This window comes from Rhodovarius sp. (assembly GCF_040399605.1).
GTDB classification, from domain to species: Bacteria; Pseudomonadota; Alphaproteobacteria; order Acetobacterales; family Acetobacteraceae; genus Rhodovarius; species Rhodovarius crocodyli_A.
Genome location: NZ_JBBARU010000007.1, coordinates 1 through 87,926, shown reverse-complemented (window position 1 = coordinate 87,926; position 87,926 = coordinate 1). Strand labels below are relative to the sequence as shown.

At 65.5% G+C, this 87,926-nt stretch carries 79 protein-coding genes, 1 tRNA gene, 1 pseudogene and 2 riboswitches; of the genes and pseudogenes, 47 read left to right on the top strand and 34 right to left on the bottom strand.

The genetic code is table 11. The annotated features are described in order from the left end of the window. Both ABWP84_RS04150 and ABWP84_RS04145 read left to right on the top strand, forming a co-directional pair. Positions 1–189, top strand: a pseudogene (locus tag ABWP84_RS04150) (hypothetical protein); the annotation flags it as partial. Beyond that, on the top strand, positions 186–1,490 hold the full coding sequence (locus tag ABWP84_RS04145) for an MmgE/PrpD family protein (protein ID WP_353210733.1): 1,305 nt from the start codon (positions 186–188) through the stop codon (positions 1,488–1,490). The pseudogene ABWP84_RS04150 and the gene ABWP84_RS04145, both read left to right, overlap by 4 nt. 257 nt (positions 1,491–1,747) lie before the next feature. Here the strand turns inward: ABWP84_RS04145 and ABWP84_RS04140 are convergent, their stop codons facing one another. Then, positions 1,748–2,734 carry a hypothetical protein gene (locus tag ABWP84_RS04140; RefSeq protein WP_353210732.1) on the bottom strand — a complete coding sequence of 329 codons (987 nt, stop codon included), beginning with the start codon at positions 2,732–2,734 and terminating at the stop codon, positions 1,748–1,750. Between the two features lie 259 nt (positions 2,735–2,993). Continuing rightward, positions 2,994–3,073: riboswitch (SAM riboswitch) on the top strand. A gap of 60 nt (positions 3,074–3,133) precedes the next feature. On the opposite strand from ABWP84_RS04140, the gene metZ reads away from it, so the two are divergent. Further along, positions 3,134–4,336 carry an O-succinylhomoserine sulfhydrylase gene (metZ, locus tag ABWP84_RS04135; RefSeq protein ID WP_353210731.1) on the top strand — a complete coding sequence of 401 codons (1,203 nt, stop codon included), beginning with the start codon at positions 3,134–3,136 and terminating at the stop codon, positions 4,334–4,336. Positions 4,337–4,424: 88 nt separating this feature from the next. Then, positions 4,425–4,838, top strand: a complete 414-nt coding sequence (gene apaG, locus ABWP84_RS04130) for a Co2+/Mg2+ efflux protein ApaG (RefSeq protein ID WP_353210730.1) — start codon at positions 4,425–4,427, stop codon at positions 4,836–4,838. An 11-nt stretch (positions 4,839–4,849) separates the two neighbouring features. Here apaG and rnhA read toward each other — a convergent pair whose 3' ends face one another. The 3 genes from rnhA to ispH are packed head-to-tail and all read right to left on the bottom strand — an operon-like array spanning position 4,850 to position 7,240. After that, positions 4,850–5,287 carry a ribonuclease HI gene (gene rnhA / locus ABWP84_RS04125; RefSeq protein ID WP_353210729.1) on the bottom strand — a complete coding sequence of 146 codons (438 nt, stop codon included), beginning with the start codon at positions 5,285–5,287 and terminating at the stop codon, positions 4,850–4,852. Next, positions 5,280–6,254: a homoserine kinase gene (locus tag ABWP84_RS04120; RefSeq protein ID WP_353210728.1), complete on the bottom strand. Its 975-nt coding sequence runs from the start codon at positions 6,252–6,254 to the stop codon at positions 5,280–5,282. The genes rnhA and ABWP84_RS04120 overlap by 8 nt, the downstream gene beginning before the upstream one ends. 17 nt (positions 6,255–6,271) lie before the next feature. After that, positions 6,272–7,240, bottom strand: a complete 969-nt coding sequence (ispH, locus tag ABWP84_RS04115) for a 4-hydroxy-3-methylbut-2-enyl diphosphate reductase (RefSeq protein ID WP_353210727.1) — start codon at positions 7,238–7,240, stop codon at positions 6,272–6,274. A 96-nt stretch (positions 7,241–7,336) separates the two neighbouring features. On the opposite strand from ispH, the gene ABWP84_RS04110 reads away from it, so the two are divergent. From ABWP84_RS04110 to ABWP84_RS04085, 6 genes are all read left to right on the top strand, one after another. Beyond that, complete coding sequence (locus ABWP84_RS04110; protein ID WP_353210726.1) at positions 7,337–7,867, top strand: hypothetical protein; 531 nt, start codon at positions 7,337–7,339, stop codon at positions 7,865–7,867. Positions 7,868–8,252: 385 nt separating this feature from the next. Next, positions 8,253–8,346: riboswitch (glycine riboswitch) on the top strand. Between the two features lie 175 nt (positions 8,347–8,521). Beyond that, positions 8,522–9,613, top strand: a complete 1,092-nt coding sequence (gene gcvT / locus ABWP84_RS04105) for a glycine cleavage system aminomethyltransferase GcvT (RefSeq protein ID WP_353210725.1) — start codon at positions 8,522–8,524, stop codon at positions 9,611–9,613. Between the two features lie 12 nt (positions 9,614–9,625). Beyond that, positions 9,626–9,997, top strand: coding sequence for a glycine cleavage system protein GcvH (gcvH, locus tag ABWP84_RS04100; RefSeq protein WP_353210724.1), 372 nt, complete (start codon positions 9,626–9,628; stop codon positions 9,995–9,997). Next, positions 9,997–12,873, top strand: a complete 2,877-nt coding sequence (gene gcvP / locus ABWP84_RS04095; RefSeq protein WP_353210723.1) for an aminomethyl-transferring glycine dehydrogenase — start codon at positions 9,997–9,999, stop codon at positions 12,871–12,873. Before gcvH ends, gcvP begins: the two co-directional genes overlap by 1 nt. Positions 12,874–12,882: 9 nt before the next feature. After that, complete coding sequence (locus ABWP84_RS04090; RefSeq protein WP_353210722.1) at positions 12,883–13,473, top strand: NUDIX hydrolase; 591 nt, start codon at positions 12,883–12,885, stop codon at positions 13,471–13,473. A 2-nt stretch (positions 13,474–13,475) separates the two neighbouring features. Then, entirely contained in the window at positions 13,476–13,925 is a 450-nt protein-coding gene (locus ABWP84_RS04085; protein ID WP_353210721.1) for a GNAT family N-acetyltransferase, read from the top strand. 256 nt (positions 13,926–14,181) lie between these two features. On the opposite strand, the gene rsmD is transcribed toward ABWP84_RS04085, so the two are convergent. The 3 genes from rsmD to ABWP84_RS04070 are packed head-to-tail and all read right to left on the bottom strand — an operon-like array spanning position 14,182 to position 16,227. After that, positions 14,182–14,733, bottom strand: a complete 552-nt coding sequence (gene rsmD, locus ABWP84_RS04080; RefSeq protein WP_353210720.1) for a 16S rRNA (guanine(966)-N(2))-methyltransferase RsmD — start codon at positions 14,731–14,733, stop codon at positions 14,182–14,184. Next, complete coding sequence (locus ABWP84_RS04075) at positions 14,730–15,518, bottom strand: pseudouridine synthase (RefSeq protein WP_353210719.1); 789 nt, start codon at positions 15,516–15,518, stop codon at positions 14,730–14,732. Before ABWP84_RS04075 ends, rsmD begins: the two co-directional genes overlap by 4 nt. Continuing rightward, the gene (locus ABWP84_RS04070) at positions 15,511–16,227 is read right to left on the bottom strand and encodes a gamma-glutamyl-gamma-aminobutyrate hydrolase family protein (RefSeq protein WP_353210718.1); all 717 of its coding nucleotides are present in this window, start codon (positions 16,225–16,227) and stop codon (positions 15,511–15,513) included. The genes ABWP84_RS04075 and ABWP84_RS04070 overlap by 8 nt, the downstream gene beginning before the upstream one ends. A gap of 56 nt (positions 16,228–16,283) precedes the next feature. Between ABWP84_RS04070 and ABWP84_RS04065 the strand changes: the two genes are divergently transcribed. Beyond that, positions 16,284–16,715, top strand: a complete 432-nt coding sequence (locus ABWP84_RS04065; protein ID WP_353210717.1) for a nucleoside deaminase — start codon at positions 16,284–16,286, stop codon at positions 16,713–16,715. An 83-nt stretch (positions 16,716–16,798) separates the two neighbouring features. Next, entirely contained in the window at positions 16,799–17,536 is a 738-nt protein-coding gene (locus ABWP84_RS04060) for a serine protease (RefSeq protein ID WP_353210716.1), read from the top strand. 1 nt (position 17,537) lies between these two features. Here the strand turns inward: ABWP84_RS04060 and ABWP84_RS04055 are convergent, their stop codons facing one another. The 9 genes from ABWP84_RS04055 to ABWP84_RS04015 all read right to left on the bottom strand — a co-directional run bounded on the left by ABWP84_RS04055 (position 17,538) and on the right by ABWP84_RS04015 (position 27,531). Beyond that, the gene (locus ABWP84_RS04055; RefSeq protein ID WP_353210715.1) at positions 17,538–18,305 is read right to left on the bottom strand and encodes an SDR family oxidoreductase; all 768 of its coding nucleotides are present in this window, start codon (positions 18,303–18,305) and stop codon (positions 17,538–17,540) included. Positions 18,306–18,315: 10 nt separating this feature from the next. Beyond that, complete coding sequence (locus ABWP84_RS04050; RefSeq protein WP_353210714.1) at positions 18,316–18,774, bottom strand: MaoC family dehydratase; 459 nt, start codon at positions 18,772–18,774, stop codon at positions 18,316–18,318. Further along, a complete protein-coding gene (locus ABWP84_RS04045) occupies positions 18,767–20,407 on the bottom strand; it encodes a hydantoinase B/oxoprolinase family protein (protein ID WP_353210713.1) in 1,641 nt (546 codons plus the stop codon). Before ABWP84_RS04045 ends, ABWP84_RS04050 begins: the two co-directional genes overlap by 8 nt. Positions 20,408–20,411: 4 nt before the next feature. Further along, positions 20,412–22,454: a hydantoinase/oxoprolinase family protein gene (locus tag ABWP84_RS04040; protein WP_353210712.1), complete on the bottom strand. Its 2,043-nt coding sequence runs from the start codon at positions 22,452–22,454 to the stop codon at positions 20,412–20,414. A 1-nt stretch (position 22,455) separates the two neighbouring features. Further along, positions 22,456–23,415 carry a tripartite tricarboxylate transporter substrate binding protein gene (locus tag ABWP84_RS04035; RefSeq protein ID WP_353210711.1) on the bottom strand — a complete coding sequence of 320 codons (960 nt, stop codon included), beginning with the start codon at positions 23,413–23,415 and terminating at the stop codon, positions 22,456–22,458. A 19-nt stretch (positions 23,416–23,434) separates the two neighbouring features. Continuing rightward, entirely contained in the window at positions 23,435–24,802 is a 1,368-nt protein-coding gene (locus ABWP84_RS04030) for a TRAP transporter large permease (protein WP_353210710.1), read from the bottom strand. Continuing rightward, complete coding sequence (locus ABWP84_RS04025; RefSeq protein WP_353210709.1) at positions 24,799–25,395, bottom strand: TRAP transporter small permease; 597 nt, start codon at positions 25,393–25,395, stop codon at positions 24,799–24,801. Before ABWP84_RS04025 ends, ABWP84_RS04030 begins: the two co-directional genes overlap by 4 nt. A 2-nt stretch (positions 25,396–25,397) precedes the next feature. Then, entirely contained in the window at positions 25,398–26,465 is a 1,068-nt protein-coding gene (locus tag ABWP84_RS04020; protein WP_353210708.1) for a TRAP transporter substrate-binding protein, read from the bottom strand. Between the two features lie 109 nt (positions 26,466–26,574). Next, on the bottom strand, positions 26,575–27,531 hold the full coding sequence (locus tag ABWP84_RS04015; RefSeq protein WP_353210707.1) for a tripartite tricarboxylate transporter substrate binding protein: 957 nt from the start codon (positions 27,529–27,531) through the stop codon (positions 26,575–26,577). 51 nt (positions 27,532–27,582) lie between these two features. Between ABWP84_RS04015 and ABWP84_RS04010 the strand changes: the two genes are divergently transcribed. After that, the gene (locus tag ABWP84_RS04010; protein ID WP_353210706.1) at positions 27,583–28,332 is read left to right on the top strand and encodes an arylmalonate decarboxylase; all 750 of its coding nucleotides are present in this window, start codon (positions 27,583–27,585) and stop codon (positions 28,330–28,332) included. A gap of 12 nt (positions 28,333–28,344) precedes the next feature. Here the strand turns inward: ABWP84_RS04010 and ABWP84_RS04005 are convergent, their stop codons facing one another. From ABWP84_RS04005 to ABWP84_RS03980, 6 genes are all read right to left on the bottom strand, one after another. Then, a complete protein-coding gene (locus ABWP84_RS04005; RefSeq protein WP_353210705.1) occupies positions 28,345–29,547 on the bottom strand; it encodes a Zn-dependent hydrolase in 1,203 nt (400 codons plus the stop codon). A gap of 125 nt (positions 29,548–29,672) precedes the next feature. Continuing rightward, positions 29,673–29,921 (bottom strand): YMGG-like glycine zipper-containing protein, encoded by a 249-nt coding sequence (locus tag ABWP84_RS04000; protein ID WP_353210704.1) that lies wholly within the window; start codon positions 29,919–29,921, stop codon positions 29,673–29,675. Positions 29,922–29,938: 17 nt separating this feature from the next. Further along, entirely contained in the window at positions 29,939–30,385 is a 447-nt protein-coding gene (locus ABWP84_RS03995) for a Rap1a/Tai family immunity protein (protein ID WP_353210703.1), read from the bottom strand. Positions 30,386–30,448: 63 nt separating this feature from the next. Continuing rightward, positions 30,449–31,210 (bottom strand): transglutaminase family protein, encoded by a 762-nt coding sequence (locus ABWP84_RS03990; protein ID WP_353210702.1) that lies wholly within the window; start codon positions 31,208–31,210, stop codon positions 30,449–30,451. A 156-nt stretch (positions 31,211–31,366) separates the two neighbouring features. After that, a complete protein-coding gene (crtD, locus tag ABWP84_RS03985) occupies positions 31,367–32,836 on the bottom strand; it encodes a 1-hydroxycarotenoid 3,4-desaturase CrtD (protein WP_353210735.1) in 1,470 nt (489 codons plus the stop codon). Positions 32,837–32,847: 11 nt separating this feature from the next. Continuing rightward, entirely contained in the window at positions 32,848–33,564 is a 717-nt protein-coding gene (locus tag ABWP84_RS03980; RefSeq protein WP_353210701.1) for a hypothetical protein, read from the bottom strand. Between the two features lie 82 nt (positions 33,565–33,646). Between ABWP84_RS03980 and ABWP84_RS03975 the strand changes: the two genes are divergently transcribed. Further along, positions 33,647–35,011: a cytochrome P450 gene (locus ABWP84_RS03975; protein ID WP_353210700.1), complete on the top strand. Its 1,365-nt coding sequence runs from the start codon at positions 33,647–33,649 to the stop codon at positions 35,009–35,011. After that, positions 35,008–36,102, top strand: a complete 1,095-nt coding sequence (locus ABWP84_RS03970) for an ATP-grasp domain-containing protein (protein ID WP_353210699.1) — start codon at positions 35,008–35,010, stop codon at positions 36,100–36,102. The genes ABWP84_RS03975 and ABWP84_RS03970 overlap by 4 nt, the downstream gene beginning before the upstream one ends. A 14-nt stretch (positions 36,103–36,116) precedes the next feature. On the opposite strand, the gene ABWP84_RS03965 is transcribed toward ABWP84_RS03970, so the two are convergent. The 4 genes from ABWP84_RS03965 to ABWP84_RS03950 form a co-directional block, all read right to left on the bottom strand. After that, positions 36,117–37,628, bottom strand: a complete 1,512-nt coding sequence (locus ABWP84_RS03965; protein ID WP_353210698.1) for a phytoene desaturase — start codon at positions 37,626–37,628, stop codon at positions 36,117–36,119. A gap of 24 nt (positions 37,629–37,652) precedes the next feature. Then, entirely contained in the window at positions 37,653–38,024 is a 372-nt protein-coding gene (locus ABWP84_RS03960) for a YqaA family protein (RefSeq protein WP_353210697.1), read from the bottom strand. 62 nt (positions 38,025–38,086) lie between these two features. After that, positions 38,087–39,019 carry a carotenoid 1,2-hydratase gene (locus tag ABWP84_RS03955; RefSeq protein ID WP_353210696.1) on the bottom strand — a complete coding sequence of 311 codons (933 nt, stop codon included), beginning with the start codon at positions 39,017–39,019 and terminating at the stop codon, positions 38,087–38,089. Next, the gene (locus ABWP84_RS03950) at positions 39,016–40,401 is read right to left on the bottom strand and encodes an NAD(P)/FAD-dependent oxidoreductase (RefSeq protein WP_353210695.1); all 1,386 of its coding nucleotides are present in this window, start codon (positions 40,399–40,401) and stop codon (positions 39,016–39,018) included. The genes ABWP84_RS03955 and ABWP84_RS03950 overlap by 4 nt, the downstream gene beginning before the upstream one ends. Positions 40,402–40,537: 136 nt before the next feature. Here ABWP84_RS03950 and ABWP84_RS03945 point away from each other — a divergent pair, with 136 nt between their 5' ends. After that, positions 40,538–41,230, top strand: coding sequence for a DUF533 domain-containing protein (locus ABWP84_RS03945; protein WP_353210694.1), 693 nt, complete (start codon positions 40,538–40,540; stop codon positions 41,228–41,230). A 136-nt stretch (positions 41,231–41,366) separates the two neighbouring features. Beyond that, positions 41,367–42,383: a hypothetical protein gene (locus ABWP84_RS03940; protein ID WP_353210693.1), complete on the top strand. Its 1,017-nt coding sequence runs from the start codon at positions 41,367–41,369 to the stop codon at positions 42,381–42,383. 157 nt (positions 42,384–42,540) lie between these two features. On the opposite strand, the gene ABWP84_RS03935 is transcribed toward ABWP84_RS03940, so the two are convergent. Next, positions 42,541–43,536, bottom strand: a complete 996-nt coding sequence (locus ABWP84_RS03935) for a tripartite tricarboxylate transporter substrate binding protein (RefSeq protein ID WP_353210692.1) — start codon at positions 43,534–43,536, stop codon at positions 42,541–42,543. A gap of 10 nt (positions 43,537–43,546) precedes the next feature. Continuing rightward, on the bottom strand, positions 43,547–44,518 hold the full coding sequence (locus tag ABWP84_RS03930; protein ID WP_353210691.1) for a tripartite tricarboxylate transporter substrate binding protein: 972 nt from the start codon (positions 44,516–44,518) through the stop codon (positions 43,547–43,549). Between the two features lie 158 nt (positions 44,519–44,676). On the opposite strand from ABWP84_RS03930, the gene ABWP84_RS03925 reads away from it, so the two are divergent. The 5 genes from ABWP84_RS03925 (at position 44,677) to ABWP84_RS03905 (ending at position 50,065) form a co-directional block, all read left to right on the top strand. Next, positions 44,677–46,446, top strand: a complete 1,770-nt coding sequence (locus ABWP84_RS03925; RefSeq protein ID WP_353210690.1) for a glucan ABC transporter ATP-binding protein/ permease — start codon at positions 44,677–44,679, stop codon at positions 46,444–46,446. A gap of 122 nt (positions 46,447–46,568) precedes the next feature. Further along, entirely contained in the window at positions 46,569–47,006 is a 438-nt protein-coding gene (locus tag ABWP84_RS03920; RefSeq protein WP_353210689.1) for a CBS domain-containing protein, read from the top strand. Positions 47,007–47,220: 214 nt separating this feature from the next. After that, on the top strand, positions 47,221–48,210 hold the full coding sequence (locus ABWP84_RS03915; protein WP_353210688.1) for a TRAP transporter substrate-binding protein: 990 nt from the start codon (positions 47,221–47,223) through the stop codon (positions 48,208–48,210). Between the two features lie 7 nt (positions 48,211–48,217). Continuing rightward, positions 48,218–48,754, top strand: a complete 537-nt coding sequence (locus tag ABWP84_RS03910; protein WP_353210687.1) for a TRAP transporter small permease — start codon at positions 48,218–48,220, stop codon at positions 48,752–48,754. Positions 48,755–48,760: 6 nt separating this feature from the next. After that, positions 48,761–50,065: a TRAP transporter large permease subunit gene (locus ABWP84_RS03905; protein ID WP_353210686.1), complete on the top strand. Its 1,305-nt coding sequence runs from the start codon at positions 48,761–48,763 to the stop codon at positions 50,063–50,065. On the opposite strand, the gene ABWP84_RS03900 is transcribed toward ABWP84_RS03905, so the two are convergent. Both ABWP84_RS03900 and ABWP84_RS03895 read right to left on the bottom strand, forming a co-directional pair. Continuing rightward, positions 50,062–50,484 (bottom strand): VOC family protein, encoded by a 423-nt coding sequence (locus ABWP84_RS03900; protein ID WP_353210685.1) that lies wholly within the window; start codon positions 50,482–50,484, stop codon positions 50,062–50,064. The two genes, ABWP84_RS03905 and ABWP84_RS03900, sit on opposite strands and share 4 nt — an antisense overlap. Next, complete coding sequence (locus tag ABWP84_RS03895) at positions 50,481–54,842, bottom strand: DUF4011 domain-containing protein (RefSeq protein ID WP_353210684.1); 4,362 nt, start codon at positions 54,840–54,842, stop codon at positions 50,481–50,483. Before ABWP84_RS03895 ends, ABWP84_RS03900 begins: the two co-directional genes overlap by 4 nt. 140 nt (positions 54,843–54,982) lie before the next feature. Here ABWP84_RS03895 and ABWP84_RS03890 point away from each other — a divergent pair, with 140 nt between their 5' ends. The 10 genes from ABWP84_RS03890 to ABWP84_RS03845 are packed head-to-tail and all read left to right on the top strand — an operon-like array spanning position 54,983 to position 66,539. Beyond that, a complete protein-coding gene (locus tag ABWP84_RS03890) occupies positions 54,983–55,777 on the top strand; it encodes an ABC transporter ATP-binding protein (RefSeq protein WP_353210683.1) in 795 nt (264 codons plus the stop codon). Beyond that, on the top strand, positions 55,774–57,627 hold the full coding sequence (locus ABWP84_RS03885; protein ID WP_353210682.1) for an AMP-binding protein: 1,854 nt from the start codon (positions 55,774–55,776) through the stop codon (positions 57,625–57,627). The genes ABWP84_RS03890 and ABWP84_RS03885 overlap by 4 nt, the downstream gene beginning before the upstream one ends. Further along, positions 57,627–58,520, top strand: coding sequence for a branched-chain amino acid ABC transporter permease (locus ABWP84_RS03880; protein WP_353210681.1), 894 nt, complete (start codon positions 57,627–57,629; stop codon positions 58,518–58,520). The genes ABWP84_RS03885 and ABWP84_RS03880 overlap by 1 nt, the downstream gene beginning before the upstream one ends. Further along, entirely contained in the window at positions 58,520–59,584 is a 1,065-nt protein-coding gene (locus ABWP84_RS03875) for a branched-chain amino acid ABC transporter permease (protein WP_353210680.1), read from the top strand. Before ABWP84_RS03880 ends, ABWP84_RS03875 begins: the two co-directional genes overlap by 1 nt. A 13-nt stretch (positions 59,585–59,597) precedes the next feature. Continuing rightward, entirely contained in the window at positions 59,598–60,866 is a 1,269-nt protein-coding gene (locus ABWP84_RS03870; RefSeq protein ID WP_353210679.1) for an ABC transporter substrate-binding protein, read from the top strand. Continuing rightward, the gene (locus ABWP84_RS03865) at positions 60,866–61,654 is read left to right on the top strand and encodes an ABC transporter ATP-binding protein (RefSeq protein ID WP_353210678.1); all 789 of its coding nucleotides are present in this window, start codon (positions 60,866–60,868) and stop codon (positions 61,652–61,654) included. Before ABWP84_RS03870 ends, ABWP84_RS03865 begins: the two co-directional genes overlap by 1 nt. A 20-nt stretch (positions 61,655–61,674) precedes the next feature. Next, the gene (locus tag ABWP84_RS03860; protein WP_353210677.1) at positions 61,675–61,818 is read left to right on the top strand and encodes a hypothetical protein; all 144 of its coding nucleotides are present in this window, start codon (positions 61,675–61,677) and stop codon (positions 61,816–61,818) included. 1 nt (position 61,819) lies between these two features. After that, the gene (locus ABWP84_RS03855) at positions 61,820–62,995 is read left to right on the top strand and encodes an isovaleryl-CoA dehydrogenase (protein ID WP_353210676.1); all 1,176 of its coding nucleotides are present in this window, start codon (positions 61,820–61,822) and stop codon (positions 62,993–62,995) included. Next, positions 62,992–64,569, top strand: coding sequence for a carboxyl transferase domain-containing protein (locus ABWP84_RS03850; protein ID WP_353210675.1), 1,578 nt, complete (start codon positions 62,992–62,994; stop codon positions 64,567–64,569). The genes ABWP84_RS03855 and ABWP84_RS03850 overlap by 4 nt, the downstream gene beginning before the upstream one ends. Next, complete coding sequence (locus tag ABWP84_RS03845) at positions 64,569–66,539, top strand: biotin carboxylase N-terminal domain-containing protein (RefSeq protein ID WP_353210674.1); 1,971 nt, start codon at positions 64,569–64,571, stop codon at positions 66,537–66,539. Before ABWP84_RS03850 ends, ABWP84_RS03845 begins: the two co-directional genes overlap by 1 nt. Positions 66,540–66,545: 6 nt before the next feature. On the opposite strand, the gene ABWP84_RS03840 is transcribed toward ABWP84_RS03845, so the two are convergent. Then, positions 66,546–67,928 carry an aminotransferase class III-fold pyridoxal phosphate-dependent enzyme gene (locus tag ABWP84_RS03840; RefSeq protein ID WP_353210673.1) on the bottom strand — a complete coding sequence of 461 codons (1,383 nt, stop codon included), beginning with the start codon at positions 67,926–67,928 and terminating at the stop codon, positions 66,546–66,548. A gap of 78 nt (positions 67,929–68,006) precedes the next feature. Next, positions 68,007–69,731 carry a long-chain fatty acid--CoA ligase gene (locus ABWP84_RS03835; RefSeq protein WP_353210672.1) on the bottom strand — a complete coding sequence of 575 codons (1,725 nt, stop codon included), beginning with the start codon at positions 69,729–69,731 and terminating at the stop codon, positions 68,007–68,009. Positions 69,732–69,790: 59 nt separating this feature from the next. On the opposite strand from ABWP84_RS03835, the gene ABWP84_RS03830 reads away from it, so the two are divergent. Continuing rightward, positions 69,791–71,620, top strand: a complete 1,830-nt coding sequence (locus ABWP84_RS03830; protein WP_353210671.1) for a M3 family oligoendopeptidase — start codon at positions 69,791–69,793, stop codon at positions 71,618–71,620. Further along, complete coding sequence (locus ABWP84_RS03825; protein ID WP_353210670.1) at positions 71,607–73,007, top strand: AarF/ABC1/UbiB kinase family protein; 1,401 nt, start codon at positions 71,607–71,609, stop codon at positions 73,005–73,007. The genes ABWP84_RS03830 and ABWP84_RS03825 overlap by 14 nt, the downstream gene beginning before the upstream one ends. On the opposite strand, the gene ABWP84_RS03820 is transcribed toward ABWP84_RS03825, so the two are convergent. Beyond that, the gene (locus tag ABWP84_RS03820) at positions 72,955–74,136 is read right to left on the bottom strand and encodes an O-antigen ligase family protein (protein ID WP_353210669.1); all 1,182 of its coding nucleotides are present in this window, start codon (positions 74,134–74,136) and stop codon (positions 72,955–72,957) included. The two genes, ABWP84_RS03825 and ABWP84_RS03820, sit on opposite strands and share 53 nt — an antisense overlap. 145 nt (positions 74,137–74,281) lie before the next feature. Between ABWP84_RS03820 and ABWP84_RS03815 the strand changes: the two genes are divergently transcribed. Beyond that, complete coding sequence (locus ABWP84_RS03815; RefSeq protein ID WP_353210734.1) at positions 74,282–76,396, top strand: sodium-translocating pyrophosphatase; 2,115 nt, start codon at positions 74,282–74,284, stop codon at positions 76,394–76,396. 39 nt (positions 76,397–76,435) lie between these two features. Here the strand turns inward: ABWP84_RS03815 and ABWP84_RS03810 are convergent, their stop codons facing one another. Continuing rightward, on the bottom strand, positions 76,436–77,239 hold the full coding sequence (locus tag ABWP84_RS03810; protein ID WP_353210668.1) for an SDR family NAD(P)-dependent oxidoreductase: 804 nt from the start codon (positions 77,237–77,239) through the stop codon (positions 76,436–76,438). Between the two features lie 102 nt (positions 77,240–77,341). On the opposite strand from ABWP84_RS03810, the gene ABWP84_RS03805 reads away from it, so the two are divergent. The 12 genes from ABWP84_RS03805 (at position 77,342) to ABWP84_RS03750 (ending at position 87,841) form a co-directional block, all read left to right on the top strand. Beyond that, positions 77,342–78,700, top strand: a complete 1,359-nt coding sequence (locus ABWP84_RS03805; protein ID WP_353210667.1) for a bifunctional 3-(3-hydroxy-phenyl)propionate/3-hydroxycinnamic acid hydroxylase — start codon at positions 77,342–77,344, stop codon at positions 78,698–78,700. Between the two features lie 101 nt (positions 78,701–78,801). Continuing rightward, positions 78,802–79,755 carry a VOC family protein gene (locus tag ABWP84_RS03800; RefSeq protein WP_353210666.1) on the top strand — a complete coding sequence of 318 codons (954 nt, stop codon included), beginning with the start codon at positions 78,802–78,804 and terminating at the stop codon, positions 79,753–79,755. Positions 79,756–79,915: 160 nt separating this feature from the next. Continuing rightward, positions 79,916–80,959: a rod shape-determining protein gene (locus ABWP84_RS03795; protein WP_353210665.1), complete on the top strand. Its 1,044-nt coding sequence runs from the start codon at positions 79,916–79,918 to the stop codon at positions 80,957–80,959. Between the two features lie 30 nt (positions 80,960–80,989). Further along, on the top strand, positions 80,990–81,853 hold the full coding sequence (mreC, locus tag ABWP84_RS03790; protein WP_353210664.1) for a rod shape-determining protein MreC: 864 nt from the start codon (positions 80,990–80,992) through the stop codon (positions 81,851–81,853). After that, the gene (locus tag ABWP84_RS03785; protein ID WP_353210663.1) at positions 81,850–82,389 is read left to right on the top strand and encodes a rod shape-determining protein MreD; all 540 of its coding nucleotides are present in this window, start codon (positions 81,850–81,852) and stop codon (positions 82,387–82,389) included. Before mreC ends, ABWP84_RS03785 begins: the two co-directional genes overlap by 4 nt. Further along, entirely contained in the window at positions 82,386–84,299 is a 1,914-nt protein-coding gene (gene mrdA, locus ABWP84_RS03780; RefSeq protein WP_353210662.1) for a penicillin-binding protein 2, read from the top strand. Before ABWP84_RS03785 ends, mrdA begins: the two co-directional genes overlap by 4 nt. After that, positions 84,299–85,450: a rod shape-determining protein RodA gene (gene rodA / locus ABWP84_RS03775; protein ID WP_353210661.1), complete on the top strand. Its 1,152-nt coding sequence runs from the start codon at positions 84,299–84,301 to the stop codon at positions 85,448–85,450. The genes mrdA and rodA overlap by 1 nt, the downstream gene beginning before the upstream one ends. Beyond that, positions 85,447–85,833, top strand: coding sequence for a cupin domain-containing protein (locus tag ABWP84_RS03770; protein WP_353210660.1), 387 nt, complete (start codon positions 85,447–85,449; stop codon positions 85,831–85,833). Before rodA ends, ABWP84_RS03770 begins: the two co-directional genes overlap by 4 nt. Positions 85,834–85,942: 109 nt before the next feature. Then, a tRNA-Lys gene (locus ABWP84_RS03765) sits at positions 85,943–86,018 on the top strand. Positions 86,019–86,333: 315 nt separating this feature from the next. After that, the gene (locus tag ABWP84_RS03760) at positions 86,334–86,666 is read left to right on the top strand and encodes a hypothetical protein (protein ID WP_353210659.1); all 333 of its coding nucleotides are present in this window, start codon (positions 86,334–86,336) and stop codon (positions 86,664–86,666) included. A gap of 55 nt (positions 86,667–86,721) precedes the next feature. Continuing rightward, on the top strand, positions 86,722–86,910 hold the full coding sequence (locus ABWP84_RS03755) for a hypothetical protein (protein WP_353210658.1): 189 nt from the start codon (positions 86,722–86,724) through the stop codon (positions 86,908–86,910). A 427-nt stretch (positions 86,911–87,337) separates the two neighbouring features. Continuing rightward, a complete protein-coding gene (locus tag ABWP84_RS03750) occupies positions 87,338–87,841 on the top strand; it encodes an Hcp family type VI secretion system effector (RefSeq protein WP_353210657.1) in 504 nt (167 codons plus the stop codon). Positions 87,842–87,926: the final 85 nt, after the last annotated feature.

The window sequence follows — 87,926 nt, the reverse complement described above, 5'->3', positions numbered from 1 at the left end:
GTTGTGGCCTCTAACCCGCTGCTCGGCGCGCCCAATACCTTGGTCACGCCGCATAGTGCAGCCGGCACGGTGCAGGGCATGCAGCGCATGGGGCTCTCCTGCGTGGAGAGCATCATCGGCCATTTCAACGGCACGCTGGACCAGGAAATGGTCATCAACCGCGAGGTGCTGCGGCGCAATACGCAATGAACCCGCTGCTGATCCTGGCCGAGCATGCCGCGCGGGTGGAAGCACCCGCGCATCATGTGCGCCGCGCCATGGTGGATTGGTTCGCCTGCGTTTCGGCCGGCGCGGTGCATCCGCCGGCCACGCTGATGGCCCGTGCCTTGGCCGAGGAGCGCGGGGCGGGGCGGGCGATGTCCTATGTGGATGGCCAGCTCTCGGGCATTCGCCATGCTGCGCTGCTGAATGCGGTGGCGGCGCATATTGTCGAGTTCGATGATATCCATCGCGACAGTGGTCATCATCCTGGCAGCGTGACCATCGCCGCGGCATTGGCGGCGGCGCAGCATCACAATGCCTCGCTGGAAACGCTGCACCGCGCCATCACGGCGGGCTATGAGGTGGCGTGCCGCATCGGCATGGCGGTGACGCCGAGCCATTACCGCTTCTGGCACACCACCGGCACTGTCGGCACCATGGGCGCCGCTGCTGCGGTGGCGGTGGTGTTGGGCTGCGATGCCACGCGCATCGCCCATGCGGTGGCGCTGGCCACCACCATGACGGGTGGGTTGCAGCAGGCGTTTCGCGGTGATGGCATGAGCAAGCCCTTGCATCCCGGCCATGCGGCTGAGGCCGGCGCGCTGGCCGCAATGTCGGCCGCTGCGGGCATGACGGGTGCCTTGGATGTGCTGCATGGGCCGGTGGGTTTTGCGGCGGCGACGTCCAAGGATACCGGCAATTGGGAGCAGGCGCTGGCCGGGCTGGATGGGCCGGCGCTGATCTCGGCCATGACTTTTAAGAACCATGGCTGCTGCGGACATATTTTTCCGGCGCTGGATGCGATGATTGCGCTCAGGGCCGCGCATCGTTTCGCGGTGGAGGATATCGCCGCCATTCATATCGGCGGCTACACCGCGACCAAGGATGTCTGTGACCGGCCGGAGGCGCAGACTGAGCAGGAATGCCGCTTCTCGGCGCAATATTGCATGGGCGCGCTGCTGGAGATTGGTGCGGTGCGCCAGGCGGCCTTCTCGCCTGAGAATCTGGCCAGCCCGGCCATTCGCGCCATTATGCCGCGCGTTTCGGTCAGCCTGGACCCTGGGCTGGCGCAGGCCTATCCGCGGCAGCGAGCGGCCAATCTGACCGTGACGCTGCGCGATAACCGGACGCTGACGCAGTATCAGCCGACCCGGAAGGGTGACCCGGATATGCCGCTCTCCGATGGCGAATTGTCGGAGAAGTTCACCGAGCTGGCTGCCCCGGTTTTGGGCAATCTGCCTGCGGCGGCGCTGCTGGAGCGTCTGTGGCAGGGGCATAGCCTGCCATAAGGCGCAGGCGTGGTGTCAGGGTTTGACGACGACCCCGTTTGGCGTAACGCATTGATGTTGTTTTCGGACAAATTGCCTGGCGAGGGTGCGGGCGGGTGGTTTTGGTAAAGATGTTGTTTGCGGACAAATTCGCCCCGGGCGCGGTTGAGCGTGCCGGGGCGGCGTGGGGCGGGTGCGATTGTCAAACAACACCCTTGAAGAAATAAGACAAAATACCTAAAATGTCAAGCCGGGAGTGCCCTCCTGGCCCGCTGGCCTTATCGGGCGGCGTTCTGGGCGGCGGCGGCCTGGAGGGCCTGTTCGGCCTGGAGCAACTTCACCCTGGCTTCGAGCAATGCAGCCTGCTGCTGGACCAATTGGGCGTCGTTGGTCGTTTGCTGCACCCGCAGCGTCAGCGCCCCGGACAGCGCCGTGGTGAAGGCTTCGAGCGCTTTGGTGGGCATTCTGGCCAGGGCGAGTGCCGAACTCGGCTGATCGATCTGGTGGCGGGTCAGCACGCCATTGTTGAAGGTCAGGGTATTGCTGCGGGTGACCAGGGCTGCGCCGACCAATTGGACACCTTCGACCCTGCTGGTGTCCACGATGGATAGGGCGAAGCGGTTGGCCAGTGGGGTCGGTGAGTTGGGGCGGCTGATTTCGCCGAAGACAGTCGTCATGGGGCGATAGCAGAGGCTTAAATCGCAGCGCGGTGGGGTGCTGGCGGCAGTGGCCTCCCTGGGGGGCGGGATCAGGCGGATTGTCGCCATGTCCGGCAGCGCCTGGGCTGAGGCCAGTTGATCGGCGGTATAGGTGACCGAGAATGGGTAGGGGCTGGGTGGGGCTGGCGTGCCCGGAGGGGAGGGCGGCCGAAGCCCGAACCCTGTGAGGCCGCCCCCTTGACCTGCAAGGCGGGCTGCTTCGACGACGATTGCCCCACGCTGGTCCGTGATGGTGGCGGAGCCGGAGGTCAGTAGCCCCTCGGCGTTGACGGTGACATCGAGGCTATTGTCATCCCAGCCGGAGGGGTTGAAGCGGGCGCGGAAGCGAGCAGCAGGATCGGCCAGGATTATAGGGGTGATGGTGTAGGTGACGCGCGGCGGGGTAGCCTCAAGTTTTCCATCGATGCGCAGCACGGTGTAGGGCAGGCCATAGACGAGACCTCCCGCTTCGGCGCCGTTACGCGCTGCCGTCGGATCTTCCGTGAGAGGTGCGGAGATGGTGCGGAGTTCACCACAACCGGCGAGGAAGATGGCTGCGGCCATCATGCTTTTGAGTGACGCTTGGCGAAGCACGGGCTTTCCCTTCATTTATTTTAATGCAAATTAAAACAATTCTGTAGAAATAATTTTCTTAACGCGCAAAAAAGTCAACCCTGCTTACGCCCTCCCGTATCCCCGCCATCCCTCCCGCTGCCGCGAAACCCAAAACCGAAGGGGTGCAGGGGCCTTTCGGCCCTTGCTGGGGGTGCAGGGGGCAAAGCCCCTTGCGTTCCCTCGCACCGAGGAATATCCATGTGAACGGTCCCCCGGGGCTCCTCGCGATTTGTCCGGCCAGCTTGCGGCGAGGTGAAATAAGCGCGCTAAACAGGCCGATGCGGTGGGAGCACCATCGCCTCGCCCCCTCACCATCTGGGGGCCGGACGCCGTATTGATTGGGCTTGATCCATGGCACGCCAATTCCGACCCGCCACTCTGCTCGTGCGTGGCGGCCTTCGCCGCTCCGAGAATGCCGAGACGGCGGAGATACCTTATCTCACCTCAGGCTTCGTTTATGACGATGCCGCGCAGGCGGAGGCAACGTTTGAGAACAAGATCGAGCGTTACCAGTATAGCCGCTTTGCCAACCCGACGATTTCGATGTTGGAGGATAGGCTTTGCGCCCTAGAGGGCGCCGAGGCTTGCCGTTTGACTGCCACTGGTATGGCGGCGGTGCATTCGGCGATGCTCAGCCATTTGAAAATGGGTGATCATGTGGTGGCCAGCCGGGCGTTGTTCGGTTCGTGCCATTGGATCGTGGCGAATTTGCTGGGCCGTTATGGCATTACCCATGAATTCGTTGATGGTTCGGATTTGGAGGCCTGGGCCCGGGCGCTGTCTCGCCCCACGGCGATGGTGCTGTTGGAGACGCCTTCCAACCCGATGCTGGATTTGGTGGATTTGCCGGCGGTGGCGGCTTTGGCCCATGCGGCTGGCGCGCTGGTGGTGGTGGATAATGTGTTTGCCACGCCGCTGCTGCAAAAGCCGTTGACCCAGGGCGCTGATATTGTTGTTTATTCCTGCACCAAGCATATGGATGGGCAGGGACGGGTGCTGGGCGGCGCCATTTTGTCCAACAAGAAATGGGTGGATGAGGTGTTGCAGCCTTATGTGCGCAACACGGGCCCGGCCATGTCGCCCTTCAATGCCTGGGTGATTTTGAAGGGGTTGGAGACGCTGAAGCTGCGGGTGGATGCGATGATGCGTTCGGCGGTGGCGATTGCTGATTTCCTGGCCGAGCGGGCGGAAATCGCCCAGGTGCGCTACCCGTATCGGGCGGATCATCCGCAGCATGGCCTGGCGCTGAAGCTGATGTCGGGCGGTGGTACGCTGGTAACGCTGGAGCTGAAGGGCGGCAAGGAGGCGGCGTTCCGTTTTATGGATGCGCTGCAGGTTATTGATATTTCTAATAATCTGGGTGACAGCAAGTCGATGGTGACGCACCCCGCCACCACCACCCATTTGCGCATTGGCGCCGATGAGCGGGCGAAGCTGGGCATTTCCGATGGTGCGGTGCGGCTGAGCGTCGGCCTCGAGGATGTGGCCGACCTGATCGATGATCTGGCCGAGGCGCTGGATGCGGCCGCACCCCTCGCACTGGCGGCGGAATGAGGCTGGAGCGCGGCCTCGGTTTGGCGCTGGCCTCGGCGATTGCGGTGGCAATCCCGGGGCCGGTGGTGCGGGCCTGGTGCAGCGGGGCATGACCACGCGCCCGGTGGCCTATACTGCGACGACGCGCGGGGTGCGGGTTTCCGTGCGGTCGTTTTATCTGGAGGACCAGTCAGCGCCTGAGAGGCGGCAATATGTCTGGGCCTATCGGGTTGAAATTGCGAATGAAGGCTCGGTGACGGTGCAGTTGCGGGCGCGCAGTTGGTTCATCACCGATGGCCAGGGGCGCACCCAGCGGGTGCATGGCCAGGGGGTGGTGGGCGAGCAGCCTGTGCTCGAGCCGGGGGAGAATTTCGAATATACCTCCGGCACGCCGCTGCCCACGCCCTCGGGTTTTATGCGCGGGGTGTATCATATGGTCGAGGTTGTGAGTGGCGAGAGCTTTGATGCCGCCATTCCGGCCTTCAGCCTGGACAGCCCGCATCAATCGGGCGGGGTGCATTGAAGGCTTGGGGTTCAGCCCCCTGCCTCCTCGCGCGCCCGGGTGGCCAGCACATCGGCGCGTTCATTCATCACATCGCCATTATGGCCGCGCACCCAGCGCCACTCCACCTGATGGGGCTTGGCGGCGGCCAATAGGCGCTGCCAGAGTTCGAAGTTCTTCACCGGCTCCTTGGCCGCATTGCGCCAATTGTTGCGGACCCAGCCTTTAATCCAGCGCTCCATGCCGTTGCGGACATATTCACTGTCGGTGTGGACCACCACCTCGCAGGGGCGTTTGAGGGCTTCGAGCGCCATGATCGCCGCGGTCAGTTCCATGCGGTTGTTGGTGGTGGCAAGGTCGCCGCCGGTGAGTTCCTTCTCGGCGGCGCCAAAGCGCAGGATGGCCGCCCAGCCGCCGGGGCCGGGATTGGGCTTGCAGCCGCCATCGGTCCAGATTTCGATCTTATCCACCCACCGCCTCCGCATTTTCGGCGCTGAGGAAGAAGCGCAGTTTCCGGAAATATTCCAGCGGGTCCTTGCGGGTTACCATCGCGCCCGGCGGTGTATTCACCCAATCGAAGAGGCGGGTGAGCAGGAAGCGCAGTGCTGCACCCCGGCAGAGCACGGGCAGGGCTGCGCGCTCCTCGGGGGAGAGCGGGCGGATGGCGGAATAGGCCCGCAGCAAGGCCCGCGCCCGGGTGACGTTGAAGGAGAAATCCGGCTCGAAGCACCAGGCGTTGAGGCAGACCGCAATGTCATAGGCCAGGAGGTCGGTGCAGGCGAAATAGAAATCGATGATGCCGGACACCCGCAGCGCCTCGCCTGCCTCCTCCATGAAGAAGACATTGTCGGGGAAGAGGTCGGCATGGATGTGGCCCACCGGCAGCCCGGCCGGCCATTCGGCCAGGATGGAGGCCAGGGCTTGGTCGAGTGCGGCGATCAGCCCCGGCTGCACCGCATCGCCATCGGCACGGCAGCGCTCCAGCAGCGGAGCCCAGCCGGCGGGGCCGAGGGCATTGCGGCGGGTGGGGGCGAAATCGGCGCCGGCCAAATGCAGCCGGGCCAGCGCATCGCCCAAGGGGGCCAGATGCCCCGGCCGCACCCGGCGCGGCCAGACGCCGGGGAGGAAGGTGCAGATGGCTGCCGGGCGCTCGGCCAGGGCGCGCAGGGCCTGGCCGTCGCGCCCGGGCACTGGCGCGGGGCAGGCGAGGCCGCGATGCACCAGATGGTCCATCAGGCCGAGGAACCAGGGCAGTTCGGCCGGGTCCACCCGGCGCTCATAGAGCGTGAGGATATAGTCGCCAGTGGTGGTTTTCAGCGCGTAATTGCTGTTCTCCACCCCCTCGGCGATGCCACGGAAGGCGATGAGTTCGCCCAATGGGTAATCGGTGAGGAAGGCGCGGAGCGCCTCGTCCGAGACTTCGGTGTAAACGGCCAAGGGTTCAGGCGATCACATCAGGCGGCGGGCTGGGTGAGGGCGGCTGGCAATTTGAAGATGACCTTCTCCTCCGCCACCACCACCTCCTCGGTGCGCAGGTTATAGCCTTCGCGCAGGCGGTTCAGCACCTCTTCCACCAGCACCTCGGGCGCGCTGGCGCCGGCGGTCACGCCCACCGTTCGCACGCCTTCGAGCAACGCCAGATCGAGGTCACGGCCGCGTTGCACCATGATCGAGCGCGCGACGCCGGCGCGTTGCGCCACCTCCACCAGCCGCAGCGAATTGGAGGAATTGGGCGCGCCCACCACGATCATCAGATCGGCCCGGGGGGCAATTTCCTTCACCGCGGCCTGGCGATTGGTGGTGGCGTAGCAGATGTCTTCCTTCGCCGGGGCGGCGATGTCGGGGAAGCGCTGGGTGAGGATGCGCACCATTTCGGCCGTGTCATCGACCGAGAGCGTGGTCTGGGTAATGAAGGCGAGGGGCTGGCCTGCCGGGGGCTGCACGAGGCGTGCCTGCGCCTCATCCTCGACCAGGGTGACGCAGCCATCGGGCAATTGGCCCATGGTGCCGATGACCTCGGGGTGATGGTCATGGCCGATCATCAGGATATGGCGGCCGCGGGCATGGTGGTGCTCGGCCTCGCGGTGGACCTTGCTGACCAGGGGGCAGGTGGCATCGAGGTAGAACATTTTTCGCCGCTCCGCCTCGGAGGGGATCGATTTGGGCACGCCATGGGCGGAGAAGACCACCGGTTTGCCATTATCGGGGATTTCATCGAGTTCCTCGACGAAGACGGCGCCCTGGCGCTCCAGGCTTTCGACCACGAAGCGATTATGCACGATCTCATGGCGGACATAGACCGGCGCGCCATATTGCCGGATGGCCTCCTCGACGATCTTGATCGCGCGGTCCACGCCGGCGCAGAAGCCGCGCGGGCCGGCGAGCAGGACATGCAGTTGGGGCTTGGTCGTCGCATCTGGCATGGGTGGCGTCACTTCCGAAGAGGCTTGGTTCGGGGCATATGAGGTGTTCTACAGGCAGGGTCACGGGGTGGCCAGCCGTAACAGGGGGTATGGTTCATGCGCGCTTTGATGGTTTTGGCCCTGGCGCTGCTGGCGGCTTGCAGCGGGCCGCGCGGCGATGATCTGCTGGTGGCCTGCCCGATGCCCGGGCTGGTGCCCGATATGGTGGATTTGACGCGCTATCGTGACCCTGCGGCGCCGGACCTGACCAATATGGTCGTCGATGCAAGGCTGGTCGGCATTGCCAATGGCCGTTGCCGTGGCGCGCGGGATGACCGCAGCATCTCGGTGCAGTTTGGCGTGATTGTGCAGGCCGATCGCGGCCCCGCGGCGGGCGGCGCGCGGCAGATCAATATTCCCATGGTGGTGGGCATTACCGATTCGCGCGGCACATTGCTCAATCGGCAGGTCTTCACCCAGGCGCTGAGCTTCCCGGCCAATAGCACGAGCACGCGGCAAACCTCGGAGCCGATTGAACTGGTGCTGCCGGTTTCGGAGCAACGCCGGGGTTCGGATTACACGATTGTGCTGGGCTTTCTGCTCGATGAGTCCGAACTGGCGCTCAACCGCCGCCGTGGGCCGCGCTAAAGCATTTTAAAGCCTTGCTCCTTCGCAAGGCGACTCGGAAAATCCGTTAAAAAAAGAACTAGAGCCGTTTCACCGTCTTCGCTTTTGGTGAAATGGCTCTGTACCACCCTGCTGAAAAGCGACCGGCGAGGGGAAGCAAGATCGAGGGGCTTTACCCCTCGAGCACCCCAGCAGGGTCGACATGTATGTCGACGAGTTTCCTGCACCTTCATTAGATTATTGATTTTAATATTCATCAAAGGCCCAGGAAAATTGTTGACATATATGTCGACCCTGCGGGGTGAGCGCGAAAGGGCAAAGCTCTTTCGCTCTTCCCGCCGCCTGCTCTGCTGCCCCAACTGATCTTGCCGCGACGCGGGGCGGCCTGTATGACAGCTCCACCCGTGAAATCCACGCGGGAGAGAGGGGCTTCAAACACCCCCGCCGAAGGCGCAACCGGCCCCCGGAAACGCTCAGGCACCCAGGGCCGCGTGGAATAGGGAACTCTGGAAAGCCCGGCCAGCCGCAAGGCACCGGCACCGAAGGAGCAAAGGGCGCTGAGCGCCGCAGCCGCCGCCCAGGCGGGCATGCGGGGCGGGGCAGCCTTAATCTCTCAGGTCCATGGACAGAGGGGGGTCACGAAACTCAACCGCCACGGATGTGGCTGGGGGATTTGTGACCGAATTACCGGACCTGCTGGCAACACCGCTTTCTGCGCTGCACCGCGAATTGGGCGGCCGCATGGTGCCTTTCGCGGGCTATTCCATGCCGGTGCAATACCCGGCCGGGATCATGGCCGAGCACCTGCACACCCGCGCTGCGGCCGGGCTTTTCGATGTGTCGCATATGGGCCAGGCGGAGCTGGTGGGCGAGGGTGCCGCGGCGGCGCTGGAGCGGCTGACGCCGGCCGATGTGCAGGGCCTCAAGCCCGGCCGACAGCGCTATGGGGTGCTGCTGAACGAGCAGGGCGGCATCATCGATGATTTCATGTTCGCCAATATGGGAGAGCGGCTGTTTCTGGTGGTCAATGCCAGCCGCAAGCATGTGGATCTGCCGCTGATCGAATCGGTGCTGCCGCGCGGTGTGACGCTGCGCCCGCTTGCTGATCGGGCACTGCTGGCGCTGCAGGGGCCGGGGGCGGTGGCGGCGCTGGCGACCATTCTGCCGGATCTGGCGGCGTTGAAATTCATGGGCGTATGGGAGGGGCAGGGGATGGTCATCTCCCGTTCGGGCTATACCGGCGAGGATGGGGTGGAGATTTCTCTCCCGGCCGAACAGGCCGAAAGCTTTGCCAAGACGCTGTTGGGGCTGCCGGGCGTGATGCCGGCGGGGCTGGGGGCGCGGGATTCGCTGCGGCTTGAGGCCGGGCTCTGCCTGTATGGGAATGATATTGATGAGACGACCTCCCCTGTTGAGGCCAATCTGGTCTGGTCGATTGGCAAGCGCCGCCGGATGGAATGGAATTTTGCCGGTGCCGAGACCATTCGCGGCCAGCTTGACCATGGGGTGAGCCGGCTGCGGGTGGGCATTCAGCCGCAGGGCCGCCAGCCGGCGCGCGGCCATACCCCGATCCAGGCCGCTGGCCTTGATATTGGTGAGATCACCTCGGGTGGGTTTGGCCCCTCGGTCAATGCGCCTGTCGCCATGGGTTATGTCGCGCGTGAACACGCGGCCGATGGCACCCCGCTTGAACTTTTGGTGCGCGGCAAGGGGCTTTCGGCCCATGTCGCGCCGCTGCCCTTCCATCCTCACCGCTACGCCCGCTGAAAGGCCCCTGCCATGACTGACACGAAATTCTCCAAGGACCATGAATGGGTGCGCCTCGATGGCGGCGCCGCCATCGTGGGCATCACCGATCATGCGCAGAATGCGCTGGGCGATGTGGTGTTTGTCGATCTGCCCGAGATCGGCCGCGAGGTGGCCGTGGGTGAGGCGATTGCCGTGGTGGAGAGCGTGAAGGCGGCCTCCGATGTCTATGCGCCGCTGGCGGGCAGGGTGGTGGAGGTGAATTCCGCCCTGGTGGATAATCCTGGCTTGATCAATAGCGAGCCAACGGCTGAGGGCTGGTTCTTCAAGATCGAGCCGAACGGCCCCCTGCCGGATGATCTGATGGATGAGGGTAAGTATGCCGCCTTTGTGGAGACGCTGTGATGTCGCTCGAGGACCTGGCCGCGCTGGAAGACCATGGTGAATTCGCCCGCCGCCACATCGCCCCCACCGAGGCCGATATCGCCGCCATGCTCCGCCTGGTGGGGGCGGAGAGCCTGGAGGAGCTGACCGCGCGCACCGTGCCGGCGGCGATTCGCGAAAGCGACCTTTCCGCCCTGCCTGCGCCGGTGAATGAGGCCGCAGCCATTGCCGAGCTTCGGGTGCTGAGCGAGGCGAATTCTCAGGTCAAATCGCTGATCGGCCTGGGATATCATGGCACCCATACGCCGCCGGTGATTCTGCGCAATATTCTGGAACACCCGGGCTGGTACACCGCCTATACCCCCTATCAGGCGGAGATTGCCCAGGGGCGGCTGGAGGCGCTGGTCAATTTCCAGACCATGGTGACCAGCCTGACCGGGCTGCCGGTGGCCAATGCCAGCCTCTTGGATGAGGGCACCGCGGCGGCCGAGGCGATGGCCATGGCGCATGCGGCGCATAAGGGCAAATCGACCACGCTGGTGGTGGCGGCTGATTTGCATCCGCAGACGCTGGCGGTGGTGCGGGTGCGTGCCGAGCCGGTGGGGTTTCGGGTGGTGGTGGCCGAGGTGGCGGCGATGGCTCAGACCATTGCGGCGGAAAAGCCCTTTGCCATTCTGCTGCAATACCAAGGCTCGACGGGTGAACTGCGTGACCTGACGCCGGAGATTGCCGTGGCCGCCGAGCAGGGGGCCATTGCGATTGTGGCGGCGGACCCGCTCTCGCTGGTGTTGCTGACGCCGCCGGGGGAGATGGGGGCGGATATCGTCATCGGCTCCTCGCAGCGCTTTGGCGTGCCGCTGGGCTATGGCGGGCCGCATGCTGCCTTCATCGCGGTGAAGGATGGGTTGAAGCGGCTGCTGCCGGGGCGGCTGGTGGGGGTCTCGCTTGATGCCGCCGGCGCGCCGGCCATGCGCCTCGCGCTGCAAACCCGCGAGCAGCATATCCGGCGGGAGAAGGCGACATCGAATATCTGCACCGCGCAGGTGCTGCTGGCGGTGATGGCCAGCATGTATGCGGTGTGGCATGGGCCGGAAGGTTTGCGGCGCATTGCTGGCCGGGTCGCCTTGCAGGCGCGGCTGCTGGCCGGTGCGGCGGGGTTTCCGCATCGCCATGCGGCGTTTTTTGACACGGTTGTGTTCGAGACCGGCCCGCATACTGATGCGGTGATGGCGGCGGCACTTTCGGCCGGTTTCAACCTGCGCCGGCTTGAGGGCGCGGTGGCGGTGGCGCTGGATGAGACGGTGACGCGGGAGGAATTGGCGGAGCTGGCCGGCATTCTGGGCGGCATGACGCTGGGTGCCGTGGCCGGGGGGATCCCTGAGGCGCTGACTCGCCATTCCGCCATTCTGACCGCCGAGGTGTTCAACACCCATCACGCCGAACATTCCATGCTGCGCTACATCAAGCGGCTGGAAGACAAGGATGTGGCGCTGAACCGCAGCATGATTGCGCTGGGTTCCTGCACCATGAAGCTGAATGCCACGGCGGAGATGATCCCCATCACCTTCCCTGGTTTTGCCAATATCCACCCCTTTGCCCCGGTGGATCAGGCGCGGGGCTATCTGGCGATGATCCGCCGGCTGGAAGGATGGCTGGCGGATGTGACCGGGTTTGCCGCGGTGTCGCTGCAGCCCAATGCCGGCAGCCAGGGCGAATATGCCGGGCTTTTGGCCATTCGCGCCTATCACCGCGCCCGGGGCGATGCGCATCGGGATATTTGCCTCATCCCCAGCTCTGCCCATGGCACAAACCCGGCCTCGGCGGTGATGGCGGGGATGAAGGTGGTGGTGGTGGGCTGTGACAAGGACGGCAATATCGATGTGGCCGACCTCAAGGCCCGCGCCGCCCAGCACGCGGCCAATCTGGCGGCGCTGATGGTGACCTACCCCTCGACCCATGGCGTGTTTGAGGAAGCGATTCAGGAGATGTGCGCCACCATCCATGCCCATGGCGGGCAGGTCTATATGGATGGTGCGAATATGAACGCGCAGGTGGGGCTCACCAGCCCGGGCAAGATCGGTGCCGATGTGTGCCATCTCAACCTGCATAAGACGTTTTGCATCCCCCATGGCGGTGGCGGGCCGGGGGTGGGGCCGATTGGTGTGGCGGCGCATTTGGCGGCGCATTTGCCCAATCACCCGATGCTGGCGGAAGCGGGGCCGGCCACGGGGTTTGGCCCGGTGAGCGCGGCACCCTTTGGCTCGGCGGCGATTTTACCCATCAGCTATGCCTATATCCGGATGATGGGGGCGGCTGGGCTGATGCGGGCGACGCAGGTGGCGATTCTCAACGCCAATTACATCGCTGTCCGGCTGCGCGACCATTTCCCCATTCTCTATCGCGGCAGCGAGGGCATGGTGGCGCATGAATGCATTCTGGATTGCCGCGGCTTCCAGCAGGGCGGCGGCGTGCTGGTGGAGGATATCGCCAAGCGCCTGCAGGATTATGGTTTCCATGCCCCCACCATGTCCTGGCCGGTGAGCGGCACGCTGATGGTGGAGCCCACCGAGAGCGAGCCGAAAGCCGAGATTGACCGGTTTTGTGAGGCGATGATCTCGATCCGCGCTGAGATTCGCAGCGTGGAACAGGGCCGGGCCGACGCCCACGACAATGTGCTGAAAAACGCCCCGCACACTGCCAGCGAGGTGCTGAGCGATGATTGGACCCACCCCTATAGCCGCGAGCAGGCGGCCTTCCCGCTGCCCTTCGTGCGGGCGCAGAAATATTGGCCGCCGGTGAAGCGGGTGGATAATGTGCATGGCGACCGCAATTTGGTCTGCACCTGCGCGCCGCTCGAGGACTACGCCAACCAGCAATTGCAGCAGGCGGCGGAATAACGGGCCCAAATGCGCGGCGCCAACCGCAACCGCCTGACGCCGCCGGCACCGGGCGGGTGGGAGACGCTCTCCACCCCCAATGTGCTGCATGACCCATGGCTGAGGGTGGAGGCGGAGGCGGTGCGCACGCCCGCTGGCACCGTGCTCGACCCCTGGTGGGTGCTGAACCTGCCGGATTGGTTGGTGGTTGTGGCCATCACCCGGGATCAGGAGGTGGTGCTGGTGCGGCAATGGCGGCAGGGCGCGCGGGGGTTCATTCTGGAGATTCCGGGCGGCATCATGGATGTTGAGGATATTGACCCGATTGCCGCCGGCAGCCGTGAATTGCTGGAGGAGACGGGTTTTGCGGCCGAAGCCTGGCGGCTTGTCGGCGCATTGTGGCCCGACCCGGCGCGCAACAATAATCGCTGCCATGTGGTGCTGGGCATTGGCTGCCACGCTGTGGCAGCACCCCGGCTGGAGCCGGGCGAGACGCTGGAGACGGTGGTGCTGCCCATGGCCGATATCAGGCGCATATTGCGTGATGGCGACATGGAATCGACCCTGCACGCCACGGGCCTGCTGCGCGGCCTTTGCGCCGCTGGAATTTTGGAGTTCTGACCATGCCTGTGCTGCCCATCGAACCCCGTCACCGTGCGGCCTGGGACCGGCTTTATGCCGGCTATGCCGAATTCTACCGCGTGGAGCAGAGCGCGCAGATGCGCGACACGGTCTGGGCCTGGCTGCATGACCCGGGCCATGAGCTCGGCGGGCTGATTGCCGAGGATGCGGCGGGGCAGGCGGTGGGTCTCGCGCATTGGCGGCCCTATGCAAGGCCGCTGCGGGCGACCACGGCGATGTTTCTCGATGATCTGTTCGTGGACCCTGCGGCGCGGGGCTCAGGCGCGGCGCCGGGGCTGCTGGGCGCGCTGCGCGGCATAGCCAGGGGGCGGGGCTGGGAGACGATTCGCTGGATCACCGCCGATGATAATCACCGCGCCCGCACGCTGTATGACAAGCATGCCACGCGGACCTGGTGGGTGACTTATGACATGGCGGCTGGGGCGCCCTGAGTATTTACCAGCCTTGCGGCTTTGCAAGGGGGGTGGAAAATGCGGGGAAACAGAGAGTTGGAGGGGGAGGGGGAGGATAAGAGCGAAAGGGCTTTGCCCTCTCGCGATCTCCCACCAGGAAAATGATTTTCCTGGACCTTTGAATAATATTCAAATCAATAATTTAACGAAGGTGGAGGAAACTCAGTTTCCTCCTGGGGTGCTCGAGGGGCAAAGTCCCTCGATCTTGTCTTCCCTCGCTGTTCGTTGTGCCGCGTCAGGCAGCGCGCAGCACCAGCAGCCGCGCCGCGCCGTGTTTGCGGTCGGCCAGCACCTCATGCGGCAGGTCCAGCGTTTCATCCGCCTGCATTTCCAGGCAGAGAATGGCCCCGGGGGCGAACCAACCCTGGTCGGCCAGCGCCGCGAGGGCGCGTGGCAGCAGGCCGGCGCCATAGGGTGGGTCGAGAAACACCAGGCTGCAGGGGGCTGGTGCGCGGGGCGGGCGCGTGGCGTCGGTGGGTAGTAGGTTGGTGCGTGGGCCTTCGCGGCAGGTCTCGATATTGGCGCGGATGGCGCCCTGGGCCGGGCGGGAATTTTCCATGAAGGTGGCGTGGGCGGCGCCTCGGGACAGCGCCTCCAGCCCCAGTGCGCCCGAGCCGGCAAAGGCATCGAGCACCCGCGCGGCCTGCAAGGTATCGGGCTCTGCCCAGGGGGCGTGGGCCAGCATATCGAACAGCGCTTGGCGTGCGCGGTCCGAGGTGGGGCGGGTGGCATCGCCCGCGGGGGCCACCAGCTTGCGGCCGCGATGGGCGCCCGCGATCACCCTCACGGATGGCCGCGTTTCGGCGCTGCCACGCCCAATTGCTCGCGCAGCACCTTGGCATTCACCTCTTCAACCGCGCCCTTGGGCAGGGAGCCCAGCTGGAAGGGGCCATAGGCGAGGCGGATAAGGCGGGAGACCCTGAAGCCCAGATGGGCGAGAACGCGGCGGATCTCGCGGTTCTTGCCCTCCTGCAAGCCCATGGTCAGCCAGGCATTGTCGCCCTGCTTGGCGTCCATCTCGGCCGAGATGGAGGCGTAATGCACGCCATCGATGGTGATGCCCTGGGCCAGGGCGGCGAGGTCGTCCGGGTGGGGGTGGCCGAAGACGCGCACCCGGTAGCGCCGCAGCCAGCCATTGGCCGGCAATTCCAGCCGCCTTGCCAGCGCGCCATCATTGGTCAGCAGCAGGAGGCCCTCGGAGGTGAGGTCGAGCCGGCCGATGCTGACCACGCGCGGCAGGCCGGGGGGCAGCTTGTCGAAGACGGTGGGGCGGCCCTCCGGGTCGCGATGGGTGGTCACCAGCCCGTCGGGCTTGTGGTAGCGGAACAGCCGGGTGCGCTGCGGTTGCGCCACCGGCTTATTGTCCACCGTGATCGCATCATTCTCGGTCACGAAGGTGGCGGGGGTGGTGACGGGTTTGCCGGCGATTTTGACCCGGCCTTCGGCGATCAGCTTTTCAGCGTCTCGCCGACTGGCGATGCCGGCGCGGGCCAGCCATTTGGCGATGCGCTCGCCGCGTGCCTCGGGCAGGGCGTCGTCATCATGTTCGTCGGGGGGGGGGAGATCATCCACGGGCTGCATCCACGAAGGCGCGAAGAATGGCAATGTCCTGGGTATCGACCTTGAATTCGGGGTGCCATTGCACGCCGAGTGCGAAGCGATAGCCGGGATGTTCGATGCCCTCGATGACCCCATCGGGGGCGAGGGCATTGACCATGGCGCCGGGGCCGGGTGTGGCCACGGCCTGATGGTGCGCGGAGTTCACCGCCATGGCCGCGCTGCCCACGATGCGGGCGAGCAGCGTGTCGGCGGTGATGGCGATGGTGTGGCCGGGTTGGTCGCGCGGGTTGGGCTGCTCATGCGCCAGGGCATTGGCGATGCTGTCGGGGATGTGCTGGATCAGCGTGCCGCCGAGTGCCACAGCGAGCAGTTGCTCGCCACCGCAAATGCCCAGCACCGGCTTATTGGCGGCCAGGGCGGCGCGGGTAATGGCGAGTTCGAAATCGGTGCGGGCGGGCTTCAGGCTCACCGTTTCGTGCAGGCTGGTGTCGCCATACAGAGCCGGATCGACATCGAAGGCGCCGCCGGTGACGAGGATGCCATCGCAGAGTGCCAGGTACGCCGCCGCGGCCGCTGCGTCATGCGGCAGGGCAATGGGCAGGCCGCCGGCCTCGCGCACGGCGGTGAAATAATTCTGGCGCAGGGCATACCATGGGAATTTGGAATAGCCGCCGGGTTCTTCGGCATCCAAGGTCAGGCCGATGACGGGGAATTTGTGCATGGCCCTTGCTAGACGCTAGCAGCCCTACGCCGCAAGTTGCACGCATGCCATCACCCATGGATCATGCAATATCCGAGGCCGCCGCGGCCGCCGCACGCGGCGAAGTGCCGGTGGGTGCGGTGGTGACCGACCCGGCGGGGCGTGTGCTGGCCATGGCGGGCAATCAGGTGGAGGCGCTGGGCGATGCTTCGGCCCATGCTGAAATCCTGGCCCTGCGCGCGGCGGCGCGGCGATGGGGCGATAAGCGCCTAGTGGGCTGCACCCTGACGGTGACGCTCGAGCCCTGTGCGATGTGCGCGCAGGCGGCGGCGCTGTTTCGCGTCGGGAGGGTGGTGTTCGGTGCCTATGACCCCAAGGGGGGCGGGGTGGAGCATGGCGCTAGGGTGTTCAGCCACCCGCAATGCAACCATGTGCCCGAGGTTTTGGGGGGCGTGCGGGAGGGGGAGTGTGGCGACCTGCTGCGGGGGTTTTTCGCCCGGCTGCGATGATCGGCGGGCGTTTGCTCCGTAAAGGGTTTATTTGCCGGTGCTGTGGATAGTGCTGGCCTTCACCTGCTGAAGGCTGAGGTTCCGTGCTGTATCGTTTCGCCCTTGCCACGTTTGTGGGATTGCTGATGGGCTGTGCCGGCCTACCGGCGGAGCAGGCGGCCGGCACCCCCGCGCGGCGGATTGCGGCTGAAAGCCTGGTGAGCGTGCAGGCCAATGGGGTGAGCCTGGGGGCTGCGGTGGCGCTGGAGGGGCCGGGCTGTGATGGCGTGGCCCTGGTGACCAATGCGCATGTGTTGCGCCAGGCGGGTGAGGCTGTGGAACTCCGCCGGGGCGATGGCGGGGCGGCTGTGCCGGGGCGGGTGATGGCCATTTCGCCACGGATGGATTTGGCGGTGCTCTGCGCCCCGGCTGGGTTTGTGGCGCCGGCGGCGGTTGCGGGCAGCGTGCCGGCGCGCGGCGCGCCGGTTTGGGCGGTGGGGCCGCAGGGGCTGGGGCGGGCGGTGGCGCAGGGGCATGTCTTCCGCCCCGGCGCGCGCATGCAGGGCTTTGGCAGCGGCTTTACGGCGCATATGGGCGCGCTGATGGGGTTTTCCGGCGGGCCGGTGGTGGACCGGTCCGGCCGGCTGGTGGGGCTGACCACGGCGCTGGCGGCGCCGGGGACGGCCCCGGTAATGGCAGCGCTCACCGGGATGGATATGGAGGGTTTTTGGGATGGGGCGCGGCGGGAGGTTTTCATCCTCGCCGCGCCGGTGATTGAGGAGGAGCTGCGGCGGATTGCGCCTGGCGCGCGGCTGGCGATGGCAACCGCCGGGCCGCGCTGAATCAGAGCGTCAGGCCACCATCGACGGTGATGGTCTGGCCTGTCACCATCGCAGCGCCTGCCAGCAGAAACAGCATCACCTCGGCCAGATCCTCCGGCAGGCAGCGCCGCTTGAGCACCGCACCTTCGATCGACTCATGGCGGGCCTCATTGGTCCATTCCACCATCCAGGAACTATCCACCGCGCCGGGTGCTATGGCGTTTACCCGCACCTCAGGCCCCAGGCCGCGGGCGAGGTTTTTGGTGAGTGAGATCACCCCCGCCTTGCTGGCGCCATAGGCCATGGACGAGCCGGGCGAATTCTGCCCTGCGATGGAGGCGACGCTGACAATGGCACCGCCCGTGGCGCGCAAATGCGGTGCTGCGGCGCGGGCGCAGCGGAAGACGCCGAGTAGGTTCACCTCCAGCACCTGCTGCCACAATTCCTCGGTGATGAGGTCGAGCGCGGTGGGCGGGATGGCGTGGCGGGTGCCTGGGGTGCCGGCATTGTTCACGAGGTAGTCGAGGCGGCCCAGGGAGGCGACGGCGGCTTCGACCATGCGCGGCGCGTCCGCCGCGTCGGCCACATTGCCGGGGGCGCTGAGCACCGAAAAACCCTCGGCGGTGAGGGCTGCCACCTGTTCTGGGCCCCGCGGGTCATCGGCGAGGTGGTTGATGGCGACGCGGCAGCCGGCCTCGGCCAGCATGCGCACGGTGGCGAAGCCAATGCCCGAGGCGCCGCCGGTGACGAGGGCGGCCGTGCCTTTCAGGTCATATTTGATGCGGGCCATGGCGTGTTCCTCATTGGCGTTTGCGCAAAAGGTAGCGCTGTGTGCCGTCGAGCACCACCACGCCCTTCTGGTTGCGCACGGAACTGGCCATGGTGAGGATGCCGGTGGTGTTTTGCGCTTCGAGTTTGGCCACGGTGAGGCTGGGATAGAGCGTGTCGCCCACGAAGACCGGGGCGAGGAAGCGGCTTGATTGGTCGAGAAAGGCTTTGAGTGATTCCTCGACCATGAAGGGGAACATCCCCGCCCCGGCCACGGTCTGGATGGCGACCTGAAAACCATGGGCCAGCATATGCGGCATGCCATGGGCGCGGCAGAATTCCACATTATAGTGAATGGGGTGGTTATCGCCGCTGGCGGCCTGGAAGGCGAGGAAGATCGCCTCTGTCATGGTTCGGCTGGGCAGGTTGAAGATTTCGCCCTCGGTGAAATCCTCGAACCAGCGCTGGGGGGCTAGGCGATGTTCAAACATAGCGCATGCGGCGATCGGCCGCGCGCGCTGCCGCGGGCCGCGCCGTGGCTGGGCCGAAGCCGCCGCCGCCGGAGGTTTCCAGCCGGACGATATCGCCGGCGACGAGGGGAATATTGTCGGATTTTGGCGGGATGGGGGTGGTGGTGGTGCCGCGCAGCAGATCGAGTTTGCCGACCGAGGCGGCCTCGCCCCCCGCCAGGCCATAGGGCTGGCTGAAGAAGCGGTCCATATTGGCGGTGAAGAAGCAGCGCGGGCTGTCCACCCGCCATTCGCGCACCAGGCCCAGGCCGCCGCGATATTGGCCATCGCCGCCGGTGCCGGGCAGCAGGGCATAGCGGGTGATGGTCAGCGGCATTTGCGCCTCGATCATCTCGATGGGGATATTGCTGTTATTGTGCATGCCGGAGGAATAGGCGTTCACCCCATCCTTCGCGGGGGCGGCACCTGAGCCGCCGATCTCGATTTCCACCAGCACGTCGCGCTTTTCATCGGCGCGCACGGTCTGGAAGGTGGTGACATAGGAGCAGCCGTAATAGGCGGCGGGGATGCGCTCGGGCACCGCCTGATGCAGCGCGCCATACATGGCGTTGAGCAGGCGGTGGGTGATGGCCACGCGATGCGCCACGGGGGCGGGGGCGCGGGCATTCACCACCAGCCCCTCGGGCGCGATGACGGTGATGGGGCGGTAGCAGCCGGCATTCATGGCGAAGTTCTCGCCCCGCGCGCCGCCCAGTGCCGCACTCATCAGCGCGAACATCACGGCGGAATTGCTGCTGGCCAGGGTGGCGTTGGTGGGGCCCTGCACCTGGGGCGAACAGCCGGAGAGATCGACCGTCACCGTCTCGCCCGCGATGGTGAGGGCGATGTTGAGCATGATGGGTTTGCCCAGATCGATGCCGTCATCATCCAATTGGTCGGTGAAGGCATAGGTGCCATCGGGCATGGCGGCGATGGCGGCGCGCATGGCGGCCTCGCTCATGTCGAGGATTCGTTTTGATGCTTCCAGCATCGCCTCGGCGCCATAGCGGGCGGCGAGGCGGGCGAGGGCGGTGCGGCCGACTTCCAGGCTGGCGATCTGGCTTTGCAAATCGCCCAGCAGCAGGTCTGGCTTGCGGATATTCTGGCGGATGATGCTCCACACCGCCTCATTGCGCACGCCGCGCTCGATGAGTTTGACCGGCGGGATGCGCAGGCCTTCCTGGAAGATTTCCGTGGCTTTTGCCGCGTAGCTACCGGCGGCGAGGCCGCCGACATCGATGTGGTGGCAGAGCGTGCCGACATAGGCGATGCGCACGCCTTCATGAAACACTGGCCGGAAGGCCACGATGTCGGGCAGATGCTGGCCGCCGCAATAGGGGTCATTGGTGATGACGACGTCATCGGGGCCCCAATCCTCGGCCACGACGAATTTTTCCAGCAGGGTGCGGAGCGCCGCCGACATGGAATTGAGGTGCTGCGGGATGCGGGCGGATTGGGCGAGGTTCCAGCCATCGGCATCGAAGACGGCGGTGGAGTAGTCCAGCAATTCGCGCACGATGGTGCTGCGGCTGGTGCGCCAGACGGTGACATCCATCTCGGCCGCGGCGGCGGAGAGGGCGTTGCGGATGACCTCGATATCGATGGGGGAGAGCATGGTTTTAGAGGCTCCTCGTCGCGATGATGGCGCCGGCATCGGCGAGGCCGGCCTTCCAGCCCGCCGCGATGTAATGGGTGGCGAAGGCTTCCTCGATGATGGCCGGGCCTTCGATGACATCGCCCGGCTTGAGCGCCTCACGGTCCCAGATCACCGCCTGGTGCCAGATGCCGTTGGCAAATACTTTTCTTACCCCCTTCACCGAGGCGCGTTCGGCGGGTGCCGGTGCTGTGGTTTCGGGGCGGGGAAGCCGGCCGGTGGCGGTGACGCGAAGGGTGACGATTTCCACCACCTCGCCTTCGGAGGAGTAGGAAAAACGCTGGCGGTGCGCGTCGTGGAAGCGCGCTTCCAGGCTGGCCAGGGCGGCGGTGTCGGGGGTGGTTACGTCGCCCCAGGGCACCAGCAATTCGAAGGCCTGGCCGAGATAGCGCATATCGGCGGCGACACTCAGCACGCGGTCGGCGGGGGCCACGCCGTCGCGGGCGAGGCGGGCCTCGGCCTCTTCGCGCAATTCGCCGATCAGCGCGGTGAGGCCGGGCAGGGCGGGGGCGCCCAGGGTGAAGAGGCGCGAGCGGGAGATGTCCTGCACCAGGTCTGAGAACATAATGCCATAGGCTGAGAGGGTGCCGGGCTCACGGGGGAAGATGACCTCGGACATGCCCATTTCATCGGCCACTTCGGTGGCGTGCAGCCCGCCGGCCCCGCCGAAACTCAGCAGTGAGAAATCGCGGGGATGCAGGCCTTTCTCGAAGAGGGAAAGACGCACTGCCGCTGCGAGCGATGCGTTGGTGAGGGCGAGAATGCCCTCGGCCGCGGCTTCTGGCCCCAGGCCGAGTGCGGCGCCGAGGCGGTTCAGCGCCGCGTCGGTCGCGCCCATATCCAATTGCATGGCGCCGCCGAGGAAGAATTGCGCATCCAGCCGGCCCAGCGCCAGATTGGCGTCGGTGACGGTGGGTTCGGTGCCGCCGCGGCCATAGGCGACGGGGCCGGGGCGGGCGCCAGCGCTGCGCGGGCCCACTGTCAGCCGCCCGCCGGCCTGCACGGCGGCGATGGAGCCACCGCCAGCACCGATGGTGCGCATTTCCACCATGGGCAGGCGCACGGGCAGCCCGTCAATCTCGCCCTGGGTGACGATGGAAACCCCGCCATTCTGCACCACCGAGACGTCATAGCTGGTGCCGCCCATATCGACGGCGACGAGGTTGGGCCTGGCCAATTCGCCGGCGATGCGCGAGGCGGCGAGTGCGCCGCCCGAGGGGCCGCTCAGCAGCAGGCGCGCCGGTTGGGCGGCGGCGGTTTCCAGCGAGCAGACGCCGCCATTGGATTGCACCAGGAAGATGCGCGGCGAGAAGCCGCCCTGGCCCAGCCGGGCGGCCAGTTTTTCCATATAGGCCCGTACCACCGGCACCAGCACGGCGTTCAGCACGGTGGTGCTGGTGCGTTCGTATTCGCGGATTTCCGGCGAGATGTCCGACGAGATGGACACTGGCAGGGCGGGGTGGGCGGCCAGGATGGCATCGCGCAGGGCGCGTTCATGGCCCGGGTTGGCGTAGCTGTGCAGGAAGGAAATGGCGACCGCTTCGGGTTGCAGCGCGGCCAGGGCTTGCAGCGTGGTGCCGATATCGAGCGGGGTTTCGACGCTGCCATCGGCCTTGATGCGCTCGGTGACGCCCAGCCTGCGGTCACGCGCGATGAGGCAGGGGAAGGGGTCGGGGGCCAGGCCGTAGATGTCGCGCCGGACATGGCGGGTGATTTCGAGCACATCCTCGAAGCCTGCGGTGGTGAGCAGCACACCATTCGCCAGCTTGCGTTCCAGCACCGCATTGGTGGCGATGGTGGTGCCATGCAGCAGCAGGCCCACATCGCTGAGTGCGAAACCGAATTTCTCCGCCGCCTCCCGCACCCCGATCATCAGCCCTTCCGATGGGTCGGCAGGGGTGGTTGGGGTTTTCCACGCCACGATGTTGCTGCTGCGGGCATCGAGGATCTGCAGATCGGTGAAGGTGCCGCCGATATCGACGGCGATGCGGACGGGGCGGGTTTCCATCTCAGCGCTGCCGTTCGATGCCGATCTGCCGCACGACGCGCGCCAGCGCCTCGTTCTCCTCGGTGATCAGCGCCGCCGAGGCTGCCGAATTGCGGAAAACCTGCGTGACGCCGGAGCGGGCGAGCTGGGTCTGGAAACGCTCGGTGCGCCAGGCGGCCTCGAAGGCCGTCATCAGGGCGGCACGGCGGTCGGCCGGCATGCCGCGCGGCGCCAGCATGCCCCACCAGATCAGCGTCTCCTCATTCGGCACGCCCAGGGCATCGAGGCCGGCGGCGGTGGGCACCTCCGGGTGCTGGGCGCGCTGGGTCAGTACCAGGCAGCGGGCGCGGCCGTCACGGATGGCCGGCATGGCAACGGCGATGGAGCCGCCATAGAGGTCGATATGCCCGCCGCTGAAGGCGGTGAGCGTTTGCGCCGCGCCCTGGAAGGGCACCATCGTCGCCTCCAGCCCCAGCGCCCGGAACAGCCGCTCGGCCGCCAGATGCATATTGCCGCCCACGCCATCGGTGCCATAGGTCATGCGGCCGGGTGCGGCGCGCATGGCGGCGATGAGTTCCTGCGCCGTGGTGATCGGGCTGTCTTGCCGCACGCAGAGTGTGAAGCCGGTATGGCCGACGATGAACATGGGGTCCAATTGGTCCAGCGTGTAGCGCGTGGTCATCACATGCGGTGCCGCGGTGATCGGCGCATTGGCGGTGAAGAGCAGTGTTGTGCCATCCGCCCGCTGCTCGGCCACGAATTGCGTGCCGATGGTGGAGGAGGCGCCGGGGCGGTTCTCCACCACGATGGGTTGGCCAAGGGAGGTGCCGATGATCTCGGCCAGCAGCCGGGCGAAGACATCCGTGCCACCGCCAGGCGCGATGGGCACGATGATGCGGATTGGCCGCTCAAAGCCAGGGCTCTGGGCCATAGCGGGCGTGGCCAGCGCCATGGCGGCGAGGAGAAGCATGCGTTTGAACATAGGAAGAAGCTCCAAAGGGTTAGGTGAGGAGGCGTGGCAGCCAGAGTGCGATTTCGGGGAAAATCACCAGCAGCAGCACAGCGCCCAGATAGGCGAGGAGGAAGGGCATCACGCCCACAAAGACATCGGTGATGGGCCCGCCGGGTTTGGGCCGCATGCCTTGCAGCACATACATCACGGTGCCGTCTGGCGGGCTGATTTGGGCGATTTCCACCAGCATGGTCACCACCACGCCGAACCAGATCGGGTCATAGCCCAGCGCCACCACCACGGGGAAAATCACCGGCACGGTGGTGATGATCATGGAGAAGCCCTCCATGAAGGTGCCGAGCGCGAAGTAGAGCGCGATGATGCAGGCCATGATGGCCCAGGGCGGCAGCGGCAAATCTGCGATCAGCCCGGCGAGTGCCTGGGGCACGTTGATGATGGTGAGAATGTAGTTCAGCAGATAGGCGCCGAAGATGATAAGGCCGAGCAGGGCGGTGTTGCGCGCCGTGGCCTCGGCCGAGGCATTGAGCATGCGGAAATTCAGCCGGCCCTCGAGGGCGGCGAAGAAGATGGCGCCCACCACGCCCAGGGCCGCCGCCTCGGTTGGCGTGGCGAAGCCGCCATAGATCGAGCCGAGCACGAGGAAGATGAGGATGGCGGTGGGGGTGAGGTCCTTCAGCGCCGCCAGTTTTTCCCGCATGGGGAGTTTGGCGGGCTTTTCCATCGGGTGGCGCAGCCCATGCGCCAGGATCAGCAGGGTGAAGAGTGCGACGACCAGGGCTGCGGGCAGCAGGGCGGCGATGTAGAGCGCGCCCACCGATGTCTCGGTGATCAGCCCATAGATGATGAAGGTGATGCCAGGTGGGATGAGATTGCCCAGCGCGCCGCCGGCGGCGAGGGAGCCCAGCACCCAGCGCGGCGAATACTGGCTGCCCTTGAAATATGGCAGGGCGACGGAGCCCATTGTTGCCGCCGTGGCCACTGAGGAGCCGCTGATGGCCGAGAACACCGCGCAGGAGACGATATTGGTGTGCAGCAAGCCGCCGGGCATGCGGTTGAGCCAGACATTCAGCGCGCGGTAGAGCCTATCCGACAGGCCCGCGCGGAGCAGGATTTCGCCCATCAGCAGAAACAGCGGCACCGCCACCAGGACGAAATTCGAGGAGGGGCCCCAGAGGGTTTGGCCGGCGAAATTCCACCATGGCCTGTCGCTGAACAGAAAGCCGGTGAGGAAGGCCAGCACGCCCAGCACGGCGGCGATATAGACGCCCGAGCTGAAGAAGACGACGAAGATGCCGATCAGCATCAGGATTTCGGCGATCGGCACCGCGGCCGCGCCCGAGGCGGCGGCGAAGACCAGCACGCCTAGTAGGCCGAGCAGAAAAAATACCGCGATCATGGTTGGGCCATTTTCAGCGCGTCCAGCGCCTCGGCCGCCTCGTCATCGATGCTGCGGCTGGCGAGCAGGCCATCGAGGCGTTCCGGCTGGCCGGCGAGCAGGGCCAGCAGCGATTCCAGCAGCAAGACCGCCACCATGGTGACGAAGGCGAAAATGCCGACCATCCAGATCCCCTGCGGGATCACCATGGGAATGCGCAGGGCGGAATTGTCATGCGCATCGAAGAGCGCGCTTTCGTCATAGAGTGAATAGGCCGCCCAGGCGATGAATAGGGCAAAGCCGGCCAGCAGCAGCAGCGAAAAGAGATGGAGTGGTGCGCGAATACCCACCGGAAAGCGGTTCACCAGCACATCCACCCGGATATGCGCCCGCGCTGCCAGGGTATGGGCGAGGCCCCAGGCAATGCCGCAGGCCAGGGCATAGCCGGTGACCTCCACCGTGGCGCGGGAGGAGAAGCCGAAGAAATTCCGCGCCACGATGTCAAAGGTGATGAACAGAGCGCAGGCCAGATAATTCCAGCCTGCCAGATACGCCATCACCGCCGCCACCATGGCCACGCCCCGGCGCAAGCCGGAGGCGGCTTGCAGCAACATGCTCAACCGCCGAAGCGCATGCCAGCGATCGGCGCGATCACCTGATTATACACCTCGCCGCAGCGCGCGCCGCAGCGGCGCACCCAGCCGGGCAGCACGGTCTGCTCAAAGACCTGCCGCACCAGGGCGCGGTCCGCGTCGGTGGCCACCACCTCGGTCATTGGCCGGGCGGCGACGTTGTGGATGCGGCATTCGGCGGTGCGGCCGATATTGCAGTCAATGCCATCACGCGTGGCGGCGAGGCCCAGCGCCCATTGCTCATCGCTCACCTGTTTCATGGTGGCTTCGAGGAAGGCGCGGACTTCGGGCGCTAGGCGGTTCCACCATTGCAGGTTCACCATATAGCCGGCCACCGCCCAGGCGAGCGGCAGGTTGGAGATATGGGTTGAAACCTCCGGCCAACGCGCCGCCGCACCCGAGCCGCTGCCGGTGATGGCGCAATCCACCACGCCGCGTTCGAGGGCGGAATAGACTTCGGGGAAGCCGATGGAGGTGGGCTGGGCGCCGATGGCGGTGAAGAAATCCACCAGCGAATTGCCGAAGGTGCGGATGCGCCGGCCGCGCAGATCAGCGAGGCTGGTGAAGGGCTGGCGGCAGAACAGCACCTGCGCCGGGAAGGGGTAGGTGGCGACGAGGCGGGTGTTGAAGCGCTCCAGGTCACGATTGGCGACCGCCATCATGTCATCGGCGATGCGCCGCGCATTGGTGATGTCGGGGGCGAGGCCTGCGAGGTCGATGCCATCGAGGATGGGCACATCGCCCGAGAGGGTGGAGAGGGTGCCAGCGCCGATTTCCACCTGGCCAGAGCGCACCAGACGGACGATTTCATTGCCGGCGAGGTTGCGCTCGGCATGGGTGGAGAGGCTCACCTCGATGCGCCCGCCCGAACGCTGGCGAACCAGGTCGCGCAGAATGGGTTGGTCCACCCGGGTGTATTGCGGCTGGGTGGGCACCGGCTGGGTGACGGCGGCGATGGTCACCCGCGGGCCGGCGGGCAGGCTGGCTGGCACCTGGGCCAAGGCCGGCAGGCTGGCGCAGAGCGCCATCAGGGTCAGAGTTTTTTTCAGCATGGGGGGCTCCGCGCTTTCGTTGGAAGGCCAGCATGGCACAGCTTCGCCAGGAGACTAGAGGCCCCTTCGGGCGCTGGCGCCACTCAGGGGGCGGGGATGGGGGTTGCGTTCAATCCACCGTCAGCCCGGTGGCCAGCACCACCGGGCGCCAGCGCGCGCTTTCGGCGGCCATGAAGGCCGCCATTTCGGCCCTTGTGGTGATTTTGGGCACCGCGCCGCCGGCGATGATGCGGGCCTGAATCTCGGGGCTGCGGATGATGTCATTGACCGCCTCGTTCAGCCGCTGGGTGATGGCATCCGGCGTGCCGCCAGGGGCGCAGACGCCAAACCAGCCGGTGCTGATGATGTCGAGCCCCGCCTGCTGCAGGGTGGGCACATCGGGGAAGGCGGGGGCGCGGCTTTCGCCGGTGACGGCGAGGGGGCGGACGCGGCCGGCGCGGGCGAGTTCCGCCACCGCCGAGATCGACTGGAACACCACCTGCACCCGGTTTTCCATCAGGTCCGTCGCCATGGCGCCATTGGAGGTATAGGCCACATGGGTCATGTCCAGCCCGGTGGCCTGGGCGAATTGTGCGCCGGCGAGATGCTGCGAGGAGCCCGCGCCGACAGAGCCGAAGGCGACGGGGTTGCGGCGGGCATAGGCGATGAATTCGGCGACATTGCGGGCGGGGATGGCCGGGGCGATGACCATGAGGTTGGGCACCAGGGCTATCATCGCCACCGGGGCGAAATCCGTCTCCGGGTTGAAGGGCAGGTTGCGGTAGAGCCAGCGATTGACCGCATTGGCGGCGATGGAGGCGAGGCCGAGCACATAGCCATCAGGCGCGGCGCGGGCCACCACCGTCATGCCGATATTGGTGCCCGCCCCGGCGCGGTTCTCGATGAGGAAGGATTGCCCGAGTGTCTGGCCCAGCCGCTCCATCACCAACCGACCCAGCACATCCCCCGCGCCACCGGCCGGGCCGGGCACGATGAAACGGACAGGGCGGCTGGGATAATCGGCCTGGGCCCAGGCGGGTGTGGCAATGGCCAGCAGGCCCATGGCGCGGCGGGAGATGGCTTGCATCGTTGAAAAATTCCGTTTCTGGTGCGTGGCACACGATTATCAGGATTTTTCATGTCACGCGACGTTCTGGGGTTTCGGCAGAAATTCGGGGTGATCGGCCCCTCCACCAACACCATCGTCCAGCCGGATTTTGAGGCGATGCGGCCCTTTGGTGTGACCAATCACTACAGCCGGATTTTCACCCCCGACACCCAGGCGATGTCGAATGAGAGCTTCATCGCCGGGGCTAAGCTGATCGGCCAGAATACCCTTGATGCGGTGCGCAGCGTGCTGACCTGCGCGCCTGATCATCTGGTGATGGGGATGTCCGCGGTCACCTTCTTCGATGGCAAGAAGGGGGCGGATGCCTTCCAGAAAGAGGTGGAGGATTTGTCGGGGATCGGCATTTCGATCGGCAGCCATTCCTGCACCATGGCGTTGAACACCTATGGCGGGATTCGGCGGATTGCCATTCTCAGCCCCTATTGGCCGGCGATGAATGAGCAGGTGAAGCTGTATTTCAACGATATGGGCTTTGATGTGGTGCGCGACCACGCGATGCAGGCGCGAAGCTGGACCGGTATCGCCGCCTTCACCACCGCCCAATGCCGCGAGGCGCTGCGGCTGATCGATGGTGATGATGTGGATGCGATCATTCAGGTGGGCACCAACCTCTCCATGGTGCGGTTGGCGGCGGCGGCGGAGATGTGGCTGGGCAAGCCGGTGATCGCGATCAATACCGCGACCTATTGGCATGCGCTGCGCACGCGCGGCTTTACGGAGCGTTTTGAGGGGATGGGGCGGCTGCTGGAGGAGTTTTAGGCAGCCGCCGCCTCAATTGGCCTTGAGATAGGCCTCTGCCGCATCGCCCAGGATTTGCGCGCAAATGGCCAGGTCCTCGGGCTTGGTGTCTTCCTTCCAATGGTGGCTGATGCCGCCGATGCTGGGGGTGAAGAGCATGGCCGCAGGCATGATGCGCGCGAGGTATTGCGCGTCATGCCCGGCACCGGACGGCATGGTTTGCCACAGGCCCGGCGCATTGGCTTCGGCTGCGCGGGAGAGGGCGGTTTGCATCTTCTCGTCGCAGGCGACGGGCACTGAGAGGCTTTGCGCCTCCAGCGTGGCTGTGCAGCGCTCGCGCCGATTGCTCTCCTGCACCAGGCGCTCCAGCCCGTGGCGCAGGCGGTTCAGCACCTCCACCGAGATGTCGCGGAACTGGAAGAGGATTTCCGCCCGGCCTGGAATGATCGAGGGTGCGCCGGGGTCGAGCGCGATGCGCCCGCAGGTCCAGGTCGTGCGCTCGGCGCAGATGCGGGGGAATTCGGCATCGATGGCGGCGAGCAGCCGCACGGCGGCCAGGCCGGCATCGCGGCGCTCGGCCATGGTGGTGCCGCCGGCATGGTCCTGATTGCCCTCGATGATGATGCGGAATTGCCAGATGGCGACGATGCCGCTCACTACGCCGGCGCGCAGGCCGGCCTGTTCGAGTTGGGTGCCCTGCTCGATATGCATTTCGAAGAAACCCTTATAGCGGCTGGGGTCCAGCTTGGGCCGGGCGACACCCTCAAGCCCCGCTTCGCGCAGCGCGTCGCGCAGGGATTGGCCGGTGGTGCGGTTTACCGCGGCGTCGATCTGCGATTCTTCCAGAATGCCGAGCAGGCTTTTGCTGCCGAGGAAGCTGCCGAAATGGCCTTCCTCATCGGCGCAGGCCACCACATCCACCGGCAGGCCGGCGCGGGCCAGGGCGAGGCCCGCCATGACGCCGAGCGCACCATCGAGCCAACCCGCCTCATTTTGGCTTTCGAGATGGCTGCCGGCGAGGAGCTTGATGCCCGGCCCGGGATGTTTGCCGAGCACATTGCCGATGCCATCGATGGAGGCCTCAAGGCCGATCTCCTCCATCTGCTTCACCAGCCAATGCCGGCTTTGCATGTCCTGCGGCGAGAGGGTGGGGCGGTGGACGCCGGTCTTGAAGCGGCCGAACTCGCGCAGCGTGTTCAGGTCCTGGAGGAAGCGGGTGGTGTCGATCTGTGCCATGGGTGAGGAGTGTGCACATGGCGGGCGCGGCCGGGTAGGGGGGGGCGGTGGTGGGCGAAGCGTCTATCCACCGAGACTGCCGCTGCGGGCGGCAGAGAGCGCCCATGGCCGCCCAAACCATGGGCCTAGCGGCGATAGCCCTGGCCAGAATATCGCGGCTGCGACTGGTCATAGAGATAGCCACCAACACCGCCTACGCCGGCGCCGAGCAGGGCGCCCAGCCCGGCATTGCCGCTGAAGGAGCCCGCTATGCCGCCCAGTGCGGCACCGCCGAGCGCGCCGGTTGCAGTGCGTTGCTGGGTGGAATTGAGCCCGGCGCAACTGGCCAACCCCAGGCCGGCTGCGAGCATGATGGTGAGGCGAAGGGCGTGCATCTGGATTCTCCTGGTATTCAGCGGGGGTGACGTGGGGGCCGGGCATGGCCCTCTGCCGGGCAGGGGAAATTCGCCTGCTGCCAGCGCAGCAGGCCATCCAGCGCGGCCTCATGGGCGTATTGCGGGTTCTCCCGCGCCCAGCGGGCGAAGCCTATGCCGGTTTCGGCCACGGAGGGGCCGGGGCTGGGCATGCAGAAGGAGGACCTGCTGCGGCCGCCGCTGGGATGCAGCAGGGCATGGTATTGCCCCGCACCGGTCAGGAAGCCCTGGCAATAGGCGATGGATTCCAGCCGCGGCACGCCGGTGATCTGCGGGTCGCATATGGTGGCGAGATCGGCCACGCTCTGCGCGTGCGTCACATGTTCGGCATTGTTGCGGGCCGGGCCGGGATTGTGCTGGGGCTGGGCTATCGCCGGCGTGGTGGCCAGAACCGCCCCGGCCGCGATGATGATGGTTTTCAGCATGGCGCGCGCCTTCTCGATTTGCGAGATGGAAACCCAGCGCGGCGCCAGAAGTTGCGCCCCCCTTCAGGTGATGAGAGCGGCCTCATCACAAAACACCGCGAAGCCTGACAAGGTGCAGGGGCCGAAGGTGGTGGCAATGGCCACATCCGTCGCGTCGCGCCCACGCGCCATCAGGATGCGGCCAATCCTGGGTGTGTTGTTGCGCGCATCGAAGCAATGCCAGCGGTCATCGAGAAAGACCTCGAACCAGGCGGCGAAATCCATCGGCCCATGCGGCGGGGGCGTGCCCATATCGCCCAGATAGCCGGTGCAATAGCGGGCGGGGATATTCACGCAGCGGCAGAGGGTGACGGCGAGATGGGCATAATCCCGGCATACGCCCTGCCGCTCGACGAAGGCTTCGGATGCGGTGCGGGTGGCGCGGGCATGCTCATAACCGAAGCTGATGTGGTTATGCACAAAGTCGCAAATCGCCTGCACCCTGGCATGGCCGGTTGCGGTCTGGCCGAAGAGCTCCCAGGCGATATTCGCCAGGCGGTCGGTGTCGCAATAATGGCTGCCCAGCAGATAGACCAGGATGTCATTGGGCAATTCTTCGACCCGGCGCTGCCAGGCTTCGGGGTGGATGGTCTCGGGCGCGCCGGAATCGGCGATCATGAACTGGGTGGTGATGGTGATCCGGCCGGCCGGCGCCATGATTCTGGTGCAGGCATTGCCGAAGCCATCGATATAGCCGCGCGGCTCCACCGGGGGGGCGAAGGTGATGCTGTGCGGGCCTATCAGGTCGGGCATGCGTGAGGCATGCGGGCTGACCATGAGCAGCATGGGGGTGGGTTGTGGGCAGTCATAGGTGATTTGGCAGCCGGCACTGATCCGCAAGGGCGTGGTCCTGACATGTGGGGCAGGCACGCAACGCGGGGGAAGCTTGGCAGGTTTCGTCCGAGGATGGAGGCGTCGGGCGGTGACAATGCGGCCGATTGATCAGCGGCTGTGGCGTCCTGGGGCAAAACCCACCGATGTGCTCCGCCCGGCGGCATCTTCGAGCAGGCGGGCGGCGGCGAGGCGGCCTGACATGGCGGCCATGGGCACGCCCGGTCCCGGATGCACCGAGCCGCCGGCCAGATAGAGGCCAGGAATTTTCCCCCGCGCGCCGGAGCGGCGCAATGTTGCCGTCGCGCCATGGCTGGCCATGCCATAGAGCGCGCCGCCGGTTGTGGGAAACAGCGCATCGAAGCCGGAGGGGGTTGTCGCCACTGCGCTGCCTTCGCCGATATGCAGGCCGCAGGATGCCAGTAGGGAATGGGTGCGCTCGATGTAGTCGCTGGCGTTGAAGTCTCGGCTATCGCCATCGGCGGGGGCGTTGATGAGCAGCAGCAGGCGTTCGGGGGTGCCCGGTGGGGGCGGCTGCAGCCCACGATCCTGGGCGCAGATATAGATGGTGGGGGCGGCCGTCACCTCGCGCCGGTTGAAAATGGCGCGAAATTCCTCGGCATAATCCTCGGCGAAGAAGACGTTGTGATGCGCCAGATCAAAGCCGGATGTGGGCGCATTGACGCACCAGGTGATGGCGGAGAGGCTGCGCTGGGCTGGTTTTGGTCCTGGGGCGCCGAGGCTGGGCAGGGCTGCGGCATCGCCATTGAACAGCACCGCATCGGCCATGAGGCGCTCGCCATTGGCCAGTTCCACGCCTTTGGCGCGGCCACCCTCGATGATGATGCGGGTGACATCGGCACCGCAGCGCAAACTGGCGCCCTGCCGTTCGGCGAGGCCGCGCAGGGCATCGGCCACCGCCCGCATGCCGCCTCGCACCAGCCAGACCCCATCCTGCTCGACATGGGCCACCAGCATCAGCGTGGCCGGTGCGAACCAGGGGGAGGCGCCCACATAGGTGGCGTAGCGGCCGAATAATTGCCGCAGTCTCGGGTCGCTGAAATGGTCGCCCAGGGCCGACCACATGCTGCGAAAGGGGGCCGTGCGCCACAATTCGCCAAGGCGGGAGAGCCCCACCCGGCGCACGAGATCGAGCTGCGAGGGTTTTTCCGCGCCGATGAAGCTGCCCTCCAGCGTGCGGTAGATGGCGGCCGCGCGGGCACAGAACTCGCGATAGCCACGGGCATCGGCAGCACCGGCAAAATCGCCGATCGCCTGGACCGAGGCTTCGATATCGGCGAAGAGATCAAGCCTGCCGCCGGCGCGCCAGGCATGGCGGGCCAGCACATTGGTGGAATAGACGCCCAGATGATCGCTGAGGCTCTCGCCGGCATCGGCAAAGAGGCCTTCGAAAATCCAGCGCATGGTGAAGACGGTGGGTCCGCCATCAATGCCCCGGCCATCGACCATGACATGGCGCATCTTGCCGCCATGGCTGGCGGCGCGCTCGAGGATGGTGACGTCGGCACCGCGCCGCGCGAGGTCCGCCGCCGCGGTCAGGCCGGCCACGCCGGCGCCCACAACCAGAATTTTCAGGGCGTCACCACGCGCCGGCGCATCATGCCGATCTGCCGCCAGTGGTAGAGGATCATCAGCACGCCGGTGGTGAGCGGGATGGCCCACATCACCGGGTTGAGCGCCAGTTCTGGCAGGATGCGCACCGAGCCAAAGGCGAAGAAGGCGGTGTAGACGCTGATTCCGGCACCGACGAGCGCCTTGAGATGCTCCTTTTGCCATACCAGTGGGGCAGGCTTGGGGTTGAGCAGGAAGACCAGATTGGTCACGCCGGTGGCGATGCCCACCACGGCGAGGCCGATCATCAGATATTCTCCCGCCAGCCAGCCTTGCAGGGCGCAGTTCAGCGCGGCGATGAGCACCGCGGCTTGCAGGCCCATATTGAGCGGCGTGCGATTGGCCAGATGGTCGCGCCGATTCAGCACACAGAGCCAGCCATACCAGGCCAGATTGACCGTCAGAATGCCCATATGCAGCATCAACCAGCCGAAAATGGCCCGCACGAAGACCTCATCATAGCCTGCGGGCATATGCGGGTGGGTGCCCATGGGGTCGATCAGTGTCATGATGCTCATGCAAATCGCCAGGCTGCCGGTGATGAGCATGGCCAGGGTGAAGATTTTGCCCCATTTGCGATGGTCCACGCCGCCTTTGCGGCCCAGCACGGGCACCCAGAAGGTGATGGCGCCGGTCGTTCCCGCCACGATATGGATTGCCACCAGGGCATGAAACATCAGCAGCATGGGGCCTCTCTTGTCCTCCGGTGCCGACAATGCCACTTGACAGTTGTCACTGTAAAGTTTCGCAATCGCAATCATGAGCGCAGCCCTTTATGCCCCGCCCCGGCCCACCTCCTATGCGGCTGTCATCTCGCTGATCCGCCTCGCCCTGCAGGGTGATGGGGATTTGTTGAGCCTGCTGCCGGCTGCTGCCTTTCGGCAGAAGATCGGCTGGCTCGGCTGGTCCCGCCGGTCGATTTTGATCGTCAATGAACCGGCGCAGGTGCGGCGGGTGCTGGCTGATCCGGAGGGGATTTTCCCCAAATCGGACCTGATGGTCGAAGCGCTTGAGCCCTTGATCGGCGATAGTATTTTCGTCAGTTCCGGCGCGACCTGGGCGCGGCAGCGGGCGATGATCGACCCGTCATTGACCATGATGCGGGTGAGCCGCGCCTTCCCCGATATGGTGGCGGGCGTGGAGCAGGCCGAGGCCACGCTGGGCGCTGGTGCGGGCACGCCCTTCTCGCTTGATTTGGCGATGAGCCACCTCACCGCCGATATCATTTGCCGCACCGTCTTCTCCACCAGCCTCGAAACCCAGGCGGCGCATGATGTGTTCGATGCTTTTTCCGAATTCGAGCGCAGCGTGGCCCAGGTGGAAATCAGCCGGCTGATTTTTGATCCGGCCTGGAAAAGCGCGCCGCAAAAGCAAAGCGTGCTGGATGCCTGCGGGCTGATCCGCGGCCATCTTGGCGCGCTGCTGGACAGCCATTTGGAGGCCGGGGCCAAGTTTGACGATATCACCGCCGCCGTGGTCGCCGCCCGTGGCACCGATGGGGTGGCTTTTACGCGTGAGGAGTTGATTGACCAGTTGGGTGTGCTGTTCCTGGCCGGGCATGAGACCTCTGCCTCGGTGCTCACTTGGGTATTTTTCATTCTGGCGACGCAGCCAGCGATGGTGGCGCGGCTGCGTGCTGAGATCGATGCGGTGGTGGGCCCCGGCGAGATCGGCTTTGAGCATATCCGCAGCCTCGTCTTCATCCGCAACATTTTTCGCGAGACCTTGCGGCTCTACCCGCCCATCACCTTTCTGCCGCGGGTGGCGCTGGAGGCGACGACCATTGGCACCCATAAGGTCAAGCGCGGCGCCATGATCATGGTGGCGCCCTGGGTGCTGCATCGCCATCAGGCCTTCTGGACCAACCCGCATGTCTTCGACCCGGACCGTTTTACCCCCGAGCGGGAGGCGGAAATGACGCCGGGCACCTATATCCCCTTTGGCCTGGGGCCGCGGGTTTGTGCCGGTGCTGCCTTTGCCACCACCGAGGCGGTGCTGCTGATTGCCCGGCTGTTCCGCCGCTTTGATTTTCACGTGCTGGAGCCGGGCCGGGTGCGCCCTGCCGCCCGGCTCACCACCCGCCCCACCCAACAGGTGATGTGCCGCGTCACCCCCCGGGCATGACGCGCACGGTGCTGCTCACCCTGGGCCGGTTGCCTAAGGCGCTGGATATCGCGCGCAGCTTCGCCGCCCATGATTGGCGCGTGGTGGTGGCCGAACCCTTTGGCTGGACCCTGGCCGGGGCCTCCCGCGCGGTGGCCGCCAGCCACAAGGTGACGGCGCCGGCGGTGAGCAAGGCGGGTTATTTGCAAGATCTCGCGGGCGTTATCGCGGCGGAGGGGGTGGAGCTTGTCGTCCCCGTCTCCGAGGAGACGATGCATGTGGCGCATTTGCGCACTCCGGCACGGCTGATGACCATGCCGCCCGAGGCGGTGCTGCGCGCCTATCACAAGCGCGGCTTTATCACTTTGGCAGAGGGGCTGGGGCTGGATGTGCCGCCCAGCGCGGCCTTGGGCTCGGCTGAGGCGGTGGCGCTCGCGGCTTCGGGCGATTTTATCACCAAGCCGGTGCATTCATGCTCGGGTCGTGGCGTGCGCTTTTTCGCCGCCGGGCAGGCGCCGCCTGAGGCGGAGGTGGAAACCATTCTGCAGCGGCGCATTCATGGCCGCATCGTCAGCTCCTGCGCCATTGCGCGGCAGGGGCAGGTGGTGGGCAATGTGCTGTATCAGGGCGCGCAATTTTCGGGTTCGGTGGCCATCGCCTTTGAGCGCATCGCCCATGCCGCGACTGAGGCCTGGATTGCCCGCTTTGCTGCGGGTACGGGCTGGACAGGTTTTTTGTCATTCGATTTCATCCTCGATGCGGATGACCGGCCCTGGGGCATTGAGTGCAACCCGCGCACCACCTCAGGCCTGCATTTTTTCGAGACCGCCGATATCGCGCCCGCGCTGCTGGAAGGCCGCCCGCCGCGCTTTCGGCCGGAGCGGGTGCTGCAGCAATTCTATTCGGCGCTGACCGATCTGGCGCCGTTTCGCCCCGGCTTCTTCGGCCGGGCGCGGCGGCTGGCCACGACCCGCGATGTCAGTTGGGACCGGCGGGACCCTTGGCCGTTTCTGAGCATGACCGGCACGAGTTGGCCGATCATCCGCGAGGCTGGCCGGCGGGGGACGACCTTTGGCGAGGTCGCAACCTTGGATGTGGGCTGGTATGAGTAGGGCTCAGCTTTCGATCAGCGCCTGACGAATTCCGCCCCCGCCGGTACCAACTCATCAAGGATCTTGGCCGAGGAAATCACCCCGGGCACCCCGGCCCCCGGATGGGTGCCGGCGCCGACCAGGAACAGCCCCTCGACCTCCTCGCTCTTATTGTGTGGGCGGAACCAGGCGCTTTGGAACAATTGCGGCTGCATGGCGAAGGCCGCGCCCTGGTAGGAGAGCAGCCGGTCGCGGAAATCCTGCGGGGTGAGTACGCGTGAGGTGATGATTGTCTCGCCCAGCCCTGGCATGATGGTCTCTTCCAGGCGCTTCTGCACCCGGGCGCGATAGGCTTCCGCCTCGGCCGCCCAATCCGTGCCGCTGGTCAGGTTCGGCACCGGCGAGAGCACATAGAAGGCATCACAACCTGGGGGGGCGACTGAGGGATCGCTGGCCGAGGGGCGGTGCAGATACAGGCTCATATCATTGACCAGCGGCTTGCCGGAGAAGATGTCGCGCAGCAGCCCCTCATAACGCGGCCCCAGCACCATGGCGTGGTGATAGACATCCTCGAAGCGCCGATTGGTGCCGAAATACCAGACGAAGAGGCTCATCGAATATTTCGCGCGGGAGAGTTTGCCATCGGTCCAGCGCTTGCGCGGCTGGGTCTTCAGCAGGCGGGAATAGGTCCAGGCCGGATCGGCATTGCTAACGACAATATCGGCGGCGATGGTCTCGCCATTGGCCAGCCGCACGCCGCTCGCCCGGCCATTCTTGACCGTGATCTCGGCCACCTCGGCATTGTAGCGGAACTGGGCGCCATTGCCCTCGGCCAGGCGCACCAGGCCGGCGGCGATCGCGCCCGTGCCGCCCATTGCGTAATGCACCCCATGCAGCCGCTCCAGATGCTGGATCAGGCAGTAATAGGCGGTGGTGGTGAGCGGGTTGCCGCCGATCAGCAGGGGGTGGAAGCTGAAGGCCACCCGCAGTTTTTCATCGGTGAAATAGTCGCTCACCTTGCTGAAGACGCTTCGCATGCCGCCCAGGCGCAGCATATCGGGCGCTTCCTTCAGCATGGACCAAAAACTATGGAAGGGCTGATCGGCCAGCGTGGCGAAGGCGACCTCGTAGATTTTTTCGCTATCGGCGATGCAGCGCTCAAAACCCTCGACCTGGCTGGGATTGATTCGCGCCACCTCGGCCTTCATCCGCGCCACATCGTCGAAGGCGCGGAACACCGTGCCGTCATCGAAGCGGATTTCGTAGAAAGGGTCCATGCGCTTGAGCGTGATGTCATCGCTCAATTGCTTGCCGCACATCGCCCATAGCTCTTCGAGCAGATAGGGCGCGGTGATGATGGTGGGGCCGCCATCGAAGGTGAAACCATCCTGCCGATAGACATAGGCCCGCCCGCCCGCGGCATCGAGCTTCTCGACGACACTGACCCGCCAGCCCCGGGCGGAAAGCCGCACCGCGGCGGCCAGGCCACCAAAGCCGGAGCCGATGACAACGGCATGGGGCCGCGGGTCGTGGGTGCTATCGAGCATGGCGATGGTCTCTCCTGGGGCGCATCATGCCCAACACAAGGTGATATAGGCCAGTGTTGCGAAACGGCAGGTCTTGGCCAGGCTCACCAGCAGCAAAAATATCCAGAGCCGCTCGCGCATCACCCCGGCCATGATGGTCAGCGGGTCACCAATGATGGGCATCCAGCTCAGCAGCAGCGTCCAGCGGCCCCAGCGGTGATACCAGCGCTTCGCCCGTTCCAGCGCAGCCGGGGGGACGGGAAACCAGCGCCGGCCGGAAAACCGTTCCAACTCCATGCCCAGCCACCAATTCAGCACCGCACCCAGGATATTGCCTAGGCTGGCCACCACCACCAGTAGCCACGGTACGCCCACGCCACCCAGCAGCATGGCGATGAAGACCGGTTCCGAGCCCACGGGCAGCAGGGTTGCGGCGCCGAAGGCTGTGCCGAACAGCCCTCCATAGGCGGCCAGATCGCCTACCAGAAGGGCCTCGGCACCTTCACCGGCAGCAGGGCCTGCACGGCGAGATTGGCGAAGCGGTCCAGTTCCAGGCTTTCATGCACCGCCGTCACATCCCGCCCCAGCAAATGGGTGTTGATGACCGAGCGGGAGTAGAAGGGCGCGTCCTCCAGGGTTTTGACCACCAAGGCTTGGCCGTTTTCCGACCGTGTGGGCCGGGCTATGCGCCACAGGGTTTTCGGCAGTTGCACCGCAGGTGGCGAGGCAAAATCGGTCACCGCGCCATCATGGCCGACGCGCAATGCGAGGGCCTGTGAGGTGCCGTCCCGCCGCTGGGTGTTGTAGAGGATGGCCGTGGCATCGGGCATGGGCGCGCGGCACCAATCCCAGTCGCAGAAATCCTCTTCGAGCGGCGCAGCACCGGCATTGGTGTCGAAATAGGAGGGGCCGGACCAGCGCAGGCCGGGTTGTTGGAACTCCACCTCAACGCGCGAGCGGGGCGCGATGGGGTGCCATTTGTGCTTCCCCTTGGCATCGAGCTGAAAGGCACGGGTGGAGAGTGCCTGGGGGGTGAGCCGCACCGTGCCGCGCAGGCGGCTGGGGAAGGGTGCTGTCACCTCATTGATCGAAATGGTCAGGCTATTGCCGTCCCAGACCAGCCCGCTCGGGCCCACGGTGAAGCTGTTCTCATCGCGGCGCATGGTCCAGCTTTGCCGGTCGGTCATCGCCCAGCGGCTGGGGCTGCCATAGAGCGAGACATTGATGCAGCAATGGTTGGAAGGGTCCCCCCCGCCGCCGCGCCGAGCCCAGGCATACCAGGGCGAGAAGACGGTGCCGATGAAGGCGATGATGGTGATGCCGTGCTTGCCATCATCTGAGAGCGCATCGACATACCACCAGCAATAGCCGCGCTCGGGCACGGGCTGGTTGAACTCCCAACCGCGCATCATGGCCGGTTCTCCATCACCCGCTCGGCGGCCAGGCGGCCGGATATGGCTGCCATCGCCACCCCCGCGCCGGGATGTGTACCACCGCCGCAGAGGTAAAAGCCGGGCAGCGAGGTGCGCGCCACCGGGCGGGCAAAGCTGGCTGACCAGCCATGCGCCGCCTGGCCATATAGCGCGCCGCCAGTGCCGGGATACTGGCGGGTGAAATCATCGGGTGTTTGGGGCACGTCGTCCTCGAATTCGAAATTGTGACCAGCGGCGGCGGCCAGCGCGCGCGCGGCAGCCGCGCAGGCGGTGAGCGCTTCTGGCGGTAGCGGGCGGGTATCGGTGCGGGCGGGCGCCATCACCATGGCGGTGCTGCCGCCGGAGATTTGCAGGCTGGGCTGGGTGGCCAGCCTATTGCGGTAATGCAGTTCGGTGAATTCGGCGGTGGGTTCATCGGGCAGGAAAATGCTTTGCGCCGGCATATCGCGTGGCTTGAGCCGCCAGATGATGGCCGAGAAGGAGCGCTTATTGGCCGGCAGGGCCGGCACCGCCTTTGCTGCCTCACGCCCCAGCAGCCCAGCGCCAATGGCGGCGGCATCGGCATTGGCGATCACCGCATCGGCGGGCAGGATTTCGCCATTCGCCAAAGCGACGCCGGCCACGCGCCCGCCCCGCAGCCGGATATCCACCGCCTCGGTGCCCAGGCGAATGGTGGCGCCCTGTGCCATGGCATGCGCTGCCATGGCCTCCACCAATGCCATCACCCCGCCTTCCACCTGCCACACGCCCTGCTGTTCTATATGGGAGATCATCATCAGCGTGGCCGGGGCCTGCAGGGGCGAGGCGCCGACGCAGCAGGCCGCTCGGGCGAAGACCTGGCGCAGCCGGGGGGCGGCGAAATGCTCGGCCAAACCCTCCCAAAGGGGCGCCAGCGCGGCCAGCCCCAGGCGGCGCATCATGGTGGCATTGGTGGAAAGCGCCGTGGCAGCCGGCCGATGCGTCTCGATGAAGGGCTTTTGCAGCGCTTCGAAATAGCGCTGGCCGCGGGCGGCGAAATCACGATAACCCTGCGACGCGGCGGGGCCGGCGAAGCGGCCAATGGCATCGGCATTGGCCTGTATGCCATCGACGATGTCGAGCGTGGCGCCATCGGACCAGAGATGCCGCGCCAGCAGGCGCTGCCGGGTGAGTGGCGGCATGGCAGCGGCGCCGAAAAGTGCTTCGAACACCGGCAGCATGGTGATGCCATGGGCGGGGGGCATGGCGCGGGCCTTGCCGCCGAGCGTCTCGGCCCGCTCCAGGATCATGACCTCCCGCCCTGCGGCCGCCAGCAGCATGGCCGCGGCCAAGCCGCCAATACCCGCCCCCAGGATGCAGATGCGGTGCGGCGGTTGATTCATGGATGTAGTGAGGCGGTGGAGGGCAAAACTGTCAAGTTTGTTGGACAGATTTTTCGGGCTGATGATCCCGTTGCAGCTTTGCCAGCGCGCCATCCTGGCCATCGCCGGGGCGCTGGGTTTGATGTAGCCTGCGGCGATGAATGTCGCACGAATGCTCGGCGCGCTGCTCGATGGTGCCGCCACCCCGCCGCGGCGGGCCACTGCCCGGCGCGGCCATGGCCCCTTTGGCATGACAGCGGGCGAAACCCGGCAGATTGGCCGGCTGCTGGGCAGCCTGGCGGATATGGCGATCGAGGCGGTGCAGCCGCCGCCGCCCTCGCCAGCCCAACCGGGCCGGGCGGGCCCTCCGCCGCCCCCTCTGCCTGCCCCTCGGCCTGCCCCCCCGCCGCCCCCTCGGCCTGCCACTCGGGCGCGCATCCCCGATACTGGCGGCTCGCCCTGGACGCCCCAGCCAGCGCCGCCAGCCGCCGATGCGCCCCGCGCCGAGGCCACCGAGGCCCTGCTGCTGACCCAGGCCATGGTGGCCGCCGCCCGCGCCGATGGCGTGAGCGATGCGGCCGAGCGCGCCGCCATTGCCCGGCAATTGGATGCGGCCGGGCTTGACGAGGCCGAGCGCGAGCATGTTCTGGCCGGTTTTGACAACCCGCCAACACCCGAGGCGCTGGCGCAGCAGGCGGGTGACCCGATGCTGCGGGCGCAGCTCTACGCCGCCTGCGTGGCCGCGATGGGACAGATCAACCCAGCCGAGCGGCTTTGGCTGGACCGCCTGGGCGTGGCGCTGAAGCTGGATGGCGCCGCGCGCGGCGTGATCGAGAAGCGGCTGGCCTGATCGTCGCTCGGGTAATCTTTCGGCAAGCTCATGCGGCCTAGGGTGCCGCGACATGTCTTCTGGCCGCCCCCCGCCGATTGATCGATTCTGGCTGACGCAGCAGCAGTCCGCGACATTTCTTGAGCGCGGGATCAGCTTGCCCTTTACCACGCCGATGCTGGTTGGTGCTCGGCTGCGGCTGGGGGAGCGCAATGCGATGGAGCTGGTGGTCAAGAATCCCTCGGGCGGCGCGGGTTTCTACGTTCTGCCATGGGCGGGCCTGCCGGATATTTGTTCGCCCACGCCGCATGATCGGCGATTATGGGAGCTGGTGTCGGCTGAGCCGATGCCCAGCCCGGCCAGCATCGGCCGCGCGGCCGGCCAGGTCGTGCAGGAAGGCCTGGCGGATCTGGCAGCCCAAGCCAGTTGGTCCGCGGTGGAGACCGGGCGCTATGGCGACCGGGTGCGGGCCAATTTCATGCTGCTGATGCTCACGATCCGGCAAAATGAGACGCCGGCAGAGGCGGTGATGCCGCCGGAACAGGATCATCCCGAACAGCTTGAACGGCGCGCCAAACGTGCCCTGGCCAGGGTTGGGGGCGTGCTCGGCGTCCCTGCCGATGCCATGGCCGGCCATCTCGAAGAGCTGGTGGCTTTGCTGCAGGATATCGGCATATCCGGCCACCACGAACCCGCCCTCATCCGGCGCAAGATGATGGCGGTTGCAGCCCTCTCCCAGGGCCTGTCGGAATGGAGCCAGACAAGCCCAGAAGCGTGCGGCAGCCCGGCGAGCGGCATCATCACCGGTTCGGCCGAAAGGACCTTGGCGGGTTGCAGCCATATCATCACGGAACTCGATGAGTTGATGGCGGACCCCACGGCGCTGCTGCGCCGATGGCTGCATGAGCCCGCGGCACTGCGGCAATTGGCATCGCGCCCCGAATGGCTGCTTGATGGCTGGGAGCTGCCCTGCGCGATGTGGCGCGATGCGCCGGAGGCAGAGCGCCTGGCCACCTGCCTGCAGATTGCCGCACTCACGCCCGCCCTTCCCCGTGAGGCCGAGCGTTGGACCTCCCCTGCCGCCGACGCCGCCCGGCAGGCGCCCCTTCTGCTGCGTCGGCGGGTGCGGGCCCTGGAAGATTGGCGGACTGGAGAGATCATTCGCCGGGACTAAATATCGAGCAGGCTACCGAAAGATGCGGGTGGCGGGGGAAAAGAACGAGGGGCAAAGCCCCTCGATGTTGCTTTCCCGCGCTATTCGTCTTTCAACAACCGGCTCGAGATCATATCAAAACTGCACCAGCCCCGGCGTGGCAGGTGAGGTTTCGGTCTCAGCCCTCGACCGAAGCCCCGGAGCGCTGCACCACCTCGGTCCATTTGGCGATTTCCGCCCGGATGAAGGTTTCGAAAGCGTCTGGGTTGGTGCCGCCATCGGGCTGAAGATCGGGCTTCATGCCGCCCAGATCGGCCAGCTTCGCCCAGGTTGCCGGGTCGGCCACGGCGGCGTTCACTTCTGCACCCAGGCGCTGGATGATGGGTGCCGGGGTGCGGGCGGGGGCCTGCAGGCCGAACCAGGCGGTGGCCTCGATGGCGGGGAAGCCGGCCTCGGCGGTGGTGGGAACACCGGGCAGGGCGGGGCTGCGGCCGGCGGTGGTCACCGCCAGCGGCCGCAGCCTGCCTTCGCGCAGATGGCCAATCACGCTGGGCAGATTATCCACGCCCAGTTCGATGCGCCCGGCGATCATCTCCTGCAACATCGGCCCAGAGCCGCGGAAGGGCACATGGGTGACTTGCACGCCGGTGGCCAGCTTCAGCAACTCACCCGTCATGTGCAGCGAGGTGCCGATGCCGCTCGAGCCGATATTGAGCTGGCCGGGGCGCGCGCGCAGCAGTGCCACCAGCTCGGCCAGGCTATTGGCCGGCACCGCATTGGCGACGAAAATCGCATTGGGCACCCGCAGCAGCAGCCCCACCGCGGCCAGATCCTCGGGGCGGATCGGCATCCGGCGGCCATAGAGCGGGAAATTGATGGCGCCGGAGCTCACCGTCGTCATCAGCAGGGTATGGCCGTCGGGCTCGGCCTTGGACACCACTTCGGCGCCGAGATTGCCACCGGCACCGGGGCGGTTTTCCACCAACACCGATTGCCCCAGGCGCTGGGTCAGCCGCTCGGCCAGGATGCGGGCGGCGATGTCGGTGGTGCCGGCGGGGGTGAAGCCCACCACCAGACGGATGGAGCGCGATGGCGCCCATTGCGCCCGTGCTGGCCCATGGCCGAAGGCGAGAAGGGCGGGGCTTGCGAGCAGGGCGCGGCGGGGCGTGGTCATGGCGTTTTCCTTATTCTGCGGTGATGCCGGCGGTGCGGATCACCTCTCTCCATTGGGTGATCTCGGCGGCGATGAAGCGCGAGAAATCCTGGGCGCTGCCGCCCATGGGGGCGACGCCGATATGGGTCAGCCGGGCGAGCACCGCCGCATCAGCCAGCATCGCATTGGCTTCCTGGTTGAGGCGGGAGATCACCGCTTCTGGCGTGCCGCGCGGCACCTGCAGCCCGTACCAGACGGTGGCGACGAAGCCCGGCAGGGTTTCCGCAAAGCTCGGCACATTGGGCAAGGCCGGGTTGCGCTGCGCCCCGGTGGTGGCCAATGGCCGCAGCGCGCCATCGCGCACCAGGCCGATTGCGGTGGAAATATTGCCAAAGGCGATGGAGATGCGCCCGGCGACCAATTCATTGAGCATTTGCCCCGCGCCGCGATAGGGCACGTGCAGGATGTCGATGCCAGCCCGGGCCGCCACCAAGGCGCCGGTGAGATGGAGGCTGCTGCCCGCGCCGCTGCTGCCAAAGGTCAGGGCGCCGGGGCGCGCCCGGGCAGCGGCGATGAAATCGCCAAGGCTGCGCCAAGGCGCCGAGGGCGCCACGGTGGCCATATTGGGCAGCGAGAAGAGCCCCGCCACCTCGGCCAGGGCTTCGCCATTATGGGGGATGGAGGGGTAGAGAAACTGGTTGGTCGCCGCCGTGCCGATGCTGGCGAAGAAGATGGTCTGCCCATCGGGTTCGGTCTTGCCGGCGATATCGGCGGCGATACTGCCCGCAGCACCGGGGCGGTTATCGATCACCACCGGCTGGCCCAGCGCCGCGCCCAGCCTTTCGGCCGTCATCCGCGCCAGCGTGTCGGTGCTGCCGCCGGGGGGGAAGGGGACAATCATCCGCAAGGGGCGCGAGGGCGCCCAGGCCTGCGCCGCCGCAGCACCCGCCCAGGCCGTGCCAAAGGCCGCGCGCCGTCCAAGACTGGCCCGATTTGCGGCCATTGCGTTTCCCGCTCCCGTTACGGTGATTGAAGTGGCGCAGTGGCGGGCGGGTTTCAAGGCCATAGCTGGGTACGAAAACCGCCACAATCATGGCCCAAGAAACATCCCTTGCCCGGCGCCGCGCTTTGCGCGATGCGAGGCGGGCACGGAGATCGCCCATGAAGTTCATCAGGCTCTATGCCCGCGTTCTGGGCCTTCTCGCCGCCGATCGGCAGGTGGCGATTGGCCTTGCCCTCTCGGCCATGGCGCTGGCCGGGCTGCAATTTCTCGAACCTGTGCTGTTTGGCCGGGTGATCGACCTGCTTTCCCGCTCGGAGCGGATGACGGAGAGCAATGTCTGGGCCGAGGCGGCGGTGCTGCTCGGAATCTGGGCCGCGGTGGGGCTGACCGCGATCGGCGCCAATGTCGCCGTGGCGCTGCTGGCTGACCGCATGGCCCATCGCAACCGCCTGCAGATGATGAGCCGGTATTTCGAGCATGTGCTGGGCCTGCCGCTGGCCTTTCATGGCGATGTGCAGTCCGGCCGGCTGATGAAGGTGATGCTGGTGGGTGCCGATAACCTGTTTGGCATGTGGCTCTCCTTCTTCCGGGAGCATCTCATCACCTTCATTGGCGCCATATTGCTCCTGCCGCTCACGCTGTTCCTGAATTGGCGGCTGGCGCTGGTGCTGATCGTGCTGGTCATCATCACCACCACCGTCACCATTTTTGTCATCCGCCGCACCCAGTCGGCGCAAATGGCGGTGGAACGCTTCCACACCCAACTCGCCGGCAATGCGCAGGATGCGTTGAGTAATGTCATGGTGGTGCAATCCTTCACCCGCATGCGCTCGGAGACGAGAATGTTCTCCGACATCATGCGCCAGGTGCTGGCGCATCAATTTCCGGTGCTAAACTGGTGGGCGGTGGTCAATGTGCTCACCCGCGCTGCCGCCACGATCAGCACCATCGCCATTTTCGTCTTTGGCACCATCCTGCATTTGCGCGGCCAGGCGAGTGTGGGCGAGATCGTGAGCTTCATGGGTTTCGCCACCCTGCTGGTGGCGCGGCTGGAAGGGGCGGTGGCCTTTGTCTCCAACCTGTTGTTCCAGTCGCCCTCCCTGCTCGAATTCTTCCAGGTGCTTGATACCAAGAGCACCGTGCCCGAGCGGGCGGACGCCCTCGATCTCCCGCGCGCGCAAGGCCATGTGCGGTTTGAGAATGTGGGTTTTGCCTATCCCGGCGGCGGCAGAATTCTCAGCGGTATTGATTTTGAGGCCCTGCCCGGCCGCACCATCGCCCTGGTGGGCCAGACCGGTGCCGGCAAATCCACCGCCATGGCGCTGATGCAGCGGCTATGGGACCCGGTGGAGGGGCGGGTTACGCTTGATGGGCTGGATCTGCGTGACATCAGCCTGGAGGCGCTGCGCCGCAATGTTGGTGTCGTCTTTCAGGAGAGCATGCTGTTCAACCGCACCATTCGGGACAATTTGCTGGTCGGCCGCCCCGGTGCGACGCAGGAGGAGGTGGAGGCTGCCTGCCGGATGGCCGAGGCGCATGATTTCATCACCCGCCAGCCGCATGGCTATGACACGCTGGTGGGAGAGCGCGGCGCCTCGCTCTCCGGCGGGCAGAGGCAGCGCCTGGCCATCGCCCGCGCCTTGCTGAAGGACCCGCCGGTGCTGATCCTGGATGAGGCGACGAGTGCGCTTGATGCCGCGACCGAGGCGCGGGTGCAGAAGGCACTGAAGGCGCTGATGGAAGGGCGCACCACCTTCATCATCGCCCATCGGCTCTCCACCGTGCGCGACGCCGATGAAATCCTGGTCTTTGAGGCGGGTGGCATTGCCGAGCGCGGTGGCTTCCAGGAATTGGTGGCGCGCGATGGCCGCTTTGCTGCTTTGGTGAAGACCCAGCTGATGGGAAGCCTATCTGCCCCCGGGCATTGATAACGACAATGCAACGAAATGTTGCGCCGCACTGCTAGGTGGCGGCGCAAACCAAGGTTTTTCTTGCCCTGGGCACCGCCCAGCCGCCAACATGCCGCTGCCAAAAAACAACGGGAGCAGCGATGATGATCGGCTTAATCCTGAAACAAAAAGGCGGGCAGGTGATTTGTGTGGCGCCGCATGATTGTGTGGCCTCCATCGCCCGAACCCTGGCGCAACATCGCATCGGTGCGGTGCTGGTGGTGGAGGGCGATGGCACCGTCTCGGGCATTGTGAGCGAACGCGATATTGTTCGCGCCATGGCCGGCGGGGGTGAGGCCACCTTCCGCATGAGTGCGGGCCAATTGATGACCCGGGTGCTGCACACCGCCTCCCCCGAGAGCACGGTGCAGGAAGGCTTGCAGATGATGACCGACCGCCGGGTGCGCCACCTGCCGGTGCTGGAGAAGGCAGGCCGGCTGGTTGGCATGGTCTCCATTGGTGACCTGGTGAAGGCGCGCATCGCTGAGGCGGAGCATGAGGCCGAGGAACTGAAGCACTACGTCGCCACCGCGGGCTGACCTGCCGCAAGGGGTTCTTTGCGCGGAAGCGGTGCGGGATATCCGCGCGAAAACCATCAGCGCCGCAAGGCGCTGGGCGGCATCTTTGCGCACCACCTGCCGTGTCCGCAGGCAAAACCTGCCCGCCGCGCCACACCCGCCGGATTTGCGGGCTTGCCAGTCCCCCGCAATCCAACCGATGGTAGTTTCCAGATCAACCTCGGGAGCCACCTCCATGCCCTTTACCCGTCGTGCGGCCCTTGCTGGCGCTGCAGCCCTTCCCGCCACCTTGGCGCTGGACGCCGCGGCCCAGGCCCGCTGGCAATTTGCCCTGGCCTATCCGGATGGCAATTTCCACACCCGCAACGCCAAGACCTTTTCTGAGGCCATTGAGGCTGCGACGTCCGGCCGGGTCTCTATCCAGATGCACAGCAATGGCTCGCTGCTGCCGCTGCCCGCCATCAAGCGCGGCGTGCAGCAGGGGCAAGTGCAGCTCGGTGAAATCCTGCTCAGCGCCTATGGCAATGAAGACCCGTTCTTCGAGATTGATGGCATCCCGCAGCTTTGCCGCACCTATGCCGATGCCAAGCGCCTGTCGGACATGACCAAGCCTTTCATCGAGGCGCGCTTCGCCCGCCAGGGCCTGACGCTGCTGTATATGGTGGCCTGGCCCTCCTCGGGTTTTTACACCAATGCGCCGGTCGAGACGATTGAGAATCTGCGCGGCACCCGTTTCCGCACCTTCTCGGTCATGACCAACCGCTTCGCCACGCTGATCGGCGCCACGCCTACCCTGGTGCAGGCGGCCGAATTGCCGCAGGCCTTCGCCACCGGCGTGGTCAATGCCATGGTCACCTCGGCCACCACCGGCGTTGACAGCTCAGCCTGGGATTACGCCCGGGTTTATACGCCCGTGGGCTTCACCTACACCAAGAACGCCGTCTTCATGTCCCGCCGCGCCTTTGATGCGCTGAGCGCGGCCGATCAGGCCACCATCCGCCGCCTCGCCGCCGAGGCCGAGACCCGTGGTTGGGCGCTCTCCGAGGAGGCCAATACCGGCAATACCAATATCCTGGGCCAGCGCGGCATGAATGTGGCCACCCCCACCCCGGCGCTGATGGAAGCGCTGGACCGGGTGAGCGCCGAGATGGTGACCGAATGGCTTACCCGCTCGGGCGAGGATGGCGCCCGCGTCATCGCCCAGTACCGCGCCGCGCGGCGCTGAGTTGGCCATGCTCCGCCGCGCGCTGGACGGGCTTTACTGGCTCAGCGCCGCCGTCGCGGCGGCATGCCTCTTCGGCATTTTTGCCATCATGATGATCCAGGTGGCGCTGCGCAGCATGAACCGCCCCTTCCCCGGGGCGGATGATGTCACCGCCTATCTCTGCGTTGCCGCCACCTTCTTCGCCCTTGCCTATACTTTCCGGCGGGGGGAGTTGATCCGGGTGGGTTTGTTCATCGAAAGGCTGGGCCCCACGGTCCGGCGGATATTTGAAATCATTTCGCTGAGCCTGGCCGCTGCCCTGACCGGTTACATCGTGTTCTGGACCGCCAATGACGTGATGTTCAGCTACGAGATCGAGGATATGGCGCAGGGCAGTGTGCCCTTTCTGCTCTGGATTCCGAAAATGGCCATGCCCCTGGGTGCTGGCGTGCTGCTCGTGGCCATCCTTGATGAAATGGTCACCGTGCTTTCCGGCCAAAAACCCAATTATGTCCGCGCCGCGGAAGAGCGTGCCGCGCGTGGCGATTTCTCGGCGGAAGTGTAAGGCATCATGGATCACATCACGCTTTCGCTGCTGCTGCTGACCGTTCTCTGCCTGCTGCTTGGCAGTGGCTTGTGGATTGCCCTGGCCCTGGCCGGCACGGGTTACATTGCCATGCTGGTGGCCAATCCGAGCCCGGGGCTGTTTCTTGCCTCGGCCTATTGGGAGAGCACTGGCTCCTGGACCTTGGCGGCACTGCCGATGTTCGTGTGGATGGGTGAAATCCTGTTTCGCACCAAGCTATCTGAGGAATTGTTCAATGGCCTCGCGCCCTGGGTGCGGCGTGTGCCTGGCCGGTTGTTGCATGTGAATATTCTGGCCTGCGGTATTTTCGGCTCGGTCTCTGGTTCCTCCGCCGCCACATGCGCCACCGTGTCGCGCATTGCGCTGCCGGAATTGCGGCGCCGTGGCTATGATGAGAGCATTTCCATCGGCAGCCTGGCCACGGCTGGCACGCTGGGCATCATGATCCCGCCCTCAATCATCATGGTGATCTACGCCGTGGCGGCTGAGGTCTCGATTGTGCGGGTGTTTATTGCCGGCCTTCTGCCGGGGCTTTTGGTGATGCTGCTGTTCAGCGGCTACATTATTATCTGGGCGCTGCTGAACCCGGATAAGCAGCCGCCGCCAGAGCCGCGGCTGAGTTTCATGGAAAAGCTGCGCGCCTCAAGCCAGCTCATTCCCTGCGGGCTGCTGATCATCGGTGTGATCGGCACCATGTTCATCGGCTGGGCCACGGCGACCGAGGCTGCTGCCTTTGGCGTGCTGGGCAGCCTGATCCTGGCGGGTGTGACGGGGACGCTCAGCTTTCGCAGTTTTTTCGAAAGCCTGGCCGCCGCGACGCGGCTCTCCTGCATGATCCTGTTCATTCTGGCTGGCGCGGCCTTTCTGACCAAGGCGATGGCGCTGACTGGCATCCCCAATGCCCTGGCGCAGCAAGTGGCCTCGGCCGGGCTTGGGCCCTATGCGATCATTGCCATTTTGACCGGTGTTTATGTCATTCTCGGCATGGCGCTTGATGGTGTGTCGATGATCGTGCTGACCACCTCGGTGGTCATTCCCATCGTGCAGCTGGCTGGGTTTGACCTGGTGTGGTTTGGCATTTTCATCGTGCTGCTGGTGGAGATTGCCGAGATCACGCCACCGCTCGGCTTCAACCTCTTCGTCATGCAGACCATGACGGGCAAGGAGCAGACTGAGGTGGCCTGGGCCTCCATGCCATTCTTCCTGATGCTGGTGATCACGGTGGTGCTCATCACCCTCTTCCCCGTCACGCTGGTGACCGGGCTGCCGGAATGGCTGCTGGCGCGTTAGAACTCGCCGCTGTCGGGTGCTGGCCAGTCCGGCCGTTCAAAGCGCTGGAATTCCAGCAAATTGCCGGCCGGGTCGTGCAGGAAGAAGTGGTAGATGCGCCATTGCGCGGAATGCTCAGGCGGCTTGGGAATGGTGGCGCCGCGCGCCTGCAGATAGTCGTACCAGCCATCCACATCCTGGGTGACGAAGGTGAAGCACACCCCACCCTCCATGCGGGGATTGGCGCTGGCGCGGGGCGCGCCAGCCATGCAAAGCCCCAGAAAGGCCCGGCCCCCGGCCACGGCATAAATCCGCACCCGCTCCTGGTCCTGCACCAGGGGCAGGCCGAGCAGATTTTCGTAGAAAGCCCAGCAGGCTGGTGCGTCCTGCGCGTAGAGGAACGTGACCTGCTGATCGAGGGGCGGCATTGCTGTGTTCATGGTGCCATGCCTAGCAGTTTGAGCCGCCCGGAGCCCACCATGGCGGCTAGCCTGGCCTGCAATGCGATGGCGGCTGTGGCTTCCAGGCCCAGCATCCTGGTAAGGCCCATGGCGAGTTCGACCTCGCTCGCGGTGGGGGCGGCCGCTTGCAGGGCGAGTGCCGCGGCCTCCACTTCGGCTGGGGGCAGCATGGCCGGCCGCCGCAGCATGGCGATGCTGGCGCGGCGGTCACGCGGGATGGGCGCGGGGCTGGCGGCCTCGGTGGACCAGAAGCCTTCCACCGCCTGCACGCCGTGCAATTGGCCCGACAGGCGCAGCGCCTGTTGCAGCTTGCTGCGCTCCGCCGCACTCAGGCTCTCGGCGCCCCAGAGCAGGCGGGCGCGCTCCATCACCACATCGCCATGCACTGGGGCTTCGATGCCGATGATCCTGGCGAGGCACTCAGCCAGGCTGGCGAAGGGCATATCGGCGATGGCGGTCTCGCGCGGCACCTCGAATGCAGCCTCGATATAAGGCTGGACGAGGCCGGTTTCGGGGGCGGCGGCGAGGATGGCTTCTGGGGGCTCTGGCGCGCCCAGGGCCGCGCGCAGCCTTGCCTCGGCCTCGGCCGGGCGGTTCAGCCAGTCCAGGCTCCAACTGCGGGCGAGTTTCCAGCCCATGCCGGCCAGCGCGGCCTGCCGCCCACGGTCCCGGTCACGCGCGCAGCGCAGCGCGGCCCAATCGGCGCCATCGGTTTCCACCCCGAGTTCGAAGCCGGCCTCGCCGGCGGCGGCCACATCGAGGAAGAGGCCGGAGAGGCCGACGCGCTGCACCACCCGCTTGCCGGCCGCTTCCACCACCCGGGCAATGGCGGCGCCGAGGGGCGAATCACTGGCCTTGCCGGCGGCACGCAGCGCCGCGCCGCTTTGTGCGGCGAAGGCCAGGAAGGTTTTTAGCGCCGCCACCCCCCGGCCGGTGGCGCGCTCAAGGTCAATTTCCTCCGCGCCGATGCCACTGAAGACGATGCAGCGCTTTTTCGCCCGGGTGATCAGCACATTCAGCCGCCGCTCGCCGCCCTCTGCCGAGAGTGGGCCGAAGCGCATGGCCAGCCGGCCCCTGGCATCACGGCCATAGCCCACGGAGATGAGGATGCTGTCCCGCTCATCGCCCTGGACGTTTTCCAGGTTCTTGATGAAGAAGGGTTCGGCCGGATGGGCGGTGAAGAAGGCTTCGGTATCGGGCGATTGGCGGCGCAATTCTTCGAGCGCCTCGATAATGGCGTCGCGCTGTTTGATGCTGAAGGTGGCCACGCCCAGCGTATCGCCAGGCGTGGTGCGGGCATGGGCGATCACCGCTGCGGCCAGGGCGGCGGCTTCGATGGCATTGGTGCCGGTGCCGCCACTGTCGAAGCTGCCCTCCACCCGCACCAGCGAGAGCCCCAAGGCGGGGCTGCGCGGCCTGGGGCTGGGCAGGACCAAGAGCCGATTGCCGTAGAATTCCTGGTTGGAGGTGGCGATCAGGCTCTCATGGCGGCTACGGTAGTGCCAGCGCAGCATGGCATTGGGCACGCCGCGAGCATTGGCGAGGCCCAGAATGCTCTCCACCTCGCGCGCGGCCACCGTGTCGCTGGCGGTTTCGGGTGCTTCTTCCTCATCGCTCATCATGCGCTGGAAAAAGCGGGTTGGCGGCATTTGCCTGTCATCGCCCACCACCACCATTTGCCGGCAGCGGGCTATGGCGCCCAGCGCATCCACCGGCTCGATCTGGCTGGCCTCATCCATCACCAGCAGGTCAAAGCTCAGCCCGGGTTTGAGGCCATGCGGCGGTGCCAGGGATTTCGCGACCGAGAGCGGGCTCATCATGAAGATCGGTTTGGCGGCCTGAATCGCCGGGGCGGCCCGCAGCAGCAATTCGCGCACCGGCAAATGGCCGCGGCGCTTTTCCATTTCGCCGCGCAGCACCGTCAGCCCGGGCACTTCGCCCTCGCGCACCCGTTTGAGGCGCTGGGCATGGGCATGGGCTGCCTGCGCGCGGGCGAGGGTGACGCGGGCGGCGTCGGCGGTGCGGAAATCCTCCACCACGCGGTCCATGGCGGTGCCATCGAAGGCGGCGAGGGCTGGGTTGTCGCGCATTGCGAGCCGCAGCAGCGCCTCCAGCATGGCGTATTCGCAGCCGTCGCTGGCGGCTTCCGGCGGCAGGCTTCCCTCGGCCAGGGCCAGGGCCAGGGGCGCCAATTCCGGCGCCGCCTGGCGGGCGCGCTGCCAGGCCAGCCAGGGCTGCAGCGCCTCGGCCTCGCTGGCCCAGGCGGTGAGGCGCTGCGCCAGGGCCTGGAAGGTGGCCTCCTCGGCAAAGCCCGTGGCGGCGCGCAATTCGGCGCAGGCGGCGAGTGCTGCGCGCAGCGGGGCGATGGGGCTGGGCGGCGCTGGGGTGAAGCCATTCCGCCAGCCCTCACCCAGGGCGATGCGGGCCCAGGGCTCTGCCGCATCCAGCCTTTGGGCGGCGGCGCGAAGGGCGAGGGCAGCGTCGAGCACCGGCAGCGGGTCTGCCGTGGCTCCATCCTGCGCCACCTCGGCGAGGCAGGCCAGGGCGGCGCGGCGCGCGGCGGAGAGGAAGCCGAAGATGCCCCCGGGTTCAGCCAGGGTGGCGCGGGCTTCATCGAGGCCGGGGTGCCGCCAGGCTTCGGGTTTGATGCGTGGATCGGGTTTGGCGAGCAGGGCCAGATCGGCGCGCAGGGCCTCGAGCCTCGTCTGGCCGCCCTGGTAGCCTCCATCCTCGGGCGGTGGCTCGCCAAGGGCTGCGGCCACGGCTTCGGCCCGGGCGATGGCCATCTCGGCCTCGGTGGGGGTGCCGGGTGCTGCGGCGAGGCTGCGAATCCAGCCCGGCAGTCGGGATAAGAGGCGCCCGGTGGCGGTGGCGTCGAGGGGCGTGGTCACGCCCTGCCAGACGCTGGCGGCGCCACCCTCGGCCGCGCGGGCGGCCAATTCACGCGCGGCGTCCCGCCATGCCTGGATTTGCCCGGCATCGGGCGCGGGCAGGGAGAATGGCGGCGCCGCCACCCCGCGCTGGCGCAGCGCCACCAGCCCGCCCAGTACAAGATGCAGGGCCATGGCGGAATTGCCCACCGGCGCGCGCATGGCCGCCGCATGGCGGTTGAGCCGGCCGCGCATTTCGCCCAGGCGTTTGACCACTTGTGCCGCGTCGGGCGTGGGAGGCATTGGCAGGGCCAGGGTGGCGCGCAGCTCATCCAGCACGGCGCGTTTGGATTGCTTCTCGCTATGCAGTTCCAGGCAGGCGGCGCCGAGGCCCAGATTGGTCAGCCGGCGCTGCACCACCTCCAGCGCTGCCAGTTTTTCCGCCACGAAAAGCACGGAGCGGCCATCCAGCACCGCCTGGGCCAGGATATTGCAGATGGACTGGCTCTTGCCCGTGCCCGGTGGGCCCTGGATGACGACATGGCCGCCGCGCCTGGCCAATTCGGTGGCCAGGGCCTGGCTGCCATCCACCTCCACCACATGGTCGAGCCGCTCGACGCTGATGACCTCATCCACATCGGCATCATCGGCAAAGGCGGCGGGCTGGGGCGGCAGGGGCTCGCCGCCCACCAGGGTGCGGACCAGCGGGTGCTCGGCCAGCCCCGGATTGGCCTGGGGCGAAAGGTCGCGCCACATCAGGAATTTGCCGAAGGAGAATAGGCCGATGGCGATGGTATCGGCCTGCACCCGCCAGCCCTCGCGCGGGGCGATGATCGTGGCGATGGCGTCGGCCCAGCGGCTGGGGTCGTAATCCTCGGCCTCGAACTCCGGCAGTTCCAGGCCCATGCTGGCGAGTTTTTCGCGCAGGGAGAGGTTCTCCGCCGCCTCCTCGGCATTGGCGCGCAGGCGGAATTGGTTGGAGACGCCCTCGCGCTCGATCGTGGCGGGGATCAGGATGAGCGGGGCGAGGCGTTCGGTCTGTGGCGTGCCGGGGTCCCGCCAGGCGAGAGCGCCGAGGGCGAGGAACAGGCTGGGGACGCCGCTTTCCTCCCGCGCGGTGCGGGCATCGGCGATGATGTCGCGCAGTTTTCTGGCCAGTTCGGCCGGCGGCAGGCGGACGCGAAGCCTGTTATCCTGTTGCCATTCCTCGCGCGGGGTTGCGCCGGCCAGGGTGACGCCCTCGGCTTTGGTGCCGCGTTTGGGCGGCGGTGCCTCGCCCACCGCTTCGAAGCCGAAGGGCTTGGCCGCCTTGAGCTTGGCCAGGATGGCGGTGGCATTCTCCTCATCGAGCAGCAGCACCCCCCGCGCGCGGCCCGGTGCTGGCAGGGCCAGCAGGCGGTTGCGGGTCGAGAGGTCGAGCAGGCCGCGACGCGCCTCTTCCAGCGCGGCGATGAGGTCGGAAGCCATGGAGGTTCCTTTCGGCCCAATTCGGCCGTGAGTTTACCGGATTTGCGCTCATTGCACCCAGGCCCGGCGCTGCCACCACAACGCCCTTGCCCGGGCTTTGGGTTTTGCCTAGCGTTGCGGCCAAGAACAAGGGGCGGAAATTGGACGAGGCGAGGATCCTGGCGGCGGAAAACCTGTCTCTGCGCTTTGGCGGCGTTCGGGCGCTGAGCGATGTGAGCTTTTCTGTTCGCCCGGGCGAGATTTTCTCCATTATCGGCCCCAATGGGGCTGGCAAGACCTCGATGGTCAATTGCATCTCCGGCCGCTACCGGCCGAGCGAGGGGCGGGTGATATTCCAGGGCCAGGATATCACCCGGATGGGCGCAAACCGGCGCGCCGCGCTGGGGCTGGGGCGAACCTTTCAGAACCTGGCGCTGTTTGGCCATATGAGCGTGCTGGACAATATCATGGTGGGTCGGCACCACCTGATGAAAAGCGGCTTCGCCCGCGGCATGCTCTATTGGCTGGGCGGGGCCGAGCGCGAGGAGGTGCTCCACCGGCGCGCAGTAGAGGAGATTATTGATTTCCTTGAGATTGCCCATGTGCGCAAGGCGCCGGCCGGCACGCTCAGCTATGGGTTGCGCAAGCGGGTGGAGCTGGCGCGCGCGGTGGCGGTGAACCCCAAGCTGATCCTCCTCGATGAACCCATGGCGGGCATGAACCTCGAGGAGAAGGAGGATATGGCCCGCTTCATCATCGACCTGAACCAGGAATGGGGCATGACAGTGCTGATGATCGAGCATGATATGGGCGTGGTGATGGATATATCCCACCGGGTGATGGTGCTGGATTTCGGCCGCAAACTGGCCGAGGGCGCGCCGGCGGCGGTGCTGGCCGACCCGCAGGTGAGGCGCGCCTATCTGGGTGAGGCCGATGATGTGACGGCCGAAGGATGACGCCGACGCTGCCGCAAATCCTGGCGCGCAATGCCCGGGAGCATGGCCCGGAGGTGGCGCTGCGCGAGAAGGAATTGGGCATTTGGCGCAGCATCACCTGGGCGGATTATGACCGGCGGACCCGGCTCTTTGCGCTGGGCCTGCAGGCGCTGGGTGTGGCGCGCGGCGAGGTGGTGGGGCTGATTGGCGATAATCGGCCGGATTGGGTGATGGGCGAGATTGCCGCCCATGCGCTCGGCTGCAAGTCGCTGGGCCTTTACCGTGACGCGTTGGATGATGAGGTGGCGTATCTGCTGGCCTTCTCCGGCGCCGTGGCGGTTTTTGCCGAGGATGAGGAGCAGGTGGATAAGCTGCTCTCTTCCGAGTTGCCGGCGCTGCGGCACATCGTGTTCTCCGACCCGCGCGGCATGTGGAAGCTGCAGGACCCACGGCTGATTTCGGCGGCGGCGCTTGTGGCCTTGGGGGAGGCGGCGGCGCCTGGCACCTATGAGGCCTTGCTTGAGCAGCAGGACCCGGAGGCGGTGGCGGTGCTCTGCACCACCTCGGGCACCACGGCACGGCCGAAGCTTGCCATGTTGAGCGCGGGCGCGCTGGTGCGCCATTGCCAGGCCTATCTGGCGGCGGACCCCAAGGGGCCGGATGATGATTATGTGAGCGTGCTGCCGCTGCCCTGGATCATGGAGCAGATTTACGTCCTCGGCTGGGGGCTGATTGCGCGGATGCGGGTGAATTTCGTCGAAGAGCCCGAGACGATGATGGCGGATTTCCGCGAGATCGGGCCCAGCTTCGTGCTCTTCGCGCCGCGCATGTGGGAGGCGATTGCCGCCGATGTGCGCGCGCGCATGCTCGATGCCAGCCCGCTCAAGCGGCGGATGTATGAGTTTGGCATGGGGCGCGGGCTGGCGGCGCTGGAGCGGGGGGGGCATTCGCGCCTGGCTGATCTCTTCGCCTTCCGCGCCCTACGCGACCGGCTGGGGTTTTCGCGCCTGCGCTCGGCGGCGACGGGTGGCGCCGCGCTGGGGCCGGATACATTCCGGTTTTTCCAGGCGATGGGGGTGCCGATGCGCCAGCTTTATGGCCAGACCGAACTGCTCGGCGCCTATACCCTGCACCGCCCGGGCGAGGTGGATTTTGATACGGTGGGCGTGCCCTTCAATGCCGATATCGAGCTGCAGGTGAAGGAGCCGGATGTGAATGGGGTGGGCGAGATTGTGACGCGCCACCCCAATATGTTTCTGGGCTATCATGGCATGGCCGATACCGGCGATGTGCGCGATGGCTGGATGCATACCGGCGATGCCGGGTATTTCGACAAGCGCGGCCAATTGGTGGTGATCGACCGGATAAAGGATATTGCCACCACCCGGGGCGGCGAGCGTTTTTCGCCACAATTCATTGAAAACAAGTTGAAATTCAGCCCTTATGTGGCTGAGGCAGTGGTGCTGGGTGATGCCCGTCCGCATCTGTCGGCCATGCTGTGCATCCGGTTTTCGATTGTCAGCAAATGGGCCGAGCGCAACCGCATTGCCTTTACCACCTATACCGATCTCTCCTCGCGGCCCGAGGTGCTGGAATTGCTGGCGGGCGAGGTGGCGCGGGTGAATGCCACGCTGCCGGAGCATTCGCGGGTACGGGATTTTATCCTGCTCTACAAAGAGCTGGACGCGGATGATGACGAGTTGACGCGCACGCGAAAGGTGCGCCGCGGCGTGGTGAACCAGAAATATGCCGATATCATCGAGGCGATCTATTCCGGCGCCGTAGCCATTCCGGTGGATACCGAGATCAAGTTTCAGGACGGCACGAGGAGCCGCATTCGCACCACCCTGACCGTGAGGAAAGCCGCGTGATGGAAACCGGATTGCTGTTCCAACTGGTGCTCAATGGGCTGATCGTGGGGGCGCTGTATGGCGTTGTCGCGATGAGTTTCGTGCTGATCTACAAGGCGTCGCAGGTGGTGAATTTCGCCCAAGGGGAGTTCATGCTGATCGGCGCCTGGGCGTGCTGGTTGCTGCTGACCTATTGGCAATTGCCGTTCTGGATTGGTTTTCCGGTGGCACTCGCCTTCATGACGGTGTTTGGCGTGGTGCTGCAGGTGATGGTGTTGCGGCCATTGATTGGTGAACCGGTGATCTCGGTCATCATGGCCACCGTGGGGCTTTCCATCTTCTTCCAGGCGCTGATGAAGTGGATGTTTGGCGTCTTCGCCCAGCCCTTCCCGGCGATTTTTCCGGTCGAGCGCATCAGGATCATGGGGCTGGAGGTGCAGAGCGTTTATCTGCTCTCCATCGCGCTGTCGCTGATGATCATGCTGGGGTTTTGGTGGTTCTTCAATTTCTCCAAGCATGGGCTGGCCATGCGGGCGACGGCGTTTGACCAGCAGGTGGCGCAGTCGCTCGGCATTTCCGTGCCGCAGGTTTTTGCCATGAGTTGGGCGATTTCGGCGGTGGTCTCCGCCGTGGCCGGGGTGGTGGTAGGGGTGGTGTCCGGGGTGTCCTCCGGCCTGTCCTTCTACGGCATCAAGGTGTTTCCGGCGGTGATCCTGGGCGGGTTGGATTCGGTGGTGGGCGCCATGTTGGGCGGCATCATCGTGGGGGTGCTGGAGAACCTGGCGCAATACGTGGACAGCCAGTGGCTGAACTGGGGCAATATGACGAATATCGCGCCCTTCTACGCGCTGATCATCATCCTGCTGATCAAGCCCTATGGGCTGTTCGGCACGAAGAATATCGAGCGCGTCTGATGGCCCTCGCCCCCGCCGGAGAATTCCACGCCAGTTACCGCGCCGATATGACCATCATGCCCACGCGCAACTCGCGGCGGGCCTTGCTGCTGGGTATTGTGCTGCTGTGTTTCGCGCCGCTGGTTCTGGGCCGCTATGAGCTGGGCCTGCTGATCAATATTGGCTTCATGGGGATTGCTGCGCTGGGGCTGAATATCCTTGTGGGCTTTACCGGGCAGATCAGCATTGGCCATGCGGCGTTTTTTGGCGTGGGGGCTTTTCTCTCGGCCTATCTGCATGAGCGGTTTCATATCCCGGTCATCCTGTGCATTCCTCTGGCGGGGCTGGGTACTGCGCTTGTCGGGCTGGTCTTTGGCCTGCCGGCGGCGCGGTTGAAGGGGCTGTATCTGGCCATCGCTACACTCGCGGCGCAGTTCATCCTTGAGGATTTCTTTGCCCGTGCGCAGTGGTTCACCGGCGGCGTGTCCGGGCGGATGACCGAGGCGGTGGAACTTTTCGGCATCCGCTTCGACCGGGAGGAGAGTTACTTCTACATAGTGCTGGCCTTCACCATCATCATGTTCGTCATGGCGGCGAATTTGATGCGCACGCGCGACGGCCGCGGCCTGATCGCTGTGCGCGACCATTATCTCAGCGCTGAGGTGATGGGCATCAACCTCGCCTACTACCGGACGCTGTCCTTCGCGATTTCCAGCTTCTATGCCGGCATCGCGGGCGCGCTTTACGCGCATTACCTGTTCTTCGTCTCGGTGGAGGCGTTCAATATTCTCTTCTCCATCCAGTTTCTGGCGATGGTCATCATCGGTGGCCTGGGCAGCGTGATGGGCAGCCTGATGGGGGCTGCCTTCATGGTGCTGATGCCTGAAGGCGTGCAGGCGCTGGCCGATATGCTGGCCGGGGGCTGGATCGACCGGACGCTCAAACTCGGCGCCTCGATCTCCTTCCTGCGGGAGATGGCGATTGGTGCCGCCATCATCATCTTCCTCGTCTTCGAGCCCGACGGGCTCGCGCATCGCTGGAAGCAGATCAAAGCCTATTGGAAGCTCTATCCCTTTTCGCATTAACGGAGGAACGACAATGAAAAAGACCATCCTCGCCGCCGCCCTGGCACTATCGCTGCCGGCAATGGCGCAGACGCGCACGCCCATCGGTCATTTGATGGATAATTCCGGCCCCACCTCCGATGTGGGTGTGCCCTATGGCCAGGGTGTGACCGATACCCTGGCCTGGGCCAATGCCAATAATCGTGGCCGGCCGACCAATGTGCTGGGCTTTGATTATGGCTATCAGGCGCCGCGCGCTGTCAGCCAATATCAGGCCTGGAGCCGTGACCGTGTTGCCGCCATCCAGGGCTGGGGCACGGTGGATACCGAGGCGTTGGTCCGCTTCGTGACCCGTGACCGGATACCCTTTGTGTCGGGCTCCTATTCGGCGGCGCTGACCGATGCCGGTGGGCGCTCGGGCCGGCAGGGCGTGGAGGCGGCACCCTATAACTTCTTCTATGGCCCGTCCTATTCCGATGCGCTGCGGGCGATGCTGCTTTGGGCGCGCGATGACTGGCGGGCGCGCGGCCAGGCCGGGGCGCCGCGCTACGTGCATATGGGCGCCAATCACCCCTATCCGAACAGCCCGAAGGAGGCTGGTGAGACCCTGGCGCGGGAGTTGGGCTTCGAGGTTCTGCCGGCGATCCAGTTTGCCCTGACGCCGGGTGATTACACCGCGCAATGCCTGACCTTGCGCTCTGGCGGGGCGCATTACGCTTATCTGGGCAATACGGCGGGCTCCAATATCTCGGTGCTGCGCGCCTGCCAGACGGCGGGGGTGCAGGTGCAGTTCCTCGGCAATGTCTGGGGGATGGATGAGAATGCGATGAAGGCGGCGGGCATCGCCGCCAATGGTGTGGTCTTCCCGGTGCGCAGCCTTGCGGTCTGGGGCCAGCAGGCGCCGGGGATGGCGAATGTGCAGGCGATTTCGCGCATCTCCGATGCGGCCGGCACTGCCTATCGGCCGGTGCATTACATCGCCGGCGTCTGTGCCGCGATGCTGATGGTGGAAGCCATGGAGAGTGCGGGTGAGAATGGCGGGGCGATGACCGGCGAGCGCATTCGCAACGGTTTCTACGCCCGGCAGAATTGGGTGCCGCGGGGCTTTGATGGCGTTTGCGCTCCCTCCAATTTCACCGCGACCGACCATCGCGGCACCTTGGCCGTGCCGCTCTACCGCGCCCGGGTGACGGGCGATACGGCGACGGGCAGTGTGGCCGAACTGGTTGCGGCTGGTACCATTCGGCTGGAGCCGGTGACGACCATCACCCTCGACCGCCGCGCCGATTGGCTGGGCTGGTAATGAGCCTTCTGGCCGTCAACAACATCGAGGTCGTCTATAATGACGTCATCCTGGTGCTGCGCGGCATGTCGCTTGAGGTGCGCGAGGGCGCGATTGTCGCCCTTCTGGGTGCCAATGGGGCGGGGAAATCGACCACGCTGAAGGCGATTTCCGGCCTGCTGAAAACCGAGGAAGGCCGGGTGACCCGTGGGGAGGTGCGCTTCAATGGCGAGCGCATCGATGGGGTGGACCCCCATCTCATCGTACGCCGTGGCATCTTCCAGGTGATGGAGGGGCGGCGCATCGTGGCCGATATGACGGTGCTGGAGAATCTCCGCCTGGGCGCCTTCACCCGCAATGATGACGGGGTGCGGGCTGATATCGATATGGTCTATGGCTATTTCCCGCGGCTGAAGGAACGCACTGGCCTGGCCGGATACCTCTCGGGCGGCGAGCAGCAGATGCTGGCCATTGGCCGGGCGCTGATGGCGCGGCCGAAACTGATCCTGATGGATGAGCCCTCCATGGGCCTCTCGCCGCTGCTGGTGAAGGAGGTTTTTGGCATCATTCGGCGCATCAACCAGGAGTTGGGCGTGACCATTCTGCTGGTTGAGCAGAATGCCCGCATGGCGCTCTCGGTCGCTTCGCATGGTTATGTCATGGAGCAGGGCAAGATCGTGCTCGATGGCACCGCTGAGGAATTGGCGAACAACGAGGATGTGAAGGAATTCTACCTTGGCGGCCATGGCGCTGCGCGCAAGAGTTTCCGCGATATCAAGAGCTATAAGCGGCGGAAGCGCTGGCTGTGAGGCCCCGAAGGCTGCACTGCTTGGCTGCGGCATTGCCGGATCATCGCTGCTCGCGGGTTGCGGCCCATGCCTATCCGCCCGAGGTGCATTTCGTGCCGAGCACGGCCACGGGTAAAATCATGCGCGGCCTGTTGCGCCGCCAATTCAGCCAGGAGACAGCCTGAGATGCTCCCCAATTCCCTTCCTCCAGGGCTCGATTTCGGCCTGGGCGAGGAGCTGGACATGCTGCGCGACAGCGTGCGCGGCTTCAGCCAGGACCGCGTGGCGCCCATCGCTGCCGAGATCGACCGGAGCGATGAATTTCCGCGCTATCTTTGGCCTGAAATGGGTGCGCTCGGCCTGCATGGCATCACCGTCTCGGAAGAGTATGGCGGGGCGGGGCAGGGCTATCTTGCGCATTGCATCGCCATCGAGGAGGTGAGCCGCGCCAGCGCCTCGGTGGGGCTGAGTTATGGCGCGCATTCCAACCTTTGCATCAACCAGATTTTTCGCAATGGCAGCGAGGAGCAGCGGCGCAGATACCTGCCCAAGCTGATCTCGGGTGAGCATCTGGGCGCGCTGGCGATGAGTGAGCCGGGGGCGGGCAGCGATGTGGTGAGCATGAAGCTGCGTGCCGAAAAACGCGGCGACCGCTGGGTGCTGAATGGCACCAAGATGTGGATCACCAATGCGCATTATGCCGAGACGCTGGTGGTCTATGCCAAGACCGACCCGGCCGCCGGCGCGAAGGGCATCACCGCCTTCATTGTCGAGCGCGGATTTGCCGGTTTCACCCCGGCGCAAAAGCTGGACAAGCTGGGCATGCGCGGCAGCCCCACTTCGGAACTCGTCTTCCAGGATTGCGAGGTGCCGGAGGAGAATGTGCTGGGCGCGGTGAATGGCGGCGTGCGCGTATTGATGAGCGGCCTGGATTACGAGCGCGCTGTGCTGGCCGCCGGGCCCTTGGGCATTATGCAGGCGGCGATGGATGTGGTGCTGCCCTATATCCATGAGCGTCGGCAATTCGGCCAGGCGATTGGCGAGTTTCAGCTGATCCAGGGCAAGGTGGCCGATATGTACACCCAGATGAATGCAGCGCGGGCCTATGTTTATGCCGTGGCGCGGGCCTGTGATGCCGGGCGCGCCTCACGCAAGGATGCGGCCGGGGCGATTTTGTTCGCCGCCGAAACCGCGACCAAATTGGCGCTCGACGCCATCCAGATTTTGGGCGGCAATGGCTATATCAATGACTACCCCACAGGGCGGCTGCTGCGCGACGCGAAGCTCTACGAGATCGGCGCTGGCACGAGTGAGATCCGCCGGATGCTGATCGGGCGGGAATTGTTCCGCGAATCCGCATGATCCTCCAATCCGCCATCAATACCCGCAGCGCTGAGTTCCGCACGCGCGCGGCACATAACAATGCCCTGCTGGAAACCCTCGCCGCGCGCACGGCGCTGGCGGCGCTGGGGGGCAATGAGCGTGCCCGCGCCAGGCATACCGCCCGCGGTAAATTATTGCCTAGGCAACGGGTGGAGCGGCTGCTGGATGCGGGCTCGCCCTTCCTGGAACTCTCGCCGCTGGCCGCGCATGGCATGTATGGCGATGAGGTGCCGGGTGGGGGCATTATCACCGGCCTTGGCCGCGTATCGGGCCGGCTTTGCGTGATCGTGGCCAATGACGCGACGGTGAAGGGCGGCAGCTACTACCCCATCACGGTCAAGAAACACTTGCGCGCGCAGGAGGTGGCGGCGCAGAACCGGCTGCCCTGCCTCTATCTGGTGGATAGTGGCGGCGCCAACCTGCCCAATCAGGATGAGATATTTCCTGATCGTGACCATTTCGGCCGGATTTTCTTCAATCAGGCCAATATGTCGGCGGCAGGAATTGCGCAGTTGGCGGCGGTGATGGGCAGTTGCACCGCGGGTGGCGCCTATGTGCCGGCGATGTGTGATGAGAGCATCATGGTGCGCAACCAGGCGACGATTTTCCTCGGCGGCCCGCCGCTGGTGAAGGCGGCCACGGGCGAGGTGGTGAGTGCCGAGGATCTGGGCGGTGCGGACGTCCATACCCGGCTCTCTGGCGTGGCGGACCATATGGCGGTGGATGACATGCATGCGCTGGGGTTATTGCGCGGCATTGTGCGCAACCTGAACTTGCCCGGGCTGCCGCTGCCCGGTGAGGCCCGGCCGCCGCTTTATGACCCCGCTGAACTGGCCGGCATTATTCCTGCCGATTTGCGCGAGCCCTTTGACGTGCGCGAGGTGATTGCCCGTATCGTCGATGCCTCGGAGCTTGATGAGTTCAAGCCGCGCTATGGCACCACCCTGGTCACCGGCTTTGCGCGTATCCATGGCCAGATGGTGGGTATTTTGGCCAATAACGGCATCCTGTTTTCCGAGAGTGCGCAGAAGGGGGCGCATTTCATCGAGCTGTGCTGCCAGCGGAAAATCCCGCTGCTATTCCTGCAGAATATTGCCGGCTTCATGGTGGGCCGAAAATACGAGAGCGGCGGCATTGCCAAGGATGGGGCAAAGCTGGTCACCGCGGTTGCCACCGCTGCGGTGCCCAAGCTGACGGTGCTGGTGGGCGGCAGTTTTGGTGCGGGAAATTACGGCATGTGCGGGCGGGCCTATTCACCGCGGTTTCTCTTCAGCTGGCCCAATGCGCGCATCTCGGTGATGGGCGGCGAACATGCTGCCAGCGTGATGGCCACCATTCAGGACCGCGATTGGGGCCCGGGTGAGGAGGAGGCGTTCAAGGCGCCCATCCGGGCGAAATATGAAACCGAGGGTGACCCATATCACGCCACGGCACGGCTTTGGGATGATGGCATCATCCCGCCTGCCGCCACGCGGGATGTGTTGGGGCTTGCCCTTGCCGCGGCTACCATGGCGCCGATTGGTGAAACCCGTTTCGGACTGTTCCGGATGTGATGTTCAAGACGCTCCTGATCGCCAATCGCGGCGAAATCGCCTGCCGCATTATCCGCACCGCGCGGCGGATGGGGCTGCGCAGCATCGCCGTGTTTTCGGAGGCGGACGCCCTGGCGCTGCATGTGCGCCAGGCGGATGAGGCATACCCAATCGGCCCTGCGGCAGCGGCGCAATCCTATCTGCGGGGAGATGTGATTTTGGAGGTTGCGCGCCGCGCGGGCGCTGAGGCCATCCATCCGGGCTATGGGTTTCTGTCGGAAAATGCCGAATTCGCCGAGGCTTGCGCGGCCGCTGGCGTTACCTTCATCGGCCCTTCGCCCGCGGCCATCCGCGCCATGGGTAGCAAGGCGGAAGCAAAGCGGATCATGGTGGAGGCGGGTGTACCGACCGTGCCGGGCTATCACGGCGATGGGCAGGGTGAGGCGCTGCTCGCCGCCGAGGCGGCGCGTATTGGCTTTCCCGTGCTGATCAAGGCGAGTGCGGGCGGTGGTGGCAAGGGCATGCGCCCGGTGTTGCGGGCGGAGGATTTTGCCGCCGAATTGGCCGGGGCGCGGCGCGAGGCCCGGGCGGCCTTCGGTGATGATCGCGTGCTGCTGGAAAAATACCTGCAACGCCCGCGCCATGTGGAGGTGCAGGTGTTTGGCGACAACCATGGCCGCATCACCCATTTGCACACCCGCGACTGCTCATTGCAGCGGCGGCACCAGAAGGTGATCGAGGAGGCGCCGGCGCCGGCGCTGTCCAATATGTTGCGAAAGCAACTGCATGACGCAGCCGAAAATGCCGCTCGCGCCGTGGGCTATACCAATGCCGGCACGGTGGAGTTCATCGTGGAGGGCACCGAGGCCTATTTCCTGGAAATGAACACCCGCCTGCAGGTGGAGCATCCGGTGACGGAAATGATCACCGGCCTTGACCTTGTGGAATGGCAATTGCGGGTGGCGGCCGGTGAGGCGCTGCCGGCGGCATGGCCACCCGCGCCGCAGGGCCATGCGGTTGAGGTGCGTTTATATGCCGAGGATCCAGCCGAGGATTTTCGGCCCTCGATTGGGCGGCTGAATACCCTGCATTTGGTCCCCCCCGATGCCGGGCGGATTGATGCGGGCGTGTCGCAAGGTGATGCGGTCAGTTCGCATTATGATCCGATGATTGCCAAGCTGATCGCCTGGGGTGAGCGCCGCGAGGCGGCAGTGGCTAGCCTGCAGGCCAGTCTGGCCGAGGCGAGGATTGCGGGCGTGACCACCAATGCCGCGCTGTTGCGGCGGCTGCTGCGTGAGCCTGTCATGCATGGTGAGGTAGCGGATACCGGCCATATCGCCCGCCATGCCGGTAGGTTGCTACAACAACCGGATGCGGCACCGGACTGGATGGTGGCGGCCATTGTTGCCGACCATTGCGCCGGGCTGGATGCGGCATGTGCCAATCCCTGGGCGCGCGGTGATGCCTGGCGGGTGTTTGGCGCGGCAGAGTTGGTGTTCCGCCTCGCGGCGGGTGGCGCGCCACGCCAGGTGGTGGCTCGGCCAGGGGCGGGCATGGTGCGGGTCAGCATCGATGGCGGCTCTGCGCTGCAGGTGGCGCAGCACACTGGCGCTGGGCATGTGGCCTTCACTGTGGATGGCGTGCCGCGCCGCCTTGGTGCCATGTCCCGCTTCCCCGGCCCTGTATGGCGGGTGGTGGATGCCTTCGAGCCGTATGAATTCTCCCTGCTCGACCCCTATGCCCCGGTGGGTGAGGCGGCGGGCGCCGATCATCGTCTCTCAGCACCCATTCCGGGCCGGGTGGTGCAGCTTCTGGTGGCCCCGGGCGATGTGGTGAAGCGCGGCGATATTCTCGTCATCATCGAGGCGATGAAGACTGAATTGCGCATCACCGCGCCGCGCGATGGCATTGTGGAGGCCTTGGGCTGTGCAATGGGCGAGGGCGTTGAGGAGGGCACGGAACTCGTGACCCTGGCCGCGCCCTCGGCCTGAGGCGGCTCACACCAATTCGCGCTCTTCCTTCAGGGCGCGGATGGTGGCGCGGAAGGCCTCGGCGGTTTCGCCGATCACATCACTGCCATGGGTGGCCGATAGGATGCCGCCGCGATGGCCCATGGCATCCACGCCATTGACCACCATGCCGAGATATAATTTTTGCCCGAGCGATTTGCGCGGGTCGGCTTTGAAGGCGGCGGTGGGCAGGGCGAAGGCGTCGAAATTCTCCGGGTCGATATCCAGCCCATCGGGGTTGGTAAAGATGTGGAAGAAGCTGAATTCGCCATAGACCGCCCAGGGCAGGTTCTCGCCCGCCAGCACTGCGTTGAGAGCCTTGCGCATCGTATCGCCCGCTGCATTGGCGCGGCCGCAGGCATCGGTGTCGCGGATGAGTTTCAGCGTCTCGATACCGGCCGTGGCACTCACCGGATTGGCGTTGTAGGTGCCGGGGTGGCGGATTTTTTCCCGGCCCTTTTGAGCGCTCACCTCGAAATCGAGGAAGTCCAGCAGGTCCTTGCGGCCGGCCACCGCGCCGCCGGGCATGCCACCGGCCACCACTTTCGCCAGGGTGCAGATATCGGCCTTGATTCCGCGGGCCTCCTGCGCGCCGCCTGGCGCCAGGCGGAAGCCGGTGACCACCTCATCCATGATCAGCAGCACGCCATGCGCCTCGGTCAGCGCGCGGAGCGCATGGAGGAAGCTGCCGGGGATGGGCACCGCACCGGTGGTATTGCCAATCGGCTCGAGGATCACGGCGGCGATATCGGGGTCGTTCTCGAACAGGGCCCGGACGGCATCGATGTCATTGGGCGGCAGCAGCACCACGCCCTCGGCCGTGGCGTCGGGCACGCCGGGTGTGGCGGTGCCATCGAAATGGCCATCCACGCCGAAGGCCATCACATCATGCCAGCCATGATAATGGCGGTGAAAGCGCAAAATCTTCTTGCGGCCGGTGAAGGCACGGCAAAGGCGCACGGCCATATGCGTGGCCTCGGTACCGCTGGCAACGAAGCGCACACGCTCGGCGCAGGGCACCATCTGCTGGATGAGGCGGGTCCATTCGATTTCCAGCGCATGGCCGGCGCCGAATTGGCTGCCCTTGGCGATTTGCGCCTGCACTGCCTCGGTCACGCCCGGCGGGCAATGGCCGAGCAGGTGGCTGCCATGGCCGCCGAAGAGATCGACCAGCCGATTGCCGTCCACATCCCATTTCAGCGGGCCCTGGCCGCGCTCGACATAGAGCGGGTGGGGTTTCATCCAGCGGCTGTCATGGGCGATGCCGCTGGGAAGCATGCCCAGCGCCTCGCGGTGCAGCGCGGCCGAACCCGGGGTGCGGCCGATATAGGCGTTGATGATGGCGGAATTTGTCAGGTTGGTATCGGGCATGCGGTGTCTCCGGGCGATTTCGCGCCACCAGACACAAGAGGCCTGCGGCGATCCAAACCTGACCCCAGCACGCAGGCCCTATTTCTGCAAGGCAAGAAGCGCCTCGGCATGGCGTTCCAGCACCGCCCGGCGCCGCACCTTCATGGATGCGGTGAGCAGGCCATTCTCAATGGTGAAGGGCTCCTCCAAGCCCCGCCAGCGGCGAATGCGCTCGATGGCGGAGAGTTTTGCATTCACCCGCTTGACCGCCGCCTCCAGCCTGTCGGCCATGCCTTCGGCGGGAATGATGAGCGCCAATATGCCGGGTTGGCCCTCGCCGGCCACAACCGCCTGGGCGATTTCGGCCTCTGCCATGAGCAGCGCCTCCAGCTTGGCGGGTGCCACCATGTCGCCCCCCATCAGCTTGATGAAGTCGCGCTTACGGTCGGTGATGCTGATCCGGCCGGCCTCATCAATCCGTCCGACATCGCCGGTGTGCAGCCAGCCATTCTGGATGGTTGCGGCCGTGGCCTCGGGGTTGTTCCAATAGCCATCCATCACCAGGCCGCCCTGGATGAGCAATTCGCCATCATCGGCAATCCGGGCGGTGACGCCGGGCAGCGGCGGGCCCACAGTGTGGCGGTCATTGAACCAGGGCAGGTTCACGCTCACCACCGGGCCGGCCTCGCTCTGGCCATAGCCCTGGATCACCGGCAGGCCGAGGGCGAGGAAGAAGCCTGATAGATCGGGGTCGAGCCGCGCGCCGCCCGAGATCATTCCTTTGATGCGTCCGCCAAAGCGGGCGCGGATCTTTTCGCCCACCAGCCGGTCGAGGATCATAAGCTGAATGCGCTCCAGCGGGCCGAGGGCCGGGCCATCCAGCCGGCGCAGCCCCAGCGCCAGCGCGCGGCGGAACAGCGCCTGCTTCAGCCCGCCATCCTTTTCCAACTGCGCCTCGATCCGCGCCCGCAGCACCTCGAAGAGCCGCGGCACGGCGGTGATGATGGCGGGCTGGAATTGTGTCATCTCGGCGCCGATACGGTCGGCGCCGCGGGAAAATACCACTTCCATGCCCATTTTCGGCAGCAGGAAGCCCCCCACCGTGTGCTCATAGCTATGCGACATCGGCAAAAAGGAGAGGTAGCGCTCGCCCTGGAGTTGCAGGCGGGAGAGCAGGGGCGTGGCGCCGGTGGCGTTGGAGAGCATGGCGCGATGCGGCAGCATGACCCCCTTGGGCGCGCCGCCGGTGCCGGAGGTATAGATCAGACAGGCCAGCCTGCCGGCGGGTATATGCTCCACCTCGGCCAAAAGCATGGCCGGGTCGGCCTCCGCCACCAAAAGCTGCGACCACAGCACCGCCTGGGTGCCGGCGGCGCTTGGTGGGGCCGCGTCCATGCATATCAGCGCATCCAGCCCCGCCACCTCGGCGGCGGCCTGCATCACCCGCTCGGCCAATGCGCGCTGGCTGGTGATGGCCACCCGCGCGCCGCAATCGCGCAGCACATGCGCGTGGTCAGCCAGGGTATTGGTGGTATAGGTGGGCACGGTGATGGCGCCGATGGACATGATTGCATTATCGGCGATCATGAATTCCGGCCTGTTTTCACTGACCAGCATCACCCTGTCACCGGGCATGACGCCCAGGGCGCGCAGCCCGGCGGCGGCCTGGGCCACCTGGATGGCGAAATCGCCCCATAGGGTCTCGCGCCAGGCGCCACCCTGCCAATGCCGCGCCAGGACACGGTTGGGCCAGGTTGCCGCCAGCCTTAGCATCATGGCGGGCAAGCTTTGCCATTCGCCCTCGACGCGGCTTTCCTGGTTCATTTCGTGATCTCCTCCCGCTAGCGGCTTGGCCAGGGCATTTTTCCCCATATATGAGAGCAATGCATCACCGCCCAGGCCCCCCATCCATCCTCCGCTCGCCGCTGGACGCCGCGGAGGCCGCGCCAGAACTGCCCAGTTGGGACCTGGCCGACCTCTATAAGGGCCAGGATGACCCTGGGCTTGAGGCCGATCTCACTGGTGCGGAGAGTGCCGCCAGTGCATTCAATATCAAGCATAATGGCCGGCTGGAGACGCTTTCGGGCGATGGTCTGGCGGCTGCCATCGCCGAATATGAGCGGATCGAGGAAATCCTCGGCCGGGCCATGAGCTTTGCCAGCCTGATCTTCGCCGGCAATGCGCAGGACAGCGCCAATGGCCGCTTCTATCAGACCATGCAGGAGCGGGTGACGGCGATCAGCAGCCACCTCGTCTTCTTTACGCTGGAATTGAACCGGCTGGAGCAGGCGGCGCTGGAGGCGAAAATGGCGGCTTCGACAGCACTCGCCCGCTACCGGCCCTGGCTGCGTGACCTGCGGGTCTGGCGCGAGCATCAACTCTCCGACGAGATGGAACGCCTGCTGCATGAAAAGGAAGTGACTGGCCGCGCCGCCTGGAACCGCCTTTTCGACGAGACCATGGCCAATATGACCGTGCCGGTGGCGGGCCAGGAGGTGTCCGTCAGCGCTGCGCTCAACCAGCTTTCTGACCGGGATCGGGCGAAGCGCCAGGCGGCGGCGCAGGGTGTGTCTGACGCCTTCCAGTCCCGCATCCGGCTTTTTGGTCTCATCACCAACACCTTGGCCAAGGACAAGGAGGTGATGGACAATTGGCGCCGCTACAAGCGCCCGGCCTCGGCCCGCAACCTCTCCAATATGGTTGAGGATGAGGTGGTGGATGCGCTGGTGGAGGCGGTGCGCGCCAGTTTTCCCAAGCTGTCGCACCGCTACTACGCCATGAAGGCAAAATGGCTGGGGCTGGAAAAGCTGCAGCATTGGGACCGCAATGCGCCGCTGCCCAGCGATGCCGACAGCACCATCGCCTGGCCCGATGCCGTGGCCCAGGTGCGCGCCGCTTATGCCGGGTTTTCGCCGAAACTGGCTGAGATGGCCGATCCCTTCTTCGAAAAACCCTGGATCGACGCGGCCTTGCGGCCGGGCAAGGCATCGGGCGCCTTTGCCCACCCCACCGTGCCTGCCGCCCACCCTTATCTGCTGCTGAATTATCATGGCAAGGCGCGCGATGTGATGACGCTGGCGCATGAGCTGGGCCATGGCGTGCATCAGCGCCTGGCGGCGGAGCAGGGCTATCTGATGTCCTCCACGCCGCTCACCCTGGCTGAGACCGCCAGCGTGTTTGGCGAGATGCTGACCTTTCGGGCGATGCTAGATGCCGAAAAGGATCCGGCACGCCGCCGGCTGCTATTGGCTGGCAAGGTGGAGGATATGCTGAACACGGTGGTCCGTCAGATCGCCTTCTACCGTTTCGAGACATTGCTGCATGATGCCCGCCGCCAGGGCGAACTCTCGGCCGAGGCGATTGGCGAATTATGGATGCAGGTGCAGACTGAGAGCCTGGGCCCGGCCTTTGAGTTCACGCCGGATTATGCCTGCTACTGGGCCTATATCCCGCATTTCGTCCACTCACCCTTCTATGTCTATGCCTATGCCTTTGGCGATTGCCTGGTGAATGCGCTTTATGGCGTGTTCCAGGACGGCAAGGTGGCGGGTTTTGAGGAAAAATACCTCCAATTGCTGCGCGCTGGCGGCACGCTGCGCCACAAGGAGCTTCTGGCCCCCTTCGGTCTCGATGCCTCCGACCCGGCATTCTGGCAGCGCGGCCTCGATGTGATCGCGGGCTTCATTGACGAATTGGAACATGCCGGTGGCTGATAATACTTTCTTTGGCGAAATCCGCCGCATGGCGCGCACCTCGGGCGCCGTCACCGGCATTGCCGCGCGGGTGGCGGGCCAGCGCTATCTGGGCATCAAGACCGATAAATCGGCCCATGCCAATGACCTTAAGGCCATTCTGGGCGGGCTGAAGGGGCCGATGATGAAGGTGGCGCAGTTCCTCTCCACCGTGCCCGATATGCTGCCGGAGGAATACGCCGCCGAACTCGCCACGCTGCAATCCAACGCCCCGCCGATGGGCTGGGCCTTCGTCAAGCGGCGGATGACCGCGGAACTCGGGCCGCAATGGCAAAGCCGCTTCGCCGAATTCGCCCCCGAGGCGGCAGCCGCCGCTTCGCTCGGCCAGGTGCACCGCGCGAGGCTGCATGATGGCCGCGAAGTCGCCTGCAAGCTGCAATACCCCGATATGGCCAGCGTGGTTGAGGCGGACCTCAAGCAGCTGAAGATCGGCATGAGCCTGTATCAGCGTATGGACCGCACGCTGGAGAATGGCGATGTCTATGAAGAGCTGCGCGACCGCCTGCGTGAGGAGCTGGATTACACGCGTGAGGCCGCACAGCAGCGCCTCTATGCCATCATGCTGGGCAGCAACCCCCTGGTGCAGGTGCCGCGGCCGATCGAGGAACTGACCACCCGCCGCCTTCTGACCATGACCTGGCTGCCCGGCCGCGCCTTGATGAAGCGGCTGGAGGAAAACCCGCCGATGGAGGAGCGCAATATCTACGCCGCCGGGCTTTTCCGGGCCTGGTATCAGCCCTTGTATAATTTCGGTGTCATCCATGGTGACCCGCATCTGGGCAATTACCTGGTCCGCAAGCCTGAGGGCGATGATGCCGGCGGCATCAATCTGCTGGATTTCGGCACCATCCGCGTCTTCGCGCCGCATTTCATTGGCGGGGTGATTCGTCTGTTTGAGGCCGTGCGCGACCATGATGAGGAAAAGGCCCGCCACGCCTTCGAGGAATGGGGGTTCCGCGATCTGTCCAAGGAGATGATGGGCCACCTGAAGCGCTGGGCCGAATTCCTCTATGAGCCGCTGATCGATGATCGGGTGCGCCCCATTCAGAACCTCGACGATTTGCAACAGGGCCGCCGGGTGGCGGAGAGCGTGCATAAGGGCCTGAAGGAAGAGAGTGCCCGCACCGGCAAGAGCGTGCGCATTCCGCGGGAATTCCCGCTGATGGACCGCGCGGCGATTGGCCTGGGTTCCGCTTTCTCCCGCCTGCGGGCGGAGCAGAACTGGCACCGCATGTTCAATGAGCTGATTGATGGCTTCTCGGAAGAGAAGCTGGCCGAGCGTCAGGCCGCCGCCCTCAGCGAGGCGGGGGTTCCCGCGTCAGTTGCCGTGACACCAGCGCCAGCATAGCCAGCAGGCAGAGCCACCAGCCCTGCCAAACGCCATAGCTCAGCGAGGCTATGGCGATGGCGCAGGCGAAGGCCCCGGCGCTGCCCGGGCTGGTGGCCTGCCAGCCCAGCGCCAGCACCACGGCGGTGGCCAGCAGCGCACCCACCAGGCCGAGTTCCAGCCAGATTTGCAAGGCGCCGTTATGGGTGTGCAAAGGCAGGCGTTGGGCGCGCACCGCCTCGAACCATTCACGCTGGCTGCCCAGGCCGAAGCGCTGCAGCGCCTCGGCGGCGATTTGCGCCTCGCCGCCGGGGATGGCCCGCGCCGCCTCCATGCCCCAACCCAGGATTGGCCGTTCGGCAATGCGGGCGAGGGTGAAATCCCAGATCATGACCCGATGCGCGGCACTGCCCTGCATGGCGGAGACATCGGGGTTGCGGGCCAGGATGGCCCCCAGCAGCAGGGGCGTGAGCAGCACGCCCAAAGCTGCGGCGAGTGCGATGCCGCGCGCCGCTAGCCGCCCGCCCAGCCATACCAGCACAAAAGCTGCCAGCCCCACCACCACGCCGATCTTGGCCGATTGCGCCGGCATGCCGAAAATTCCGGCCAGGGCGAGGACCAGGGCCAGCGCCTTCCAGGCCCGGCCAATGGGCAGTGCCAGGGCCAGCGGCAGCAGCAGCGCCAGCACGGTGGCTGCGGGCTTCAGGCCAAACCCCATCACCACATCCCATTCGCGCCGGCCCCGCACCATGGCGCGCAGCCAATGGCCGCTTTGCTGGTCGGCAATGGCGAGGATGGCGCCGAGCAGCAGCCCGCCCAGCAGCCAGGGCGAAAGGCGCCGTGGCGGGCCCGATTCCAGGGCCTGGCCGGCGGCGGCGGCCAGCAACACCAAAGCTGCCATGCGCGCACCCTCAAAAAGGCTGCGCCCCGGCTCCACCGCCCAAAGCGCCGAGACCATGCCCCAGGCCATTAAGGCGAGCGCGAGCGATATGACCAATCCAGGCTGCCGGGGCCGGGTGCTGGCAAGCGCGGCCCCTGCCAAAGCGGCCAGCGCCAGCGGCGCCAGGGCGCGGTATTGCAGCACGGCGGCTATCGGCGCCACGGCCAGGAAGAGGCCAAGGGCCAGGGCGGGATCACGAAAACGTCTCACAGCCAACGGCGTGGCACGCGGGCGCTGCGGCGTCCAGCCATTGTATTGGTTGCAGTGGCGGTAAAGCTCTGCCTTACTTCGATCATCCGAGCGGCGCGGACTAAGACCGGGCCGGAACAAAAAACGGAAGGGAGAGCATTAAGTGATCGCAGTGACTTTGTTGCTGGTCATCCTGCTGGGGGCAACTTCGCTCGCCTATGGCTGGATCACCACGAAGGACATCATGGCAAGGCCGGCGGGCAATGCCCGCATGCAGGAGATCGCCCAGGCGATCCAGGAAGGCGCCTCGGCCTATTTGAAGCGGCAATATATCACCATCGCGGCCGTGGGGATGGTGCTGTTCATCGGCATTTTCCTGGTGCTGGGCGCCGCCGTGGCGGTGGGCTTCCTCATCGGGGCCGTGCTGTCGGGCCTGGCGGGCTTTATCGGGATGAACGTCTCGGTCCGGGCCAATGTGCGCACGGCCGAGGCCTCTACCCATGGCCTGGCCGCGGGGCTGGACCTTGCCTTCAAGTCGGGCGCCATCACCGGCATGCTGGTGGCTGGCCTCGCGCTTCTTGGGGTGGCGGTGTATTTCTTTGCTCTCGTCTGCGTGGGCGGGCATGAGATCAATTCCCGTACCGTGATCGACAGCCTGGTGGCGCTAGGCTTCGGTGCCTCGCTGATTTCGATTTTTGCCCGGCTGGGCGGCGGCATTTTCACCAAGGGTGCGGATGTCGGCGGCGATATGGTGGGCAAGGTCGAAGCTGGCATCCCCGAGGATGACCCCCGCAACCCCGCCACCATTGCCGATAATGTGGGCGATAATGTTGGTGATTGCGCCGGCATGGCGGCCGATCTGTTCGAGACCTATGCAGTGACCATGGTGGCGACGATGGTGCTGGCCGCCATCACATTCCCCGATGCTGGCCGGGCGGGGGCGATGCTCTTCCCACTGCTGATCGGTGCGGTCTGCGTCATCACCTCGATCGTCGGCACCTATTTTGTGAAGCTGCCGGCGAATAACTCGATCATGGGTGCGATGTATCGCGGCCTGATCGTGACCGGCGGGCTCTCGCTGGCGGCGCTGCTGCCGCTCAGCTTCATCGTCTTCGGCTTTGGCTCGGTGACGGTGGGGGGCTCCACGTTTGGGGCCTTTAGCATGTTCCTCTGCGGCGCCGTGGGCCTCGCGGTTACCGCGATGATCGTCATGATCACCGAATACTATACCGGCACCCAGTTCCGCCCGGTGAAGAGCATTGCCGAGGCCTCGCAGACCGGCCACGGCACCAATGTGATCCGCGGCCTTGCCGTCTCGATGGAGAGCACGGCGATACCCGCGCTGATCATCATCTTCGGCATCATCAGCACCTATTCGCTGGCGGGGCTGTACGGCGTGGCCATTGCCACAACCACGATGCTGGCGCTGGCCGGCATGATCGTGGCCTTGGATGCTTTCGGCCCGGTGACGGATAATGCCGGCGGCATCGCCGAGATGGCGGGGCTGCCGCCCGAAACCCGGGTGACAACCGATGCGCTGGACGCGGTGGGCAATACCACCAAGGCAGTGACTAAGGGCTATGCCATTGGCTCGGCTGCGCTGGGTGCGGTGGTGCTATTCGCGGCATACACGCAGGACCTCAACTACTTCATCACCAATTCGGCGCAGTTCCCGTATTTTGCCGGGATGACGGCGATCGATTTTAGCCTGGCCAACCCCTATGTCGTGGTCGGCCTGCTATTTGGTGGCATGCTGCCTTATCTCTTCGGTGGCATGGCCATGACGGCGGTGGGCCGCGCGGCGCAGAGCGTGGTTGAGGAAGTGCGCCGGCAATTCAAGGAAAAGCCCGGCATCATGTTGGGCACCGAGAAGCCGGATTACGGCCGCGCGGTGGATATGCTGACCAAATCGGCCATCAAGGAGATGATCATCCCCTCACTGCTGCCGGTTCTCTCGCCCATTGTCTGCTACTTCGTGGTCTATGCCATTGCCGGCAAGGGTGCTGCCTTCTCGGCGCTGGGGGCCATGCTGCTGGGCGTGATCGTGACCGGCTTCTTCGTCGCCGTCTCCATGACCACGGGCGGCGGCGCCTGGGATAATGCGAAGAAATACATCGAGGAAGGCCATTACGGCGGCAAAGGCAGCGATGCCCATAAAGCCGCCGTGACGGGTGACACGGTGGGTGACCCTTATAAGGACACCTCGGGCCCGGCGGTGAACCCGATGATCAAGATCACCAACATCGTGGCACTGTTGCTGTTGGCGATGCTGGCGCATTGAAGCGCCTAACGGCCGGCGGGGGAGACCCCGCCGGCTTTTTCATGTGCCGCCGGCGGCCGCGGCGCCGCCATCCACCAAAATCTCCGTCGCCGTAATAAACCGCGCTTCATCGCTCAGCAGAAACAGCGCGGCATGCGCCACATCCCAGCCATCACCCATATGGCCCATCGGCACCATGGCGTGACGCTTGGCGATCAACTCCGCCGCGTCATTGGCGCCGAGTTGCGGCACCAGGCGGTGTTCCACCAGCGGTGTGTGCATCAGGCCGGGGATGACCGTGTTGCAGCGGATTTTTTCCTTGGCGTGGCGGATAGCCACCGAGCGGGAGAGCCCGATCACCGCCATTTTCGAGGCGGTATAGCCAACATGCGGGCGCGTTGCTGAAACCCGCAGCGCGGCGATGGAGGCGAGGTTCACAATCGCCCCGCCGCCGCGCGCCCGCATCAAGGGTATGGCGTGCTTGCAGCCCAGGAAGGCGGTTTTCAGGTTTTGCTGCAATTGCCGGTCGAAAATCTCCTCGGCCATATCCTCGGCCCCGCCGGGCGCGCTGCCGCCGACATTGTTCACCAAAAGGTCCAGCCCACCAAAGACCCGGGCGCATTCGGCCATCGCCTCGGCCATGGCCGCGCTGTCGGTGGCGTCGCAAATATGGGCGGTGGCTGACAGGCCCTCAGCCGCTAGCAGACGCTGGGTTTCATCCAGCCCCTCGCGGGAGAAATCGGTGCAGAACAGCTTCGCACCCTGCCGTGCCAGCAGCACCGCTGTGGCCCGGCCATTGCCCCAGCCCGGGCCCACCGAGCCCGCGCCTGACACAAAGGCCACTTTTCCATCCAATCGCAGCATCACGTCTCTCCCTTTTTTGGCACAGCCCGCGGCGGGGCGATCTTGGCCAAATTCTTTGCGCTCGCGCCCTCGCCGCTGCATGCTCAGCGTCGGGGAGGAAACATGCACGACGTCGCTATCATCGGCTATGGCCCGGTGGGTGCCACCTTGGCCAATATTCTGGGCCAGGCGGGGCTCGATGTGGTGGTGCTGGAGCGCGAGGCGGCCGCCTATCACCTGCCGCGCGCGGTGCATTTCGATGATGAGGTGATGCGCGTCTTCCAGGGGCTGGGCCTGGCCGAGGCCATCCTGCCGCTCACCATCACCTCGCCGGGGATGAAATTTGTCGATGCTGAGGGCCGGCTGCTGCTGGATTGGTCGCGCCCCGTTGGCATTGGGCCGCAGGGCTGGCAGGCCTCCTATCGTTTTCATCAGCCGGCGCTGGAGGATGCGCTGCGGGCGGGTGTGGCGCGGTTTGGCAATGTGCAGCTCCGCGCCCGCACCCAGGTGAGGGCGATGAATGCTGAGGGCGCGCTGGAAACCTCGGCCGGGCCCTTGCAGGCCAGATGGGTGGTGGGCTGCGATGGCGCCCATTCTCTCACCCGGGCCTCGATTGGCGAGGGTTTCGAGGATCTGGGCTTTGCGGAGCCTTGGCTGGTGACTGACCTCATCCTCAAGCGCCCGCGCCCTGATTTGGGTGACCATTCCATCCAGCATTGCGACCCGGCGAGGCCGGCAACCTATGTGCGCGGCGTGGGCGAACGCCGCCGCTGGGAGATTGCCCTGCATCCGGGCGAGGCGCCGAGCGACCCATGGCCCTTGCTGGCGCGCTGGATCACCCCCGAGGATGCCATTTTGGAGCGTGCCGCCATCTACACCTTCCGCTCGGCGGTGGCCCGCAAATGGCGGGAGGGGCGGCTGCTGATTGCCGGCGACGCCGCCCATCTCACGCCGCCCTTCATGGGCCAGGGCATGTGCGCGGGGATTCGCGATGTGGCCAATCTGGGCTGGAAGCTGGTGGCGGTGCTGCGCGGCGCTAATGCGGCGCTGCTCGATACCTATCAGGCGGAACGCGCCCCGCATGCGCGCGCCTATATCGAGGCCGCGATGCGGCTGGGCGGGCTGATCAATACCCGCGCCATGGCGCCGGCGCTGGGCGAGGCGCCTGCGGGGCCGGTGAAGATGGCGAGCATCGCCCCCGCCCTGGGCGGCTTTACCGCGCCATTGGGTCGGCCGGCCCCACAGCCGCGCCTGTCTGACGGCAGCTTGCTGGATGAGCGGATTGGCCCCCGCCACGCCGTGCTGCTGCGCGGCGACATGGCGGATACCACCGCGCTGGATGGTCGCGGCGCCGTGCTGGTCTCTGACCCTGCTCTTGAAGCTTTTCTCGCCACGCATCAGGCTCTAGCGGCGCTGATGCGGCCTGACCGCCAGGTCGTGGCCTTTGCCCGAACGCCTGCCGAACTCGCAACGCTGCTCTGAAACGGAAACCCTATGTCGCTTCTCACCCGTCTCGGCCCCGATGGCACGCTGCCGGCAATCTTGGGCCATGATATTCCTCGCAACAGGCTGGAGCAGGCAGCATGATCACCGCATTGGGCTATATCGGCATCCGGGCCACCAAGCCGGAGGAATGGCCGGATTTTGCCGGCAAATTTCTGGGAATGCAGCAGGTTGATAGCGGCGGCGGCACCAGCCTCTTTCGCATGGATGACCGTGCCCAGCGCCTGATCGTCACGCCCGAAGCCAGCGATGGTCTGCATTTCATGGGCTGGGAGGTGGATGATTTCGCCGCCACCATCGCCGATCTCGAAGCCAAGGGGGTGCGGGTCCAGCGCGGCCACGCCGCCGAGCGGCATGTCATCGAAATGGCTTATTTCCATGACCCCGCCGGCAATCGGCTGGAAATCTTCACCGGGGCGCATCTGGCCCAGACGCCCTTCACCCCGGGCCGGCCGATCTCGGGCTTCAATACCGGACCTTTGGGCATGGGCCATGCCGTGCTGCATGTGGCGGATGCCAATATGCTGCTGCACTTTTACCGCGATGTGCTGGGCTTCGCGGTGAGCGATTATGGGCTCACGCCCTATCCGCTGTATTTCTTCCATGTGAATGGCCGGCACCATTCCTTTGCCATGGTGGGCTCCGGCCAGGCCGGGCTGCATCATTTCATGGTTGAACTCGGCTGCCTCGATGATGTGGGCCAGGGCTATGATCTGGCGCAGCTGCAGCCCGGGCGCATCGCCTATACCCTCGGCCGCCACACCAATGACCATATGACCAGCTTCTACGTGAACACCCCCTCGGGCTTTTTCGTCGAGTATGGTTGGGGCGGGCGGGTGATCGACCCGCCGAACTGGCAGGCCAGCGAATTCCATGATGGGCCAAGCCTTTGGGGCCATGAAAGGCTGAGCCTGCCGGATGGCCCGCGCCAGGCGATGCGGCAGTTGCGCCTGGATGCCGCGGCGAAGGGCCTGCGCGCGCCGGTCTATGTGGCCGATTGCCCATGGTTCACCACCGCCCTCGCCACCCATTGAGGGCGGCGGCGGCGCCGGCGGGCTGGGGGCATTTTCCCCCTCCCGCGCCCCCAGGCCTTGAGTGTGGGCCAGCATCGGTCTAACCCATCCCAGATCCGAAGTTCCCGACGACCCCCTGGTCGATCGCTTGATCGATCCCTTTGGCTGGAAGGTTGCCTTCATGTTTTCTCGCCTGTTCGGCTTTCTCTCCGCCGACATGGCCATCGACCTCGGAACGGCGAATACTCTCGTCTACGTCAAAGGTCGCGGCATCGTGTTGAACGAGCCCTCTGTGGTGGCCATCGCCGATATCCGCGGCCGCAAGCAGGTGCTTGCGGTGGGTGATGAGGCCAAGCTGATGCTCGGCCGCACGCCGGGAAATATCGCCGCCATTCGCCCGCTGCGCGATGGCGTGATCGCCGATTTCGAGGTGGCGGAGGAAATGATCAAGCATTTCATCCGCAAAGTGCATAATCGCCGCTCCTTTGCCTCACCGCTCATCATTGTCTGCGTGCCCTCTGGCAGCACGGCGGTGGAGCGGCGTGCCATCCAGGAATCGGCTGAATCGGCCGGGGCGCGGAAAGTGCTGCTGATCGAGGAGCCGATGGCGGCGGCGATAGGCGCTGGCCTGCCGGTGACCGAGCCTTCGGGCTCCATGGTCGTCGATATCGGCGGCGGCACCACGGAAGTGGCCGTCATCTCGCTCGGCGGCATCGTCTATGCCCGCTCGGTGCGCGTGGGTGGCGACAAGATGGACGAGGCCGTCATCAGCTATATTCGTCGGACGCATAACCTGTTGATCGGTGAAAGCTCGGCCGAGCGGATCAAGATGGAGATCGGCGCCGCCACCGCCCCCGATGATGAGGGCGAGGGCAGGATGACCGAGGTTAAGGGCCGCGACCTAATGAATGGCGTCCCGCGTGAGGTGGTTGTCAGCCAGCGCGAGATTGCCTTCGCCCTGAGCGAGCCGGTGACCAATATCGTCGAAGCGGTCAAGGTCGCGCTTGAGAACACCCCGCCTGAACTCGCGGCCGATATCGTCGATAAGGGCATCGTGCTCACCGGCGGTGGCGCGCTGCTCTATCGCCTCGATGAGGTGCTGCGTGATGCGACAGGGCTGCCCGTTGTTGTGGCAGAGGAGCCGCTGAATTGTGTGGCCCTGGGCACGGGGCGGGCGCTGGAGGAGATCAAGCGGCTTCGCCAAGTGCTGACGAGCATGTATTGAGGTTCATGAACTCTCAGAGCGGGTAGGCCTATGCTCCGACTCAGCATCCCTTTGCGCCAGGCCCTGGCGCGGCTGTCCCTGCCGATGCTGATCGCCGCGGCGTTCGGCGTGATGCTGCTGGGCAAGGCGGATACCCTGCTGGTCGAGCGGGCCCGCATGGTGCTGGCCGATGCGCTGATGCCGGTTTGGTCCGTGGTGCAGGAGCCGGTGGGGGCGGTGAATAATGCCGTGCGCGAGGCAGAGGCGCTGTGGAATATACGCGCCGAGAATGCCCGCCTGCGGGAGGAGAATGACCGGCTGCATCGCTGGCAGGCCACCGCCCTGGCGCTGGAATCTGAAAACGCCCTGCTGCGGCGGCAATTGGCCTGGGTGCCGGACCCGGCGCCGAATTTCTTCACCGCCCGCGTGGTGGCGGATGGCGGTGGCACCTATGCCCGTGCCGTGCTGCTGGCCACCGCAGTCGCGATGCCCGCCAGAAAAGGCCAGGTGGCGCTGGACGAGCGCGGCTTCGTCGGCCGGGTGACCGAGGTGGGCAGCCGCTCCGCCCGTGTGCTGCTGGCCACTGACATCAATTCCCGCATTCCCATCACGCTGGAGAATAGCCGGGCGCGTGCCATCATGGTGGGCAATAATGCCGCCCGCCCCCGGCTGCAGCATTGGCCGGAAGGCCAGGCCCCGCGCGAGGGTGACCGGGTGGTGACCAGCGCCGAGGCCGGCGCATTCCCCTCCGGTTTGCCGGTGGGCGTTGTCCGCTGGTCCGATAGTGGCGCGCCGGAGGTGGAACTCTTTGCCCGGCTTGACCGGCTGGATGTTGTCCGCCTGTTCGATTTTGGTCTCACCGGGATTCTGCCTCCCGAATCCGTCGCCCGCCCCGAGCCGCGCGGCCGGCGATGAAACCCCCGATCCGCGGCAGGACCGAGCCGCCGGCCGGGCTGCTGCGGCGCATTGACGCCATATTGCGTGGCGCATTCCCCTCCCTTGTCACGCTGGGCTTGATCGTGCTCGCGGCGGTGCCGGTGGGGGCGCCGGGGCTGGTGATGGCGGTATGCCTGCCTTCGGTGTTTTTCTGGACGATCTTTCGGCCCAGCGCGATGCCCCCGCCTGCGATATTCGCTATCGGCCTGGCGCAGGATTTGCTGACGCTGGCGCCACTGGGTTCTGGCGTGCTGGTGCTGCTGCTGGTGCATGGCGTCATTATGCGGTTTCGCAGCCTGCTGGTGCGGCAGAGCTTTTGGCTGGTCTGGCTGGTCTATGCCGCTGTGGCGGTGGCAGGCGCAGCCCTGGCCTGGGCGCTGACCGGGCTGCTGAATTGGCAATTGCCGCCATCAACCCCGGCCATGCACCAACTTGGCATCTCGATGGGTCTCTACCCCATGCTGGCCTGGGTGCTGAGCCGGGCCCACCGCGCGATGCAGAACGCCGAGGCATGAGGCTGCCCTGGAAAAAATCCGAACGCGGCATTGGTGGCTTCTCGATGCGCGGTGTGAAGCGCGAGGAGGAGCAGCGGCGCAGCGTCTTCACCCGCCGCGCGCTGGTGCTGGGCGGCATTCAACTCGGCGCCTTTGGCTTTCTGGGCTACCGTCTGCACAAGCTGCAGGTGGAGGAGGGGGCGCGCTTTGCCACGCTGGCGGAAGAAAACCGGCTGTCTGCCCGCCTGCTGAGCCCGCCGCGCGGGCGCATCCTGGACCGCAATGGCCAGGTGGTGGCCGGCAACCGGCTGAACTGGCGGGTCCTGCTGGTGGCTGAGCAGACCCAGGATATTGCCGCCTCGCTGGAGACGTTTTCGCGGATCGTGCCGCTGACCGAGAATGAGAGGGCGCGGGTTGAGCGCGAACTCCGCCGCCGCCGCCGCTTCGTTCCCACCATTGTGCGCGAATTCCTCACCTGGGAGGAGATGGCCCGCATCGAGGTCAATTCGCCCGACCTGCCCGGCATCCTGATTGATGTCGGCACCACGCGCCTCTACCCCGAGGGGGAGCACCTGGCCCATATGGTGGGCTATGTGGCGCCGCCGGCCGAGCGCGACATGGATGGCGACCCGCTGCTGCAATTGCCCGGCGTGCGCGTCGGGCGCTCCGGCATCGAGCAGTATCATGACCTGGCATTGCGTGGCCGCGCCGGGGCGGTGCAACTCGAGGTCAATGCCGTTGGCCGGGTGATTCGCGAGCTTGACCGGCGCGAGGGTGTGGCCGGCCAGGATATCGAGATCAGCATCGACGCCGAATTGCAGAAGACGCTGCGCGGCAAGATTGAGGAGGGCACCTCTGTCGTGGTGCTCGATGCCCGTAATGGCGAGGTCCTGGCCATGGCCAGTCAACCGAGCTTTGACCCCAATATCTTCAATTCGGGCGTCTCCGGCGCGCAGTGGCGGCAATGGACGGCCAATCGCGCAACGCCGCTGATTAATAAGGCCACCAACGGCCTCTATGCGCCTGGCTCCACCTTCAAGATGGTGGTGGCGCTGGCGGCGCTGGAGGCGCGGGTGACGACCCCAGGCGAGCGCATCTCCTGCCCTGGGCATCTGGATTTCGGCGATACCCGCTTCCATTGCTGGAACCGCTCGGGCCATGGCGGGCAGGATATGCGTACCGCCATCAAGCTCAGCTGCGACGTGTATTTCTACGAAATGGCGCGGCGGGTGGGCATCAACCGCATTGCGGCGATGGGCCGGCGTTTTGGCATGGGCGTGGATCTGGATGTGGAATTGCCCGGCACCCGCCGTGGCCTGATGCCAACGCGCGAATGGCGCGAGGCCCAGGGCCGGCCATGGAATATTGGCGATACCATCGTCCATGGCATCGGCCAGGGATTTTACCAGCTCACCCCCCTCTCGCTCGCCACCATGACGGCGCGTCTGGCGACTGGGCGGGCGTTGCAGCCGCATCTCACCCGCAGCATTGGCGGCCGGGCGGTGCGCGGTGGCCGGGCGGAGGATTGGCCCATGCTTGGCATTCCTGACCGTGATCTGCGGCTGATCCGCGAATCCATGTGGGCGGTGGTGAATGAGGCCGGTGGCACCGCGGCCAGCGCCCGCTTGCCGGCGGGCTATGGCCAGATTGCCGGCAAGACCGGCACCACCCAGGTCCGCCGCGTCTCCCGCGAACAGCGCGAGCGTGGCTACAATGTCAATGCTGTGCCGCGGGAGTGGCGCCCGCATGCGCTCTTCGTGGCCTATGCCCCCTATGACAATCCGCAATACGCCGTCTCGGTGGTGGTGGAGCACGGCATGTCGGGCTCCGGCGCGGCGGCACCGCTGGCCAAGGATATCATGGTGGATACCTTCAACCGCTTTCGCGTGGCGCCGAGCGGGCCGCGCATGGCCGAGGGGAGAGGCGGGTGATGTCGCAGGTCTTCGAAAAGCGGCTGCTGACGGGTGACCGTGGTGCTGGGGTGTTCCAGAAGCTGTGGCGGATACCTTACAGTTTCGTCCTGCTGCTCTGCGCCATTGGGGCGATTGGCTATGTGGCGCTGTATTCGGCAGGGTCGGGCAACCCTGATCTTTATGCCACCAAGCATGCGCTGCGCTTTGGTTTTTGCCTGGTGATGATGCTGTGCATCGGCCTTGTGGATATCCGCCTCATCGCGAAGCTGGCCTGGCTGGGCTATGCCGGGGCGCTGCTGCTGCTGCTGCTGGTGGCATTGCATGGCGAGGTGGGAAAAGGTGCGCAGCGCTGGATCGACCTCGGCCCGCTGCAGCTGCAACCCTCTGAATTGATGAAGATCATGCTGGTGGCGGCGCTGGCAGCCTGGTTCTCTCGCGCCTCGTGGGAGAGGATGGGCAATCCCATCTTCCTGATCCCGCCCATTGTGGCGGTGCTGGTGCCGGTGGCGCTGATTTTCAAACAGCCCAATTTGGGCACTTCGATGATCACTGCGGCGCTGGGGGGGGCGATGTTCTGGGCGGCTGGCATGCGGTGGTGGAACTTCGCCCTGGCCGGTGGCGCTGCGGCTGTGGCCGCGCCCATAGTCTATGACAATCTGCGCGAGTATCAGCGCGCCCGCATCCACACCTTCCTCGACCCCGAGAGCGACCCTCTGGGCACGGGCTATAACATCATCCAATCCAAGATTGCGCTGGGTTCGGGCGGCTTCTGGGGCAAGGGTTTTTTGCAGGGCACCCAGGGACACCTGAACTTCCTGCCCGAGAAGCAGACCGATTTCATCTTCACCATGATCGCCGAGGAATTCGGCCTGGTCGGGGCCGTCACCACCTTGGGGCTGCTCATGCTGGTGGTGGCGTTCTGCTTCCTGGTTGGGCTGCGTGCCAAGCACCAATTCGGCCGCCTTCTGGGGATTGGCCTGGGGACCAACTACTTTCTCTATATCTTCGTCAATGTGGCGATGGTGACGGGCTCTATCCCGGTGGGCGGTGTGCCCCTGCCATTGATCAGCCATGGCGGCTCGGCCATGCTCACCACCATGATAGGTTTTGGCATATTGATCTCGGCCTATGTCCATCGTGATGCCGAATTCGGCGCGGCGCGAGAATGACGGGCCGCCTGCTCGACCATGCAGGCCTGCCTACCGAGCAGTGGCGGGAGGGGGTACCGACCCGCATGCTGGTCTCTGCCGTCACCGGTGCTGCCGAGCTTTGCATCTTCGAGCAATTCTGTGACCCAGGCTGCGGCGCGCCCATCCATATCCACACGGTGGAGGAGGTGCTGACGGTGCTGCAGGGCAGTGCGGAGATCACGCTGGGGGAGGGGCGCCACCCGCTGAAAGCGGGCCAGTCGGCGGTGATCCCTGCGGGGCTGCGCCATGGCTTCATCAATATCGGTGAGGCTGTGCTGCATGTGCAGGCCACGCTGGCTGCGCCGGTCTTCGAGGCTTTTGACGAAGGCGGCGTGATGCGCCGGCGCTGGGCGACGGAGTAGAGCCTGGGCCGAACCCTGCATCTCTTGGCTGCCATGCGCCCTGTGCAAAGGCGATATGGGGACGGGGGCTGGACAAACCGGTCTTAGCCTGTAGAACCCAGGCGTCGGCGGGCGCTTAGCTCAGTTGGTAGAGCAGATGACTCTTAATCATCGGGTCCACGGTTCGAGCCCGTGAGCGCCCACCAACCTTTTCAATAGGTTGTGGTCTTTTCGTCGTAAGTTATTTTGCGGACCTAGATTTTGCGGACCTGTAGCGGACCTGCTGAGCAGAGGTAGGGCTGCGGTTTTCGCTGGAGTTCTGGCTGGGCTGTTGCCCTTTCCGAAAATTTTGGTGGCGAAAAGCCGAGCGCATACAACCGCTATCTTTGCCCAAGCGGGTTCATCCCTATGAGGGCAGCAAGGTGCTTATGGAGAATGCCCCCACCCAGGTGGGAGGGAGGCCACCAGCGGCGTTGCCGTTGATAGGTGGGAAGCTAGGGACCAGCCCCTCAAAGCCCCTGGTGGAGCAGTTTCGCCTTGGGCATGCCCGAAGCCTGCTGGCATTATCGCAAAAGGCGCTCATCGCGGTTCGCGATGCATATTCTTATCCACCACCTGCCGTCACCACCATCACCGCCGCCCTCAGGGCAAACCACAACCATCACCATGCCACCACATACCGGCAGGCAGCCCTCTCCCTGGGGCTGGTCCAGCTGGGTGTTACAACCGACACACCGGCCATTGCTCGGGCCGTGGGACTCGATGGGCGTGGCCCTTTCCTTCCCTGCAGAAATGAAAAATCGGTTTCTTGGTTTTGCAGCACCTTTCTGATTCCCAAGCATCCAAAAGCCTGACAATCTCAAATTATCGAAACGCAGCCTTTGTCCCCAAAATCCTGAAAGACAGACCATGCCTGAAACAAAAGAAGTCCCCCTCCCCGCCGGAAGCGATGAAGCCCAGCAGGATGTGGCCCAGACCAGCGACACCAAGGCCGAGGCTACCAGCACCGCCAAAGCCAGCGATGAGCTTTCCGAGGATGACCTTGAGACGGTCGCAGGGGGTTATACTGTAAGAGGTGGAGCTAAGGTGGAAAGGTAGTGCACATAAACCATGACTGATGACAGCCAGACCGAAGCCCACCCCCCCCGCCGGAAGCGACGAAGCCAAGCCGTCTCGGGCTTTTTTCTGTGTTAGCGAATCGCTTCGGCTCCCCTGCCGGTTTGCGCCCCTAGGCCGCCAGACATTTGCCCCCCCCGGGGTAGGGCCTCGGCCTGCCGTGCTGCCACTGTCGGAGGATTTGCTGCGCAATGGCAGCGAGACGGTGCTGGTCGCGGCCAACCCCGAACATCCTGTTTCGCGGTTTATCAGTGAATTGGCGAGCGGGCTGTAGCAACACCGCCCGTTTCTATCAAGTTCCCATTGCATCATCGCAAAGCGACAAAACCTAATTTGCCATTTCCCCCAGTAGCAGGACACTTCGTGTGCAAGCGTGAGCAAATCGCCACGCTGAACCTTGGAGCCCGTCATGCCAACTCCCGCTTACATGAAAATCACCGGTGCCAAACAGGGCGATATCTCTGCCGGTGCGTCCTCGACTACTTCGATCGGCGCGTTGTCGCAGAAGAGCCATGAAGACGAGATCATCGTCCAGCAGCTCACCACCCATGTGAATGTCGGCACCAATGTGCAGACTGGGCAGGCCGCCGGCGTACGCCAGCATAAGCCAGTAGTCTTCACCAAATACATGGATAGGTCCTCGCCCCTACTGTGGTGGGCGATCTGCAACGGCGAGCAGTTGACCATCGAGCTGTACTTCCGCCGCACTAACCCATCCGGTCGCGCTGAGCTTTACTATATCATGAAGTGGAGCGAGTGCGTGCTGGTGGATGGCAAGGCGCATTTCCCGATGGCGCTGCGCACGGAAAACGATGGCATCAGCCACCTGGAAGACTGGTCCTTCGTTTACAAGAAGGTGGAGTGGACGCATACGCCCGATGGCGTTAGCGGCACGGACGACTGGAACTCCTAATATCGGCCCAGCCACGGTCCGCGCCTTCGGGTTCTTGCGCATGGCGTCGTCCCATGCGGCTGGCTGATTGAGATGAGCTAACCCC

What these genes read in the sequence shown, in the direction of transcription:
- ABWP84_RS04070 (WP_353210718.1), bottom strand. Translation starts at nt 16,227, where the DNA reads ATGCACAAATTCCCCGTCATCGGCCTGACCTTGGATGCCGAAGAACCC.
- gcvH (WP_353210724.1), top strand. Translation starts at nt 9,626, where the DNA reads ATGACTGACACGAAATTCTCCAAGGACCATGAATGGGTGCGCCTCGAT.
- ABWP84_RS04065 (WP_353210717.1), top strand. Translation starts at nt 16,284, where the DNA reads ATGGATCATGCAATATCCGAGGCCGCCGCGGCCGCCGCACGCGGCGAA.
- ABWP84_RS03825 (WP_353210670.1), top strand. Translation starts at nt 71,607, where the DNA reads ATGCCGGTGGCTGATAATACTTTCTTTGGCGAAATCCGCCGCATGGCG.
- ABWP84_RS04045 (WP_353210713.1), bottom strand. Translation starts at nt 20,407, where the DNA reads ATGCTCTCCCCCATCGATATCGAGGTCATCCGCAACGCCCTCTCCGCC.
- ABWP84_RS03945 (WP_353210694.1), top strand. Translation starts at nt 40,538, where the DNA reads ATGAATGTCGCACGAATGCTCGGCGCGCTGCTCGATGGTGCCGCCACC.
- ABWP84_RS04000 (WP_353210704.1), bottom strand. Translation starts at nt 29,921, where the DNA reads ATGCACGCCCTTCGCCTCACCATCATGCTCGCAGCCGGCCTGGGGTTG.
- ABWP84_RS03990 (WP_353210702.1), bottom strand. Translation starts at nt 31,210, where the DNA reads ATGCTGCTCATGGTCAGCCCGCATGCCTCACGCATGCCCGACCTGATA.
- ABWP84_RS03935 (WP_353210692.1), bottom strand. Translation starts at nt 43,536, where the DNA reads ATGACCACGCCCCGCCGCGCCCTGCTCGCAAGCCCCGCCCTTCTCGCC.
- ABWP84_RS04050 (WP_353210714.1), bottom strand. Translation starts at nt 18,774, where the DNA reads ATGTTTGAACATCGCCTAGCCCCCCAGCGCTGGTTCGAGGATTTCACC.
- ABWP84_RS03850 (WP_353210675.1), top strand. Translation starts at nt 62,992, where the DNA reads ATGATCCTCCAATCCGCCATCAATACCCGCAGCGCTGAGTTCCGCACG.
- ABWP84_RS03805 (WP_353210667.1), top strand. Translation starts at nt 77,342, where the DNA reads ATGCACGACGTCGCTATCATCGGCTATGGCCCGGTGGGTGCCACCTTG.
- ABWP84_RS03915 (WP_353210688.1), top strand. Translation starts at nt 47,221, where the DNA reads ATGCCCTTTACCCGTCGTGCGGCCCTTGCTGGCGCTGCAGCCCTTCCC.
- ABWP84_RS03975 (WP_353210700.1), top strand. Translation starts at nt 33,647, where the DNA reads ATGAGCGCAGCCCTTTATGCCCCGCCCCGGCCCACCTCCTATGCGGCT.
- ABWP84_RS03950 (WP_353210695.1), bottom strand. Translation starts at nt 40,401, where the DNA reads ATGAATCAACCGCCGCACCGCATCTGCATCCTGGGGGCGGGTATTGGC.
- ABWP84_RS03920 (WP_353210689.1), top strand. Translation starts at nt 46,569, where the DNA reads ATGATGATCGGCTTAATCCTGAAACAAAAAGGCGGGCAGGTGATTTGT.
- ABWP84_RS04010 (WP_353210706.1), top strand. Translation starts at nt 27,583, where the DNA reads ATGTCACGCGACGTTCTGGGGTTTCGGCAGAAATTCGGGGTGATCGGC.
- ABWP84_RS03840 (WP_353210673.1), bottom strand. Translation starts at nt 67,928, where the DNA reads ATGCCCGATACCAACCTGACAAATTCCGCCATCATCAACGCCTATATC.
- ispH (WP_353210727.1), bottom strand. Translation starts at nt 7,240, where the DNA reads ATGCCAGATGCGACGACCAAGCCCCAACTGCATGTCCTGCTCGCCGGC.
- ABWP84_RS04090 (WP_353210722.1), top strand. Translation starts at nt 12,883, where the DNA reads ATGCGCGGCGCCAACCGCAACCGCCTGACGCCGCCGGCACCGGGCGGG.
- ABWP84_RS03910 (WP_353210687.1), top strand. Translation starts at nt 48,218, where the DNA reads ATGCTCCGCCGCGCGCTGGACGGGCTTTACTGGCTCAGCGCCGCCGTC.
- ABWP84_RS03925 (WP_353210690.1), top strand. Translation starts at nt 44,677, where the DNA reads ATGAAGTTCATCAGGCTCTATGCCCGCGTTCTGGGCCTTCTCGCCGCC.
- apaG (WP_353210730.1), top strand. Translation starts at nt 4,425, where the DNA reads ATGACCACGCGCCCGGTGGCCTATACTGCGACGACGCGCGGGGTGCGG.
- ABWP84_RS03755 (WP_353210658.1), top strand. Translation starts at nt 86,722, where the DNA reads ATGCCTGAAACAAAAGAAGTCCCCCTCCCCGCCGGAAGCGATGAAGCC.
- mrdA (WP_353210662.1), top strand. Translation starts at nt 82,386, where the DNA reads ATGAGGCTGCCCTGGAAAAAATCCGAACGCGGCATTGGTGGCTTCTCG.
- ABWP84_RS03810 (WP_353210668.1), bottom strand. Translation starts at nt 77,239, where the DNA reads ATGCTGCGATTGGATGGAAAAGTGGCCTTTGTGTCAGGCGCGGGCTCG.
- ABWP84_RS03880 (WP_353210681.1), top strand. Translation starts at nt 57,627, where the DNA reads ATGGAAACCGGATTGCTGTTCCAACTGGTGCTCAATGGGCTGATCGTG.
- ABWP84_RS03965 (WP_353210698.1), bottom strand. Translation starts at nt 37,628, where the DNA reads ATGCTCGATAGCACCCACGACCCGCGGCCCCATGCCGTTGTCATCGGC.
- ABWP84_RS03895 (WP_353210684.1), bottom strand. Translation starts at nt 54,842, where the DNA reads ATGGCTTCCGACCTCATCGCCGCGCTGGAAGAGGCGCGTCGCGGCCTG.
- ABWP84_RS03845 (WP_353210674.1), top strand. Translation starts at nt 64,569, where the DNA reads ATGTTCAAGACGCTCCTGATCGCCAATCGCGGCGAAATCGCCTGCCGC.
- ABWP84_RS04015 (WP_353210707.1), bottom strand. Translation starts at nt 27,531, where the DNA reads ATGCAAGCCATCTCCCGCCGCGCCATGGGCCTGCTGGCCATTGCCACA.
- ABWP84_RS03885 (WP_353210682.1), top strand. Translation starts at nt 55,774, where the DNA reads ATGACGCCGACGCTGCCGCAAATCCTGGCGCGCAATGCCCGGGAGCAT.
- metZ (WP_353210731.1), top strand. Translation starts at nt 3,134, where the DNA reads ATGGCACGCCAATTCCGACCCGCCACTCTGCTCGTGCGTGGCGGCCTT.
- ABWP84_RS03770 (WP_353210660.1), top strand. Translation starts at nt 85,447, where the DNA reads ATGACGGGCCGCCTGCTCGACCATGCAGGCCTGCCTACCGAGCAGTGG.
- ABWP84_RS04030 (WP_353210710.1), bottom strand. Translation starts at nt 24,802, where the DNA reads ATGATCGCGGTATTTTTTCTGCTCGGCCTACTAGGCGTGCTGGTCTTC.
- ABWP84_RS03900 (WP_353210685.1), bottom strand. Translation starts at nt 50,484, where the DNA reads ATGAACACAGCAATGCCGCCCCTCGATCAGCAGGTCACGTTCCTCTAC.
- ABWP84_RS04055 (WP_353210715.1), bottom strand. Translation starts at nt 18,305, where the DNA reads ATGGCCCGCATCAAATATGACCTGAAAGGCACGGCCGCCCTCGTCACC.
- ABWP84_RS03905 (WP_353210686.1), top strand. Translation starts at nt 48,761, where the DNA reads ATGGATCACATCACGCTTTCGCTGCTGCTGCTGACCGTTCTCTGCCTG.
- ABWP84_RS03980 (WP_353210701.1), bottom strand. Translation starts at nt 33,564, where the DNA reads ATGTTTCATGCCCTGGTGGCAATCCATATCGTGGCGGGAACGACCGGC.
- ABWP84_RS03785 (WP_353210663.1), top strand. Translation starts at nt 81,850, where the DNA reads ATGAAACCCCCGATCCGCGGCAGGACCGAGCCGCCGGCCGGGCTGCTG.
- ABWP84_RS03995 (WP_353210703.1), bottom strand. Translation starts at nt 30,385, where the DNA reads ATGCTGAAAACCATCATCATCGCGGCCGGGGCGGTTCTGGCCACCACG.
- ABWP84_RS03795 (WP_353210665.1), top strand. Translation starts at nt 79,916, where the DNA reads ATGTTTTCTCGCCTGTTCGGCTTTCTCTCCGCCGACATGGCCATCGAC.
- ABWP84_RS04110 (WP_353210726.1), top strand. Translation starts at nt 7,337, where the DNA reads ATGCGCGCTTTGATGGTTTTGGCCCTGGCGCTGCTGGCGGCTTGCAGC.
- ABWP84_RS04025 (WP_353210709.1), bottom strand. Translation starts at nt 25,395, where the DNA reads ATGTTGCTGCAAGCCGCCTCCGGCTTGCGCCGGGGCGTGGCCATGGTG.
- ABWP84_RS03865 (WP_353210678.1), top strand. Translation starts at nt 60,866, where the DNA reads ATGAGCCTTCTGGCCGTCAACAACATCGAGGTCGTCTATAATGACGTC.
- ABWP84_RS03750 (WP_353210657.1), top strand. Translation starts at nt 87,338, where the DNA reads ATGCCAACTCCCGCTTACATGAAAATCACCGGTGCCAAACAGGGCGAT.
- ABWP84_RS03835 (WP_353210672.1), bottom strand. Translation starts at nt 69,731, where the DNA reads ATGAACCAGGAAAGCCGCGTCGAGGGCGAATGGCAAAGCTTGCCCGCC.
- ABWP84_RS04020 (WP_353210708.1), bottom strand. Translation starts at nt 26,465, where the DNA reads ATGCTGAAAAAAACTCTGACCCTGATGGCGCTCTGCGCCAGCCTGCCG.
- ABWP84_RS03870 (WP_353210679.1), top strand. Translation starts at nt 59,598, where the DNA reads ATGAAAAAGACCATCCTCGCCGCCGCCCTGGCACTATCGCTGCCGGCA.
- gcvP (WP_353210723.1), top strand. Translation starts at nt 9,997, where the DNA reads ATGTCGCTCGAGGACCTGGCCGCGCTGGAAGACCATGGTGAATTCGCC.
- ABWP84_RS04145 (WP_353210733.1), top strand. Translation starts at nt 186, where the DNA reads ATGAACCCGCTGCTGATCCTGGCCGAGCATGCCGCGCGGGTGGAAGCA.
- ABWP84_RS03970 (WP_353210699.1), top strand. Translation starts at nt 35,008, where the DNA reads ATGACGCGCACGGTGCTGCTCACCCTGGGCCGGTTGCCTAAGGCGCTG.
- ABWP84_RS03875 (WP_353210680.1), top strand. Translation starts at nt 58,520, where the DNA reads ATGGCCCTCGCCCCCGCCGGAGAATTCCACGCCAGTTACCGCGCCGAT.
- ABWP84_RS04005 (WP_353210705.1), bottom strand. Translation starts at nt 29,547, where the DNA reads ATGGCACAGATCGACACCACCCGCTTCCTCCAGGACCTGAACACGCTG.
- ABWP84_RS04140 (WP_353210732.1), bottom strand. Translation starts at nt 2,734, where the DNA reads ATGATGGCCGCAGCCATCTTCCTCGCCGGTTGTGGTGAACTCCGCACC.
- ABWP84_RS03855 (WP_353210676.1), top strand. Translation starts at nt 61,820, where the DNA reads ATGCTCCCCAATTCCCTTCCTCCAGGGCTCGATTTCGGCCTGGGCGAG.
- mreC (WP_353210664.1), top strand. Translation starts at nt 80,990, where the DNA reads ATGCTCCGACTCAGCATCCCTTTGCGCCAGGCCCTGGCGCGGCTGTCC.
- ABWP84_RS04035 (WP_353210711.1), bottom strand. Translation starts at nt 23,415, where the DNA reads ATGTTCAAACGCATGCTTCTCCTCGCCGCCATGGCGCTGGCCACGCCC.
- ABWP84_RS04085 (WP_353210721.1), top strand. Translation starts at nt 13,476, where the DNA reads ATGCCTGTGCTGCCCATCGAACCCCGTCACCGTGCGGCCTGGGACCGG.
- ABWP84_RS03930 (WP_353210691.1), bottom strand. Translation starts at nt 44,518, where the DNA reads ATGGCCGCAAATCGGGCCAGTCTTGGACGGCGCGCGGCCTTTGGCACG.
- rodA (WP_353210661.1), top strand. Translation starts at nt 84,299, where the DNA reads ATGTCGCAGGTCTTCGAAAAGCGGCTGCTGACGGGTGACCGTGGTGCT.
- ABWP84_RS03955 (WP_353210696.1), bottom strand. Translation starts at nt 39,019, where the DNA reads ATGATGCGCGGTTGGGAGTTCAACCAGCCCGTGCCCGAGCGCGGCTAT.
- ABWP84_RS04040 (WP_353210712.1), bottom strand. Translation starts at nt 22,454, where the DNA reads ATGGAAACCCGCCCCGTCCGCATCGCCGTCGATATCGGCGGCACCTTC.
- ABWP84_RS03800 (WP_353210666.1), top strand. Translation starts at nt 78,802, where the DNA reads ATGATCACCGCATTGGGCTATATCGGCATCCGGGCCACCAAGCCGGAG.
- ABWP84_RS03830 (WP_353210671.1), top strand. Translation starts at nt 69,791, where the DNA reads ATGCATCACCGCCCAGGCCCCCCATCCATCCTCCGCTCGCCGCTGGAC.